Annotated in this window: 98 protein-coding genes, 5 tRNA genes, 3 rRNA genes and 1 riboswitch (1 of these 107 only partly in view); of the genes, 73 read left to right on the plus strand and 33 right to left on the minus strand. The window is 55.3% G+C overall.

Annotation, left to right across the window (positions count from 1 at the left end; genetic code table 11):
- Positions 1-13 precede the first annotated feature (13 nt).
- From pldA to rhtC, 3 genes are all read left to right on the plus strand, one after another.
- Positions 14-883 (plus strand): phospholipase A, encoded by an 870-nt coding sequence (gene pldA / locus ACOQH0_RS00850; protein ID WP_042716814.1) that lies wholly within the window; start codon positions 14-16, stop codon positions 881-883.
- A 90-nt stretch (positions 884-973) separates the two neighbouring features.
- Positions 974-2,803 carry an ATP-dependent DNA helicase RecQ gene (gene recQ, locus ACOQH0_RS00855; RefSeq protein WP_010426289.1) on the plus strand — a complete coding sequence of 610 codons (1,830 nt, stop codon included), beginning with the start codon at positions 974-976 and terminating at the stop codon, positions 2,801-2,803.
- Positions 2,804-2,864: 61 nt separating this feature from the next.
- Entirely contained in the window at positions 2,865-3,485 is a 621-nt protein-coding gene (gene rhtC / locus ACOQH0_RS00860) for a threonine export protein RhtC (RefSeq protein WP_010426287.1), read from the plus strand.
- Here the strand turns inward: rhtC and rhtB are convergent.
- Complete coding sequence (rhtB, locus tag ACOQH0_RS00865) at positions 3,482-4,102, minus strand: homoserine/homoserine lactone efflux protein (protein WP_008501533.1); 621 nt, start codon at positions 4,100-4,102, stop codon at positions 3,482-3,484. The genes rhtC and rhtB overlap by 4 nt on opposite strands.
- Positions 4,103-4,212: 110 nt before the next feature.
- Here rhtB and pldB point away from each other — a divergent pair, with 110 nt between their 5' ends.
- From pldB to ACOQH0_RS00880, 3 genes are all read left to right on the plus strand, one after another.
- The gene (gene pldB, locus ACOQH0_RS00870; RefSeq protein WP_010426283.1) at positions 4,213-5,205 is read left to right on the plus strand and encodes a lysophospholipase L2; all 993 of its coding nucleotides are present in this window, start codon (positions 4,213-4,215) and stop codon (positions 5,203-5,205) included.
- Positions 5,206-5,230: 25 nt separating this feature from the next.
- A complete protein-coding gene (gene yigL / locus ACOQH0_RS00875; protein WP_330754165.1) occupies positions 5,231-6,031 on the plus strand; it encodes a sugar/pyridoxal phosphate phosphatase YigL in 801 nt (266 codons plus the stop codon).
- An 82-nt stretch (positions 6,032-6,113) separates the two neighbouring features.
- A complete protein-coding gene (locus ACOQH0_RS00880; RefSeq protein ID WP_100167444.1) occupies positions 6,114-7,013 on the plus strand; it encodes a carboxylate/amino acid/amine transporter in 900 nt (299 codons plus the stop codon).
- Here the strand turns inward: ACOQH0_RS00880 and metR are convergent.
- Positions 6,901-7,854, minus strand: coding sequence for an HTH-type transcriptional regulator MetR (metR, locus tag ACOQH0_RS00885; protein ID WP_010426278.1), 954 nt, complete (start codon positions 7,852-7,854; stop codon positions 6,901-6,903). The genes ACOQH0_RS00880 and metR overlap by 113 nt on opposite strands.
- 115 nt (positions 7,855-7,969) lie before the next feature.
- Between metR and metE the strand changes: the two genes are divergently transcribed.
- Positions 7,970-10,231 carry a 5-methyltetrahydropteroyltriglutamate--homocysteine S-methyltransferase gene (metE, locus tag ACOQH0_RS00890; protein ID WP_256460289.1) on the plus strand — a complete coding sequence of 754 codons (2,262 nt, stop codon included), beginning with the start codon at positions 7,970-7,972 and terminating at the stop codon, positions 10,229-10,231.
- Between the two features lie 48 nt (positions 10,232-10,279).
- Here the strand turns inward: metE and ACOQH0_RS00895 are convergent, their stop codons facing one another.
- The gene (locus tag ACOQH0_RS00895; protein ID WP_410975444.1) at positions 10,280-11,086 is read right to left on the minus strand and encodes a dienelactone hydrolase family protein; all 807 of its coding nucleotides are present in this window, start codon (positions 11,084-11,086) and stop codon (positions 10,280-10,282) included.
- Positions 11,087-11,342: 256 nt separating this feature from the next.
- Between ACOQH0_RS00895 and udp the strand changes: the two genes are divergently transcribed.
- The 9 genes from udp to tatD all read left to right on the plus strand — a co-directional run bounded on the left by udp (position 11,343) and on the right by tatD (position 19,253).
- Positions 11,343-12,104 carry a uridine phosphorylase gene (udp, locus tag ACOQH0_RS00900; protein WP_003860792.1) on the plus strand — a complete coding sequence of 254 codons (762 nt, stop codon included), beginning with the start codon at positions 11,343-11,345 and terminating at the stop codon, positions 12,102-12,104.
- Positions 12,105-12,243: 139 nt separating this feature from the next.
- Complete coding sequence (gene rmuC, locus ACOQH0_RS00905; protein ID WP_120158924.1) at positions 12,244-13,701, plus strand: DNA recombination protein RmuC; 1,458 nt, start codon at positions 12,244-12,246, stop codon at positions 13,699-13,701.
- Positions 13,702-13,767: 66 nt separating this feature from the next.
- The gene (gene ubiE / locus ACOQH0_RS00910) at positions 13,768-14,523 is read left to right on the plus strand and encodes a bifunctional demethylmenaquinone methyltransferase/2-methoxy-6-polyprenyl-1,4-benzoquinol methylase UbiE (protein WP_010426273.1); all 756 of its coding nucleotides are present in this window, start codon (positions 13,768-13,770) and stop codon (positions 14,521-14,523) included.
- A 13-nt stretch (positions 14,524-14,536) separates the two neighbouring features.
- Positions 14,537-15,142, plus strand: coding sequence for a ubiquinone biosynthesis protein UbiJ (gene ubiJ, locus ACOQH0_RS00915; RefSeq protein WP_042715673.1), 606 nt, complete (start codon positions 14,537-14,539; stop codon positions 15,140-15,142).
- A complete protein-coding gene (ubiB, locus tag ACOQH0_RS00920) occupies positions 15,139-16,779 on the plus strand; it encodes a ubiquinone biosynthesis regulatory protein kinase UbiB (RefSeq protein WP_089598243.1) in 1,641 nt (546 codons plus the stop codon). The genes ubiJ and ubiB overlap by 4 nt, the downstream gene beginning before the upstream one ends.
- 76 nt (positions 16,780-16,855) lie before the next feature.
- Positions 16,856-17,110, plus strand: coding sequence for a Sec-independent protein translocase subunit TatA (gene tatA / locus ACOQH0_RS00925; protein WP_010426269.1), 255 nt, complete (start codon positions 16,856-16,858; stop codon positions 17,108-17,110).
- 3 nt (positions 17,111-17,113) lie between these two features.
- The gene (gene tatB / locus ACOQH0_RS00930) at positions 17,114-17,656 is read left to right on the plus strand and encodes a Sec-independent protein translocase protein TatB (protein WP_010426268.1); all 543 of its coding nucleotides are present in this window, start codon (positions 17,114-17,116) and stop codon (positions 17,654-17,656) included.
- Positions 17,657-17,658: 2 nt separating this feature from the next.
- Positions 17,659-18,429 (plus strand): Sec-independent protein translocase subunit TatC, encoded by a 771-nt coding sequence (gene tatC / locus ACOQH0_RS00935; RefSeq protein WP_010426267.1) that lies wholly within the window; start codon positions 17,659-17,661, stop codon positions 18,427-18,429.
- A gap of 41 nt (positions 18,430-18,470) precedes the next feature.
- The gene (gene tatD / locus ACOQH0_RS00940; RefSeq protein WP_421511354.1) at positions 18,471-19,253 is read left to right on the plus strand and encodes a 3'-5' ssDNA/RNA exonuclease TatD; all 783 of its coding nucleotides are present in this window, start codon (positions 18,471-18,473) and stop codon (positions 19,251-19,253) included.
- On the opposite strand, the gene rfaH is transcribed toward tatD, so the two are convergent.
- Entirely contained in the window at positions 19,250-19,741 is a 492-nt protein-coding gene (gene rfaH / locus ACOQH0_RS00945) for a transcription/translation regulatory transformer protein RfaH (protein ID WP_010426265.1), read from the minus strand. The two genes, tatD and rfaH, sit on opposite strands and share 4 nt — an antisense overlap.
- Before the next feature lie 170 nt (positions 19,742-19,911).
- Between rfaH and ubiD the strand changes: the two genes are divergently transcribed.
- The 3 genes from ubiD to ACOQH0_RS00960 all read left to right on the plus strand — a co-directional run bounded on the left by ubiD (position 19,912) and on the right by ACOQH0_RS00960 (position 23,983).
- A complete protein-coding gene (gene ubiD, locus ACOQH0_RS00950) occupies positions 19,912-21,417 on the plus strand; it encodes a 4-hydroxy-3-polyprenylbenzoate decarboxylase (RefSeq protein ID WP_421511355.1) in 1,506 nt (501 codons plus the stop codon).
- A gap of 30 nt (positions 21,418-21,447) precedes the next feature.
- Positions 21,448-22,149, plus strand: a complete 702-nt coding sequence (gene fre, locus ACOQH0_RS00955; RefSeq protein ID WP_010426263.1) for an NAD(P)H-flavin reductase — start codon at positions 21,448-21,450, stop codon at positions 22,147-22,149.
- A gap of 214 nt (positions 22,150-22,363) precedes the next feature.
- Complete coding sequence (locus tag ACOQH0_RS00960) at positions 22,364-23,983, plus strand: ABC-F family ATP-binding cassette domain-containing protein (protein WP_421511356.1); 1,620 nt, start codon at positions 22,364-22,366, stop codon at positions 23,981-23,983.
- 39 nt (positions 23,984-24,022) lie between these two features.
- Here the strand turns inward: ACOQH0_RS00960 and ACOQH0_RS00965 are convergent, their stop codons facing one another.
- Entirely contained in the window at positions 24,023-24,310 is a 288-nt protein-coding gene (locus ACOQH0_RS00965; protein WP_089598237.1) for an HTH-type transcriptional regulator, read from the minus strand.
- Between the two features lie 331 nt (positions 24,311-24,641).
- Between ACOQH0_RS00965 and ACOQH0_RS00970 the strand changes: the two genes are divergently transcribed.
- On the plus strand, positions 24,642-25,352 hold the full coding sequence (locus ACOQH0_RS00970) for a DUF3053 domain-containing protein (protein ID WP_042715665.1): 711 nt from the start codon (positions 24,642-24,644) through the stop codon (positions 25,350-25,352).
- Between the two features lie 248 nt (positions 25,353-25,600).
- Complete coding sequence (gene cspE, locus ACOQH0_RS00975) at positions 25,601-25,813, plus strand: transcription antiterminator/RNA stability regulator CspE (protein ID WP_003860775.1); 213 nt, start codon at positions 25,601-25,603, stop codon at positions 25,811-25,813.
- A gap of 58 nt (positions 25,814-25,871) precedes the next feature.
- Here the strand turns inward: cspE and ghrB are convergent, their stop codons facing one another.
- The 6 genes from ghrB to ACOQH0_RS01005 all read right to left on the minus strand — a co-directional run bounded on the left by ghrB (position 25,872) and on the right by ACOQH0_RS01005 (position 31,922).
- On the minus strand, positions 25,872-26,846 hold the full coding sequence (ghrB, locus tag ACOQH0_RS00980) for a glyoxylate/hydroxypyruvate reductase GhrB (protein WP_421511357.1): 975 nt from the start codon (positions 26,844-26,846) through the stop codon (positions 25,872-25,874).
- Between the two features lie 27 nt (positions 26,847-26,873).
- Positions 26,874-28,154, minus strand: coding sequence for an MFS transporter (locus ACOQH0_RS00985; RefSeq protein ID WP_089598235.1), 1,281 nt, complete (start codon positions 28,152-28,154; stop codon positions 26,874-26,876).
- A 117-nt stretch (positions 28,155-28,271) separates the two neighbouring features.
- Entirely contained in the window at positions 28,272-29,210 is a 939-nt protein-coding gene (locus tag ACOQH0_RS00990; protein WP_100167438.1) for a sugar kinase, read from the minus strand.
- 3 nt (positions 29,211-29,213) lie between these two features.
- Positions 29,214-29,963, minus strand: a complete 750-nt coding sequence (locus ACOQH0_RS00995) for a sugar phosphate isomerase/epimerase family protein (protein ID WP_120158915.1) — start codon at positions 29,961-29,963, stop codon at positions 29,214-29,216.
- Between the two features lie 100 nt (positions 29,964-30,063).
- Complete coding sequence (locus ACOQH0_RS01000; RefSeq protein WP_010426243.1) at positions 30,064-31,080, minus strand: LacI family DNA-binding transcriptional regulator; 1,017 nt, start codon at positions 31,078-31,080, stop codon at positions 30,064-30,066.
- A gap of 179 nt (positions 31,081-31,259) precedes the next feature.
- Positions 31,260-31,922, minus strand: coding sequence for an OmpA family lipoprotein (locus tag ACOQH0_RS01005; protein ID WP_008502762.1), 663 nt, complete (start codon positions 31,920-31,922; stop codon positions 31,260-31,262).
- Positions 31,923-32,135: 213 nt separating this feature from the next.
- Between ACOQH0_RS01005 and ACOQH0_RS01010 the strand changes: the two genes are divergently transcribed.
- Complete coding sequence (locus ACOQH0_RS01010) at positions 32,136-34,415, plus strand: molybdopterin guanine dinucleotide-containing S/N-oxide reductase (protein ID WP_421512396.1); 2,280 nt, start codon at positions 32,136-32,138, stop codon at positions 34,413-34,415.
- Here the strand turns inward: ACOQH0_RS01010 and ACOQH0_RS01015 are convergent.
- Positions 34,378-34,824: an N-acetyltransferase gene (locus ACOQH0_RS01015; protein ID WP_010426237.1), complete on the minus strand. Its 447-nt coding sequence runs from the start codon at positions 34,822-34,824 to the stop codon at positions 34,378-34,380. The two genes, ACOQH0_RS01010 and ACOQH0_RS01015, sit on opposite strands and share 38 nt — an antisense overlap.
- Entirely contained in the window at positions 34,802-35,383 is a 582-nt protein-coding gene (gene tag, locus ACOQH0_RS01020; protein WP_421511358.1) for a DNA-3-methyladenine glycosylase I, read from the minus strand. The genes ACOQH0_RS01015 and tag overlap by 23 nt, the downstream gene beginning before the upstream one ends.
- A 163-nt stretch (positions 35,384-35,546) precedes the next feature.
- On the opposite strand from tag, the gene ACOQH0_RS01025 reads away from it, so the two are divergent.
- The 9 genes from ACOQH0_RS01025 (at position 35,547) to dppF (ending at position 46,099) form a co-directional block, all read left to right on the plus strand.
- Complete coding sequence (locus ACOQH0_RS01025; RefSeq protein ID WP_421511359.1) at positions 35,547-36,245, plus strand: autotransporter domain-containing protein; 699 nt, start codon at positions 35,547-35,549, stop codon at positions 36,243-36,245.
- Between the two features lie 238 nt (positions 36,246-36,483).
- Positions 36,484-37,686, plus strand: coding sequence for an L-lactate MFS transporter (locus tag ACOQH0_RS01030; protein ID WP_421511360.1), 1,203 nt, complete (start codon positions 36,484-36,486; stop codon positions 37,684-37,686).
- A 240-nt stretch (positions 37,687-37,926) separates the two neighbouring features.
- Positions 37,927-39,621, plus strand: a complete 1,695-nt coding sequence (gene eptB, locus ACOQH0_RS01035; protein WP_148400228.1) for a kdo(2)-lipid A phosphoethanolamine 7''-transferase — start codon at positions 37,927-37,929, stop codon at positions 39,619-39,621.
- 91 nt (positions 39,622-39,712) lie between these two features.
- Positions 39,713-39,789: transfer RNA gene (locus tag ACOQH0_RS01040), tRNA-Pro, on the plus strand.
- Positions 39,790-40,409: 620 nt separating this feature from the next.
- Positions 40,410-42,017 (plus strand): dipeptide ABC transporter periplasmic-binding protein DppA, encoded by a 1,608-nt coding sequence (dppA, locus tag ACOQH0_RS01045; RefSeq protein ID WP_100167433.1) that lies wholly within the window; start codon positions 40,410-40,412, stop codon positions 42,015-42,017.
- A 161-nt stretch (positions 42,018-42,178) separates the two neighbouring features.
- Complete coding sequence (dppB, locus tag ACOQH0_RS01050; protein WP_006177810.1) at positions 42,179-43,198, plus strand: dipeptide ABC transporter permease DppB; 1,020 nt, start codon at positions 42,179-42,181, stop codon at positions 43,196-43,198.
- Positions 43,199-43,207: 9 nt separating this feature from the next.
- Positions 43,208-44,110 carry a dipeptide ABC transporter permease DppC gene (gene dppC, locus ACOQH0_RS01055; RefSeq protein WP_010426221.1) on the plus strand — a complete coding sequence of 301 codons (903 nt, stop codon included), beginning with the start codon at positions 43,208-43,210 and terminating at the stop codon, positions 44,108-44,110.
- Positions 44,111-44,120: 10 nt separating this feature from the next.
- Positions 44,121-45,104, plus strand: coding sequence for a dipeptide ABC transporter ATP-binding protein (gene dppD, locus ACOQH0_RS01060; protein ID WP_010426220.1), 984 nt, complete (start codon positions 44,121-44,123; stop codon positions 45,102-45,104).
- Positions 45,101-46,099 (plus strand): dipeptide ABC transporter ATP-binding subunit DppF, encoded by a 999-nt coding sequence (dppF, locus tag ACOQH0_RS01065; RefSeq protein ID WP_010426213.1) that lies wholly within the window; start codon positions 45,101-45,103, stop codon positions 46,097-46,099. The genes dppD and dppF overlap by 4 nt, the downstream gene beginning before the upstream one ends.
- A gap of 40 nt (positions 46,100-46,139) precedes the next feature.
- On the opposite strand, the gene coaA is transcribed toward dppF, so the two are convergent.
- A complete protein-coding gene (gene coaA / locus ACOQH0_RS01070) occupies positions 46,140-47,093 on the minus strand; it encodes a type I pantothenate kinase (protein WP_010426211.1) in 954 nt (317 codons plus the stop codon).
- Positions 47,094-47,411: 318 nt separating this feature from the next.
- Between coaA and ACOQH0_RS01075 the strand changes: the two genes are divergently transcribed.
- The 13 genes from ACOQH0_RS01075 (at position 47,412) to rpoC (ending at position 61,478) form a co-directional block, all read left to right on the plus strand.
- Positions 47,412-47,487, plus strand: a tRNA-Thr gene (locus tag ACOQH0_RS01075).
- Positions 47,488-47,495: 8 nt separating this feature from the next.
- Positions 47,496-47,580 (plus strand) — tRNA-Tyr (locus ACOQH0_RS01080).
- 117 nt (positions 47,581-47,697) lie between these two features.
- Positions 47,698-47,772: transfer RNA gene (locus tag ACOQH0_RS01085), tRNA-Gly, on the plus strand.
- Between the two features lie 6 nt (positions 47,773-47,778).
- A tRNA-Thr gene (locus ACOQH0_RS01090) sits at positions 47,779-47,854 on the plus strand.
- 117 nt (positions 47,855-47,971) lie between these two features.
- Positions 47,972-49,156, plus strand: coding sequence for an elongation factor Tu (gene tuf, locus ACOQH0_RS01095; RefSeq protein WP_023309456.1), 1,185 nt, complete (start codon positions 47,972-47,974; stop codon positions 49,154-49,156).
- Positions 49,157-49,385: 229 nt separating this feature from the next.
- Positions 49,386-49,769 carry a preprotein translocase subunit SecE gene (gene secE / locus ACOQH0_RS01100; protein ID WP_003862342.1) on the plus strand — a complete coding sequence of 128 codons (384 nt, stop codon included), beginning with the start codon at positions 49,386-49,388 and terminating at the stop codon, positions 49,767-49,769.
- A gap of 1 nt (position 49,770) precedes the next feature.
- Complete coding sequence (nusG, locus tag ACOQH0_RS01105) at positions 49,771-50,316, plus strand: transcription termination/antitermination protein NusG (RefSeq protein WP_003862341.1); 546 nt, start codon at positions 49,771-49,773, stop codon at positions 50,314-50,316.
- Positions 50,317-50,472: 156 nt separating this feature from the next.
- Complete coding sequence (gene rplK, locus ACOQH0_RS01110) at positions 50,473-50,901, plus strand: 50S ribosomal protein L11 (RefSeq protein ID WP_008503452.1); 429 nt, start codon at positions 50,473-50,475, stop codon at positions 50,899-50,901.
- 3 nt (positions 50,902-50,904) lie between these two features.
- The gene (gene rplA / locus ACOQH0_RS01115) at positions 50,905-51,609 is read left to right on the plus strand and encodes a 50S ribosomal protein L1 (RefSeq protein WP_006176745.1); all 705 of its coding nucleotides are present in this window, start codon (positions 50,905-50,907) and stop codon (positions 51,607-51,609) included.
- Positions 51,610-51,900: 291 nt separating this feature from the next.
- The gene (gene rplJ / locus ACOQH0_RS01120) at positions 51,901-52,398 is read left to right on the plus strand and encodes a 50S ribosomal protein L10 (protein ID WP_001207203.1); all 498 of its coding nucleotides are present in this window, start codon (positions 51,901-51,903) and stop codon (positions 52,396-52,398) included.
- Between the two features lie 66 nt (positions 52,399-52,464).
- The gene (rplL, locus tag ACOQH0_RS01125) at positions 52,465-52,830 is read left to right on the plus strand and encodes a 50S ribosomal protein L7/L12 (protein WP_006176746.1); all 366 of its coding nucleotides are present in this window, start codon (positions 52,465-52,467) and stop codon (positions 52,828-52,830) included.
- Positions 52,831-53,149: 319 nt separating this feature from the next.
- Positions 53,150-57,178, plus strand: a complete 4,029-nt coding sequence (gene rpoB, locus ACOQH0_RS01130; protein ID WP_421511361.1) for a DNA-directed RNA polymerase subunit beta — start codon at positions 53,150-53,152, stop codon at positions 57,176-57,178.
- Between the two features lie 76 nt (positions 57,179-57,254).
- Entirely contained in the window at positions 57,255-61,478 is a 4,224-nt protein-coding gene (gene rpoC / locus ACOQH0_RS01135; protein ID WP_042715985.1) for a DNA-directed RNA polymerase subunit beta', read from the plus strand.
- 112 nt (positions 61,479-61,590) lie between these two features.
- Here the strand turns inward: rpoC and ACOQH0_RS01140 are convergent, their stop codons facing one another.
- The 10 genes from ACOQH0_RS01140 to ACOQH0_RS01185 form a co-directional block, all read right to left on the minus strand.
- The gene (locus ACOQH0_RS01140; protein WP_010425950.1) at positions 61,591-61,908 is read right to left on the minus strand and encodes a PTS lactose/cellobiose transporter subunit IIA; all 318 of its coding nucleotides are present in this window, start codon (positions 61,906-61,908) and stop codon (positions 61,591-61,593) included.
- The gene (locus tag ACOQH0_RS01145) at positions 61,908-62,216 is read right to left on the minus strand and encodes a PTS sugar transporter subunit IIB (protein WP_010425948.1); all 309 of its coding nucleotides are present in this window, start codon (positions 62,214-62,216) and stop codon (positions 61,908-61,910) included. The genes ACOQH0_RS01140 and ACOQH0_RS01145 overlap by 1 nt, the downstream gene beginning before the upstream one ends.
- Before the next feature lie 133 nt (positions 62,217-62,349).
- Positions 62,350-63,894 (minus strand): sensor domain-containing diguanylate cyclase, encoded by a 1,545-nt coding sequence (locus ACOQH0_RS01150; RefSeq protein ID WP_089601416.1) that lies wholly within the window; start codon positions 63,892-63,894, stop codon positions 62,350-62,352.
- A gap of 334 nt (positions 63,895-64,228) precedes the next feature.
- Complete coding sequence (gene thiH / locus ACOQH0_RS01155; protein ID WP_420986391.1) at positions 64,229-65,362, minus strand: 2-iminoacetate synthase ThiH; 1,134 nt, start codon at positions 65,360-65,362, stop codon at positions 64,229-64,231.
- Positions 65,362-66,129: a thiazole synthase gene (gene thiG / locus ACOQH0_RS01160; RefSeq protein WP_421511362.1), complete on the minus strand. Its 768-nt coding sequence runs from the start codon at positions 66,127-66,129 to the stop codon at positions 65,362-65,364. The genes thiH and thiG overlap by 1 nt, the downstream gene beginning before the upstream one ends.
- A 1-nt stretch (position 66,130) precedes the next feature.
- Positions 66,131-66,331, minus strand: coding sequence for a sulfur carrier protein ThiS (gene thiS, locus ACOQH0_RS01165; protein WP_010425940.1), 201 nt, complete (start codon positions 66,329-66,331; stop codon positions 66,131-66,133).
- The gene (gene thiF, locus ACOQH0_RS01170; RefSeq protein WP_420986393.1) at positions 66,315-67,070 is read right to left on the minus strand and encodes a thiazole biosynthesis adenylyltransferase ThiF; all 756 of its coding nucleotides are present in this window, start codon (positions 67,068-67,070) and stop codon (positions 66,315-66,317) included. The genes thiS and thiF overlap by 17 nt, the downstream gene beginning before the upstream one ends.
- Positions 67,063-67,698 (minus strand): thiamine phosphate synthase, encoded by a 636-nt coding sequence (thiE, locus tag ACOQH0_RS01175; RefSeq protein ID WP_420986394.1) that lies wholly within the window; start codon positions 67,696-67,698, stop codon positions 67,063-67,065. The genes thiF and thiE overlap by 8 nt, the downstream gene beginning before the upstream one ends.
- Positions 67,698-69,593: a phosphomethylpyrimidine synthase ThiC gene (thiC, locus tag ACOQH0_RS01180; protein ID WP_010425935.1), complete on the minus strand. Its 1,896-nt coding sequence runs from the start codon at positions 69,591-69,593 to the stop codon at positions 67,698-67,700. The genes thiE and thiC overlap by 1 nt, the downstream gene beginning before the upstream one ends.
- A 78-nt stretch (positions 69,594-69,671) precedes the next feature.
- Positions 69,672-69,781: riboswitch (TPP riboswitch) on the minus strand.
- 54 nt (positions 69,782-69,835) lie between these two features.
- Entirely contained in the window at positions 69,836-70,333 is a 498-nt protein-coding gene (locus ACOQH0_RS01185; RefSeq protein WP_010425933.1) for an Rsd/AlgQ family anti-sigma factor, read from the minus strand.
- Between the two features lie 95 nt (positions 70,334-70,428).
- On the opposite strand from ACOQH0_RS01185, the gene nudC reads away from it, so the two are divergent.
- From nudC to ACOQH0_RS01215, 6 genes are all read left to right on the plus strand, one after another.
- Positions 70,429-71,202 carry an NAD(+) diphosphatase gene (nudC, locus tag ACOQH0_RS01190; protein ID WP_042715996.1) on the plus strand — a complete coding sequence of 258 codons (774 nt, stop codon included), beginning with the start codon at positions 70,429-70,431 and terminating at the stop codon, positions 71,200-71,202.
- 38 nt (positions 71,203-71,240) lie between these two features.
- The gene (gene hemE, locus ACOQH0_RS01195) at positions 71,241-72,305 is read left to right on the plus strand and encodes a uroporphyrinogen decarboxylase (RefSeq protein WP_010425930.1); all 1,065 of its coding nucleotides are present in this window, start codon (positions 71,241-71,243) and stop codon (positions 72,303-72,305) included.
- Positions 72,306-72,314: 9 nt separating this feature from the next.
- A complete protein-coding gene (gene nfi, locus ACOQH0_RS01200) occupies positions 72,315-72,986 on the plus strand; it encodes a deoxyribonuclease V (protein ID WP_421511363.1) in 672 nt (223 codons plus the stop codon).
- A gap of 41 nt (positions 72,987-73,027) precedes the next feature.
- Positions 73,028-73,618 (plus strand): YjaG family protein, encoded by a 591-nt coding sequence (locus ACOQH0_RS01205; RefSeq protein WP_003862310.1) that lies wholly within the window; start codon positions 73,028-73,030, stop codon positions 73,616-73,618.
- A gap of 186 nt (positions 73,619-73,804) precedes the next feature.
- The gene (gene hupA / locus ACOQH0_RS01210; RefSeq protein WP_002445246.1) at positions 73,805-74,077 is read left to right on the plus strand and encodes a nucleoid-associated protein HU-alpha; all 273 of its coding nucleotides are present in this window, start codon (positions 73,805-73,807) and stop codon (positions 74,075-74,077) included.
- An 11-nt stretch (positions 74,078-74,088) separates the two neighbouring features.
- Positions 74,089-74,781: a DUF1481 domain-containing protein gene (locus tag ACOQH0_RS01215; protein ID WP_421512317.1), complete on the plus strand. Its 693-nt coding sequence runs from the start codon at positions 74,089-74,091 to the stop codon at positions 74,779-74,781.
- Positions 74,782-74,829: 48 nt separating this feature from the next.
- Here ACOQH0_RS01215 and purD read toward each other — a convergent pair whose 3' ends face one another.
- A complete protein-coding gene (gene purD / locus ACOQH0_RS01220) occupies positions 74,830-76,122 on the minus strand; it encodes a phosphoribosylamine--glycine ligase (RefSeq protein WP_421511364.1) in 1,293 nt (430 codons plus the stop codon).
- 15 nt (positions 76,123-76,137) lie between these two features.
- Positions 76,138-77,727 (minus strand): bifunctional phosphoribosylaminoimidazolecarboxamide formyltransferase/IMP cyclohydrolase, encoded by a 1,590-nt coding sequence (gene purH, locus ACOQH0_RS01225; RefSeq protein WP_421511365.1) that lies wholly within the window; start codon positions 77,725-77,727, stop codon positions 76,138-76,140.
- 560 nt (positions 77,728-78,287) lie between these two features.
- Here purH and ACOQH0_RS01230 point away from each other — a divergent pair.
- From ACOQH0_RS01230 to aceK, 7 genes are all read left to right on the plus strand, one after another.
- Positions 78,288-79,829 (plus strand): 16S ribosomal RNA (locus ACOQH0_RS01230).
- Positions 79,830-80,037: 208 nt separating this feature from the next.
- Positions 80,038-82,944 (plus strand): 23S ribosomal RNA (locus ACOQH0_RS01235).
- A gap of 69 nt (positions 82,945-83,013) precedes the next feature.
- A 5S ribosomal RNA gene (rrf, locus tag ACOQH0_RS01240) occupies positions 83,014-83,129 on the plus strand.
- The 16S, 23S and 5S rRNA genes sit together here, the layout of an rRNA operon.
- Before the next feature lie 173 nt (positions 83,130-83,302).
- Positions 83,303-84,232, plus strand: coding sequence for a homoserine O-succinyltransferase MetA (gene metA / locus ACOQH0_RS01245; protein ID WP_421511366.1), 930 nt, complete (start codon positions 83,303-83,305; stop codon positions 84,230-84,232).
- Positions 84,233-84,502: 270 nt separating this feature from the next.
- The gene (aceB, locus tag ACOQH0_RS01250) at positions 84,503-86,104 is read left to right on the plus strand and encodes a malate synthase A (protein WP_421511367.1); all 1,602 of its coding nucleotides are present in this window, start codon (positions 84,503-84,505) and stop codon (positions 86,102-86,104) included.
- Positions 86,105-86,135: 31 nt separating this feature from the next.
- The gene (gene aceA / locus ACOQH0_RS01255; protein WP_089598593.1) at positions 86,136-87,440 is read left to right on the plus strand and encodes an isocitrate lyase; all 1,305 of its coding nucleotides are present in this window, start codon (positions 86,136-86,138) and stop codon (positions 87,438-87,440) included.
- 48 nt (positions 87,441-87,488) lie between these two features.
- Positions 87,489-89,228 carry a bifunctional isocitrate dehydrogenase kinase/phosphatase gene (gene aceK / locus ACOQH0_RS01260; RefSeq protein ID WP_421511368.1) on the plus strand — a complete coding sequence of 580 codons (1,740 nt, stop codon included), beginning with the start codon at positions 87,489-87,491 and terminating at the stop codon, positions 89,226-89,228.
- A gap of 68 nt (positions 89,229-89,296) precedes the next feature.
- On the opposite strand, the gene iclR is transcribed toward aceK, so the two are convergent.
- The gene (gene iclR, locus ACOQH0_RS01265) at positions 89,297-90,124 is read right to left on the minus strand and encodes a glyoxylate bypass operon transcriptional repressor IclR (RefSeq protein WP_074136400.1); all 828 of its coding nucleotides are present in this window, start codon (positions 90,122-90,124) and stop codon (positions 89,297-89,299) included.
- Positions 90,125-90,317: 193 nt separating this feature from the next.
- Here iclR and metH point away from each other — a divergent pair, with 193 nt between their 5' ends.
- The 5 genes from metH to rluF all read left to right on the plus strand — a co-directional run bounded on the left by metH (position 90,318) and on the right by rluF (position 97,323).
- Entirely contained in the window at positions 90,318-94,001 is a 3,684-nt protein-coding gene (gene metH / locus ACOQH0_RS01270; protein ID WP_421511369.1) for a methionine synthase, read from the plus strand.
- A 201-nt stretch (positions 94,002-94,202) separates the two neighbouring features.
- Complete coding sequence (locus ACOQH0_RS01275) at positions 94,203-95,834, plus strand: Na/Pi cotransporter family protein (protein WP_421511370.1); 1,632 nt, start codon at positions 94,203-94,205, stop codon at positions 95,832-95,834.
- A gap of 95 nt (positions 95,835-95,929) precedes the next feature.
- Positions 95,930-96,223: a type II toxin-antitoxin system CcdA family antitoxin gene (locus ACOQH0_RS01280; protein ID WP_161177843.1), complete on the plus strand. Its 294-nt coding sequence runs from the start codon at positions 95,930-95,932 to the stop codon at positions 96,221-96,223.
- Positions 96,223-96,396 carry a CcdB family protein gene (locus ACOQH0_RS01285; protein WP_421511371.1) on the plus strand — a complete coding sequence of 58 codons (174 nt, stop codon included), beginning with the start codon at positions 96,223-96,225 and terminating at the stop codon, positions 96,394-96,396. The genes ACOQH0_RS01280 and ACOQH0_RS01285 overlap by 1 nt, the downstream gene beginning before the upstream one ends.
- 54 nt (positions 96,397-96,450) lie before the next feature.
- Positions 96,451-97,323, plus strand: a complete 873-nt coding sequence (gene rluF / locus ACOQH0_RS01290; protein ID WP_421511372.1) for a 23S rRNA pseudouridine(2604) synthase RluF — start codon at positions 96,451-96,453, stop codon at positions 97,321-97,323.
- Here the strand turns inward: rluF and ACOQH0_RS01295 are convergent, their stop codons facing one another.
- From ACOQH0_RS01295 to lysC, 3 genes are all read right to left on the minus strand, one after another.
- Complete coding sequence (locus tag ACOQH0_RS01295; protein WP_014830263.1) at positions 97,324-97,596, minus strand: DUF3811 domain-containing protein; 273 nt, start codon at positions 97,594-97,596, stop codon at positions 97,324-97,326.
- 50 nt (positions 97,597-97,646) lie between these two features.
- Positions 97,647-98,591: a ketopantoate/pantoate/pantothenate transporter PanS gene (panS, locus tag ACOQH0_RS01300; protein WP_421511373.1), complete on the minus strand. Its 945-nt coding sequence runs from the start codon at positions 98,589-98,591 to the stop codon at positions 97,647-97,649.
- Between the two features lie 93 nt (positions 98,592-98,684).
- Entirely contained in the window at positions 98,685-100,034 is a 1,350-nt protein-coding gene (gene lysC, locus ACOQH0_RS01305; RefSeq protein ID WP_089598598.1) for a lysine-sensitive aspartokinase 3, read from the minus strand.
- A 375-nt stretch (positions 100,035-100,409) separates the two neighbouring features.
- Between lysC and pgi the strand changes: the two genes are divergently transcribed.
- From pgi to psiE, 6 genes are all read left to right on the plus strand, one after another.
- Entirely contained in the window at positions 100,410-102,059 is a 1,650-nt protein-coding gene (pgi, locus tag ACOQH0_RS01310) for a glucose-6-phosphate isomerase (RefSeq protein WP_421511374.1), read from the plus strand.
- A 366-nt stretch (positions 102,060-102,425) separates the two neighbouring features.
- A complete protein-coding gene (yjbE, locus tag ACOQH0_RS01315; protein WP_008503423.1) occupies positions 102,426-102,668 on the plus strand; it encodes an exopolysaccharide production protein YjbE in 243 nt (80 codons plus the stop codon).
- Between the two features lie 63 nt (positions 102,669-102,731).
- Complete coding sequence (locus ACOQH0_RS01320) at positions 102,732-103,370, plus strand: YjbF family lipoprotein (RefSeq protein WP_120159796.1); 639 nt, start codon at positions 102,732-102,734, stop codon at positions 103,368-103,370.
- Positions 103,367-104,104 carry a capsule biosynthesis GfcC D2 domain-containing protein gene (locus ACOQH0_RS01325; RefSeq protein ID WP_120159797.1) on the plus strand — a complete coding sequence of 246 codons (738 nt, stop codon included), beginning with the start codon at positions 103,367-103,369 and terminating at the stop codon, positions 104,102-104,104. Before ACOQH0_RS01320 ends, ACOQH0_RS01325 begins: the two co-directional genes overlap by 4 nt.
- Positions 104,104-106,200, plus strand: coding sequence for a YjbH domain-containing protein (locus tag ACOQH0_RS01330; protein WP_421511375.1), 2,097 nt, complete (start codon positions 104,104-104,106; stop codon positions 106,198-106,200). Before ACOQH0_RS01325 ends, ACOQH0_RS01330 begins: the two co-directional genes overlap by 1 nt.
- A gap of 178 nt (positions 106,201-106,378) precedes the next feature.
- Positions 106,379-106,789, plus strand: a complete 411-nt coding sequence (gene psiE / locus ACOQH0_RS01335) for a phosphate-starvation-inducible protein PsiE (protein WP_000202963.1) — start codon at positions 106,379-106,381, stop codon at positions 106,787-106,789.
- A gap of 96 nt (positions 106,790-106,885) precedes the next feature.
- Here psiE and malG read toward each other — a convergent pair whose 3' ends face one another.
- The 3 genes from malG to malE form a co-directional block, all read right to left on the minus strand.
- Positions 106,886-107,776: a maltose ABC transporter permease MalG gene (malG, locus tag ACOQH0_RS01340; RefSeq protein ID WP_042716434.1), complete on the minus strand. Its 891-nt coding sequence runs from the start codon at positions 107,774-107,776 to the stop codon at positions 106,886-106,888.
- A 14-nt stretch (positions 107,777-107,790) separates the two neighbouring features.
- Positions 107,791-109,335, minus strand: a complete 1,545-nt coding sequence (gene malF / locus ACOQH0_RS01345; RefSeq protein ID WP_421511376.1) for a maltose ABC transporter permease MalF — start codon at positions 109,333-109,335, stop codon at positions 107,791-107,793.
- 121 nt (positions 109,336-109,456) lie between these two features.
- A complete protein-coding gene (gene malE / locus ACOQH0_RS01350) occupies positions 109,457-110,647 on the minus strand; it encodes a maltose/maltodextrin ABC transporter substrate-binding protein MalE (protein WP_407586424.1) in 1,191 nt (396 codons plus the stop codon).
- A gap of 372 nt (positions 110,648-111,019) precedes the next feature.
- Here malE and malK point away from each other — a divergent pair, with 372 nt between their 5' ends.
- From malK to ubiA, 5 genes are all read left to right on the plus strand, one after another.
- Positions 111,020-112,129: a maltose/maltodextrin ABC transporter ATP-binding protein MalK gene (gene malK / locus ACOQH0_RS01355; RefSeq protein ID WP_126546105.1), complete on the plus strand. Its 1,110-nt coding sequence runs from the start codon at positions 111,020-111,022 to the stop codon at positions 112,127-112,129.
- Between the two features lie 71 nt (positions 112,130-112,200).
- Complete coding sequence (locus ACOQH0_RS01360; RefSeq protein WP_089598605.1) at positions 112,201-113,511, plus strand: maltoporin; 1,311 nt, start codon at positions 112,201-112,203, stop codon at positions 113,509-113,511.
- Between the two features lie 114 nt (positions 113,512-113,625).
- A complete protein-coding gene (gene malM / locus ACOQH0_RS01365) occupies positions 113,626-114,570 on the plus strand; it encodes a maltose operon protein MalM (protein ID WP_348557270.1) in 945 nt (314 codons plus the stop codon).
- A gap of 180 nt (positions 114,571-114,750) precedes the next feature.
- A complete protein-coding gene (ubiC, locus tag ACOQH0_RS01370; RefSeq protein WP_089598607.1) occupies positions 114,751-115,248 on the plus strand; it encodes a chorismate lyase in 498 nt (165 codons plus the stop codon).
- 12 nt (positions 115,249-115,260) lie between these two features.
- On the plus strand, positions 115,261-115,343 hold the 5' end (the start) of the coding sequence (ubiA, locus tag ACOQH0_RS01375) for a 4-hydroxybenzoate octaprenyltransferase (RefSeq protein ID WP_089598608.1). It continues 787 nt past the right edge of the window; the window shows 83 of its 870 coding nt (coding positions 1-83); it begins with the start codon at positions 115,261-115,263; its stop codon lies beyond the right edge, outside the window.

Genomic DNA, 115,343 nt, shown 5'->3' on the forward strand with positions numbered 1-115,343 from the left:
GAGAACACCACCGATGCGGACGTATCTGGGTTGGTTACTGGCGGCGGTTTCGCTGCCCCTCACAGCATATGCGCAAGAAGCAACCGTCAAAGAAGTGCACGATGCCCCCGCAGTGCGCGGCAGCATCATCGCCAATATGCTTCAGGAGCATGACAATCCGTTCACGCTGTACCCGTATGACACCAACTACGTGATCTACACCCAGACCAGCGATCTCAACAAAGAGGCGATAAGTTCCTATAACTGGTCCGATAATGCGCGTAAAGATGAGGTGAAGTTCCAGCTCAGCCTCGCGTTCCCGTTCTGGCGAGGCATTCTTGGGCCGAACTCGGTGCTCGGTGCGTCATATACCCAAAAGTCCTGGTGGCAGCTCTCCAACAGCGGTGAGTCCTCGCCGTTCCGTGAAACCAACTATGAGCCGCAGCTGTTCCTCGGCTTCGCAACGGATTACGAATTTGCTGGCTGGACGCTGCGTGACGTCGAGGTGGGCTTTAACCACGATTCCAACGGACGTTCCGACCCAACCTCGCGCAGCTGGAACCGTGCCTATACGCGCCTGATGGCGCAGAACGGTAACTGGATGGTGGAAGTGAAGCCGTGGTACGTGGTGGGCAGCACCGATGACAACCCGGATATCACCAAATACATGGGCTACTACCAGCTCAAGATTGGCTATCAGCTGGGTGATGCCGTGCTGAGCGCGAAAGGCCAGTACAACTGGAACACCGGCTACGGTGGTGCTGAGGTTGGCCTGAGCTACCCGGTGACGAAACATGTGCGTCTTTATACGCAGGTGTACAGCGGTTACGGCGAGTCGCTTATCGATTATAACTTCAACCAGACCCGTGTGGGTGTGGGCGTTATGCTGAACGATATTTTCTAGGTCGCTCGAATGTTTTTGCGTTAAACGTTGAAGTTTCTTTCTCAGGCGCTGAAAATAGCGCCTGTTTCATTTCTGGCATATGGGGTTAACGTGGCGCAGGCGGAAGTATTGAATCAGGAATCGCTGGCTAAACAGGTTTTGCATGAAACCTTTGGCTACCAGCAGTTCCGCCCCGGCCAGGAAACCATCATTGAAACCGTGCTGGAAGGCCGCGATTGCCTGGTGGTGATGCCGACCGGCGGCGGGAAATCCCTCTGCTATCAGGTGCCTGCGCTGGTGCTGAACGGCCTGACGGTCGTGGTATCCCCCCTCATTTCTCTGATGAAAGACCAGGTCGACCAGCTGCTCGCCAACGGCGTGGCGGCCGCCTGTCTTAACTCCACGCAGACCCGCGAGCAGCAGCAAGAGGTGATGGCGGGTTGCCGCACCGGACAGATTCGCCTGCTGTATATCGCGCCGGAACGCCTGATGCTGGATAACTTCCTCGACCATCTCGCGCACTGGAACCCGGTGCTGCTGGCGGTGGATGAAGCGCACTGTATCTCCCAGTGGGGACACGATTTCCGCCCGGAATATGCCGCCCTCGGCCAGCTGCGTCAGCGCTTCCCCGAGCTGCCGTTTATGGCGCTTACCGCCACGGCGGATGACACTACACGCCTGGATATCGTTCGTCTGCTCGGGCTGAACGACCCCTACATTCAGGTCAGCAGCTTCGACCGCCCGAACATCCGCTATATGCTGATGGAAAAATTCAAGCCGCTGGATCAGCTCTTACGCTATGTGCAGGAGCAGCGCGGCAAGTCCGGCATCATCTACTGCAACAGCCGTGCGAAGGTGGAAGACACCGCCGCGCGTCTGCAAAACCGCGGCTTTAGCGCCGCCGCGTATCACGCCGGACTGGAGAACCACATCCGCGCCGACGTGCAGGAAAAATTCCAGCGCGACGACCTTCAAATCGTGGTCGCGACGGTGGCGTTCGGGATGGGCATCAACAAGCCCAACGTGCGCTTTGTGGTGCACTTCGACATCCCGCGCAATATCGAATCCTACTATCAGGAAACTGGTCGCGCCGGGCGTGACGGGCTGCCTGCGGAAGCGATGCTGTTTTACGATCCGGCGGACATGGCGTGGCTGCGCCGCTGCCTGGAAGAGAAACCGCAGGGACAGCTGCAGGATATCGAGCGTCACAAGCTCAATGCGATGGGCGCGTTTGCCGAAGCGCAAACCTGCCGCCGTCTGGTGCTGCTCAACTACTTTGGTGAAGGGCGACAGGAGCCGTGCGGCAACTGCGATATCTGCCTTGATCCGCCGAAGCAGTACGATGGTCTGATGGACGCGCGTAAAGCGCTCTCAACCATTGGGCGCGTCAATCAACGCTTTGGTATGGGCTACGTGGTGGAAGTGCTGCGCGGGGCGAATAACCAGCGTATCCGCGATATGGGCCACGACAAGCTGCCGGTTTACGGCATCGGTAAAGAGCAGAGCCACGAGCACTGGGTGAGTATCATTCGCCAGCTGATCCACCTTGGCTTTGCCACGCAAAACATTGCCCAGCACTCTGCGTTGCAGCTTACCGAAGCCGCGCGTCCGGTGCTGCGCGGTGAAGTTGAACTGAAACTCGCCGTGCCGCGCGTCATCGCCCTGAAGCCGCGCGTGATGCAAAAATCCTACGGCGGCAACTACGACCGCAAGCTGTTTGCCAAACTGCGCAAGCTGCGTAAAGCGATTGCCGACGAAGAAAACATCCCGCCGTACGTGGTGTTCAACGACGCGACGCTGATTGAGATGGCCGAGCAGATGCCGCTCAGCGCGAGCGAGATGCTGAGCGTCAACGGCGTCGGCACGCGCAAGCTGGAGCGCTTCGGGAAAGAGTTTATGGCGCTCATCCGCTCTCACGCCGACGGTGATGACGAGGAGTAGTCAGCCGGGCGAAAAAGTGCCAGGATGGTGACTCACTACATTATTTCCCCGCGAGCTAATTATGTTAATGCTATTTCTCACCGTGGCATTGGTGCACATCGTTGCGCTGATGAGCCCAGGCCCTGACTTTTTCTTCGTGTCGCAAACCGCCGTCAGCCGCTCCCGCAAAGAAGCGATGATGGGCGTGCTCGGTATTACCATGGGCGTCATGGTCTGGGCGGCAGTCGCGCTGCTCGGTCTGAACCTGATCCTGGCGAAAATGGCCTGGCTGCATAACATCATTATGGTCGGCGGTGGGCTGTACCTCTGCTGGATGGGCTACCAGATGCTGCGCGGGGCGCTGAAGAAAGAAGAGAAAAAGCCGGAAGAGCCAAAGGTGGAGCTGGCAACGGGCGGACGCAGCTTTGTGAAAGGGCTGCTGACCAACCTGGCGAACCCGAAAGCGATTATCTATTTCGGCTCCGTGTTCTCGCTGTTTGTCGGCGATAGCGTCGGCGCGGGCGCGCGCTGGGGTATCTTCCTGCTGATCGTCGTTGAAACCTTTGCCTGGTTCACCATCGTGGCCAGCCTGTTCGCTTTACCGGCAATGCGCCGTGGCTACCAGCGCATTGCGAAGTGGATTGACGGCTTCGCCGGCGCGCTGTTCGCCGGCTTCGGCATTCATCTCATCATCTCTCGCTAAGCATGACGCGCTGACGCAAGCAGCGCGCCAACCAGCATAAACAGCGAACCAAAGACTTTATTCAGGGCCTTCATCTGCTTAGGCCCTTTGATCCACGCCGCAATTCGCTGCGCCAGCGTCGCATAGCCAATCATCACGATGATATCGACAATAATGGTGGTCGCTCCCAGCACCACGTACTGCATCACCTGCGGCTGGTGCGGCACGATAAACTGTGGGAACAGCGCGGCGAGGAAAACGATGCTCTTCGGGTTGGTCAGGTTGACGAAGACCGCGCGCTTAAACAGATGGCCTCGGTTTTGCGTCTGAGCGAGCGTATTGAGGTTGATGGAGCCTGCCGCGCGCCACTGCTGGATGCCGAGCCAGATCAGATATGCCGCACCGGCCCATTTCAGCACTTCAAACGCCAGCACCGAGCGCGAGAACAGGGTCCCCAGACCAATTCCGACCAGCACGATATGAATGCCCAGCCCGGTCTGCAAACCGGCGATGGATGCCGCCGCACCGCGATAGCCGTGATTGATGGAGGTAGTCATGGTGTTAATGGCACCCGAGCCCGGTGAAAGGCTGAGAATAATGGATGTCAGCAGGTAGGCGAACCACCATTCGAAGGTCATTTGAAACTCCCGAACCGTCTATTTTTATGCCACAATACGCTATTATTGCGTCATTTTGTGACCAGTGACGAAAAAAACGATATTCCCTGGATTACGTGAGTGGAAACCCAATGTTTCAGCAGAAAAAGGACTGGGAAACACGAGAAAACGCTTTTGCTGCTTTCTCTATGGGGCCGCTGACCGATTTCTGGCGGCAGCGTGAGGAAGATGAGTTTACGGGCGTCGGGGGCATCCCGGTGCGCTTCGTTCGTTTCCGCAATGAAAAAAATGACCGTGTGATTGTCGTCTGCCCCGGACGCATCGAAAGCTACGTTAAATATGCCGAACTGGCTTACGACCTGGTCCATATGGGGTTCGACGTGCTGATCATCGACCACCGCGGACAGGGGTTGTCCGGTCGTATGCTGCCGGATACGCACCGTGGGCACGTGGATAACTTCAGCGATTACGTCGACGATTTTGCAGCGTTCTGGCAGCAGGAAGTGCAGCCTGGCCCCTGGCGCAAGCGGTATATCCTTGCGCACTCCATGGGCGGTGCCATTTCGACGCTGTTTTTGCAGCGGTATGAGCACCAGTGCGACGCCATTGCGCTCACCGCACCGATGTACGGTATTGTCATTCGTTTTCCCGATTGGATGGTGCGCCATCTTCTCGACTGGGCTGAGGGCCATCAGCGCATTCGTGAAGGCTATGCCATCGGTACCGGACGCTGGCGCGCATTGCCGTTCGCCATCAACGTTCTGACCCACAGTCGGCAGCGCTATCGCCGCAACCTGCGCTTTTATGCCGATGAACCGCGCTTGCGCGTTGGCGGCCCGACCTGGCACTGGGTGCGGGAAGGTATTCATGCCGGTGAGCAGGTGCTGGCGGGCGTAGGCGATGATGACACGCCGACGCTTCTGATTCAGGCGGAGGAAGAGCGTGTGGTGGATAACCGCATGCATGACCGCTATTGTGAACTGCGCGCTGCCGCCGGTCACCCTTGTGAAGGGGGAAAACCGCTGGTCATCAACGGCGCGTACCATGAGATCCTTTTTGAAAAGGACGCTATGCGCTCAGTCGCGCTTAACGCCATTGTTGAATTTTTCAACAGGCATAATTGATATTCACCAGAGGTTAAATTTCCCTATGTACCAGGTTGTTGCATCTGACTTAGATGGCACGCTGCTTTCCCCCGACCACACCCTCTCGCCTTACGCGAAAGAGACCTTAAAACTCCTGACTGCCCGTGGCGTGAACTTCGTGTTTGCCACCGGTCGCCACCACGTGGACGTGGGGCAGATCCGCGATAATCTGGAAATCAAATCGTACATGATCACCTCCAACGGTGCGCGCGTGCACGACACGGATGGTAACCTGATTTTTACCCACAATCTGGACCGCGATATTGCCGCCGATCTGTTCGGCGTGGTGCACAATAACCCGGAGATCGTCACCAACGTTTATCGCGATGACGAGTGGTTTATGAACCGCCACCGCCCGGATGAGATGCGCTTTTTCAAGGAAGCCGTATTCCAGTACTCACTGTACGAGCCTGGCCTGCTGGAGCCGGAAGGGATCAGTAAGGTGTTCTTCACCTGCGAAAGCCATGAAGCGCTGCTGCCGCTGGAGCAGGCGATCAACGCTCGCTGGGGCGACCGCGTTAACGTGAGCTTCTCCACGCTGACCTGTCTGGAAGTGATGGCCGGTGGCGTCTCCAAAGGTCACGCGCTGGAAGCGGTGGCTAAACGTCTGGGCTTTGAGCTGAAAGACTGCATCGCGTTTGGAGACGGCATGAACGACGCTGAGATGCTCTCCATGGCGGGCAAAGGCTGCATCATGGAGAACGCGCACCAGCGTCTGAAAGACCTGCACCCGGAGCTGGAAGTGATCGGCACTAACGGCGATAACGCTGTGCCTAAGTACCTGCGCAAACTGTTCCTTGAATAATCTTCATTTGATTATTTATTGTTCAGTTGTCAACTAAAGAGTTCGCTACAATGCCTGTCCTTCTTTCTGAGAGACAAGCATTGTGGCGCTACTCATTATCACCACTATCCTGTGGGCCTTCTCCTTTAGCCTGATTGGCGAATACCTTGCCGGTTCGGTCGACAGCTACTTCTCGGTGCTGATGCGCGTGGGGCTGGCGGCGCTGGTGTTCCTGCCGTTTCTGCGCGCGCGCGGACAATCGCTGAAAACGATACTGCTGTATATGCTGGTGGGCGCGATGCAGCTCGGCATCATGTACCTGTTCAGCTTCCGGGCTTACGTTTATCTGTCTGTCTCGGAATTCCTGTTGTTCACCGTGCTCACGCCGCTCTACATCACCCTGATCTACGACCTGCTCAGCAAGCGTCGTCTGCGCTGGGGATATCTTTTAAGTGCGGCGCTGGCGGTGCTTGGGGCGGCGATTATTCGCTATGACAAGGTAAGCGATCACTTCTGGACAGGGCTGATGTTCGTCCAGCTCGCCAATATCAGCTTCGCCATCGGCATGGTGGGATACAAACGGCTGATGGAGACCCGCCCGATGCCGCAGCACAACGCGTTCGCCTGGTTCTATATGGGGGCCGCGATTGTCGCGGTAGCGGCGTGGTTTATGCTCGGCAACCCGCAAAAACTGCCGACTACCACCGTGCAGTGGAGCGTTCTGGTCTGGCTGGGCGTGGTGGCTTCCGGGCTGGGATACTTCATGTGGAACTACGGCGCTACGCAGGTAGACGCCGGTACGCTGGGGATCATGAATAACGTGCATGTCCCGGCAGGGCTGCTGGTCAATCTCGCCATCTGGCAGCAACAGCCGCACTGGCCGAGTTTCCTTATTGGGGGAGCGGTGATCCTGGCTTCGCTGTGGGTACATCGCCGTTGGGTCGCTCCGCGCTCCGCACAAACGGAAGATGGTCGCACGCGTGGTTCCGCGCTGAGCGAATAAACGCTTCCGTAATCGGCTGACGCTGCTCGCCATCGCGCACGGCGGCGTACAGCCTGCTCCACAGTCCTTCACCCAGGGTTTTGGTCACCACCAGACCCTGGCGTTCAAAACTCTCCACCACCCAGTGCGGCAATGCCGCGATGCCCATTCTGGCCGCCACCATCTGTATCAACAGCAACGTGTTATCCACGCTTTTCAGCTGTGGGCTAATCCCAGCGGGCTGCAGGAAGTGACGCCAGATATCCAGGCGACTGCGCTGCACGGGATAAATCAGCAGCGTTTCTGTCGCAAGATCTTCCGGCGTGATGCGCGTTTTACTGGCCAGCGGATGGTCCGGGGCCAGCACCAGGCGCACTTCATAATCAAACATCGGCGAATAGTGCAGGCCGCTGCGCGGCAGAATATCTGACGTCATCACCAGATCCAGCTCGCCCTGCTGAAGCGACGGCTGCGGGTCAAAGGTCACGCCGGATGTAAAGTCCATCTCCACCTGCGGCCACTTCTGGCGGAAGTTCTCAAGCGCGGGGGTCAGCCACTGAATACAGCTATGGCACTCAATGGCAATACGCAGTTTGGTTTGCTGCGGCTCGTTGCAGGACTGCAGCGCGCTGGCGATCTGCGGCAGTACCTGATTTGCCAGTTGCAGCAGAATTTCACCCTGCGGCGTAAAGCGCAAAGGCTGGCTCTTACGCACAAAAAGACGAAAGCCGAGGCGTTGTTCCAGATCGCTGAACTGGTGAGAAAGGGCAGACTGGGTCTGGTGCAGCGTGGCCGCCGCTGCCGCAAGAGAACCGCAGTTCCGCAACGCTTGTAGCGTTTTCAGGTGTTTAATCTCGATCATGAAAGTCCTTCACTTCGGCATGAACATTTTGCGCTTGAGGAATATACAGTACCTGCCAATTATAGATGTGTAAACATCTGGACGTCTAAATAACAAATTTCACAAGGGGCATAACATGACAATCCGCAATCACACTCTCGGTTTTCCTCGCGTTGGCCTGCGCCGCGAACTGAAAAAAGCGCAAGAAAGCTACTGGGCGGGTAACACCACCCGTGAAGAACTGCTGACGGTGGGACGCGAGCTGCGCGCCCGTCACTGGGAGCAGCAAAAACAGGCGGGCATTGACCTGCTGCCGGTGGGCGATTTCGCCTGGTACGACCATGTTCTGACGACCAGCCTGCTGCTTGGCAACGTGCCGGCTCGTCATCAGAACAAAGATGGATCGGTAGATATTGATACCCTGTTCCGCATCGGCCGTGGCCGTGCACCAACGGGGGAGCCAGCGGCAGCGGCGGAAATGACCAAGTGGTTCAACACCAACTATCACTATATGGTGCCGGAGTTCGTGAAAGGTCAGCAGTTCAGGCTGACCTGGACGCAGCTGCTGGATGAAGTGGACGAAGCGCTGGCGCTGGGTCATCAGGTGAAGCCCGTATTGCTGGGACCAGTCACCTACCTGTGGCTGGGTAAAGTAAAAGGCGAACAGTTTGACCGCCTCAGCCTGCTTAACGATATTCTGCCGGTCTACAAACAGGTTCTGATTGAGCTGGGCAAGCGCGGCATTCAGTGGGTGCAAATCGACGAACCCGCGCTGGTGCTCGAGCTGCCGCAGGAGTGGCTTGATGCCTTCAAACCGGCGTATGACGCGCTCACAGGGCAGGTGAAGCTGCTGCTCACTACCTATTTCGAAGGCGTGACGCCAAACCTGAAGACCATTACCGCGCTGCCGGTCCAGGGCCTGCATGTTGACCTCGTTCACGGTAAAGACGATGTCGCGGAGCTGCACAAGCGCCTGCCAGCGGACTGGCTGCTTTCTGCCGGGCTGGTTAACGGTCGCAACGTCTGGCGTGCTGATCTGACCGAGAAATATGTACAAATCAAAGATATTGTCGGCAAACGTGAGCTGTGGGTGGCATCCTCTTGCTCGCTGCTGCACAGCCCAATCGATCTCAGCGTGGAGACCCGTCTCGACCCTGAAGTGAAAAGCTGGTTTGCCTTCGCCCTGCAAAAATGCGAAGAGCTGACGCTGCTGCGCGACGCGCTGAACAGCGGCGAGACGGCGGCGATTACCGAATGGAGCGCACCGATCCAGGCGCGTCGTCACTCGGCCCGTGTGCACAACCCGGCGGTGGAAAAACGCCTGGCGGCCATCACTGCGCAGGACAGCCAGCGCCAGAGCCCGTATGAAGTTCGCGCCGAAGCGCAGCGTGCCCGTTTCAACCTGCCTGCGTGGCCGACCACCACAATTGGTTCTTTCCCGCAAACCACTGAAATCCGCGGCCTGCGTCTGGACTTCAGGAAGGGCAACCTGGATGCGAACAACTACCGCACCGGTATCGCTGAGCACATTAAGCAGGCAATTATCGAGCAGGAGCGTTTAGGTCTGGACGTGCTGGTGCACGGTGAGGCCGAGCGTAACGACATGGTCGAATACTTCGGTGAGCACCTGGACGGCTTCGTCTTTACCCAGAACGGCTGGGTGCAGAGCTATGGCTCCCGCTGCGTGAAGCCGCCAGTGGTCATCGGCGACGTCAGCCGCCCGGAAGCGATCACCGTGGAGTGGGCGAAGTATGCCCAGTCCCTGACCGATAAGCCGGTGAAAGGGATGCTCACCGGTCCGGTAACCATTCTCTGCTGGTCCTTCCCGCGCGAAGACGTGACCCGTGAGACCATCGCGAAGCAAATCGCGTTGGCGCTGCGTGATGAAGTGGCAGATCTGGAAGCTGCAGGCATTGGCATCATCCAGATTGACGAACCGGCGCTGCGCGAAGGTCTGCCGCTGCGTCGCAGCGACTGGGATGCTTACCTGCAGTGGGGCGTGGAAGCGTTCCGCATCAACGCCGCGGTGGCGAAGGACGACACCCAGATCCACACCCACATGTGCTATTGCGAATTTAACGACATCATGGATTCGATTGCCGCGCTGGACGCCGACGTGATCACCATCGAGACCTCGCGTTCAGACATGGAGCTGCTGGAGTCGTTTGAAGAGTTCGACTACCCGAACGAAATCGGACCTGGCGTGTACGACATTCACTCCCCGAACGTGCCGAGCGTGGAGTGGATTGAAGCCCTGCTGAAAAAAGCCGCCCAGCGGATCCCGGCGGAACGTCTGTGGGTGAACCCGGACTGCGGACTGAAAACCCGCGGCTGGCCGGAGACGCGCGCGGCGCTGGCGAACATGGTGAAGGCGGCGCAGAACTTGCGTCAGGCTTGATGAAGCGTAGGCCCGGTAAGGCGTTGCCGCCACCGGGCTTTTTTGCTTTTATACTTTTTTCCCGCCGTACTGGCTAAACCATGCCAGCATCCTCTGCCAGCCATCTTTGGCTGATTCTGCGTGATAGCTCGGGCGATAATCGGCATTAAACGCGTGTCCGGCATCCGGGTACACTACAATCTCCGCCTTCGCGTTCGCCGCGCGTAGCGCATGACGCATGGTCTCGACGGTATCAAGCGGAATGCCTGTATCCTGACCACCATAAAGCCCTAGCACCGGTGCATTCAAATCCGTTGCGATATCAACAGGCTGCTTCGGTGAGTTCAGCGTTTTTTCGCCCACCAGTTTGCCGTACCAGGCGACGGCCGCTTTCAACTGCGGGTTATGCGCGGCATACAGCCAGCTAATGCGTCCGCCCCAGCAGAAGCCGGTCACCAGCAGACGATGTGCATCGCCCCCGTTGCGCGCGGCCCAGCTGGCAACGTGATCAAGGTCAGCCAGCACCTGGGCATCCGGAACTTTGCTCACCAGATTGTTGAACAATGTAGGGATATCGCTGTAATCGTTCGGATCGCCCTGACGGAAATAGAGCTCTGGCGCAATGGCCAGGTACCCTTCCTGCGCCAGGCGGCGGCAGAGGTCACGAATATGCTCGTGAACGCCAAAAATTTCCTGAACCACAATCACGATCGGCAGCGGGCCGTCTGCCGATTTTGGCCGCGCGTGATAAGCAGGCATATTCTCCCCCTGCGAGGGAATGGAGGTCTCGCCCGCAGTAATGGCTTCTTCTGAGGTTGAGACGATGGTTGAAGCATGCGGAGCCGCAGCAGGTGCAAAACCGGTTTTTTCAGTCATGGCATTCTCCGTACCAATGAGTTAGCGCAAAGGTAAATATAGTCACCAGGTTAACAACCCACAGTGCCTTATACGGTCTATCTTTTGTGCAGCACCTGTCGATATAACTTGTTAATGTGATGTAAGTCACTATTTAATGGAAATTAACTGCAACCATTTTCATTCATGGTGAGGTATGTCACGAAATTCTGCGTAGTGCTTCTGTAAAGTACCGTTTTACTTCTTCTGACTAACCGACCCACAGAGGAGTCACCCTATGTCTAAGTCTGATGTTTTTCATCTCGGCCTCACTAAAAACGATTTACAAGGGGCTACGCTCGCTATCGTCCCTGGCGATCCTGAGCGTGTGGAAAAGATCGCCGCGCTGATGGATAAGCCGGTTAAGCTGGCAGCCCATCGTGAATTCACCACCTGGCGCGCAGAGCTGGATGGCAAAGCGGTGATCGTGTGCTCTACCGGTATCGGTGGCCCGTCTACGTCTATTGCGGTGGAAGAGCTGGCGCAGCTGGGCATTCGTACTTTCCTGCGTATCGGCACCACCGGCGCTATTCAGCCGCACATCAACGTGGGCGACGTGCTGGTTACGACCGCATCTGTACGTCTGGACGGCGCAAGCCTGCACTTTGCACCAATGGAATTCCCGGCAGTAGCCGATTTCGAATGTACCACCGCGCTGGTTGAGGCCGCGAAATCCGTGGGCGCGACCACTCACGTGGGCGTCACCGCCTCTTCCGATACCTTCTACCCGGGCCAGGAGCGTTACGACACCTTCTCAGGCCGCGTGGTGAGCCGTTTCAAAGGCTCTATGGAAGAGTGGCAGTCCATGGGCGTGATGAACTACGAAATGGAATCTGCAACGCTGTTGACCATGTGCGCAAGCCAGGGTCTGCGTGCCGGTATGGTGGCGGGCGTGATCGTCAACCGTACCCAGCAGGAGATCCCGAACGCCGAAACCATGAAGCAGACCGAAAGTCATGCGGTGAAAATCGTGGTGGAAGCGGCCCGTCGCCTCATCTAATCCTCTCTTCAGAGACACAAGGCCGACATGTTCGGCCTTTATTTTTTGCGTTGCGCCTCGCAGGAAAACCCTTTCAAACTGGACGTTCATACAGCACAATTCTATTTTGTGCGGGTAATACGTTGATGCAGGGGGCATTGTGGATATCTCAATCCTGATTTATGCGGTGGTTGCGCTGGTGAGCGTGGCGGTAGGCTGGCTGATTTCCAGCTACCAGCATGCGCAGATGAAAGCCGAGCAGCTGGCAGAACGTGAAGAGATCGTCTCGGAGCTAAGCGCCACAAAACAACAGCTTGCTCAAGGCTCGCACTGGCGTGACGAGTGCGAGCTGCTCAATAATGAACTGCGTAACCTGCGCGACATCAACACTTCGCTGGAGGCCGATCTCCGCGAAGTGACCACCCGTCTTGAATCCACCCAACTGCATGCGGAAGACAAAATCCGCCAGATGATCAACAGCGAGCAGCGCCTCAGCGAACAGTTTGAGAACCTCGCCAACCGAATTTTTGAGCACAGCAACCGCCGCGTTGACGAACAGAACCGACAGAGCCTGAATAGCCTGCTGACGCCGCTGCGTGAACAACTGGACGGGTTTCGCCGTCAGGTGCAGGACAGCTTTGGCCAGGAGGCGCGCGAGCGGCACACCCTGGCGCATGAAATCCGTAATCTCCAGCAGCTGAATGCCCAGATGGCGCAGGAGGCGGTGAACCTGACGCGCGCGCTCAAAGGCGATAACAAAACGCAGGGAAACTGGGGGGAAGTGGTGCTGACGCGCGTGCTTGAAGCGTCTGGCCTGCGCGAAGGGTATGAATACGAAACCCAGGTCAGCATCGAGAACGATGCCCGCTCGCGTATGCAGCCGGATGTCATCGTACGTCTGCCGCAGGGTAAAGATGTGGTGATTGACGCCAAAATGACGCTGGTGGCCTACGAGCGCTATTTCAACGCGGAAGATGACTACACCCGCGAGTCGGCGCTGCAGGAACACATCGCCTCCGTGCGTAACCATATTCGTCTTCTGGGCAGAAAGGATTATCAGCAGCTGCCGGGCCTGCGTTCGCTGGACTATGTGCTGATGTTTATCCCGGTAGAGCCCGCCTTCCTGCTGGCGCTCGACAGGCAGCCTGAACTGATCACCGAAGCGTTGAAAAATAACATTATGCTGGTCAGCCCTACCACGCTGCTGGTGGCCTTGCGGACCATTGCTAATCTGTGGCGGTACGAGCATCAAAGCCGTAACGCGCAACATATTGCCGATCGCGCCAGCAAGCTTTACGACAAAATGCGCCTGTTTGTGGACGATATGTCCTCGGTCGGGCAAAGCCTGGATCGTGCGCAGGATAACTACCGGCAGGCGATGAAAAAGCTCTCCTCCGGGCGTGGCAACCTGCTGGCGCAAGCCGAAGCGTTTCGCAGCCTGGGGGTGGAAGTGAAACGCGAGATTAATCCGGAATTGGTTGAACAGGCGACGTCGCAGGACGAAGAGTTCCGCCTGCGTGAAGGCGCAGATGAACAAAATACACACAGTGAAGACAACGATTTAGCGGCGAATTTATCGCCAGAAGAGCAGCCGACGCGTTTCTTTCGCGGTGGTTGAATCGTAGGGCAAACGCGCCCAATCTGTTACACTTCACGAACATTTTACTGATAAGCAGGCTCTGAGATGGTTGACGATTCACAAGACACGACGCACTTTGGCTTTCAGACTGTTGCCAAAGCGCAGAAAGCTGACATGGTGGCCCACGTATTTCATTCCGTGGCGGCGAAGTACGATGTGATGAATGACTTGATGTCCTTCGGCATTCATCGCTTGTGGAAGCGCTTTACTATTGACTGCAGCGGTGTGCGTCGTGGACAAACAGTTCTCGATCTGGCTGGCGGAACGGGCGATCTGACGGCGAAATTCTCCCGTCTGGTGGGTGAAACCGGCCGCGTCGTGCTGGCAGATATCAACGACTCAATGCTGAAAATGGGACGCGAGAAGCTGCGTAACATCGGCGTTGTGGGTAACGTGGAATATGTGCAGGCAAACGCGGAAGCGCTGCCGTTCCCGGATAACACCTTTGACTGCATCACCATCTCTTTTGGTCTGCGTAACGTCACCGACAAAGACAAAGCGCTGCGCTCCATGTACCGCGTGCTGAAGCCGGGTGGACGTCTGCTGGTGCTTGAATTCTCCAAACCGATTATCGAGCCGCTGAGCAAAGCCTACGACGCCTACTCCTTCCACGTTCTGCCGCGTATTGGTGAGCTGGTAGCGAACGATGCAGAGAGCTATCGCTACCTGGCCGAATCCATCCGTATGCACCCGGATCAGGATACCCTGAAAGCGATGATGCAGGACGCGGGTTTTGAAAACGTTGAGTATTTCAACATGACGGCGGGTGTCGTCGCGCTACACCGCGGTTACAAGTTCTGAGTGGAGGTGTCCCGTGCCCTTTAAACCCTTAGTCACCGCAGGCATTGAGAATGTACTGAATGCCTTTCTGTATCGCGCTCCGGCGCTGAAGGCTGCACGTCAGCGGCTGAACGGAAAGGTACTGCGTATCGTTTTAAAAGAGTTCTCGACGCCGCTTGTGCTGGTCTTCAGCGAGCGCCAGCTTGACGTTCTGGGTGAATGGGAGGGCGAGGCAGATTGCTCGGTCATCACTCATATGAGCGTGCTGCCAAAACTGCGTGACCGTCAGCAACTGACGGCGCTTATCCGCAGCGGTGAACTCGAAGTTGAAGGCGACATTCAGGTCGTGCAGAACTTCGTGGCGCTTAGCGATCTGGCTGAGTTTGACCCAGCAGAACTGCTTGCGCCTTTTATTGGCGACATCGCCGCCGAAGGGATCGGAAAAGCGATTCATGGCGGTACGGCGTTCCTGCGCAAAAACCTGCAACGGCAGCAGCGCTATGCCGCAGAGGTCATCACCGAAGAGTGGCGCATGGCCCCCGGGCCGCTGGAAGTGGCATGGTTTGCAGAAGAGACCGCTGCTGTTGAACGCGCGGTTGATGCGTTAACCAAACGCCTGGAAAAACTGGAGGGCAAATGACGCCTGGTGAAATTCGGCGCCTCTATTTTATCGTTCGCACCTTTTTGAGCTACGGGCTCGACGAGCTTATCCCCAGAATGCGTATCACGCTGCCGCTTCGTATCTGGCGGCGCACGCTGTTCTGGATGCCAAATCGCCACAAAGATCAGGTTTTAGGCGAACGCTTGCGTCTTGCGCTGCAGGAGCTGGGCCCGGTATGGATCAAGTTTGGGCAGATGCTTTCTACCCGCCGCGATCTCTTCCCGCCGCAAATTGCCGATGAACTGGCGATGCTGCAGGATCGCGTTGCCCCGTTCGACGGGGTGAGAGCGAAGAAGCAGATCGAAGAAGCGATGGGCAACATTCCTGTTGAAACCTGGTTTGATGATTTCGACATTCAGCCGCTCGCATCGGCTTCCATTGCCCAGGTACATACGGCTCGCCTGAAAGAAAACGGCAAAGAAGTGGTTATCAAGGTTATTCGTCCGGATATCCTGCCGATCATCAAAGCCGATATGAAGCTGATCTACAGGTTGGCCCGTTGGGTACCGCGTTTGTTACCGGATGGCCGCCGACTGCGCCCGATGGAAGTGGTGCGGGAGTATGAAAAAACGCTGATTGACGAGCTTAACCTGCTGCGTGAATCGGCGAACGCCATTCAGCTGCGTCGTAACTTTGAAGACAGCCCAATGCTGTATGTTCCTGAAGTCTATTCTGACTATTGCAGCCAGAACATGATGGTCATGGAGCGTATTTACGGTATTCCGGTCTCGGATGTTGTTGCGCTGGAAAAGCAGGGCACCAACATGAAGCTGCTGGCCGAGCGTGGTGTGCAGGTCTTCTTTACCCAGGTCTTCCGCGACAGCTTTTTCCATGCGGACATGCACCCGGGCAACATCTTCGTGAGCTACGAACACCCGGAGGATCCGAAGTACATCGGGATCGACTGCGGCATTGTTGGCTCGCTGAACAAAGAAGATAAGCGCTATCTCGCAGAGAACTTCATCGCGTTCTTCAACCGCGACTACCGCAAGGTGGCCGAGCTGCACGTGGATTCTGGCTGGGTTCCACCAGACACCAATGTCGAAGAGTTTGAGTTTGCGATCCGCACGGTATGCGAACCGATTTTCGAAAAACCGCTATCGGAGATCTCCTTCGGTCACGTTTTGCTGAACCTGTTCAATACCGCGCGTCGCTTCAATATGGAAGTGCAGCCACAATTAGTTTTACTTCAGAAAACATTACTTTACGTTGAAGGCGTAGGTCGCCAGCTCTATCCTCAGTTAGACTTATGGAAAACGGCGAAACCTTTCCTTGAATCCTGGATCAAAGATCAGGTTGGCATTCCAGCGCTGGTACGCTCCCTTAAGGAGAAAGGCCCGTTCTGGATTGAAAAAATGCCTGAAATTCCTGAACTGGTTTACGACAGTTTGCGTCAGAGCAAGAACCTTCAGCACAGCATGGATAAAATCGCGCACGAGCTTCAGTCCAGCCGCGTGCGCCAGGGGCAGTCACGCTACCTCTTTGGCATTGGCGCGACGTTGCTGCTGAGCGGTACGCTGCTGCTCATCAATCGCCCTGACTGGGAGATGATGCCCGCCTGGCTCATGGCTGGCGGCGTTGTTGTCTGGCTCGCTGGCTGGAGAAAAACGCGCTGATTTTGCGTCGCTATCACCAGGTTGCATACGTATAATGCAACCTGACTCATTAAGCATCTATCACTGAGGAATACGTATGGGTGGTATCAGTATCTGGCAATTGTTAATCATTGCCGTCATCGTCGTACTGCTGTTTGGTACGAAGAAACTCGGTTCTATCGGTTCCGACCTTGGTGCATCTATCAAAGGCTTTAAGAAGGCCATGGGTGATGATGAAAGTAAGCAGGATAAAACCAGCCAGGACGCTGACTTTACTGCTAAATCCATCGCTGATAAGCAAGATGAAGCCAAAAAGGAAGACGCTAAACGCCACGATAAAGAGCAGGTGTAATTCGTGTTCGACATTGGTTTTAGTGAGCTGCTGCTGGTCTTTGTGATTGGTTTGATTGTGCTGGGGCCGCAGCGTCTTCCTGTTGCGGTCAAAACCGTGGTGGGTTGGGTGCGTGCGCTTCGCTCGCTGGCAACCACCGTGCAAAACGAGCTGGCGCAGGAGCTTAAGCTCCAGGAATTTCAGGACAGCCTGAAAAAAGTTGAGAAGGCGAGCATGGAAAACCTGACGCCCGAGCTGAAAGCATCAATGGATGAGTTGCGCGAAGCGGCTGAATCTATGAAGCGTTCATACAGCATCAACGATCCTGAAAAGGCGAGTGATGAAGCTAACACCATCCATAACCCGGTGGTGAAGGGCAGCGAAGAGCAGCGTGAGGGCGTAACGCCGTCCAGCGCGGAGCATCAGGCTGCCGCACCAGAACAGACGCCGCAGGAACCTGAAGTGATAAAACAGGCGCAGTCGGTCGAGCCAGTGTTAAAAGCGGCTGAAGCAAAGCCTGCTGCGTCCGTTTCCGAATCATCCCCTTCCTCGAGTGATAAAGCGTAAACATGGCAGTAGATGATACTCAACCGCTCATTACGCACCTCATTGAGCTGCGCAAGCGCCTGTTAAACTGCATTATTGCGGTTCTCCTTATATTCCTGTGCCTGGTCTATTTTGCCAACGATATCTATCAGGTGGTCTCTGCACCACTGATTAAACAGATGCCGCTGGGCGCGACGATGATCGCAACGGACGTGGCTTCACCGTTTTTCACCCCGATCAAGCTGACCTTCTGGGTATCCTTGATTGCGTCTGCGCCGGTCATTTTGTACCAGGTCTGGGCCTTCGTCGCGCCGGCGCTGTACAAGCACGAGCGTAAACTGGTGATCCCTCTGCTGGTCTCCAGCTCGCTGCTGTTCTATATCGGCATGGCGTTCGCTTACTTCGTTGTCTTCCCTCTGGCCTTTGGCTTCCTGACGCATACCGCGCCGGAAGGGGTTCAGGTGTCGACAGACATCGCCAGCTATCTCAGCTTCGTCATGGCGCTGTTCATGGCGTTTGGTGTGGCGTTCGAAGTACCGGTGGCGATTGTCCTGCTGTGCTGGATGGGCGTGACAACGCCTGACGATCTCCGCAAGAAGCGTCCGTATATCCTCGTAGGCGCATTTGTGGTGGGCATGCTGCTGACGCCACCGGATGTCTTCTCGCAAACCTTACTGGCGATACCGATGTATTGTTTGTTTGAGGTCGGCGTGTTCTTCTCGCGCTTCTATGTGGGCAAACGACGTCCGCCGGAAGATGAAGAAGACGGGTCTGAAAAGACCACTGAAGAATAACACCAGCCGCCCGTCAGGGCGGTTGTCATATGGAGAGGGGCATGTTTGATATTGGGCTTAACCTGACCAGCTCGCAGTTCGCGAAAGACCGGGATGAGGTCGTCGCCCGTGCTTTTGCCGCCGGGGTGAAAGGGCTGTTGCTGACGGGAACCAACCTTCATGAAAGTGAGCAGGCGCAGTTGCTGGCACAACGCTACGAACGCTGCTGGTCAACCGCAGGCGTCCACCCTCATGACAGTAGCCAATGGACGCAACACAGCGCTGAAACGCTCCACGTGCTGGCGAAAATGCCACAGGTGGTCGCCATCGGCGAGTGCGGTCTTGATTTTAATCGCAATTTTTCCACGCCGGAAGACCAGGAAAAAGCATTCACCGCACAATTGGCGCTGGCCGCAGAGCTAGAAATGCCGGTGTTCATGCATTGCCGCGAGGCGCATGAGCGTTTCCTCACTCTTCTGGAACCGTGGCTGGATAAACTGCCTGGTGCAGTGTTGCACTGCTTTACCGGATCGCATCAGGACGCGCTGGATTGCCTGAATCGAGGACTTTATCTGGGCATTACCGGTTGGGTTTGCGATGAGCGTCGCGGGCTGGAACTGCGTGAATTGTTGCCGGCGATCCCGGCCGAACGCCTGCTGCTGGAAACCGATGCCCCTTATTTGCTGCCACGCGACATGAAACCTAAACCGGCATCGCGGCGTAACGAACCGGCGTATCTAGGGCACATCGTTGAGAGTGTGGCGCACTGGCGCGGAGAAGATCCACACTGGCTGGCCGCGCAGACGGATGACAACGTGCGCCGCCTGTTTCGAATTGCGTTTTAAAGCTTACGGAAGTCGGTGTTTTTCACGCTCTGCAGCACCTGTTTATTCAACAGGTTAAGCAGCAACATAGAGCGCGCTTCGCCATCAGGTTCAGAGAATATGGCCTGCAGGCCTTCAAAGGCACCTTCTGTAATCACCACGCTATCGCCCGCATAAGGGGTTTCCGGGTCGGTAATCCCTTCGGGTTGTTGATAAATCGAAAGCTGATGAATGACGGTTGAGGGAACCGTCGCGGGGCTGGTGCCAAAACGGACAAAGTGACTGACACCGCGCGTGGCGCTGATTGTCGTGGTGTGGATCACTTCCGGGTCGAATTCGACGAACAGATAGTTCGGGAAGAGAGGCTCGCTGACCATCGTGCGTTTCCCGCGCTGCATTTTTTCAAGCGTGATCACGGGCGTCAGGCAATTCACCGACTGACGTTCAAGATGTTCCTGCGCGCGCTGAAGTTGCCCGCGTTTGCAATACAGTAAATACCAGGCCTGCATAATCACTCTTTCCCTTAGTTCGGGGCGCAAGCATATCAAAACCCTGGCCGGATCGCTAAGTTGATTATAATGGGCGAAAGTGGAGTAAGTCGCGGAAGTTCACGCTAATTTAACAAAATTACAGCATCACGTAGGCTTACGCCGTATAATGAAGCGCTTACAGAGAGGCCATGACTAACTGCATGAAATACCACGATCTACGCGACTTCCTGACGCTGCTGGAAAAGCAGGGCGAACTTAAACGGATTACGCTTCCTGTTGATCCTTATCTGGAAATGACAGAAATTGCTGACCGCACCCTGCGTGCCGGTGGGCCTGCGCTGCTGTTTGAAAATCCGAAAGGCTACGACATGCCGGTGCTGTGCAATCTGTTCGGCACGCCGCGCCGCGTGGCGCTGGGCATGGGGCAAGAGGATGTCACGGCGTTGCGAGAAGTGGGTAAACTGCTGGCGTTTTTGAAAGAGCCGGAGCCGCCGAAAGGTTTCCGCGATCTGTTCGACAAGCTGCCACAGTTCAAGCAGGTGCTGAACATGCCAACCAAACGCCTGCGCGGTGCGCCGTGCCAGCAAAAAGTGCTGGAAGGCGATGCGGTTGATCTGACAAAAATCCCGATTATGCAGTGCTGGCCTGAAGATGCTGCGCCGCTGATTACCTGGGGTCTGACCGTCACCCGTGGGCCGTACAAAGAGCGCCAAAACCTCGGTATCTACCGCCAGCAGCTGATTGGTAAAAATAAACTTATCATGCGCTGGCTGTCACATCGTGGCGGCGCGCTCGATTTTCAGGAGTGGTGCGCGGAACATCCCGGTGAACGATTCCCGGTTTCTGTTGCCCTGGGGGCCGATCCGGCAACGATTCTGGGCGCGGTTACGCCTGTTCCGGATACGCTGTCGGAGTATGCCTTTGCAGGGCTGCTGCGCGGCACTAAAACCGAAGTCGTAAAGTGTGTCTCCAATGACCTGGAAGTGCCAGCCAGTGCTGAAATCGTTCTGGAAGGCTACATCGAACAGGGTGAGTTTGCACCGGAAGGGCCTTACGGCGACCATACGGGTTATTACAATGAAATTGATAACTTCCCGGTGTTTACCGTCACGCACATTACCCAACGTGAAGATGCAATTTACCACTCAACCTATACCGGCCGTCCACCGGATGAGCCAGCGGTGCTGGGTGTGGCGCTGAACGAAGTCTTTGTGCCGATTCTGCAAAAACAGTTCCCGGAAATTGTTGATTTCTATCTGCCGCCGGAAGGGTGCTCGTATCGCCTGGCGGTAGTGACGATGAAGAAGCAGTATGCCGGTCACGCTAAACGCGTGATGATGGGCGTATGGTCTTTCCTGCGCCAGTTTATGTATACCAAGTTTGTTATCGTCTGCGATGATGACGTCAACGCCCGCGACTGGAATGACGTTATTTGGGCGATTACTACACGCATGGACCCCGCGCGTGATACGGTGTTAGTCGAAAACACGCCGATAGATTATCTGGACTTTGCCTCGCCGGTTTCCGGTCTTGGCTCAAAAATGGGACTGGATGCCACGAATAAATGGCCTGGCGAAACCGACCGTGAATGGGGTCGCCCGATCAAAAAAGATCCTGCCGTGACCGCGCGTATAGACGCGATCTGGGACGAACTGGCCATAATGAATAACGGTAAATCTGAAGCTGACCGTTAAGCCCTATAGACTTCCCGACAGAGAGAGCGAATGACAACCTTAAGCTGTAAAGTGACCTCGGTAGATGCCATTACCGACACCGTATATCGCGTCCGTTTAGTGCCAGAATCGGCATTCTCTTTCCGCGCTGGTCAGTACCTGATGGTCGTGATGGATGAGCGCGATAAACGTCCTTTCTCTATGGCGTCTACGCCAGCGGAGCAGGAATTTATTGAGCTTCATATTGGTGCGTCTGAGCTTAACCTTTACGCCATGGCTGTCATGGACCGCATCCTGAAAGAGCGTGAAATCGTGGTAGACATTCCACACGGTGAAGCCTGGCTGCGCGAAGATGAAGACCGTCCGCTTATCCTGATTGCTGGCGGTACGGGGTTCTCGTATGTTCGCTCTATTCTGTTGACCGCGCTGGCACGTAACCCGAACCGCGACATCACCATCTATTGGGGCGGCCGCGAAGAGAAACATCTGTACGACCTGTCCGAACTGGAAGCGCTGAGCGTGAATCACCCGAACCTGCGCGTTGAGCCGGTTGTTGAGCAGCCGGAAGAGGGCTGGCGCGGTCGTAGTGGTACGGTGCTAACGGCGGTCCTGCAGGATCATGGCACGCTCGCCGGGCACGATATCTACATTGCTGGCCGTTTTGAAATGGCGAAAATTGCCCGCGACCTGTTCTGTAATGAGCGCGACGCGCGGGAAGATCGCCTGTTTGGCGATGCGTTCGCGTTTATCTAAGTGTCTAACCCGCTTCGGCGGGTTCTTTGTCTCGGTGAGAATTGGCGATAATTTAACCTTGAAAAGGTTAATGCATTGCCGCTATCCTTAGCGCTGTTATTGTCCTCCCTCAGGAGCGCCCCCAAAAATGAACAAACACGACTGATGAATTTCTGTCCTTGCTAAACGCCACCGCGTCGGCAGGGGAGGTTTTTGATTTCATTCAGGAGTGCTTATGGCTCATTTTGTGCAGTCCCCTTCTTTTATTTTGCATCAGGTCACCTGTCAGTTTGCGACGGGCGATACCCTTTTCGGTCCGCTAAATCTTACACTCGATGCGTCGCCGTGCGCGCTGGTTGGCCGCAACGGCAGCGGTAAAACACGCCTGTTGCGTCTACTGGCAGGCATTGATGAACCTGAAAACGGCCATATTGAGCGTTTCGGTACCCATGCCTATGTGGCGCAGCAGCATGATATTTCCTCGCAGACCACGCTTGCGGAACTGCTCGGATATGACGCGATTTTCGCCGCCCGTAAGCGCATCGACAGCGGTGACTATCAGCCTGAGGATCTGGAAAAGCTCGACGGTAACTGGGATTTGGCGGAACGTCTGAGCGAAGCGTTTATGAACGCGCACCTCCCGCCGTTTGATCCCGATAAACCGGCCAGGGAACTCAGCGGCGGTGAGCGTATTCGCGCCCTGCTCTGCGGGGCATTGATTGCGGATGCGGATTACCTTCTGCTGGATGAACCCACGAACCATCTGGACAGACAGGGGCGTGAATGGTTTTACGACCAGCTTTTCCACCATCAGGGCGGCGTGCTGGTGGCTTCTCACGATCGTGAATTGCTGGCACAGGTGCCGCGTATTCTCGAGCTGAGCCCTTTTGGCCTGCGCAGCTTCGGTGGAAACTATGCTGATTATAAAACTCAGCGTGATACGGAACAGCAGGCTGCCCGCGCCGCGCTGGAGCACGCGGCCACTGAGCGCAAACGAATCCGCGCGCGGATGCATAAAGAGCACGACGACAGCCAGCGACGTTCGGCAAAAACGTTGCGTACGGTTGATAGCCTCAATATCGCCTCCTTTGAGCGGGTGAAATACAAAATGGCGGCAAAAGAGCGCATTGGCTCGTGGAAAAAACAGCACAGCGAACAGAATGACGCGTTAAACACCGCAGTAAACAACGCGCGCGAGCGGGTAGAAGACGATAACCCGGTCATCTTCACCCTGCCGGGCAGTCGCGTCGCGGAGGGGAAACAGGTACTGGTGCTGGAGGCGCTGGCGCTGCCACATGTGGATATTCCGCCGATAAGCTGGCGTATGGACGGGCCAATGCGTGTCGCACTCCGTGGGCCGAATGGCTGTGGTAAATCGACGCTCTTGAAAGTGATGTCCGGAGAGGAAGCACCTCTTTCAGGAACCTGCGCGGTATCGGTCACCTGCGCCTATCTCGATCAACACCTGTCGCAGTTCGATCTTTCGCAGTCGGTGATGACGCATCTTAATCTCAGCAACACGCCGCTTGAAGAAGGCACGTTGCGTACTCGCCTAGCGCAGCTTCAGCTTGGCGCAGATAAGGTCTCGCTCCCCCTGGCGGAACTGAGCGGCGGTGAACGCCTCAAAGCCGCGCTGGCCATTGTCTTATGGCGTGAAGCGGCCACGCAGCTTTTGCTCCTGGATGAGCCCACTAACCATTTGGATCTGGCCTCCGTTCAGGCCATTGAGGCTGCACTGGCGGAGTTCCCTGGCGCGCTGCTGGTGGTGTCGCATGATGAAACGTTTTTGAAGGGATTAACGCTGACGCATAACCTGGTGTGGAATGAGGCGGGATGGCATTGTGTAAGCCTATAAAACACAAGCCCCCGCAAGGGCGGGGGCGGTCAAACTGTATTACGCTATCTGTTTACTGAGTGCAGGGTTCGCCTGTATCAGGCGCATCAGCTTTAACTCGGTTGGCGTGGGCTTTTCACGTTTTGATTCCCACTCCAGCACCATCGCCACGCTGACACCCATCGCTCTGGCGAATTCATCTGTTTTCAGCCCTGTCCCTTTGCGCAATTGCTCAAATTCTGTAAAGGGATTGGACTTTTGTTGCAGGGTAACCGTCTGCGGTACATCTTTAAAAATAATCTGTTCCAGGCTGCTCAGCAGCTCAAACTCAGGATCTTTATATTCCATTGAGGACTCCTCTTAAATCACACATCGGGATCAAGAACATCAGAGAGCCAATTAAGAATAGTCCCTAATACAAACGAAGGATCGTTGCGGATGTGATTAATCGTGCGGTAACGATAGCTTTATCCGTTTCAGCTATCTGGATAATTATGCTAATTACCTGATTAGCCATATATCGGCTTCGACAGGTATTTTTTTGTAAATGGTAAGAAATAAAATGGCAATAGCCGTTTTGCATGAAAAGAGTATCTTGCGGGGCTGACCTGGACTATCCTTGTCAGCGTTGGGCACGCGTGTGCCGGTGTGCGCTTTTTTGGGTGAAAGGAGTAATAAAATGGCGACAGGAAAGTCCTGCTCTCGCTGGTTTGCGCCTCTTGCGGCGTTGTTGATGGTAGTTAGCCTGAGTGGGTGTTTCGATAAAGAAGGCGATCAGCGCAAAGCGTTTATCGATTTTCTACAGAATACAGTGATGCGTAGCGGCGAGCGTTTACCAACGTTGACTGCGGATCAGAAAAAACAGTTTGGTCCTTTCGTGTCCGATTACGCCATCCTTTATGGTTATTCGCAGCAGGTAAGCCAGGCGATGGACTCCGGCCTTCGTCCGGTGCTGGATAGCGTTAATGCGATCCGTGTACCGCAGGATTATATGACCCAACGTGAACCGCTGCGCCAGTCCAACGGTGCGCTTGGCGTGCTGAGCCAGCAGTTACAGAATGCGAAAATGCAGGCTGATGCGTCACGTTCTGCGCTGAAACAGGGCGAGGATCTCAAACCTGTCTTTGACAAAGTGTATGAGAAAGTGGTGACGAAGCCGTCCGACGCTTTGCAGCCGTTGATCCCGGCCGCGCAGGTCTTCACGCAGCAGCTGGTTCAGGTGGGGGATTTTATCTCCCAACAGGGGACGCAGGTGAGCTTTGTCTCTAACGGTATCCAGTTCCCAACCTCACAGCAGGCAAGTCAATATAATACGCTGATTGGGCCGCTGGCTTCCCAGCACCAGGCCTTTAGCCAGGCGTGGAGTGCGGCAGTCGCTGCCACCGAGTAAGATAAAAATCCCCGCTTCGTGCGGGGTTTTTTTTAGGGGGTATTGAAAATAACGCTTGTCATTCCTCTACCACATCGGTATAACTATCCCCGTCGGTTTGTTACACAGACCTAAAGCAGTTTAGTAAAGCAGTCCAGATTGTTATCCATAGATACCCTTCGTTGTGACCCTTCCTTCATCGCTTAAAAATCTGTAACGCAATCCATCAAGCCGGAAGGCACAATATATTTGTTAATAAGGTAATTTCTATGTCTGCTAAAATGACTGGTCTGGTAAAATGGTTCAACGCTGATAAAGGTTTCGGCTTCATCACTCCTGACGATGGCTCAAAAGACGTGTTCGTACACTTCTCTGCTATCCAGAACGATGGCTACAAATCTCTGGATGAAGGTCAGAAAGTTTCCTTCACCATCGAAAGCGGCGCTAAAGGCCCAGCAGCTGGTAACGTTGTAAGCCTGTAAGCTTCCAACCCAGTAGCACAAAATTCAAAAACCCGCCTTCTGGCGGGTTTTTTCGTTTCTACTGTTGGATCTGCGGGTTAACACAGTTCTTATCCACTTTTCCGCCAAGCGCGGCAATCAGGTTGTCTACCGCAGTCGCCGCCATGTTGTAGCGCGTCTCGTGAGTGGCAGAGCCGATGTGGGGCAGGGCGACGACGTTTGGCAGTTTGAGCAGCGGGGAATCTACTGACAGCGGCTCTTGCTCAAACACGTCCAGACCTGCTGCATGGATCTCGCCGTTTTGCAGTGCCTCAATCAGCGCCTTCTCATCCACCACCGGGCCGCGACCCGCATTGATGAAAATGGCCGACGTCTTCATCTTTTCAAACGCGGCTTTGCCAATCAGGTGACGCGTTTCGTCCGTCAGCGGCAGGATAAGGCAGACGAAATCAGCTTCCTGCAGCAGGGTATCAAGCTCGCAGTAACGCGCGTTGAAACGTTCTTCAGCTTCGCTGTGGCGACGGCGTGCGTTGTACAGAATCGGCATGTTAAAACCGAAATGTGCGCGCTGTGCCAGCGCCAGCCCGATACGCCCCATACCCACGATTCCCAGCGTTTTGCCGTGGACGTCCACGCCGAACCAGTCCGGACCAATGCTTTTGGTCCATTCGCCCGCTTTGACGCGCTCAGCCACTTCCACCACGCGACGGGCCGTGCTGAGCACCAGCGCCATCAGCGTGTCGGCCACGGTTTCCGTCAGGGCATGTGGCGTGTGCATTAGCAGAACGTTGCATTTGTTAAGGGCATCCACGTCGAAGTTGTCGTAACCCACAGAAACGGTAGACGTCGCACGAAGTTTCGGCATTTTCTCCAGCAGGGCGACATCCACTTTCTCGCTTGAACCCAGCAGACCTTCAGCGCTGGCGAACGCCCCGGCGTGCTGTGCCACGGTTTCCGGGCTCAGGTTCTTCACCTGCGTGACGGTGAAGTGTTCTTCAAGGCGTTTTTGCAGATCATCAGGCAGTGCTTTATACAAAATGACGGACGGCTTCATGCTAATCTCCGTTGATTTTAAAAGGTTTCAGGCGTGTCGCGCGCCGACAGGGTGCTGTTGATTATTAGCAGGCTTAACGGTCAGAGTAAGCCATACCGAGGCGAAAAGCGCTACCCCCATAAATATGTACGACGCTGATGGACTCCCGGTAACACCGTTCAGATAGCCCACAAACCAGGAACCACAGAACGACCCCAGCGCGCCCATGCTGTTAATCAGCGCCATCGCGCCGCCTGCCACATTACGCGGCAGCATTTCCGGAATGATGGCAAAGAACGGACCATACGGGGCGTACATCGCTGCACCCGCAATCACCAGCAGCGTATAAGAGACCCAGAAATGGTTCGCACCGACGGCCCAGGAGCCAATGAAGGCAAAGGCAGCGATGAGCAGCAGGGGCCAGACGAACAGCTTACGATTTTGTAGTTTGTCCGATGCCCAGGAAGCGATAATCATCGCGATGGTGGCAGCCAGATAAGGCACGGATGACAGCCAGCCCACTTCGACCATGCCAAGATTATCGCCACCGCTGCGGATAATCGACGGCAGCCACAGCACGAAGCCATATACGCCAATACTCCAGGTAAAATATTGCGCGCACAGCAGGATCACGTTGCGGGAGCGGAAGGCTTCACCGTAGTTGCGAACCGCCTTCAGACCCTGCTGCTCTTTATCCAGCTGGGCCTGCAGCGCGGCTTTTTCATCTTCGGAAAGCCATTTCGCCTGGGCAGGTTTATCCTTCACCAGCACCCACCAGCAGAATGCCCAGATCACTGCTGGCACCCCTTCGATGATAAACATTTCGCGCCAGCCGAAGGACTGGATCAGGTAGCCAGACACCACTGACATCCACAGTACCGTGACCGGGTTACCGAGGATCAGGAAGGTATTCGCGCGCGAGCGTTCAGATTTGGTAAACCAGTTGCTGATGTAAATCAGCATCGCCGGCATGACCGCCGCTTCAACGACGCCGAGGATAAAGCGAATGGCGGCCAGAGCAGGAATATTGTTTACCACGCCGGTCAGTGACGCGCAGGCGCCCCACAGGATCAGGCAGACGAAGATCAGCTTGCGCACGCTGCGGCGTTCCGCGTAAATCGCGCCGGGGATCTGGAAGAAGAAGTAGCCGAGGAAGAAAAGGGCGCCGAGCAGAGAGGATACACCTTTGGTGATACCGAGGTCTTCGGTGATCCCCGCAGCGGATGCGAAACTGAAGTTAGCACGATCGAGGTACGCCAGGCTGTACGTGATAAACACGATTGGCATGATGTACCACCAGCGTTTTACTGCATTGGTCGAACTGTTCATAGGCTTGCCTCTGTTGTTGAGGTTGTTACCGCCGTTGTCTGTAGGGTACACGGTGGCTTAATTATTTGGTGCGGCCTGTTGCCCTCACCCTGGCCCTCTCCCACGGGGAGAGGGAATTTAAACGCCGAGCTCTGCTCGCGTTGGTAATCCTTCGCTGTCACCCTGCACCTGAATCGCCAGCGAGCCAATCTTGTTGCCACGCGCAACGGCCTGCTGCAGCGGTTTGCCTTCCAGCAGGGCGCTAATGACGCCCACGGCAAAGCCATCGCCCGCGCCGACGGTATCGACCACGTTCTCAACCTTCACCGCCGCGACCGCGCCCTGTTCGCCGTTGGCCGTTTTAAACCATGCGCCATCGGCACCGGTCTTCAGCACCACCGCTTTTACCCCGTTATTCAGGTAGAAATCGGCAATGCCTTCCGGCGTCTTTTCACCCGTCAGGATCATCCCTTCTTTCAGGCCCGGCAGAACCCAGTCAGCCTGGAACGCCAGACGGTTCAGCTTCTCGACCATTTCCGCTTCGCTTTTCCACAGCACCGGGCGCAAATTAGGATCGAAAGAGATCGTTTTACCCTGAGACTTCATGGCTGTTGCCGCATGGTCCAGCAACGCATATGAGCTGGCAGACAGCGCTGCCGCCACGCCGCTGAGATGCAGATGGCGCGCGGAGGCAAAATAGTGGGCGTGGTAATCCTCGACGGAGAGATGGCTTGCGGCCGATCCTTTACGGAAATATTCCACGATGGGATCGGTTCCATTTTCGACTTTAGATTTCAGCTGAAAACCCGTAGCGAAACGTCCGTCGAGCGTGACGCCTGCGGCATCAATACCCTCTTTTTTCAGTGAGTCGAGAACGAAATGGCCAAAGCTGTCGTCCCCTACGCGACTCACCCAGCCGACGTTCAGACCCAGACGCGCCAGGCCCGTGGCGACGTTCAGCTCTGCACCCGCCACGCGTTTCATAAAGTGTTCTACCGCGCTCAGGTCGCCCGTTTCGGTGGCCACAAACATCGCCATGGCTTCGCCGATAGTGATCACATCCAGCGTCTTTTGCATGGTTTACTCCTCACGCAGCAGGTTAACGTAGTGGCGGGTAACGGCAGTTAAATCTGCCCCCTCCAGGGGGAATTCGATACCGCGCGGGGCATCGGCAGGAAGCTGATTAAGCAGGTCCAGCCAGCGTGATTCCGCGCGGTCCGGCGCAATGGCGCGGAACTGCTCCTTATGCGGAACGGCGGCCTTAACGTGGATATAGCTCACGGCCGGAGCCAGATGACGCGCGGCTTCTTCGGGGGAGTCGCCCACCCACAGCCAGTTGCCCATATCGAACGTCAGGGTGACGGGCAATGCCATCACCCGGCAGGCGGCTTTGAAGCGCTGCATGGGCGCGAGCTGGCCGCAGTCGGTCTGGTCATTTTCCACCACCAGCGTCATACCGCTTTCATTCAGCATCGCGCGTAAAGCTTCAAGTGGCTGTTTATCGTTGAAATGACCCAGCGAGACTTTCAACCACAGCGCGTTCAGCGCGGTGGCTTCGGCCAGATAGCGGGGGAGGTCAGGGTTGAGCGTTCCGTTGGGCATAAACAGGGCGGCGGGTGCGGAATAGCATGCCAGCAGACCCAGTAGTTCGATGGACTCACCCAGCGCAGGCAGCGCCAGCAACTCTTCGCTGTTGAACAGCTCGCGGCGGATTTCTACACCGTCCGCGCCTGCGCCCGCAATGACGGGAAGCATTGCGCGTTGACCACCGGCCTGCCGCACCTGGTCCGCGCCATAAGCGGCGGTGACCACCATTATTTTCCTGCTCATACCAGACTCCATCGCGTAATCGATAGTATTACGCTAGATGGAACCGGTTCCAAAGAAAAGATCGGGATGTTGAATTTATGATCGCTGTCACGAAGGGAATTTAGCGGGCGGTAGAGCCGCGAACGATCAGTTCGCCAGAGAAGACCTGTTCACGCACGGCGTCGCTGGCACCTTCAATACGGCGAACCACCTGTTCAACAGCGGCATAGCCGATTTGCCACGTGGGTTGCTTGAGCGTGGTGATGCCGACGCCAGCCAGCTCTGCCCACTCAAGCTCATCGAAACCCAGCAGGCCGATATCACTTCCCCAGTGCAGGCCAATGCGCTTGAGGGAGCGGGCAACCTGGAGCGTTAGCGCCCCGTTTGCGGAGATGACGGCTTTACGCATTCCGCGGTGGCGCGTATGGAACTGGCGAAGGGTATTGTCAATCTGGTCAGCTTCATGCAGCGGCGTCTCGGCATTTTCGGCGATCACGCCGGGATAGCGGTCCAGCGTGGCGCGAAAGGCGCTTAAACGCTCGCGACGCGTGTTGACCATTCCCAACGGTTCACTCAGGAAAAGGACCGCTTCAAAACCCTGTTCGATGAGGTGCTCGGTGGCTGTAGTGGCCGCCTGCGTGTTATCCAGCCCGACGACATCGCAGGCAAATTCCGGGATTTTGCGGTCGATAAGCACCATTGGCAGCGAAGACTGCTGCAGCCGGTTGAGCCCTTCTTCACGCATGCCCACGGCATTCACCACAATACCTTCCACCTGGTAACTGCGTAGCAAATCCAGATAGTGCAGCTCCTGATCGACCTCATTGTTGGTGTTACAGACCAGCGGCGTAAAGCCTTTTTCGCGACAGGCGGCTTCGATGCCGCTGAGCACGTTGACGGAGTAGGGGTTGGTGATATCGGCGATGATCAGACCAATCAGGCGAGTTCTGCCGCGTTTCAGGCCGCGCGCCATAAGGCTTGGGCGATAGTCGAGTTCGGCAATGGCCTGTTCAATGCGGGCGAGCAGCGCGTCGGACAGCAGGTGTTTCTCACCGTTGAGATAGCGCGAAATGCTGGTTTTACCGGTTTTGGCGGCTTTCGCCACGTCGCTGATGGTGGCCCGGGTTGGTTTGCTCATCGCTGATTTCCCTGAATTTAGTGAGAATACCTTAGCGGGAAAATCAACGATGGCAAGTAATTTGCCCGGTGGCGCTGCGCTTACCGGAGGTTGCGGTCTGATGCCCTCACCCCAACCCTCTCCCACGGGAGAGGGTGCAAACACTAAAAACGGCAACGGGGTTGCCGTTTTGCTTTTACCTACTGAATTGGGCTTAACGTAATCTCTACGCGACGGTTCTGCGCTTTGCCTTCCGCCGTGCTGTTGCTGGCGATTGGATTTGCCGGACCCATGCCGCTGGTGCGGATACGGTTCGCTTCAACACCCTGGGTAATCAGCGAGCTGGCCACGGAATCGGCGCGCTGCTGAGACAGACGCATGTTCAGATCCTGGCTGCCGGTACTGTCGGTATAGCCAATCACGTTAACGGCGGTTTTGTTGTACTCTTTCAGCACCATCGCCACGCCGGTCAGGGTGTTCGCGCCTGCGGGTTTCAGCGTTGCGCTGCTGCTGTCAAAGGTCACGTTGTTTGGCATGTTCAGGATGATGTTGTCGCCGCTGCGCGTGACGCTCACGCCTGTGCCTTTCATTTTGTCGCGCAGTTTCGCTTCCTGCACATCCATGTAATAACCGACGCCGCCGCCCAGTGCTGCACCTGCTGCTGCGCCAATCAGTGCGCCTTTACCGCGGTCTTTCTTGGAGGAAGAGAGCGCCCCAACGCCTGCCCCAACCAGCGAGCCGATGCCCGCGCCGATGCCGGATTTACCCGCTTCGCGTTCACCGGTGTAAGGGTTAGTTGTGCAGCCAGAAACAGCCAGTGCACCGCTCACCAGAGCGGCAATAACGAGTACGCGTTTTTTCATCTTATTTCCTTAATCCTTTTTATTCTTTGCCACGGCGAGCGTGGCAGTTGATTATGACGTCCAGATACGGAGAAAATTCAGTGTATAACTCTGAAATTTGTGACAAACCATAAATCGCCTCAATTAAGAAGGCCGTAAACCTGCACGCAACCAGGAGCGCACGCTTTGAGCACCTCAACCAAAACCATTCTGACCGCCGCCCACTGGGGACCCATGCTGGTCGAAACCGACGGGGAAACTGTCCTGTCGTCCCGCGGGGCACTACCAACACAGCATCCCAACTCGTTACAGACTGTCGTTCGCGATCAGGTGCATAGCAAAACGCGCGTGCGCTGGCCGATGGTGCGTAAAGGTTATCTGGCTTCGCCAGACAAACCGCAAGGTATTCGGGAACAGGATGAGTTTGTCCGCGTGAGCTGGGATGAGGCGCTGGCATTGATTCACTCCCAGCATAAACGTATCCGTGATAGCTATGGTCCGTCGTCCATTTTTGCTGGCTCTTACGGCTGGCGTTCGAACGGCGTGCTGCACAAGGCCTCGACGCTGCTGCAGCGCTATATGAGTCTGGCCGGGGGCTATACCGGGCATCTGGGAGATTACTCCACCGGTGCGGCGCAGGCGATTATGCCGTATGTCGTGGGCGGAAATGAGGTCTACCAACAGCAGACCAGTTGGCCGCTGGTGCTGGAACATACTGATGTGGTTGTGCTGTGGAGCGCTAACCCCCTCAACACCCTGAAAATTGCCTGGAATGCCAGCGATGAGCAGGGCGTGTCATACTTCGACGCGCTGCGCAAAAGCGGCAAGCGCATCCTCTGTATTGACCCAATGCGTTCGGAAACCATGGATTTCTTCGGCGACAGCGCCGAGTGGATCGCCCCGCATATGGGCACCGACGTGGCGATGATGCTGGGTATCGCCCATACGCTGGTTGAAAACGGCTGGCACGATGCGGAATTCCTGGCGCGTTGTACCACCGGTTTCGATAAATTCGCCGACTACCTGACGGGGGAATCCGATGGGGTGGCTAAAACAGCGGAATGGGCAGCAGAGATTTGTGGCGTTCCTGCGGGCAAACTCCGCGAACTGGCGGCGTTGTTTCATAAAAATACCACCATGTTAATGTCCGGCTGGGGAATGCAGCGCCAGCAGTTTGGCGAGCAGAAGCACTGGATGCTGGTGACCCTTGCCGCAATGCTTGGGCAGATTGGCACGCCGGGCGGGGGTTTTGGTCTCTCCTATCACTTTGCGAACGGCGGTAACCCAACGCGTAAAGCGGCGGTGCTGGCGTCTCTGCAGGGCTCGGTGCAGGGCGGCGTGGATGCCGTGGATAAAATCCCGGTGGCGCGCATTGTTGAAGCTCTGGAAAACCCGGGCGGTTTTTATCAGCACAACGGTCTGGACCGCCACTTCCCGGATATTAAATTTGTCTGGTGGGCGGGCGGATCGAACTTCACGCACCATCAGGATACCAACCGCCTGATCCGCGCCTGGCAGAAGCCGGAGCTGGTGGTCATTTCCGAGTGCTTCTGGACCGGCTCGGCTAAGCATGCCGATATCGTGCTGCCTGCGACCACCTCGTTTGAGCGTAACGATCTCACCATGACCGGCGACTACAGCAACCAGCACATGGTGCCAATGAAGCGTGTTGTCGCGCCGCGAGATGAAGCGCGTGATGATTTTGACGTCTTTGCGGAACTGAGCGAGCGCTGGGAAGCGGGCGGGCGTGAGCGTTTTACCGAAGGCAAAACGGATCTGGAATGGCTGGAAACCTTCTACCAGATTGCGGCCCAGCGTGGCGCAGCACAAGGCGTGACGCTGCCGCCGTTTGCTGAGTTCTGGGAAGCGAATGGCATCTTCGAAATGCCAGAGAGCGAGCAAAATGCGCAGTTTGTCCGTTTTGCTGATTTCCGCCGCGACCCGGAGAACCATCCCTTAAAAACCGAAAGCGGGAAAATCGTTCTCTTCAGCGAGCGCATTGCTGGCTTTGGCTATGCTGATTGCCCACCGCACCCCATGTGGCTGGAGCCAGATGAATGGCACGGCAACGCGCAGCCGGGGCAGCTTCAGATCTTATCTGCCCATCCGGCGCACCGCCTGCACAGCCAGCTGAACTATACGTCACTTCGCGAGCAGTATGCGGTTGCCGGGCGCGAGCCCATTACCCTGCATTCCGAGGACGCGAAAGCGCGTGGAATCGCAGATGGCGATGTGGTGCGCGTCTGGAACGGGCGCGGACAGGTGCTGGCGGGAGCGGTGGTGAGCGACGGGATTAAGCCGGGCGTTATCTGCATTCACCAGGGGGCATGGCCGGATCTGGACCTGAGCGAAGGCGGCATATGTAAAAACGGGGCGGTTAACGTGCTGACCAAAGATCTCCCCAGCTCGAAGCTGGGGAATGGCTGCGCGGGGAATACGGCGCTGGCATGGGTCGAGAAATATCAGGGGCCAGCGCTTACGTTAACGGCGTTTGATCCGCCTGCCAGCTCATGATCCACGTCGGGTGTTGGGTGTCATCCTGCCAGGCGCTGTCTTCAATACGAAAGCCCTGCGCATGGTAGAAATTCACCGCCCGGACATTTTTCTGGTACACCTCCAGGCTTAAATGCGGAAAGCGCTGTTGAACATGGTTCAGCAGCGCCCGCCCGATGCCTTTCCCGATGTACGACGGTGCGACAAACAGCGCGCCGACAAACTGCGACTGCATCACGCTGATAAATCCGCACGGCTTTCCGTCCTGTTCCCAGACCCAGGTTTCCGCCGACGGCAGGTAAACCTCCCGCACCATGGCTTCGTTCTCTTTCCAGTAGTTTGCATCGATAAACGGATGCGCCTCCGTGGTGCTTGCAAGCCACAGACTCAGGAGCGGATCGGTATTTTCACTTTGCCATTTGCGGATCATGGTGGCCTCCCGGATGACAGAAGCAGCCCGTAATATGATCGTTGACCAGCCCACAGGCTTGCATAAAGGCGTAACAGATGGTGCTGCCCACAAATTTAAAACCGCGTTTTTTCAGCGCCTTAGAGAGTGCATCTGAAGCGGGTGTGGAGGCGGGGATCTCCCCGAGCGTAGCGGCCTGCGTGACGTGTGGCGTGTCATTCACAAAAGACCAGACAAATTCTGAAAATGACTCGCCGTTTTGCTCCATCGCCAGGTAAGCGCGTGCATTGCTGATAATGGCCTGGATTTTACCGCGATGACGAATGATACCGGCGTCCAGTACCAGTCGTTCGACGTCCTCTTCGGTCATGGCGGCGACGGTGACAGGATCAAACTGGTGGAAAGCGTTGCGGTAATTTTCCCGTTTTTTCAGTACGGTAATCCATGACAAACCCGCCTGCTGGCCCTCAAGGCAGATCATTTCAAACAGTTTTTTGCCATCCGTTTCCGGTATGCCCCATTCACGATCGTGATAGTCGATATAGAGCTGATCCTGGCTTACCCAGCCGCAACGTTGCATAGGTTATCTCCCTTATTCACACGGTTATCGCAAAAAATTTCATTTCGTCAGGCTTGACGTGTCTACTTTAAAGACAATAGTTAATACAGGGCTATATGCCCGTTAACCTCTTCCTGAACAACGATAAATATCGCCGAAATTGGCTCTTTCTGGAGTCGCTTTGATGATGATAAAAAAAATCAGTGGTCGCCATGCTGTTTCTGGCCTGGTGGGGATTTCAGCGTGGTTGTTTTTTTGTCACACAGCATCTGCCTGGCAACAGGAATATATCGTTTCAGACGCACAAAGTAATACGACGGAACGCTATACATGGGATGCGGATCACCAACCGCGTTATGAAGACATTCTGGCTGAACGTATTAAGACTTCGCAAACTGGACCCGGGCTTGCCCTGAATTCGCCTTCCGGCCCGACAGCGGAAGGCAGCATGAGCGTGGGCTGGAATTTTCCGCTGGCGGGAAATATAACAACCGGCCCGGTGATGGCGTGGCGTTACGATGGCACGGCACCCATGATGATTAATGAATTCGGTGATAGCGTGACGACGCAGGGGCTGACCGATCCGCTCTGGCATGCCAGCGTGAGCAGCCTCGGCTGGCGCGTGGATACGCAATATGGCGATCTTCGGCCCTGGGCGCAGATTAGTTTCAATCAGCAGTTTGGCGAGAACCAGTGGAAATCTCAGTTCGGCATGTCGCAGACGCCTGCTATTGCACAAAACAGCAGCTGGATGGACGTGACCGTCGGAACGGATATGCCGTTTACAACCCATATGGCGGCCTATGCGTCATTGGCTCAGGGGGAAAACACCACGACGGGCGAGGAGTTCATGTACACCCTGGGTGTGAGTGCAAACTTTTAAAGCTGTCACTTTTTTCAACGTTGCGATAACATCTTAAATACAATAACGGCGCGCCTTGTCGCGATAGCGAGCACTAACAATTGTGCATGTCGTTCCCCGGCAAGGTCATTCATTCCCGATTCCAGGCATTTCATTCCGTTCCTCCTGCATTTCATGCCGTTTTACCCCAGCGGTAATAAGGTTTTGTTTATTGTTGTCCTCAGCGAACTTCCTTAATTTCTCTTGCAGGACAACTGCCATGAACACTTCAACTTATAACCGTACGCGCTGGCTCACGCTTTTCGGCACTATCGTCACCCAGTTCGCGCTGGGTTCGGTCTACACCTGGAGCCTGTTCAACAGTGCGCTTTCCGATAAGCTCGGTGCGCCGGTGAGCCAGGTGGCGTTCTCTTTCGGCTTGCTAAGCCTGGGGCTGGCGCTTTCCTCTTCCGTCGCGGGCAAACTGCAGGAGCGCTTTGGCGTTAAGCGCGTCACCATGGCGTCCGGGATCCTGCTGGGCGTGGGCTTTTTCCTGACGGCGCATTCCAACAACCTGATGATGCTCTGGCTGAGCGCCGGGGTTCTGGTGGGGCTGGCAGATGGTGCTGGTTATCTGCTGACGCTGTCGAACTGCGTGAAGTGGTTCCCGGAGCGTAAAGGTTTGATCTCCGCGTTTGCCATCGGTTCATATGGTTTGGGGAGCCTCGGGTTCAAATTTATCGATTCCCATTTGCTGGCCTCCGTTGGCCTTGAAAAAACCTTTATGATCTGGGGCGTTATCGTTCTGGTGATGATTCTGTTCGGTGCAACGCTGATGACTGATGCGCCACAGCAGGAGGTGAAATCCGTTAACGGCGTGGTGGAGAACGACTTCACCCTGGCTCAGTCCATGCGCAAACCACAGTACTGGATGCTGGCGGTGATGTTCCTGACGGCCTGCATGAGCGGCCTGTATGTCATTGGCGTGGCGAAAGATATCGCGCAGGGCATGGTGAAACTGGACGCGGCCACGGCGGCGAATGCGGTCACCGTGATTTCTATTGCCAACCTCTCGGGCCGTCTGGTGCTCGGTATTCTGTCTGACAAAATTGCCCGTATCCGCGTCATTACGATAGGGCAGGTGGTTTCGCTGGTGGGCATGGCGGCACTGCTGTTTGCACCGCTGAATGAGGCCACGTTCTTTGCCGCGATTGCCTGTGTGGCCTTTAACTTTGGCGGCACCATTACCGTCTTCCCGTCTCTGGTGAGCGAGTTCTTTGGCCTGAACAATCTGGCAAAAAACTACGGCGTCATCTACTTGGGCTTCGGGATCGGCAGTATCTGCGGTTCGCTGATTGCTTCATTGTTCGGCGGGTTCTATGTGACCTTCTGCGTGATATTTGCCTTGCTGATTATTTCCCTGGCGCTGTCGACGACGATTCGCCAGCCGCAGCGAGAAGTTTTTAAAGAAGTGCATGCTTAACGAATAAGGAGAGGCCGTAATGGCCTCTTTTTTTGCGCTGAGGGATACGCTTCCTGACTTGCTTTTTTGTAAAAATTTGCACGAATCACATTCTCTGCTGCCACTTTTCTCTCCCGCTGTGGTCTACTTACCGCGCTTGTAGACGTTTCTGATAACGCTTTCCTACGCACATACTTACTCTGTCTGTTTTCTCGATGAGAGTCGGCGGGTCTCTATACCCCTTCCCCCAGGGTTGTTTGCATGAAATACATTAGGTCTCTTACCCAGCAAAGATTGTGTCTGATGCTGGCTGTCTATATCGGTTTGTTTCTGAATGGCGCGGTGCTGTTCAGACGAGTGGAAGGTTATTTCGAGCACCTCACCGTAAGAAATGGAATTTTTGCTGCAATTGAAGTGTTCGGTTCCATCCTCGCTACCTTCTTCCTGTTACGTCTGCTTTCCCTTTTTGGCCGACGCCCGTGGCAAATTCTGGCTTCACTGGTTGTCATTATTTCTGCCGCCGCCAGTTATTACATGACCTTTATGAATGTGGTCATTGGCTATGGGATTGTTGCGTCAGTCATGACCACCGATATCGATCTCTCGAAAGAGGTCGTAGGTAAGGGCTTTATCGTCTGGACGGTTTTAACCTGTCTGATACCGCTCTTCTTTATCTGGAGTAATACCTGCCGCTATACGTTGTTACGCCAGCTGCGCACGCGCGGGCAGCGGATCCGGAATATCGCCGTTGTCCTGTTGGCCGGATTACTGGTCTGGGCACCGATTCGCTTGATGGAAAAACAGCAAAAACGCATCGAAAAAGCGACGGGCGTAGACATGCCAAGCTACGGCGGTGTGGTCGCTAACTCCTATTTGCCCTCCAACTGGCTCTCGGCCTTAGGCCTGTATGCCTGGGCACAGGCGGATGAATCCAGTGATGTAAAATCCTTGATGAATCCGACGAAAAAATTCAATTACGTGGCACCGGCTGACGGGCTGGATGATACCTACGTCGTCTTTGTTATCGGTGAAACCACGCGCTGGGATCATATGGGTATTCTCGGCTATGACCGCGATACCACGCCAAAACTGGCCCAGGAAAAGAACCTTGTGGCTTACCGCGGTTACTCCTGCGATACCGCGACGAAGCTCTCTCTGCGCTGTATGTTTGTGCGTGAAGGCGGTGCCAGCGATAACCCGCAGCGTACGCTCAAAGAGCAGAACGTATTTGCTGTACTGAAGCAGCTTGGATTTAGCTCCGACCTGTTCGCTATGCAAAGTGAGATGTGGTTCTACACCAACACCATGGCGGATAACATCGCCTATCGTGAGCAGATTGGTGCCGAGCCGCGCAACCGTGGGAAGAATGTCGATGACATGCTGCTGCTCTCCGAGATGGAACAGTCGCTGAAAAACCATCCGCAGGGTAAGCACCTTATCGTGTTGCATACCAAAGGCTCGCACTACAGCTATTACCAGCGTTATACGCGCGATTTCGCGAAATGGACGCCTGAGTGTGTCGGCATTAACAAAAACTGCAGCAAGCAGGAGCTGATCAATGCCTACGACAACTCGATTCTGTATGTGGACACGTTCCTGAGCAGGGTGATCGACGAGCTTCGCGATAAGAAAGCGATTGTGATCTACGCGGCTGACCACGGCGAGTCAATCAACGAAAAAGAACACCTGCACGGTACGCCACGCAAGCTTGCGCCGCCGGAGCAGTTCCGCGTGCCGATGATCATGTGGATGTCGGATAAGTACCTTGAGAACCCTGACAAAGCCAAAATGTTTGCGCATTTGAAGCAGCAGGCAGAGATCAAGGTTCCGCGCCGTCACGTTGAGCTGTACGACACCATTATGGGCTGTCTCGGCTATACCTCACCGAACGGTGGGATTAACGAAAACAACAACTGGTGTAAACTGCCTGATAACACCGCAAAAGCCGCGCAGTAGCTGCTCTGGCGAGAATATCGCCAGTTGAATGGCTTTTTGAAAATAAGGGATTGACGGGGGCGCACCTCAGCAGTAAGATGCGCTCCGCATTCGGCGAGTAGCGCAGCTTGGTAGCGCAACTGGTTTGGGACCAGTGGGTCGGAGGTTCGAATCCTCTCTCGCCGACCACATTTAAAAAAGGGCTAACCGCAAGGTTAGCCCTTTTTGCATTATGGCGTTAGCCAGCCAGACTCACTAAAACGCCCCTTAGCCCTGTTTCACCCTGCCTGTTAACGATTTTGTGACATTATCCATTGTATTTTTTTATATATGGATTGATCTTTTTTCGCGTTGCTTATGGATAACCTCAGCATTTTTCGCTGTGCGTTTTAACGTTCGCGGTATTTAGTGCTCAGATAATCACCATTCCGCAAGAAAATTTACCCAATCTGAATAAAAGTTAATCACTACATGTTGCGAAATATGAAGATATTTGTGCTGCCACATGGCGAGTAGCATAAATTTCCCTGCTGAAAACTGGCGCCGGAGGTTTTTTTAATCTTTGTTTGCGGTTTCTCACACTCCGCGTAAATCCCCGTCACCTGTATTGACGTTTTCACATTCTGTTGACAGATTGTAGGGCATGAGGGGCATTTCAGGGACGATCTGCGCTGCAACTCAAACGCTCTTCTGAAAGGATTCTCCATCCCTTTAAAGCCTTCGGGCATCACCGACCAGACCGGGTAAAAAATAAATAAAGGTCAGGCGGCGTAACACAACAAAGCAAAACATCACATTGGAGCAGAATAATGAGTATTTCCTTGAAGAAGTCAGGGATGCTAAAGCTTGGTCTGAGCCTGGTGGCTATGACCGTAGCAGCAAGCGTACAGGCAAAAACCCTGGTTTACTGTTCTGAAGGCTCGCCGGAAGGCTTTAACCCACAGCTCTTTACCTCTGGAACGACGTACGACGCAAGCTCTGTACCGATCTATAACCGTCTGGTTGAATTTAAAACCGGCACCACGGAAGTGATTCCGGGTCTGGCTGAAAAGTGGGAAGTCAGCGAAGACGGTAAAACCTATACCTTCCACCTGCGTCAGGGCGTGAAGTGGCAGGACAGCAAAGAATTCAAACCAACGCGCGACTTTAACGCCGACGACGTTGTGTTCTCTTTCGACCGTCAGAAAAATGCCCAGAACCCGTACCATAAAGTGTCTGGCGGCAGCTATGAATACTTCGAAGGGATGGGTCTGCCGGACCTGATCGCCGAAGTGAAAAAAGTGGACGATAAAACCGTTCAGTTCGTGCTGACGCGTCCGGAAGCGCCATTCCTGGCTGACCTGGCCATGGACTTCGCTTCTATTCTCTCTAAAGAGTACGCGGACAACATGCTGAAAGCCGGTACGCCGGAGAAAGTCGACCTGAATCCAATCGGTACCGGTCCATTCCAGCTGCTGCAGTACCAGAAAGACTCCCGCATTCTGTATAAAGCCTTCGAAGGCTTCTGGGGTACCAAACCGAAGATTGACCGCCTGGTCTTCTCCATCACGCCTGACGCTTCCGTGCGTTACGCAAAACTGCAGAAAAACGAATGTCAGGTTATGCCGTACCCGAACCCGGCTGACATCGCTCGTATGAAGCAGGACAAGAACATCAACCTGCTGGAGCAGGCTGGCCTGAACGTGGGCTATCTCTCCTTCAACACCGAGAAGAAACCGTTTGATGACGTGAAAGTGCGTCAGGCGCTGACCTACGCGGTGAACAAAGAAGCGATCATCAAAGCCGTTTACCAGGGCGCCGGCGTTGCTGCCAAGAACCTGATCCCACCAACCATGTGGGGCTATAACGATGACATTAAGGACTACACCTACGATCCTGAGAAAGCGAAAGCGCTGCTGAAAGAAGCAGGCCAGGATAAAGGCTTTACCGTTGAACTGTGGGCAATGCCTGTTCAGCGTCCATATAACCCGAACGCGCGCCGTATGGCGGAAATGGTTCAGGCTGACTGGGCGAAGATCGGCGTTCAGGCCAAGATTGTGACCTACGAGTGGGGCGAGTACCTGAAGCGTGCCAAAGCGGGTGAACACCAGGCGGTGATGATGGGCTGGACCGGCGACAATGGGGATCCGGACAACTTCTTCGCCACCCTGTTCAGCTGCGCGGCAGCGAAAGACGGTTCCAACTACTCTCGCTGGTGCTACAAGCCGTTTGAAGATCTGATCCAGCCGGCGCGTGCGACCGACGATCACAACAAACGTATTGAACTGTACAAGCAAGCGCAGGTTGTTATGCACGATCAGGCCCCGGCGCTGATTGTTGCTCACTCCACCGTGTACGAGCCAGTGCGTAAAGAAGTGAAGGGCTACGTGGTTGATCCACTGGGCAAACACCACTTCGAAAACGTATCTGTTGAATAATAAGTAGGGTGTTCTCCCTCTCCCTTTGGGAGAGGGCAGGGGTGAGGGTCGTGCATGCATCCCCTCACCCTAACCCTCTCCCACAGGGAGAGGGAATTTACATTTGTGAGCAATACAGACGTCACGCCACTGGTCGTGCGTCATCAGAGAGAATCCGGGTTATGTTGCAGTTCATCCTCCGACGTCTGGGACTCGTTATCCCGACGTTTATCGGTATCACCCTTCTCACTTTTGCCTTCGTCCATATGATCCCCGGCGACCCGGTAATGATTATGGCGGGCGAGCGTGGTATCTCCCCTGAGCGTCATGCGCAACTGCTGGCTGAACTCGGCCTTGATAAGCCAATGTGGCAGCAGTACCTCCACTATATCTGGGGCGTGTTGCACGGTGATTTAGGGATTTCACTCAAAAGCCGTCTTCCGGTGTGGGACGAGTTCGTGCCGCGTTTTAAAGCGACACTGGAACTGGGCATCTGCGCCATGATTTTCGCCACTGCGGTGGGTATTCCTGTCGGGGTACTGGCTGCCGTCAAGCGTGGCTCTATTTTTGACCATACCGCCGTGGGTCTGGCGCTGACCGGTTACTCCATGCCTATCTTCTGGTGGGGCATGATGCTGATCATGCTGGTCTCCGTGCAATGGAACCTAACCCCGGTCTCCGGGCGCGTCAGCGATATGGTCTTCCTTGATGATACCAACCCGCTCACCGGCTTTATGCTGATCGACACGGCTATCTGGGGCGAAGAGGGCAACTTCATTGATGCCGTCGCGCACATGATCCTGCCTGCGATGGTGCTGGGCACCATTCCTCTGGCGGTGATCGTGCGTATGACCCGTTCCTCCATGCTGGAAGTGCTGGGCGAAGATTACATCCGTACCGCGCGTGCCAAAGGGTTAACCCGCATGCGCGTGATTATCGTTCATGCTCTGCGTAACGCCATGCTGCCGGTCGTTACCGTTATCGGTCTGCAGGTGGGGACGCTGCTGGCAGGCGCGATCCTGACGGAAACCATCTTCTCCTGGCCGGGCCTCGGTCGCTGGCTGATTGATGCGCTGCAGCGCCGTGACTATCCGGTTGTGCAGGGCGGTGTACTGCTGGTTGCGACGATGATTATCCTCGTCAACCTGCTGGTCGATTTGCTGTACGGCGTGGTGAACCCGCGTATTCGTCATAAGAAGTAAGGGGCCGTCATGTCACAAGTCACTCAAAATAACGTGGTCGCTGCACCGGTTCCTATGACGCCGCTGCAGGAATTCTGGCACTACTTCAAGCGCAATAAAGGCGCGGTGGTAGGGCTGGTGTATGTTGTTATCATGATCCTGATTGCGGTGTTTGCGAACTTCCTCGCACCGTATAACCCGGCGGACCAGTTCCGCGATGCGCTACTCGCGCCACCTGCGTGGCAGGACGGCGGTAGCCTGACGCACCTGCTCGGTACCGATGATGTGGGCCGTGACGTGCTGTCGCGTCTGATGTACGGCGCGCGTCTGTCGCTGCTGGTGGGCTGCCTCGTTGTTGTACTGTCGCTGATCATGGGCGTTGTGCTCGGCCTGGTGGCTGGCTACTTCGGTGGCATCGTCGATAACGTCATTATGCGTATCGTCGACATCATGCTGGCGTTGCCAAGCCTGCTGCTGGCGCTGGTGCTGGTGGCGGTGTTTGGACCTTCGATAGGTAATGCTGCCCTGGCGTTGACGTTCGTTGCGCTGCCGCACTATGTCCGATTAACCCGTGCGGCTGTCCTGGTTGAGGTGAATCGAGACTACGTCACCGCTTCTCGCGTGGCGGGTGCGGGTGCGATGCGCCAGATGTTCGTCAATATTCTACCTAACTGCCTTGCGCCGCTGATTGTTCAGGCGTCGCTCGGTTTCTCTAACGCCATTCTCGATATGGCCGCTCTTGGCTTCCTTGGCATGGGTGCGCAGCCGCCAACACCGGAGTGGGGCACGATGCTCTCCGACGTGTTGCAGTTCGCGCAAAGCGCCTGGTGGGTCGTCACCTTCCCGGGTCTGGCGATTCTGCTGACGGTGCTGGCATTTAACCTGATGGGTGATGGTCTGCGTGATGCACTTGATCCCAAACTGAAGCAGTAAGAGGCACGAGATGGCGTTATTAAATGTAGATAAATTATCGGTACACTTCGGCGACGAAGGCACACCGTTTCGCGCCGTGGACCGCATCAGCTACAGCGTAAATCAGGGCGAAGTGGTTGGCATCGTAGGGGAGTCTGGTTCCGGCAAGTCAGTCAGCTCGCTGGCAATTATGGGGCTGATTGATTATCCCGGCCGCGTAATGGCGGAAAGCCTGGAATTTAATGGTCAGGATCTGCAGCGCATTTCCGAGAAGCAGCGCCGCCAGCTGGTGGGCGCGGAAGTGGCGATGATCTTCCAGGACCCGATGACCAGCCTGAACCCGTGTTACACCGTGGGGTTCCAGATTATGGAAGCCATCAAGGTGCATCAGGGGGGTAACAAGCAAACCCGTCGTCAGCGCGCTATCGATCTGCTGACGCAGGTGGGTATTCCCGATCCGGCATCGCGTCTGGATGTGTATCCGCACCAGTTGTCCGGCGGGATGAGCCAGCGCGTGATGATCGCCATGGCAATTGCCTGTCGGCCAAAACTGCTGATCGCCGATGAACCAACAACCGCGCTGGATGTAACCATCCAGGCGCAAATCATCGAGCTGCTGCTGGAGCTGCAGCAGAAAGAGAATATGGCGCTGGTGCTGATTACGCACGATCTGGCGCTGGTGGCTGAAGCGGCACACAAAATCATCGTGATGTATGCAGGCCAGGTGGTGGAGACCGGAAGTTCACACGATATCTTCCGTGCCCCGCGTCATCCGTATACGCAGGCTCTGCTGCGCGCGCTGCCGGAATTTGCGCAGGATAAAGCGCGTCTGGCCTCGCTTCCGGGGGTTGTGCCGGGTAAATATGACCGTCCGCAGGGCTGTCTGCTTAACCCGCGCTGCCCGTATGCGACGGATAAATGTCGCGTCGACGAGCCAGAGCTGAATCTGCTGGCCGACGGTCGCCAGTCCAAATGCCACTACCCACTCGATGATGCCGGGAGGCCAACACTATGAGTACGCAACAACTGCTGTTGCAGGCCATCGACCTGAAAAAACACTACCCGGTGAAGAAGGGCTTATTTGCTCCCGAGCGCCTGGTCAAAGCGCTGGACGGTGTCTCCTTTACCCTTGAGCGCGGTAAAACGCTCGCGGTGGTAGGGGAGTCCGGCTGTGGCAAATCGACGCTGGGCCGTCTGCTGACGATGATTGAAGTGCCAACCGGCGGCGAGCTGTACTATCAGGGGCAGGATCTGCTCAAGCACGACCCACAGGCGCAGAAACTGCGTCGCCAGAAAATCCAGATTGTGTTCCAGAACCCGTACGGTTCACTGAACCCGCGCAAAAAAGTGGGGCAGATTCTGGAAGAACCGCTGCTGATCAACAGCAACCTGAGCAAAGAGCAGCGTCGTGAGAAAGCGCTGGCGATGATGGCGAAAGTGGGTTTGAAAACTGAGCATTACGATCGCTACCCGCATATGTTCTCGGGCGGCCAGCGTCAGCGAATCGCCATCGCCCGCGGTCTGATGCTCGACCCGGACGTGGTGATTGCCGATGAGCCTGTTTCTGCGCTCGACGTATCCGTACGTGCGCAGGTGCTGAACCTGATGATGGATCTGCAGCAGGATCTGGGGCTGTCGTATGTGTTCATTTCACATGATTTGTCTGTCGTGGAGCACATTGCCGATGAAGTGATGGTGATGTACCTAGGGCGCTGCGTGGAGAAAGGGACGAAAGAGCAAATCTTTAATAATCCTCGTCACCCGTATACCCAGGCACTGCTGTCTGCGACGCCGCGTCTGAATCCGGACGATCGTCGTGAGCGCATTAAGCTGACCGGCGAGTTGCCAAGCCCGCTGAATCCGCCTCCGGGATGTGCGTTCAATGCCCGCTGTAGCCGACGCTTCGGACCCTGCACGCAGTTGCAGCCACAGTTGAAGGATTATCGTGGACAACTGGTGGCCTGCTTCGCGGTCGATCAGGATGAAAATGGCGAAAAGCCGCATGCGTAAAGAAAAAAACCGGCGTGAAGCCGGTTTTTTTATATCTGCGTTATGACTTCCGTAGACGGATCTGGTCGACAGCGTGTTTCTCACTCTTGGTAAGGATCAGGCTGGCGCGCTCACGTGTTGGCAGAATGTTCTCTTTCAGGTTCACGTAGTTGATCTCATTCCACAGTCCCGTTGCGACGTTGATCGCCTCTTCTTTAGAGAGCTGGGCGTAATTATGGAAGTAGGAATCAGGATCGGTGAACGCCCCTTCGCGGAACTTCAGGAAGCGGTTGATATACCAGCTTTTCAGCAGATCTTCCGGCGCATCGACATAGATAGAGAAGTCAACAAAGTCGGAAACAAAGACGTGATGCGGGTCGTGAGGATAATCCATCCCGCTTTGCAGCACATTTAACCCTTCCAGAATCAGGATGTCTGGCTGCACAACCGTTTTGTCTCCATCCGGGATACGGTCGTAAATCAGATGCGAGTAAACCGGCGCAGTGACGTTAGGCGCGCCCGATTTCAGATCAGAGACGAATTTCACCAGACGGTGCATATCATAAGAGAGCGGGAAGCCCTTCTTCTTCATCAACCCGCGTTCTTTCAATACTTCATTGGGATGCAGGAAGCCGTCGGTGGTAATCAGTTCCACGCTGCGGTGTTCTGGCCAGCGGCTCAGTAACGCCTGTAACACGCGCGCGGTGGTGCTTTTACCAACTGCCACGCTGCCCGCGATACTGATGATATAAGGAATACGCTGACCGTTAGTGCCGAGGAACTGTTCCAGTACCGCCTGGCGGCGGAGGTTCGAGCTTATATAGAAGTTAAGCAAGCGAGAGAGGGGAAGATAAATCTCTGCCACCTCTTCCAGGGACAGATCTTCGTTTATCCCTTTTAACCGTGCGATTTCACCCTCCGTCAGCGTCATAGGAACGGAATCACGCAGGGCAGCCCACTGGCTGCGGTTAAAGTGAAGATAAGGTGTCATTAACGTTTGCTCTTTTTTGCTCATAAGCATGCTTCTGTGAGCCAGCACAAAACTGCCGGGTCATGGCTCTTCACATAGTTAATTTTGGACAATGGGCAGGAGGTTAACACCAGATGACAGGAATAATAAGAAAAAATATGGGAAAGCGATGCTTTACGCGGGAGGTATCACGGTACGGTATAGAAGGGGTAAATCAGGGGGTCATGTTGGATATTTGACCGCGAGCGGATGAATTTAAAGCGGTTAGCACTGGTTTCGCATAAAATGTGAGCGAAAGAACGTTTTATGCAATTTTTTAGTTGCATGACTGCGCGTGTCTCCATAGAATGCGCGCTACTTGATGCCGACTTAGCTCAGTAGGTAGAGCAACTGACTTGTAATCAGTAGGTCACCAGTTCGATTCCGGTAGTCGGCACCATCAAGTCCGGTGGGGTTCCCGAGCGGCCAAAGGGAGCAGACTGTAAATCTGCCGTCACAGACTTCGAAGGTTCGAATCCTTCCCCCACCACCACTTTCTGGCAGCGTAAATGCCGCCGGAGCTGGTTGGAAAAATTAGCCAGCTCGAACATGAAAAGAGAGAAATCTCTTTTTTTGTTACAGAAAGAACTGGGTAGCCGAGTTTCAGGATGCGGGCATCGTATAATGGCTATTACCTCAGCCTTCCAAGCTGATGATGCGGGTTCGATTCCCGCTGCCCGCTCCAATACGTGCTGATATGGCTCAGTTGGTAGAGCGCACCCTTGGTAAGGGTGAGGTCCCCAGTTCGACTCTGGGTATCAGCACCACTTCACTTCTCCTCCCGTTTCTCTCTGTTTCAATTTAAATGTATTCAACAGTTCAGGCATTTCGCCTGGTTGATGTGGTGATATCACCGATTTATCCGTGTCTTAGAGGGACAATCGATGTCTAAAGAAAAGTTTGAACGTACAAAACCGCACGTTAACGTCGGTACTATCGGCCACGTTGACCATGGTAAAACAACGCTGACCGCTGCAATCACTACCGTTCTGGCAAAAACCTACGGTGGTTCTGCTCGCGCATTCGACCAGATCGATAACGCACCAGAAGAAAAAGCTCGTGGTATCACCATCAACACCTCCCACGTTGAATACGACACCCCGACTCGCCACTACGCACACGTAGACTGCCCAGGCCACGCCGACTATGTTAAAAACATGATCACCGGTGCTGCGCAGATGGACGGCGCGATCCTGGTTGTTGCTGCGACTGACGGCCCAATGCCTCAGACTCGTGAGCACATCCTGCTGGGTCGTCAGGTAGGCGTTCCTTTCATCATCGTGTTCCTGAACAAATGCGACATGGTTGATGACGAAGAGCTGCTGGAACTGGTAGAGATGGAAGTTCGTGAACTGCTGTCTCAGTACGATTTCCCAGGCGACGACACTCCAATCGTTCGTGGTTCCGCGCTGAAAGCGCTGGAAGGCGACGCAGAGTGGGAAGCGAAAATCATCGAACTGGCTGGCTTCCTGGATTCTTACATCCCAGAACCAGAGCGTGCGATTGACAAGCCATTCCTGCTGCCAATCGAAGACGTATTCTCCATCTCCGGTCGTGGTACCGTTGTTACCGGTCGTGTAGAGCGCGGTATCATCAAAGTTGGCGAAGAAGTTGAAATCGTTGGTATCAAAGAGACTGCTAAGTCTACCTGTACTGGCGTTGAAATGTTCCGCAAACTGCTGGACGAAGGCCGTGCTGGTGAGAACGTTGGTGTTCTGCTGCGTGGTATCAAACGTGAAGAAATCGAACGTGGTCAGGTTCTGGCGAAGCCAGGCTCAATCAAGCCACACACCAAGTTCGAATCTGAAGTGTACATCCTGTCCAAAGACGAAGGCGGCCGTCATACTCCGTTCTTCAAAGGCTACCGTCCACAGTTCTACTTCCGTACAACTGACGTGACCGGTACCATCGAACTGCCAGAAGGCGTTGAGATGGTAATGCCAGGCGACAACATTAAGATGGTTGTGACTCTGATCCACCCAATCGCGATGGACGATGGTCTGCGTTTCGCAATCCGTGAAGGCGGCCGTACCGTTGGCGCGGGCGTTGTTGCTAAAGTTCTCGGCTAATCGCTGATAACATTTGACGCAATGCGCAATAAAAGGGCATCATTTGATGCCCTTTTTGCACGCTTTCACATCAGAACCTGGCTCATCAGTGATTATTTTTGTCATAATCATTGCTGAGACAGGCTCTGCAGAGAGCGTATAATCCGAAAAGCGAATAAGCATTTCGATTTGGTTTGCCTCGCAATCGCGGGGTGAAAATGTTTGTAGAATACTTCTGACAGGTTGGTTTATGAGTGCGAATACCGAAGCTCAAGGGAGCGGGCGCGGCCTGGAAGCGATGAAATGGGTAGTTGTAGCCGTGCTGCTGATCGTAGCAATTGTTGGCAACTATCTTTATCGTGACATGATGCTGCCGCTACGCGCGCTTGCAGTGGTAATTCTGATTGCTGCAGCGGGTGGTGTCGCGCTGTTGACGACAAAAGGCAAAGCGACTGTCGCTTTCGCTCGCGAAGCACGTACCGAAGTCCGCAAGGTCATTTGGCCGACTCGCCAGGAAACATTGCACACCACGCTGATCGTAGCGGCGGTTACCGCTGTAATGTCACTGATCCTGTGGGGACTGGATGGTATTCTGGTTCGCCTGGTTTCCTTTATCACTGGCCTGAGGTTCTAAGATGTCTGAAGCCCCTAAAAAGCGTTGGTACGTCGTTCAGGCGTTTTCCGGTTTTGAAGGCCGCGTAGCTACATCGCTGCGTGAGCATATCAAATTACACAACATGGAAGAGTTATTTGGCGAAGTTATGGTTCCGACCGAAGAAGTGGTCGAGATCCGTGGCGGTCAACGTCGCAAAAGCGAGCGCAAATTCTTCCCGGGTTACGTGCTGGTTCAGATGGTGATGAACGACGCGAGCTGGCACCTGGTGCGCAGCGTACCGCGCGTGATGGGCTTTATCGGCGGCACGTCTGACCGTCCGGCGCCAATCAGCGATAAAGAAGTTGATGCGATTATGAACCGCCTGCAGCAGGTGGGTGATAAGCCGCGTCCGAAAACGCTGTTTGAACCGGGTGAGATGGTTCGTGTTAATGACGGTCCGTTTGCTGACTTTAACGGCGTCGTTGAAGAAGTGGACTACGAGAAGTCCCGCCTGAAAGTGTCTGTTTCTATCTTCGGTCGTGCGACCCCGGTAGAGCTGGACTTTGCACAGGTCGAAAAAGCCTAAGCAGCGATCAAAAAAGCAACGATTTAATCGTTGCACAAGGCGCGAGATTGGAATACAATTTCGCGCCTTTTGTTTTTATGGGTTACGGCCCGTAAAACGAATTTTATTCACGGGGAGCCTCTCTGAGGCGCTATTACCCAATCAGAGGATTTTAGAATGGCTAAGAAAGTACAAGCCTACGTCAAGCTGCAGGTTGCAGCTGGTATGGCGAACCCAAGTCCACCAGTTGGTCCAGCTCTGGGTCAGCAGGGTGTGAACATCATGGAATTCTGTAAAGCGTTCAACGCAAAAACTGAATCCCTGGAAAAAGGTCTGCCAATCCCAGTCGTAATCACTGTTTACGCTGACCGTTCTTTCACTTTCGTTACCAAGACCCCTCCAGCAGCAGTTCTGCTGAAGAAAGCGGCTGGTATCAAGTCTGGTTCCGGTAAACCGAACAAAGACAAAGTGGGTAAAATTTCCCGCGCTCAGCTGCAGGAAATCGCGCAGACCAAAGCTGCCGACATGACTGGTGCCGACATTGAAGCGATGACTCGCTCAATCGAAGGTACTGCACGTTCCATGGGCCTGGTAGTGGAGGACTAAGAAATGGCTAAACTGACCAAGCGCATGTCCGTGATCCGTGACAAAGTTGATGCGACCAAACAGTACGACATCAACGAAGCTATCGCTCTGCTGAAAGAACTGGCAACTGCTAAGTTCGTTGAAAGCGTTGACGTTGCCGTTAACCTGGGCATCGACGCTCGTAAATCCGATCAGAACGTTCGTGGCGCAACTGTACTGCCACACGGTACTGGCCGTTCCGTTCGCGTAGCTGTATTTGCTCAGGGTGCAAACGCTGAAGCTGCTAAAGCTGCCGGCGCTGAACTGGTAGGTATGGAAGATCTGGCTGATCAGATCAAGAAAGGCGAAATGAACTTTGACGTTGTTATTGCTTCTCCAGATGCAATGCGCGTTGTTGGCCAGCTGGGCCAGGTTCTGGGTCCACGCGGCCTGATGCCAAACCCGAAAGTGGGTACTGTAACGCCTAACGTTGCTGAAGCGGTTAAGAACGCTAAAGCAGGTCAGGTTCGTTATCGTAACGACAAAAACGGCATCATCCACACCACCATCGGTAAAGTGGACTTTGACGCTGACAAACTGAAAGAAAACCTGGAATCTCTGCTGGTTGCGCTGAAAAAAGCAAAACCAACTCAGGCTAAAGGCGTGTACATCAAGAAAGTTAGCATCTCCACCACCATGGGTGCAGGTGTTGCAGTTGACCAGGCTGGCCTGAGCGCTGCTGCAAACTAATGCCTTTACGTGGGCGGTGATTTTGTCTACAATCTTACCCCCACGTTTGCTAACAAAAGTTAGCGGCTAACAGAATTGTTCGTTGGAGCCTGGCCTAATCCAGGCCTCCGTCGAAGACCGCAGGTGTTTCGCAAGAGACTTAATCCCCTGCGTAGACGGTGACAGAACGCTAAGATTATTTTTGAATACTCTGGCTTGTTTCTGCTCACCGTATTAAGACGCTCTCCTCGTTGGGGAGAGTGAAGTGAGTTCCGGGACATGAGTTCCGGCAAACATCCAGGAGCAAAGCTAATGGCTTTAAATCTTCAAGACAAACAAGCGATTGTTGCTGAAGTCAGCGAAGTAGCCAAAGGCGCGCTGTCTGCAGTAGTTGCGGATTCCCGTGGCGTTACTGTAGACAAAATGACTGAACTGCGTAAAGCAGGTCGTGAAGCTGGCGTATACATGCGTGTTGTTCGTAACACCCTGCTGCGTCGCGTAGTTGAAGGTACTCAGTTCGAGTGCCTGAAAGACACGTTTGTTGGTCCGACCCTTATTGCATACTCTATGGAACACCCGGGCGCTGCTGCTCGTCTGTTCAAAGAGTTCGCGAAAGCGAATGCAAAATTTGAGGTCAAAGCTGCAGCCTTTGAAGGTGAGTTGATCCCGGCATCGCAAATCGATCGCCTGGCAACCCTGCCGACCTACGAAGAAGCAATTGCACGCCTGATGGCAACCATGAAAGAAGCTTCGGCTGGCAAACTGGTTCGCACTCTGGCTGCTGTTCGCGATGCGAAAGAAGCTGCTTAATCGCAGTTATCTTTATAAAGCATTTGCTTACGTATAAACTTATTCTGATTTTCAGGAACAATTTAAATGTCTATCACTAAAGATCAAATCATTGAAGCAGTTGCAGCTATGTCCGTAATGGACGTTGTAGAACTGATTTCTGCAATGGAAGAAAAATTCGGTGTTTCTGCTGCTGCTGCTGTAGCTGTAGCTGCGGGCCCGGCTGAAGCTGCTGAAGAAAAAACTGAATTCGACGTAATTCTGAAAGCTGCTGGCGCTAACAAAGTTGCTGTTATCAAAGCAGTACGTGGCGCAACTGGCCTGGGTCTGAAAGAAGCTAAAGACCTGGTAGAATCTGCTCCAGCTGCGCTGAAAGAAGGCGTGAGCAAAGACGACGCAGAAGCACTGAAAAAATCTCTGGAAGAAGCTGGCGCTGAAGTTGAAGTTAAATAAGCCAACTTTTCTGGTTGCAGCCTAAGTCATTAGGCTGATGGCTGGTGACTTTTTAGTCACCAGCCTTTTTGCGCTGTAAGGCATCAGTAGCATTTCACACTGTTTGACTGCTGGTTGTCCTGACAATGCATGTTTCTATCGACGACTTAATATATTGCGACAGGGTGCTCGCTCTGTGTAAATCGCGACGAAATGATTTAAGCGTGATAGCAACAGGTATTGCGGAAAGTATTCAATTTTCCGGTCCACAAAATGGTGTTGCACAAACTGTCCCTTCGTCGGACAGATGGGTCGACTTGTCAGCGAGCTGAGGAACCCTATGGTTTACTCCTATACCGAGAAAAAACGTATTCGTAAGGATTTTGGTAAACGTCCACAAGTTCTGGACATTCCATATCTCCTTTCTATCCAGCTTGACTCGTTCCAGAAGTTTATCGAGCAAGATCCTGAAGGGCAGTACGGTCTGGAAGCAGCCTTCCGCTCCGTGTTCCCGATTCAGAGCTACAGCGGTAACTCCGAGCTGCAGTACGTCAGCTACCGCCTTGGCGAACCGGTGTTTGACGTTCAGGAATGTCAGATCCGTGGCGTGACCTATTCCGCACCGCTGCGCGTAAAACTGCGTCTGGTGATCTACGAGCGCGAAGCGCCGGAAGGCACCGTTAAAGACATTAAAGAACAAGAAGTCTACATGGGTGAAATTCCACTCATGACAGACAACGGTACTTTCGTAATCAACGGTACTGAGCGTGTTATCGTTTCCCAGCTGCATCGTAGCCCGGGCGTCTTCTTCGACAGCGATAAAGGTAAAACACACTCTTCCGGTAAAGTACTGTATAACGCACGCATCATTCCTTACCGTGGTTCATGGCTGGACTTCGAGTTCGATCCGAAAGACAACCTGTTTGTCCGTATCGACCGTCGTCGTAAGCTGCCTGCAACCATCATTCTGCGTGCGCTGCAATACACCACTGAACAGATCCTGGACCTGTTCTTTGAGAAAGTGATCTTTGAAATCCGCGACAACAAGCTGCAGATGGAGCTGGTGCCGGAACGTCTGCGTGGTGAGACCGCGTCGTTCGACATCGAAGCCGACGGCAAAGTGTATGTGGAAAAAGGTCGCCGTATCACCGCGCGCCATATCCGCCAGCTGGAAAAAGATGATATCAAACTCATCGAAGTTCCGGTTGAGTACATTGCAGGAAAAGTAGCCGCGAAAGATTACGTTGACGAGTCAACGGGCGAGCTGATCTGCACAGCGAACATGGAGCTGAGCCTGGATCTGCTGGCTAAGCTGAGCCAGTCTGGTCACAAACGTATCGAAACGCTGTTCACCAACGATCTGGACCATGGCGCGTATATTTCTGAGACTATCCGTGTCGACCCAACCACCGATCGTCTGAGCGCGCTGGTAGAAATCTACCGCATGATGCGTCCTGGTGAGCCACCAACACGCGAAGCGGCGGAAAGCCTGTTCGAGAACCTGTTCTTCTCCGAAGACCGCTACGATCTGTCCGCGGTTGGTCGTATGAAGTTCAACCGTTCTCTGCTGCGTGATGAGATCGAAGGTTCCGGTATCCTGAGCAAAGACGACATCATCGAAGTGATGAAGAAGCTCATCGATATCCGTAACGGTAAAGGCGAAGTGGATGATATCGACCACCTCGGCAACCGTCGTATCCGTTCCGTAGGCGAAATGGCGGAAAACCAGTTCCGCGTTGGCCTGGTGCGTGTTGAGCGTGCGGTGAAAGAGCGTCTGTCTCTGGGCGATCTGGATACCCTGATGCCTCAGGATATGATCAACGCCAAGCCGATTTCTGCAGCAGTGAAAGAGTTCTTCGGTTCAAGCCAGCTGTCTCAGTTCATGGACCAGAACAACCCGCTGTCTGAGATTACGCACAAACGTCGTATCTCTGCACTCGGCCCAGGCGGTCTGACCCGTGAACGCGCAGGCTTTGAAGTTCGAGACGTACACCCGACCCACTACGGTCGCGTATGTCCAATCGAAACGCCTGAAGGTCCAAACATCGGTCTGATCAACTCCCTGTCCGTGTACGCACAGACTAACGAATACGGTTTCCTCGAGACCCCGTATCGTAAAGTGACCGACGGTGTTGTTACCGACGAAATTCATTACCTGTCTGCTATCGAAGAAGGCAACTACGTTATCGCTCAGGCGAACTCCAACCTGGATGACGAAGGCCACTTTGTAGAAGATCTGGTTACCTGCCGTAGCAAAGGCGAATCCAGCTTGTTCAGCCGCGACCAGGTTGACTACATGGACGTATCCACCCAGCAGGTGGTATCCGTCGGTGCGTCCCTGATCCCGTTCCTGGAACACGATGACGCCAACCGTGCATTGATGGGTGCGAACATGCAACGTCAGGCCGTTCCAACTCTGCGTGCTGATAAGCCGCTGGTTGGTACCGGTATGGAACGTGCTGTTGCCGTTGACTCCGGTGTTACTGCAGTTGCTAAGCGTGGCGGTACCGTTCAGTACGTCGACGCATCCCGTATCGTTATCAAAGTTAACGAAGACGAGATGTATCCGGGCGAAGCGGGTATCGACATTTATAACCTGACCAAATATACCCGTTCTAACCAGAACACCTGTATCAACCAGATGCCTTGCGTATCTCTGGGTGAGCCAGTTGAGCGCGGCGACGTGCTGGCAGACGGTCCGTCCACCGACCTCGGTGAACTGGCGCTCGGTCAGAACATGCGCGTAGCGTTCATGCCGTGGAACGGTTACAACTTCGAAGACTCCATCCTCGTCTCCGAGCGTGTGGTTCAGGAAGATCGTTTCACCACCATCCACATTCAGGAACTGGCATGTGTGTCCCGTGACACCAAGCTGGGGCCAGAAGAGATCACCGCTGACATCCCGAACGTGGGTGAAGCTGCGCTCTCTAAACTGGATGAATCCGGTATCGTTTACATCGGTGCGGAAGTGACCGGCGGCGACATTCTGGTTGGTAAGGTTACGCCTAAAGGTGAAACCCAGCTGACGCCAGAAGAGAAACTGCTGCGCGCAATCTTCGGTGAGAAAGCGTCTGACGTTAAAGATTCTTCTCTGCGCGTACCAAACGGTGTTTCCGGTACGGTTATCGATGTTCAGGTCTTCACCCGTGACGGCGTTGAGAAAGATAAGCGTGCGCTGGAAATCGAAGAGATGCAGCTCAAACAGGCTAAGAAAGACCTGTCTGAAGAACTGCAGATCCTCGAAGCGGGTCTGTTCAGCCGTATTTATGCGGTGCTGGTTGCCGGTGGCGTTGAAGCTGAGAAGCTCGACAAACTGCCACGCGATCGCTGGCTGGAACTGGGCCTGACCGATGAAGAGAAACAAAATCAGCTGGAACAGCTGGCTGAGCAGTATGACGAACTGAAACACGAGTTCGAGAAAAAACTCGAAGCGAAACGCCGCAAAATCACTCAGGGCGACGATCTGGCACCAGGCGTGCTGAAGATTGTTAAGGTGTATCTGGCCGTTAAACGTCAGATTCAGCCTGGTGACAAGATGGCAGGTCGTCACGGTAACAAGGGTGTTATCTCTAAGATCAACCCGATCGAAGATATGCCGCACGATGCTAACGGTACGCCGGTAGATATCGTACTGAACCCACTGGGCGTACCGTCTCGTATGAACATCGGTCAGATCCTGGAAACCCACCTGGGTATGGCTGCGAAAGGTATCGGCGACAAGATTAACGCCATGCTGAAGCAGCAGGAAGAAGTCGCGAAACTGCGCGAATTCATCCAGCGTGCCTACGATCTGGGTACCGACGTGCGTCAGAAAGTCGACCTGAACACCTTCAGCGATGATGAAGTTCTGCGTCTGGCGGAAAACCTGCGTAAGGGTATGCCAATTGCAACGCCGGTATTCGACGGTGCAAAAGAAGCTGAAATTAAAGAGCTGCTGCAACTGGGTGGTCTGCCAACGTCTGGTCAGATTACGCTGTTTGACGGCCGTACCGGTGAACAGTTCGAGCGTCCAGTAACCGTAGGTTACATGTACATGCTGAAACTGAACCACCTGGTCGACGACAAGATGCACGCTCGTTCTACCGGTTCTTACAGCCTGGTTACTCAGCAGCCGCTGGGTGGTAAGGCTCAGTTCGGTGGTCAGCGCTTCGGGGAGATGGAAGTGTGGGCGCTGGAAGCATACGGCGCAGCATACACCCTGCAGGAAATGCTCACCGTTAAGTCTGATGACGTGAACGGTCGTACCAAGATGTATAAGAACATCGTGGACGGCAACCATCAGATGGAGCCGGGCATGCCAGAATCCTTCAACGTACTGTTGAAAGAGATTCGTTCGCTGGGTATCAACATCGAACTGGAAGACGAGTAATTCTCGCTCAAACAGGTCACTGGTGTCGGGTTAACCCCCGACACCAGATTGTGCTAACTCCGACGGGAGCAAATCCGTGAAAGATTTATTAAAGTTTCTGAAAGCGCAGACTAAAACCGAAGAGTTTGATGCGATCAAAATTGCTCTGGCTTCGCCAGACATGATCCGTTCATGGTCTTTTGGTGAAGTTAAAAAGCCGGAAACCATCAACTACCGTACGTTCAAACCTGAGCGTGACGGCCTTTTCTGTGCGCGTATTTTCGGGCCAGTAAAAGACTATGAGTGCCTGTGCGGTAAGTACAAGCGCCTGAAACACCGTGGTGTGATCTGTGAGAAGTGCGGCGTTGAAGTGACCCAGACCAAAGTACGCCGTGAGCGTATGGGCCACATCGAGCTGGCGTCTCCGACTGCTCACATCTGGTTCCTGAAATCTCTGCCGTCCCGTATCGGCCTGCTGCTGGATATGCCGCTGCGCGATATCGAACGTGTTCTGTACTTCGAATCTTATGTTGTGATCGAAGGCGGTATGACGAACCTGGAACGTAACCAGATTCTGACCGAAGAACAGTATCTGGACGCGCTGGAAGAGTTCGGTGACGAATTCGATGCGAAGATGGGTGCGGAAGCTATCCAGGCCCTGCTGAAGAGCATGGATCTGGAGCAAGAGTGCGAGCAGCTGCGTGAAGAGCTGAACGAAACTAACTCCGAAACCAAGCGTAAAAAGCTGACCAAGCGTATCAAACTGCTGGAAGCGTTCGTTCAGTCTGGCAACAAGCCAGAGTGGATGATCCTGACCGTTCTGCCGGTTCTGCCGCCAGATCTGCGTCCACTGGTACCGCTGGATGGTGGTCGTTTCGCAACGTCCGATCTGAACGATCTGTATCGTCGCGTTATCAACCGTAACAACCGTCTGAAGCGTCTGCTGGATCTGGCTGCGCCGGACATCATCGTACGCAACGAAAAACGTATGCTGCAGGAAGCGGTAGATGCCCTGCTGGATAACGGTCGTCGCGGTCGTGCGATCACCGGTTCTAACAAACGTCCTCTGAAATCTTTGGCCGACATGATCAAAGGTAAACAGGGTCGTTTCCGTCAGAACCTGCTCGGTAAGCGTGTTGACTACTCCGGTCGTTCTGTTATCACCGTAGGTCCATACCTGCGTCTGCATCAGTGCGGTCTGCCGAAGAAAATGGCACTGGAGCTGTTCAAACCGTTCATCTACGGCAAGCTGGAACTGCGTGGCCTCGCCACCACCATCAAAGCCGCTAAGAAAATGGTTGAGCGTGAAGAAGCTGTCGTTTGGGATATCCTGGACGAAGTGATCCGCGAACACCCGGTACTGCTGAACCGTGCACCAACACTGCACCGTCTGGGTATCCAGGCATTTGAGCCAGTCCTGATCGAAGGTAAAGCTATCCAGCTGCACCCGCTGGTTTGTGCGGCTTATAACGCCGACTTCGATGGTGACCAGATGGCTGTTCACGTACCGCTGACGCTGGAAGCCCAGCTCGAAGCGCGTGCGCTGATGATGTCTACCAACAACATCCTGTCTCCAGCGAACGGTGAACCAATTATCGTTCCTTCTCAGGACGTTGTATTGGGTCTGTACTACATGACCCGTGACTGTGTTAACGCCAAAGGCGAAGGCATGGTGCTGACTGGCCCGAAAGAAGCTGAGCGTATTTATCGCGCTGGCCTGGCCTCTCTGCATGCGCGCGTTAAAGTGCGTATCACCGAATATGAAAAAGATGAAAACGGCGAATTCGTTGCGAAAACCAGCCTGAAAGACACGACCGTTGGCCGTGCAATTCTGTGGATGATCGTACCGAAAGGTCTGCCTTTCTCCATCGTCAACCAGGCGCTGGGCAAGAAAGCGATCTCCAAAATGCTGAACACCTGTTACCGCATTCTGGGTCTGAAGCCGACCGTAATTTTCGCTGACCAGACAATGTACACCGGCTTTGCTTATGCAGCGCGTTCAGGTGCATCTGTTGGTATCGATGACATGGTCATCCCAGAGAAGAAACACGAGATCATCTCTGAAGCGGAAGCCGAAGTTGCTGAGATCCAGGAGCAGTTCCAGTCTGGTCTGGTAACCGCAGGCGAACGCTATAACAAAGTTATCGATATCTGGGCAGCGGCGAACGATCGTGTATCCAAAGCGATGATGGATAACCTGCAGACCGAAACCGTGATTAACCGTGACGGCGTAGAAGAGCAGCAGGTTTCCTTCAACAGCATCTACATGATGGCCGACTCCGGTGCGCGTGGTTCCGCAGCACAGATTCGTCAGCTGGCAGGTATGCGTGGTCTGATGGCGAAGCCAGATGGCTCCATCATCGAAACGCCAATCACCGCGAACTTCCGTGAAGGTCTGAACGTACTCCAGTACTTCATCTCCACGCACGGTGCTCGTAAAGGTCTGGCGGATACCGCACTGAAAACAGCGAACTCCGGTTATCTGACGCGTCGTCTGGTTGACGTTGCGCAGGATCTGGTTGTGACCGAAGACGATTGTGGCACCCTCGAAGGTATCACCATGACCCCGGTTATCGAGGGTGGTGATGTTAAAGAGCCACTGCGCGATCGCGTTCTGGGTCGTGTGACCGCGGAAGACATTCTGAAGCCGGGTACTGCAGACATTCTGGTTCCACGCAACACGCTGCTGCACGAGCACTGGTGTGACCTGCTGGAAGCGAACTCTGTTGACTCAGTGAAAGTGCGTTCCGTTGTATCTTGTGACACCGACTTTGGTGTGTGTGCGCACTGCTACGGTCGTGACCTGGCGCGTGGCCACATCATCAACAAAGGTGAAGCAATCGGCGTTATCGCGGCACAGTCTATCGGTGAGCCGGGTACACAGCTGACGATGCGTACGTTCCACATCGGTGGTGCGGCATCTCGTGCGGCTGCTGAATCCAGCATCCAGGTGAAAAACAAAGGTAGCATCAAGCTCAGCAACGCGAAATCTGTTGTTAACTCCGCAGGCAAGCTGGTTGTGACCTCTCGTAACACCGAGCTGAAGCTGATCGACGAATTCGGTCGTACCAAAGAGAGCTATAAAGTGCCTTACGGTGCGGTTATGGCGAAAGGTGATGGCGAGCAGGTTGCCGGCGGTGAAACCGTTGCAAACTGGGATCCACACACCATGCCGGTTATCACCGAAGTAAGTGGTTTCATCCGCTTCACTGACATGATCGACGGCCAGACCATTACTCGTCAGACCGACGAGCTGACCGGTCTGTCTTCTCTGGTGGTTCTGGATTCTGCTGAACGTACTGCCGGTGGTAAAGATCTGCGTCCTGCACTGAAAATCGTTGATGGTCAGGGTAACGACGTTCTGATCCCTGGTACCGACATGCCTGCGCAGTACTTCCTGCCGGGTAAAGCGATCGTACAGCTGGAAGATGGTATTCAGATCGGTGCGGGTGATGCTCTGGCGCGTATTCCTCAGGAATCCAGCGGTACCAAGGACATCACCGGTGGTCTGCCACGCGTTGCGGACCTGTTTGAAGCACGTCGTCCGAAAGAGCCTGCAATCCTGGCTGAAATCAGCGGTATCATTTCCTTCGGTAAAGAGACCAAAGGTAAACGCCGTCTGGTTATCACCCCAGTAGATGGCAGCGAGCCGTACGAAGAGATGATTCCTAAGTGGCGTCAGCTCAACGTGTTCGAAGGTGAACGTGTAGAACGTGGTGACGTGGTTTCCGATGGTCCAGAAGCTCCGCACGACATTCTGCGTCTTCGTGGCGTACACGCGGTAACGCGTTACATCACCAACGAAGTACAGGACGTTTACCGTCTGCAAGGCGTTAAGATTAACGATAAGCACATCGAAGTTATCGTTCGTCAGATGCTGCGTAAAGCAACCATCGAAAACGCAGGCAGCTCCGAGTTCCTGGAAGGCGAACAGGTTGAATACTCTCGCGTTAAGATTGCTAACCGCGATCTGGAAGCGAACGGCAAAATCGGTGCGACCTTCGCACGCGATCTGCTGGGTATCACCAAAGCGTCTCTGGCAACCGAGTCCTTCATCTCTGCAGCATCGTTCCAGGAGACCACGCGTGTCCTGACCGAAGCGGCTGTTGCTGGTAAGCGTGATGAACTGCGCGGTCTGAAAGAGAACGTTATCGTGGGTCGTCTGATCCCGGCAGGTACCGGTTATGCGTACCACCAGGATCGTATGCGTCGTCGTGCTGCGGGCGAACTGCCAGCTGCACCGCAGGTCACTGCAGAAGATGCATCCGCGAGCCTGGCAGAACTGCTGAACGCAGGTCTGGGCGGTTCCGACAACGAGTAATCGTTGATGCCCGGTAAACATTACCGGGCATATGCCTCGTAGGTCGGGTGGCGCTACGCTTACCCGACAATAAAAAACCCGCCTCGGCGGGTTTTTTTACATCTGTATGTTATTAGTTTACCAACGGGATCCGTCGATAAAGTTCAATCATATCGCCCGCCAGATCCTGAATGACCATCGCGTTCATCAGGTGATCCTGGGAGTGAACGGTGATCAGGTTAACCGGAAGCTTCCCGGTCCCTTCGTCAAGACCGATAAGCTGCGTCTGGATCGTGTGCGCATGCTTCACATATTCGCGCGACTCTTCCATCGCCTTCTCGGCTTCGTTAAAGTCGCCTTTACGTGCCATCTGCAGTGCGGTCAGCGCAGCACTTCGCGCCGCGCCCGCGTTCACCAGCAGTTCCATGATTGTGGTTTCTAAGTCTTCCATTATGACTCCAGCAGCTTGAGCGCTTTTTCCAGTACGGCATCACCTTTCATCATGCCGTAATCCATCATGTCGATCACCGCGACTTTTTTGCCCAGCGGGTCGGCCTGCGCCTGAAGTTTCGCCTGCTCGTATTTTACCTGTGGCCCCAGCAATACGATGTCGGCCGTCGCGATATTGTCTTTAAACTCCGCGACCGGAACGGCTTTAATGGTGACTTCAACCCCTTTTTTCTGCGCGGCATCTTTCATACGTTGAACCAGCATGCTGGTTGACATTCCCGCTGCACAGCATAAAACGATGTTCTTCATAATCAGCCTCGATCTACATGTGTTTATTGATAATTATCCCGTGCAGACCGCTTCAACAACCGCTTTACCGTGATTGTGTGTCAGGCATCACAAAGAAATCGGCATTTTTCTGAAACCGGTTACAATTTTGTGGTCACTCGCTGTCAGATGTACGAACGATACGATTTTTTCCCTGCTGTTTTGCCGTGTAAAGCGCGCCATCGACGCTACCTACAAAGTGTTCCAGCGGCTCGAAGTGCCATTCCCCCAGGCCCGCACTGAACGTCACGTGCAGGTTTTCCTCACGCCAGACGCGCCGTTCCACGGCGGTGCGCCACGCTTCCAGCAGCGCGTGAGCGGTAGCGATCAGCTCCGTATGGAAGATCACCGCGAACTCTTCGCCGCCGTAGCGGTAAACAGAGATGTGATGAGGCTGCATGATCTGGATCCCCTCGCGGGCAACGTTACGCAAAACGATATCGCCGCTCAGGTGTCCCCAGGTGTCATTAATGGATTTGAAGTTATCGATATCGATCAGGCCCAGCGCGAAAGGTTGATGGGCGTTCAGCAGTTCATCCACATCGTTGTCGAAAGCGCGGCGGTTTTTACAGCCCGTTAATGCATCATGGGTTGCCTGACGCACATAGGCTTGTTCACGCTCTTTGTTAGACTGAATGGTATGGCTGAGCATCGCCTCAAGGCGCGGGGCCTGGCTGACATCCCCAGTTTTGATGGCGTTGATAATATTCATCAGCACAGTACGGGAAGCATGGCGCAGGTACAAACCAAACAGAATGATAATAATGGCTGCGAGTGCAAATCCCCAACTGACAACAACGGTTTCGTGGCGGGTAATGGCGGTAAGCGTGGCGTCGGATACCCGATAAATAACAAACCAGTCCGGGTTGGTGAAGGAGTAGTAGTAGTACCAGGATTTGCTTTTTGGATCGAATAAATGGCCTTCGCCGCTGGTCATTTTGTCCATCAGCGCTTCGCTGACGTATGGTTTAAAGAGTGCGCCCGTGTCCGGGTGAAGTACCACGGCACCATCGCGTTCGACGACGAAAAATTCACCCTGTACGGGTGCCACCATTTGACGGAGGGTGTATCCCATAGAGGTTAAATCGAGATGAAAAGCGAGCGTTCCCTTCAGCCTGCCTTCAGGTGAAATCACCGGTTTGTAGAGGGTGACGGTTGGGTGGTCGGTGAAGTAGTCCATATAGGGGCTGGTATAGTGGCTAAAGATACTGGCCTCTGCCTGGCCTATAAACCACGGGCGGGTTCGCGCGTCGAATGTCTTGCTCTTTTCCGTTGGAAGCACTTCCGGCGCGCGCAGATAATGCCCCTGCGTGTCCGTCAAAGAGATGGACGACACGGTCGGCATCAGGTTTTGCAAATGCATTAACATCTGCAGCCCTTGTGCCGGATCGACGTTGATTGTCTGATTCAGCCGGTCATTGCGCGCAAAATACATCGCTGCACGCCCCAGAATATAGTCGTTTTCACGCAGGATGGATTCGGTATAGTTCACCGCCAGGTTATGGGTGAAATTACCATTAATCTTATGATAATCCTCCAGAAAATCCTTTCTCTGAGAAAGCGTAATCAACACGGCGATCAGCGCGAAGCTGCAGAGGATCCCCGCAAAGCTGACCATAATCGGCCGGGTGAAAGAGAGCTTTTTACTGTGAAGTGCCATGAGCTGTAGATTAATCCAGATGATGAATACGTTACGCCTGCTGATATTCTCTCAGCTTAGTCGCTGTCCTGAGGTTGGTAGCGAATTATACGGAACAGGATTTCAGGCGAGATGATTTATCTTAAGAATCATTAAGAAATTACTCATTATTTTTATTTTCTCAACTTTTGTTATGTTTGGGCGGAGGCAGGGCGAAACGAGGAAGAAGCTTTTCGCCCTGGACAGCATCCGTTGCTGACGAAAGCAGAATAGAAAAACCGGGCACCTGTTCACAACTGCCCGGTGTTTATCTCAGAAGACGCCTCGTCATTTTTTTACGTAGTTGCAGCACATTTCAACGTAATTGCGAGGCGCGTCCCAGCCAGCTGTCCCAGTCTTTCCAGACAGGCTGAAGCCCCTGGGCGATCAGCGCTTCAGCGACGGCTTCCGGACGTCGAGCATCGTGTGGCGCAAACTGCTCCAGCTCCGAACGATCGTCGGCGTAACCGCCCGGCTGCGTTTTGGAAAACGCGCTGACGTTGTTAATCGCAAGCGGGATAACGCGATCGCGAAACGCCGGGGACTCACGCGTTGAGAGCGATAATTCAACGTCCGGGGCGAGCAGGCGGAACGCGCAGATAGTTTGTACCAGCTGGCGCTCATCCATCACCGAGGCCGGTTCGACTCCGCCTGTACACGGACGCAATCTGGGGAAAGAGATGGAGTAGCGACTCTGCCAGTAATGCTGCTGGAGCCACAGCAGATGTTCCGCCACCAGATAGTTATCCACTCGCCAGTTGTCTGAAAGCCCCGTCAGTGCGCCGAGGCCGATTTTGTCGATCCCGGCGCGTCCAAGCCTGTCCGGCGTTTCCAGCCGGAAGAAAAAGTCCTGTTTTTTCCCCTTCAGGTGATGCCGGGCGTACGTCGCCTCGTGGTAGGTTTCCTGGTAGACCATGACCCCGTCCAGCCCAAGCGTTTTCAGTTCTGCGTACTCGTCCTGAGACAGGGGCTGCACTTCCATCTGCAACGATGCAAACTCACGGCGAATAGCCGGAAGATGCTGACGGAAATAGTCCATTCCCACCTTCCCCTGATGTTCGCCCGTGACCAGCAGAAGATGCTCAAAGCCCATTTCACGAATGGCCGCACACTCGCGCGCAATCTCACCTTCATCGAGCGTTTTACGCTTAATGCGGTTGCTCATGGAGAAGCCGCAGTAGGTGCAGTCGTTGGCGCACAGGTTTGAGAGGTAGAGCGGCACGTAGAAGCTCACCGTGTTGCCAAAGCGCTGGCGGGTGAGCCGCTGCGCGCGCTGCGCCATCGGCTCAAGGTAGGCGCTGGCCGCCGGTGAAAGCAGGGCCATCATGTCTTCGCGGGTCGGATGACGCGCGTTTAACGCACGCTCGACATCCGCAGCCGTTTTGCTGTTGATGCGCAGGGCAATATTGTCCCAGTGGATCTGCCGCCAGCGATCGGTAAACGTGGTCATCAGAGCGCCTCCAGGAAACCGGTCAGCGGGCTGGTGGCCTGCGCCTGAACACTGCGGGAGCCGGGGCCAGATTGCCGTGCCAGCAAACCTGACTCCACCGCCAGGCGAAACGCACGCGCCATCATGACCGGATCGTCAGCCACCGCAATAGCCGTGTTCACCAGCACCGCGTCGGCACCCATCTCCAGCGCCTGCGCGGCATGGCTTGGCACGCCAATGCCCGCATCCACCACTACCGGTACGTTGGCCTGTTCGATGATGATCTCCAGCATCGCCCGGGTTTCCAGCCCCTGGTTGGAGCCGATGGGGGCGCCCAGCGGCATGACGGCGGCGCAGCCGACCTCTTCCAGCCGTTTACACAGAACCGGGTCGGCGCCGCAGTAAGGCAGGACGATAAATCCCTGTTGCACCAGCTTTTCTGCTGCTTTCAGCGTTTCAATCGGGTCGGGCAGCAGCCAGCGCGCATCCGGGTGAATTTCCAGCTTCAGCCAGCGGGTGCCGAGCGCTTCACGCGCCAGCTGTGCGGCGAAAATCGCCTCTTCGGCTGTTTTCGCACCGGAGGTATTCGGTAAAAGCGTAACGCCTGCCTCCAGTAAAGGCGCAAGAATGGCATCGTTATGCTGGCGAAGGTCCACGCGCTTCATCGCCAGCGTCGCCAGCTGGCTGCCGCTTTCACGGATGGCATCCACCATCAGCTGCGGCGAGGTGAATTTTCCAGTTCCTGTAAACAGATGCGAATCAAAAACTTTATCGGCAATACGTAACATTTCAGCCCCCTGCGATGACCTGAAACAGCAGGATCTGGTCGCCTTCATTGACCTGCTGATGTTCCCACTGCTCGCGCGGCAGGATCTGTTGATTGAGCGCCAGCGCCGTTCCCGGCTTGAGCTGGCGTAGCCTTTCGAGCAGCACGGCAACGGTAAGTCCGTCATCGCACTTCATTGGCTCATCGTTAAACAGAATGCGCATCGCGGCCTCCGCATACCGGGCAGCCGCTGGCGCGGTGCAAGGCCAGGTGACGCCAGCCGCTTGAGCGCGCATCAAACAGCCGCAGCGTATTACGTTCCGTCTCCATGCCGCTGAGCAGCTTGATGGCCTCCAGTGCCTGCAGCGTGCCCATCACACCAACGACTGGACCGAGAATGCCTGCGGTGCGGCAGTTACGCTCTGGCTCGGCATCGTCCGGCCACAGGCAGCGATAGCAGCCCTGCGCCCACGGAGGCGTCAGGACCATCATCTGTCCCCCGAAACCGACCGCGCTGGCGGTGATAAGCGGCGTGTTATGTGCCACACAGACGGCGTTAATCGCCTGACGCGTCGCCATATTGTCCGTGCAGTCCAGCACCACGTCGGCAAGGGCAACTTCACGCTGCAGGCGTTCACCACCGAGCCGCTCCTGCAGGGCAATCAGCTCGATGTCCGGGTTAAGCTGGTTCAGCCGCTGCCGGGCGATCTGCGCTTTAGGCTGGTCGATATCTTCCATGGTGAAAAGAATTTGCCGCTGCAGGTTGCTGAGATGTACCTCGTCGTCGTCGGCAAGCACCAGCGTGCCGACGCCCGCAGCCGCCAGATAAAGCGCGGCGGGCGCGCCTAAGCCGCCCAGACCGACAATCAGTACCCGGCTGGCGAGCAGTTTTTGCTGCCCGTCGATGGCGATATCTTCCAGCAGGATCTGACGGCTGTAGCGCATAAAATCACGATCATTCATCGCCTGCTCCTGCCACCTGTAACAGCTGTGCGGTTGCGGCCTGCCAGTCAGCGGCCTGGGTGATGGCGCTGACGACGGCGATACTGCCGACGCCGGTATCCAGCACCGACGGGGCACGTTCAAGGCTGATTCCGCCGATGGCGACGGTGGGGTAATCCGCCAGACGTTTAACATGACTCGCCAGCTGCGTCAGCCCCTGCGGTGCGGAGGGCATCTGCTTTGTTTGCGTCGGGAAGACGTGACCCAGCGCGACGTAAGAGGGACGGGCCGCCAGCGCCACGTCGATCTCCATGTCATCATGCGTTGAAACGCCAAGGCGTAGCCCGGCTTCACGGATAGCGCTCAGATCCGTTGTTTCCAGGTCCTCCTGACCCAGATGCACGCCATACGCCTGGTACTTAACGGCCAGCTGCCAGTAGTCGTTGATAAACAGGCGGGCGTTATGTCGATGCCCAAGCGCGACGGCGGCAACCACATCGGCTTCCACCTCGTCATCGCGTTTATCTTTGATGCGCAGCTGGAGAGTGCGAACGCCAGCCTTCAGCAGGCGCTCTATCCACTCCACGCTGTCCACCACCGGATAAAGCCCTAAGCGGAAGGGCACCGGGGGAAAATCGGGCTGGTACATTACGCCTCCTCTTTTTTGAGGTAAATTTCGCCGCCTTTGGCGCGGAAGGTTTCTGACATGTCCGCCATACCCACTTCGATGGTTTGCGCGGCGGCGTAGTCGCGCACCTCCTGGCTGATTTTCATCGAGCAGAATTTTGGCCCGCACATAGAGCAGAAGTGCGCGACTTTGCCCGACTCCTGCGGCAGGGTCTCATCGTGATAGGCGCGCGCGGTGAACGGATCCAGCGCCAGGTTGAACTGGTCTTCCCAGCGAAATTCAAAGCGTGCCTTCGACATGGCGTTATCGCGGATTTGCGCGCCCGGGTGGCCTTTCGCCAAATCCGCCGCGTGGGCGGCAATTTTGTAGGTGATCAGCCCCTGCTTAACGTCCTCTTTGTTAGGCAGGCCGAGGTGCTCTTTCGGCGTCACATAGCAGAGCATGGCGCAGCCGAACCAGCCGATCATCGCCGCCCCAATGCCTGACGTGAAGTGGTCATAGCCCGGCGCGATGTCGGTTGTCAGTGGCCCCAGCGTGTAAAACGGCGCTTCGTGGCAGTGCTCCAGCTCTTCGGTCATGTTGCGGCGGATCATCTGCATCGGCACGTGGCCTGGGCCTTCAATCATCACCTGCACGTCATACTCCCAGGCGATTTTGGTCAGCTCGCCCAGCGTGTGCAGTTCGGCAAACTGCGCTTCGTCATTCGCGTCGCGGATGGAGCCAGGACGCAGGCCGTCGCCCAGCGACAGAGAGACATCATACGCGGCGCAGATTTCGCAAATCTCGCGGAAGTGTTCGTAGAGGAAGTTTTCCTGATGATGGGACAGGCACCACTTCGCCATGATGGAACCGCCTCGCGAGACGATGCCGGTCAGACGTTTCGCCGTCATCGGCACGTAGCGCAGCAGCACGCCCGCGTGAATGGTGAAGTAGTCCACGCCCTGTTCCGCCTGCTCCAGCAGCGTGTCGCGGAAGGCTTCCCAGGTGAGGTCTTCGGCAATGCCGTTGACCTTTTCCAGCGCCTGATAAATCGGGACGGTGCCAATCGGTACCGGGCTGTTACGCAGGATCCATTCGCGGGTTTCGTGAATATAGCGGCCGGTGGAGAGGTCCATTACCGTGTCCGCACCCCAGCGCGTGGACCAGACCAGCTTTTCCACCTCTTCTTCGATGGAAGAGGTCACGGCCGAGTTGCCGATGTTAGCGTTGACCTTCACCAGGAAGTTGCGGCCAATAATCATCGGCTCGGATTCCGGGTGGTTAATGTTGGCGGGGATAATGGCGCGACCGGCAGCCACTTCGTCACGCACAAATTCCGGCGTGATGTTCTCCGGCAGACGAGCGCCAAAGCCTTCACCCGGATGCTGATAGCGCAGTATTTCGCTACGGATGCGCTCACGACCCATGTTTTCGCGGATGGCGATGAACTCCATCTCCGGCGTGACGATGCCCTGGCGCGCGTAGTGCAGCTGGGTCACGCATTTACCCGCTTTAGCGCGTTTTGGCGTCAGCAGGCCGGTAAAGCGCAGCTCGTCCAAACCGTCGTCGGCCAGGCGTTCTTTGGTGTAAGCAGAGCTTTGCTCGTTTAGCGCTTCGCTGTCATTACGCGCGTCAATCCACGGCTGGCGCAGCTTTGCCAGACCCTGCTGGACGTTAATTGCCACATCGGGATCGCCATACGGACCGGAGGTGTCGTATACCGGCACGGCTTCGTTGTCTTCGAACTGCGGATCCTCTTTGCTGCCGCCGATAAGCGTCGGGCTGAGCTGGATCTCACGCATCGGGACGCGAATATCGGCCTGCGAGCCGGAAATGTAGATACGTTTAGAGTTCGGGAAAGCAGTGCCTTCCAGGGTGTCGATGAAGTGTTGGGCCTGCGCGCGCTGTTCGCGGCGGGTCAGTTTTGCAGTAGACATAGCTCATTCCAAAAGTGAAGGACATGGCTTGTCAGACGACGGATGAAGCAAGAGAGGATCGCCCTCAGGCGATACAACAGCTGTTTGACTCTTGTTCCCTTCGCAGGTATTAGCCTGATCAGGTTCCGCGGATCCCGAATTAACGGTCTCAGCCCGTGCTTTCACACTGGGCACTCCGACAAGAAAAATCCCCCTCGTGAGAGGGGCGAATGGTTGTAAATTACTCGTTAACGATTAAGAACTCAAGCAGGGCGCGCGACGTTCTCTTCATTGCTGGTATTCACGTCATTGTCCAGCACGAGGGCGATCAGCTTATCTTCCAGCGTGAATCGCTCCTCCAGCGCTTCACCGAGATCGGACAGCGCCTGCTGAAACTCAAGATAGTTATCGTGATCGATGGCGTTCTCGAGCGTGGAATCGTAGTAATCCATGATCTGCTGGGTGTTGGCTTCCAGCAACGGATAGAGTTTGCTGGCCGCTAAATACGGTGTTGTCCCTTCCATTTCGCGGATAATGCGTTCATAAATATTGAAATGGCCGTCGGACAGGTAGTCGACCAGGCTCTGGCAAAAATCATCCAGCGCTTTTTCATTCAGCCGCATAAACGATTCTTTGCCAGGCTTAATACCGACCAGATTGTAATAAGCCACGAGTAGATGCTTGCGCACATGCAGCCAGCGATCCACCAGTTTGTTACTTCCTCTAACGCGCTCAGTCAGGCTTTCCAGCTGGTTTAACATGGTCGACTCCGCAAGGTATAGGATTGAATCTGCTTATCCAAAATGTAACCACAATGCTAACAACATGTCAGTGAAGCGAAGGTAGTGCAATAGATATGGATCGTATTATTGAAAAATCAGATCTGGGTTGGTGGATCGTCAGTCACGAACAAAAATTATGGCTGCCCGCCGGGGAAATCCCCCATGGCACGGCGGAAACGTTCGATCTTGTCGGACAAACCGCGCTGTGGATCGGCGAGTGGCAGGGCGAGCCGGTGTGGTTGATCCAACAGGCGCGTCGCCAGGATATGGGGTCTGTGCGGCAGGTGCTGGATCAGGATGTCGGGCTGTTCCAGCTGGCGGGGCGCGGCGTGCAGCTGGCGGAGTTTTACCGCTCGCATAAATACTGCGGCTACTGCGGTCATACCATGCACCCGAGCAAAACCGAGTGGGCGATGCTCTGCAGCCACTGCCGCGAGCGCTACTATCCTCAGATTGCACCCTGCATTATCGTCGCTATCCGTCGGGAGGATTCCATCCTGCTGGCGCAGCATACTCGTCATCGCAACGGCATTCACACCGTACTGGCCGGGTTCGTCGAAGTAGGCGAAACGCTGGAGCAGGCGGTGGCGCGCGAGGTGATGGAAGAGAGCAGTATTAAGGTGAAGAACCTGCGCTACGTCACCTCCCAGCCCTGGCCGTTCCCGATGTCGCTGATGACCGCGTTTATGGCGGAATACGATAGCGGCGAGATCGTTATCGATCAGAAAGAGCTGCTGGAAGCGAACTGGTATCGCTATGACGATTTACCGCTGTTGCCTCCGCCGGGCACCGTGGCGCGTCGGCTGATAGAAGATACCGTGGCGATGTGTCGGGCCGAGTATGAGTAGTGTTACACTGAGGCCATGACGCTTAAGGAACTGCAAAAATGACCGAACTGAAGAACGATCGTTATCTGCGTGCGCTGCTGCGCCAGCCCGTTGATGTCACCCCGGTGTGGATGATGCGCCAGGCGGGACGCTATCTGCCAGAGTACAAAGCCACGCGCGCGCAGGCGGGCGATTTTATGTCGCTGTGCAAAAATGCTGAGCTGGCCTGCGAAGTCACGCTCCAGCCGCTGCGCCGCTTCCCGCTGGATGCTGCGATCCTCTTCTCGGATATTCTGACCATTCCGGATGCAATGGGCCTTGGCCTGTATTTCGAAACCGGTGAAGGTCCGCGTTTCACCTCCCCAATCAAAAGCAAAGCCGACGTGGATAAGCTGCCGATCCCCGATCCGGAAGGCGAGCTGGGCTACGTGATGAACGCCGTACGCACCATCCGCCGCGAGCTGAAAGGTGAAGTTCCGCTGATTGGCTTCTCCGGCAGCCCGTGGACGCTGGCGACCTATATGGTGGAAGGGGGCAGCAGCAAAGCCTTCACCATGATTAAAAAGATGATGTACGCCGAGCCGCTGGCGCTGCATGCGCTGCTCGACAAGCTGGCGAAGAGCGTCACGCTCTATCTGAACGCGCAGATTAAAGCCGGTGCGCAGTCGGTGATGATTTTCGATACCTGGGGCGGCGTGCTGACCGGACGCGATTATCAGCAGTTCTCCCTGTATTACATGCACAAAATCGTTGACGGCCTGTTGCGGGAAAACGAAGGTCGCCGCGTGCCGGTGACGCTGTTCACCAAAGGTGGCGGTCAGTGGCTGGAAGCGATGGCGGCGACCGGCTGTGACGCGCTGGGCCTCGACTGGACCACCGATATCGCCGATGCGCGCCGTCGCGTGGGCGACAAAGTGGCGCTGCAGGGTAATATGGATCCGTCCATGCTCTATGCTCAGCCAGCCCGCATTGAAGAAGAAGTGTCGACTATACTGTCTGGTTTCGGCCAGGGTGAAGGCCACGTCTTTAACCTCGGCCACGGCATTCATCAGGATGTGCCGCCAGAACACGCTGGCGTATTTGTGGAGGCGGTGCATCGGCTTTCTGCCCAGTATCACAAGTAAGGAGTAGTTATGGATCTCGCGTCGCTACGCGCTCAACAAATCGAACTGGCTTCATCGGTGATCCGCGAGGATCGTCTGGATAAGGATCCCCCGCAGTACATTGGCGGAGCGGACGTCGGATTAGAGCAGGGTGGGGAAGTGACGCGAGCGGCGATGGTGGTACTAAAATACCCTTCGCTTGAGCTGGTGGAGTACAAGGTGGCGCGTATCGCGACCACCATGCCTTACATTCCGGGCTTTCTCTCCTTTCGCGAATATCCCGCGCTGCTGGCTGCGTGGGAGCAGCTCTCGCAAAAACCTGACCTGCTGTTTGTTGATGGACACGGTATTTCACACCCGCGCCGTTTAGGCGTTGCCAGCCACTTTGGGCTGCTAGTGGATGTGCCGACCATCGGCGTCGCCAAGAAACGCCTTTGCGGCGCGTTTGAACCTCTCTCCGCCGAGCCGGGCGCGCTGGCGCCGCTTATCCATAAAGGCGAGCAGTTAGCGTGGGTCTGGCGCAGCAAGGCGCGCTGTAACCCGCTCTTTATCGCCACCGGTCACCGGGTGAGCATGGACAGCGCCCTGGCGTGGGTACAGCGCTGCATGAAGGGCTACCGCTTACCGGAGCCGACGCGCTGGGCAGATGCTGTCGCCTCCTCGCGCCCGGCATTCATTCGTTGGCAGGAAATTCAGCCGTGATTCAGGTAAACTGCGGCTAATTTTCGATTCGAGACATCATCATGTTACAAAACCCGATTCATCTGCGCCTTGAGAAGCTGGAAAGCTGGCAGCACGTGACCTTTATGGCTTGCCTGTGCGAGCGCATGTATCCCAACTATGCCGCGTTCTGCAAGCAGACAGCGTTTGGCGAAGGCCAGATTTATCGTCGTATCCTGGATTTAATCTGGGAAACGCTGACGGTAAAAGACGCGAAGGTGAATTTTGACTCCCAGCTGGAAAAGCTGGAAGAGGCGATCCCCGCTGCGGATGATTTTGACCTGTACGGTGTCTACCCGGCGATTGATGCCTGCGTGGCGTTAAGTGAGCTGATCCACTCCCGCCTGAGCGGTGAAACGCTGGAGCACGCCATCGAAGTCAGTAAAGCGTCCATTACGACCGTCGCGATGCTCGAAATGACCCAGGAAGGTCGCGAAATGACCGACGAAGAGCTGCGTGCCAACCCGGCGGTTGAACAGGAATGGGACATCCAGTGGGAAATTTTCCGCCTGCTGGCAGAGTGCGAAGAACGCGATATCGAGCTGATAAAAGGGCTGCGCGCGGACTTACGTGAGGCCGGTGAGAGCAATATTGGTATAATTTTTAACCAATGAGACAACAAAACGTGATTTAACGCCTGTTTTGTCGCTCCTCGACTCTTCCCTTCTGCCCCCCGTCTGGTCTACATTTGGGGGGCGAAAAAAAGTGGCTATCGGTGCGTGTATGCAGGAGAGTGCTTTTTTGGCATTTTCGTCGCACTCGATGCTTAGCAAGCGATAAACACATTGAAAGGATAACTTATGAACAAGACTCAACTGATTGATGTAATTGCGGACAAGGCTGATCTGTCTAAAGTGCAGGCTAAAGCTGCTCTGGAATCTACCCTGGCTGCTATTACTGAGTCTCTGAAAGAAGGCGATGCTGTACAACTGGTTGGTTTCGGTACCTTCAAAGTGAACCACCGCGCTGAGCGTACTGGCCGCAACCCGCAGACCGGTAAAGAAATCAAAATCGCCGCAGCTAACGTGCCGGCATTTGTTTCTGGTAAAGCACTGAAAGACGCAGTTAAGTAAGACGCGTGGCAGTGAACAGTTTTAACGAAGGGGCGGCAACGCCCCTTTTGTCATTCTGGCGTGGAACGCTCGCGCTGACAGGCGTGCTGTTGCTGTCAGCCTGTAGCCACGATTCCTCCCTCCCTCCGTTTACCGCCAGCGGTTACGCGGACAACCAGGGCGCGGTCAGGATCTGGCGCAAAGATTCCGGCGGCGAAGTGCATCTGCTTTCTGCCTTCAGCCCGTGGCATAATGGCAATACATCGACGGCGGAATATCGCTGGCAGGGAGATGACCTGTCGCTGATTGAACTGAATATCTACAGCAAGACCCCCGAACACGTGAAAGTGCGTTTTGATGACCATGGCGAGCTGAGCTTTATGCAGCGTGAAGTCAGCGGTCAAAAACAGCAACTTTCCAGCGATCAAATCGCCCTCTACCGCTATCGCGCTGAACAAATCCGCCAGACCAGCGATGCGCTTCGTCTGGGACGCGTTGTGCTGCGCCAGGGGCGCTGGCATGCCGATGGGACGGTGACAACCTGTGAAGGGCAGACGGTCAAGCCTGAGCTCGAATCCTGGGCAACCGAGCACATTCAACGCCGTCAGCGTCATTCATCAATAGCAGTGAGTGTGGCGTGGCTGGAAGCGCCGGAAGGCTCTCAGCTGCTGCTGGTGGCGAACGAAGACTTCTGTACCTGGCAGCCGACAGAGAAGAGTTTCTGATGTAAATCCCCTCTCCCTTTGGGAGAGGGTTAGGGTGAGGGTGTGAAATTACTCGCCCTGCTCACGCGCAATCGCGCGATAGCCGATATCCTGACGGCTAAAGCTACCGTTCCAGTGGATATCCGCCATCAGCGCATAGGCGCGTTTCTGCGCTTCTGCCACGGTATGACCCAGCGCGGTTGCACACAGCACGCGTCCGCCATTGGTCAGTACGCGGTCGTCATCAGACAGCTTCGTTCCGGCGTGGAATACCTTCGCGCCTTCAATCTCTTCCAGCGGTAAGCCGTGGATCTCATCACCGGTGTTGTAGTTGCCAGGGTAACCACCCGCAGCAATCACCACGCCCAGGGACGCGCGCTCGTCCCACTCTGAGGTTTTCTCGTCGAGCTTGCCCTCGCAGGCTGCCAGACACAGATCCACCAGATCGGATTTCATGCGCAGCATGATGGGCTGCGTTTCTGGATCGCCAAAGCGGCAGTTAAATTCGATAACCTTCGGGTTGCCCTGCTTGTCGATCATCAGACCCGCGTAAAGGAAACCGGTGTAGGTGTTACCTTCCGCCGCCATCCCTTTCACGGTAGGCCAGATGATGCGATCCATGGTGCGCTGGTGTACTTCGTCAGTCACTACCGGTGCAGGGGAGTAGGCACCCATTCCGCCGGTATTCGGGCCGGTATCCGCATTTCCTACGCGCTTGTGGTCCTGGCTGGTGGCCATCGGCAGGACGTGCTCGCCGTCGACCATCACGATAAAGCTGGCTTCTTCGCCGTCGAGGAACTCTTCGATCACGATGCGGTGGCCCGCATCGCCGAAGGCGTTGCCCGCCAGCATATCCTGAACCGCGGCTTCGGCTTCTTCGAGCGTCATCGCGACGATAACGCCTTTACCGGCAGCCAGGCCGTCGGCCTTGATAACAATCGGCGCACCTTTTTCACGTAAGTAGGCCAGGGCTGGCTCCACTTCGGTGAAGTTCTGATATTCCGCCGTTGGGATGTTATGACGCGCGAGGAAATCTTTGGTGAAGGCTTTGGAGCCTTCCAGCTGTGCAGCACCTTCCGTTGGGCCGAAGATTTTCAGGCCCGCCGCGCGGAACGCATCAACGACGCCAATCACCAGAGGGGCTTCCGGGCCCACAATCGTCAGATCGATTTTCTCGTTCTGGGCAAAGCTCAGCAGCGACGGAATGTCGGTCACGCCGATAGCCACATTCTGCAGCGCGGGTTCCAGTGCGGTACCGGCATTGCCCGGCGCCACGAAGACCGTTTTCACCAGCGGAGACTGCGCCGCTTTCCACGCCAGAGCGTGCTCGCGCCCGCCGTTACCAATGACTAATACTTTCATTTTCTGCTCCGGGAATTAATGACGGAAGTGGCGCATATCGGTGAAGATCATCGCGATGCCGTGTTCGTCGGCGGCGGCAATCACTTCGTCGTCGCGGATTGAGCCGCCAGGCTGGATCACGCAGGTGATCCCTACAGCGGCTGCCGCGTCGATACCGTCACGGAACGGGAAGAAGGCGTCAGAAGCCATGGCGGAGCCTTTTACTTCCAGTCCTTCGTCGCCTGCTTTAATACCCGCAATTTTCGCGGAGTAGACGCGGCTCATCTGGCCAGCACCTATCCCGATGGTCATGTTCTCTTTCGCGTAGACGATGGCATTGGATTTGACGAACTTCGCGACCTTCCAGCAGAACAGCGCGTCACGCAGTTCCTGTTCGCTCGGCTGACGTTTGGTCACCACGCGCAGGTCGGCTTCTGTCACCATACCCAGATCGCGATCCTGAACCAGCAGACCGCCGTTCACGCGCTTGAAGTCCAGGCCCGGCACGCGTTCTGCCCACTGGCCGCAAACCAGTACGCGTACGTTCTGTTTTACCGCTGTGATTTTCAGTGCTTCTTCGGATGCGGATGGCGCGATGATCACTTCAACGAACTGACGGGAGATGATGGCCTGTGCGGTTTCAGCATCCAGCTCGCGGTTGAAGGCGATAATGCCGCCGAATGCGGAGGTCGGGTCAGTTTTGTAGGCGCGATCGTAGGCATCCAGAATAGAGGTGCTTACCGCGACGCCGCATGGGTTGGCGTGCTTAACGATAACGCAGGCTGGCTCGCTGAACTCTTTCACGCATTCCAGCGCGGCGTCGGTGTCGGCAATGTTGTTATAGGAGAGCGCTTTGCCCTGAACCTGCTGGGCAGTCGCAACCGAGGCTTCTTTTACCTCTTCTTCTATATAGAAGGCAGCCTGCTGGTGGCTGTTCTCGCCGTAGCGCATATCCTGCTTCTTAATGAAGTTCAGATTCAGGGTGCGCGGGAAGCGGCCAGAAGGATCTTTGCTTTCACCGTGGTAAGCCGGTACCAGGCTACCGAAGTAGTTGGCGATCATGCTGTCGTACGCGGCGGTGTGTTCGAAGGCTTTGATGGCGAGGTCGAAACGCGTTGCAAGCGCCAGTGACCCTTCGTTGGCATCCATCTCATTAATAATGGTTTCGTAATCGCTGCTCTTTACGACGATGGCCACATCTTTATGGTTCTTGGCAGCGGAGCGCACCATAGTTGGGCCGCCGATATCAATATTCTCTACGGCATCTTCCAGAGAACAGCCTTCGCGGGCAACGGTCTGGGCAAACGGGTAGAGGTTAACAACCACCATGTCGATTGGCGCGATGTCATGCTGTTTCATAATATCGTCATCCTGACCGCGACGACCAAGAATGCCGCCGTGCACTTTCGGGTGCAGGGTTTTGACGCGTCCATCCATCATTTCCGGGAAACCGGTGTAATCGGACACTTCGGTTACCGGCAGACCTTTATCTGCTAACAGGCGAGCGGTACCGCCTGTAGAAAGCAGCTCTACGCCACGTGCAGAAAGTGCCTGAGCGAATTCGACGATACCGGCTTTATCAGAAACACTGAGCAGAGCGCGGCGGACTGGACGACGTTGTTGCATGGTAAATCCCCTGGATTTCACGATTACAGAGAGCGTTAGATGAATTTTCCTGCGAAAAACTCATCTAACACACCTGACGGGGCATCCTTGTTAAGCGCGAGCATTTTAACGAAAACGTTTGCGCAACGCTCGCACATTTTCACTTTTTCGTATCATTGTGGATAAGTCTGTGTGTAAAAAGGTATAAGGCGGGGTTTTGCTGTGTAATGCAGCAGTCAGTCATTTTTCTGTCATTTAGCGGTTGCGGCCTGCGGAGAACTCCCTATAATGCGCCTCCATCGACACGGAACATGTGAATCACTTCACAAACAACCGGGTCGGTTGAAGAGAAAAAATCCTGAAATAACGGGTTGACTCTGAAAGAGGAAAGCGTAATATACGCCACCTCGCAACGGTGAGCGAAAGCCGCGTTGCACTGCTCTTTAACAATTTATCAGACAATCTGTGTGGGCACTCAAAGTGACATGGATTCTTAATGTCTTCGGACAATAAATGAATACCAAGTCTCTGAGTGAACATACGTAATTCATTACGAAGTTTAATTCACGAGCATCAAACTTAAATTGAAGAGTTTGATCATGGCTCAGATTGAACGCTGGCGGCAGGCCTAACACATGCAAGTCGAGCGGCAGCGGGAAGTAGCTTGCTACTTTGCCGGCGAGCGGCGGACGGGTGAGTAATGTCTGGGAAACTGCCTGATGGAGGGGGATAACTACTGGAAACGGTAGCTAATACCGCATAACGTCGCAAGACCAAAGAGGGGGACCTTCGGGCCTCTTGCCATCAGATGTGCCCAGATGGGATTAGCTAGTAGGTGGGGTAACGGCTCACCTAGGCGACGATCCCTAGCTGGTCTGAGAGGATGACCAGCCACACTGGAACTGAGACACGGTCCAGACTCCTACGGGAGGCAGCAGTGGGGAATATTGCACAATGGGCGCAAGCCTGATGCAGCCATGCCGCGTGTATGAAGAAGGCCTTCGGGTTGTAAAGTACTTTCAGCGGGGAGGAAGGTGTTGAGGTTAATAACCTCAGCAATTGACGTTACCCGCAGAAGAAGCACCGGCTAACTCCGTGCCAGCAGCCGCGGTAATACGGAGGGTGCAAGCGTTAATCGGAATTACTGGGCGTAAAGCGCACGCAGGCGGTCTGTCAAGTCGGATGTGAAATCCCCGGGCTCAACCTGGGAACTGCATTCGAAACTGGCAGGCTAGAGTCTTGTAGAGGGGGGTAGAATTCCAGGTGTAGCGGTGAAATGCGTAGAGATCTGGAGGAATACCGGTGGCGAAGGCGGCCCCCTGGACAAAGACTGACGCTCAGGTGCGAAAGCGTGGGGAGCAAACAGGATTAGATACCCTGGTAGTCCACGCCGTAAACGATGTCGACTTGGAGGTTGTGCCCTTGAGGCGTGGCTTCCGGAGCTAACGCGTTAAGTCGACCGCCTGGGGAGTACGGCCGCAAGGTTAAAACTCAAATGAATTGACGGGGGCCCGCACAAGCGGTGGAGCATGTGGTTTAATTCGATGCAACGCGAAGAACCTTACCTACTCTTGACATCCAGAGAACTTTCCAGAGATGGATTGGTGCCTTCGGGAACTCTGAGACAGGTGCTGCATGGCTGTCGTCAGCTCGTGTTGTGAAATGTTGGGTTAAGTCCCGCAACGAGCGCAACCCTTATCCTTTGTTGCCAGCGGTCCGGCCGGGAACTCAAAGGAGACTGCCAGTGATAAACTGGAGGAAGGTGGGGATGACGTCAAGTCATCATGGCCCTTACGAGTAGGGCTACACACGTGCTACAATGGCGCATACAAAGAGAAGCGACCTCGCGAGAGCAAGCGGACCTCATAAAGTGCGTCGTAGTCCGGATTGGAGTCTGCAACTCGACTCCATGAAGTCGGAATCGCTAGTAATCGTAGATCAGAATGCTACGGTGAATACGTTCCCGGGCCTTGTACACACCGCCCGTCACACCATGGGAGTGGGTTGCAAAAGAAGTAGGTAGCTTAACCTTCGGGAGGGCGCTTACCACTTTGTGATTCATGACTGGGGTGAAGTCGTAACAAGGTAACCGTAGGGGAACCTGCGGTTGGATCACCTCCTTACCTTAAAGAACCTGCCTTTGTAGTGTCCACACAGATTGTCTGATGAATGATGAACTTCTGAATGTACTTTTGAGTGCATTAAGAAGTTTTGCTCTTTAAAAATCTGGATCAAGCTGAAAATTGAAACGACACACAGTTAATGTGTGTTCGAGTCTCTCAAATTTTCGCAATTTGATGATGAATCGAAAGAAACATCTTCGGGTTGTGAGGTTAAGCGACTAAGCGTACACGGTGGATGCCCTGGCAGTCAGAGGCGATGAAGGACGTGCTAATCTGCGAAAAGCGCCGGCGAGGTGATATGAACCTTTGACCCGGCGATGTCCGAATGGGGAAACCCAGTGTGTTCCGACACACTATCGTTAACTGAATACATAGGTTAACGAGGCGAACCGGGGGAACTGAAACATCTAAGTACCCCGAGGAAAAGAAATCAACCGAGATTCCCCCAGTAGCGGCGAGCGAACGGGGAGCAGCCCAGAGTCTGAATCAGCTTGTGTGTTAGTGGAAGCGTCTGGAAAGTCGCACGGTACAGGGTGATAGTCCCGTACACGAAAGCACACTTGCTGTGAACTCGAAGAGTAGGGCGGGACACGTGGTATCCTGTCTGAATATGGGGGGACCATCCTCCAAGGCTAAATACTCCTGACTGACCGATAGTGAACCAGTACCGTGAGGGAAAGGCGAAAAGAACCCCGGCGAGGGGAGTGAAAAAGAACCTGAAACCGTGTACGTACAAGCAGTGGGAGCCTCTTTTATGGGGTGACTGCGTACCTTTTGTATAATGGGTCAGCGACTTATATTCTGTAGCAAGGTTAACCGTATAGGGGAGCCGAAGGGAAACCGAGTCTTAACTGGGCGTTAAGTTGCAGGGTATAGACCCGAAACCCGGTGATCTAGCCATGGGCAGGTTGAAGGTTGGGTAACACTAACTGGAGGACCGAACCGACTAATGTTGAAAAATTAGCGGATGACTTGTGGCTGGGGGTGAAAGGCCAATCAAACCGGGAGATAGCTGGTTCTCCCCGAAAGCTATTTAGGTAGCGCCTCGTGAATTCATCTTCGGGGGTAGAGCACTGTTTCGGCTAGGGGGCCATCCCGGCTTACCAACCCGATGCAAACTACGAATACCGAAGAATGTTATCACGGGAGACACACGGCGGGTGCTAACGTCCGTCGTGAAGAGGGAAACAACCCAGACCGCCAGCTAAGGTCCCAAAGTCATGGTTAAGTGGGAAACGATGTGGGAAGGCACAGACAGCCAGGATGTTGGCTTAGAAGCAGCCATCATTTAAAGAAAGCGTAATAGCTCACTGGTCGAGTCGGCCTGCGCGGAAGATGTAACGGGGCTAAACCATGCACCGAAGCTGCGGCAGCGACGCGTATGCGTTGTTGGGTAGGGGAGCGTTCTGTAAGCCGTTGAAGGTGGCCTGTGAGGGTTGCTGGAGGTATCAGAAGTGCGAATGCTGACATAAGTAACGATAATGCGGGTGAAAAGCCCGCACGCCGGAAGACCAAGGGTTCCTGTCCAACGTTAATCGGGGCAGGGTGAGTCGACCCCTAAGGCGAGGCCGAAAGGCGTAGTCGATGGGAAACAGGTTAATATTCCTGTACTTGGTGTTACTGCGAAGGGGGGACGGAGAAGGCTATGTTAGCCGGGCGACGGTTGTCCCGGTTTAAGCATGTAGGCGGGAGTTTTAGGTAAATCCGGAACTCTATTAACGCTGAGGTGTGATGACGAGGCACTACGGTGCTGAAGTAACAAATGCCCTGCTTCCAGGAAAAGCCTCTAAGCATCAGGTAACATCAAATCGTACCCCAAACCGACACAGGTGGTCAGGTAGAGAATACCAAGGCGCTTGAGAGAACTCGGGTGAAGGAACTAGGCAAAATGGTGCCGTAACTTCGGGAGAAGGCACGCTGATATGTAGGTGAAGCCCCTGCGGGTGGAGCTGAAATCAGTCGAAGATACCAGCTGGCTGCAACTGTTTATTAAAAACACAGCACTGTGCAAACACGAAAGTGGACGTATACGGTGTGACGCCTGCCCGGTGCCGGAAGGTTAATTGATGGGGTTAGCGGCAACGCGAAGCTCTTGATCGAAGCCCCGGTAAACGGCGGCCGTAACTATAACGGTCCTAAGGTAGCGAAATTCCTTGTCGGGTAAGTTCCGACCTGCACGAATGGCGTAATGATGGCCAGGCTGTCTCCACCCGAGACTCAGTGAAATTGAACTCGCTGTGAAGATGCAGTGTACCCGCGGCAAGACGGAAAGACCCCGTGAACCTTTACTATAGCTTGACACTGAACACTGGTCCTTGATGTGTAGGATAGGTGGGAGGCTTTGAAGCGTGGACGCCAGTCTGCGTGGAGCCGACCTTGAAATACCACCCTTTAATGGCTGGTGTTCTAACGTAGACCCGTTACCCGGGTTGCGGACAGTGTCTGGTGGGTAGTTTGACTGGGGCGGTCTCCTCCCAAAGAGTAACGGAGGAGCACGAAGGTTAGCTAATCCTGGTCGGACATCAGGAGGTTAGTGCAATGGCATAAGCTAGCTTGACTGCGAGAGTGACGGCTCGAGCAGGTGCGAAAGCAGGTCATAGTGATCCGGTGGTTCTGAATGGAAGGGCCATCGCTCAACGGATAAAAGGTACTCCGGGGATAACAGGCTGATACCGCCCAAGAGTTCATATCGACGGCGGTGTTTGGCACCTCGATGTCGGCTCATCACATCCTGGGGCTGAAGTAGGTCCCAAGGGTATGGCTGTTCGCCATTTAAAGTGGTACGCGAGCTGGGTTTAGAACGTCGTGAGACAGTTCGGTCCCTATCTGCCGTGGGCGCTGGAGAATTGAGGGGGGCTGCTCCTAGTACGAGAGGACCGGAGTGGACGCATCACTGGTGTTCGGGTTGTCATGCCAATGGCATTGCCCGGTAGCTAAATGCGGAAGAGATAAGTGCTGAAAGCATCTAAGCACGAAACTTGCCCCGAGATGAGTTCTCCCTGACCCTTTAAGGGTCCTGAAGGAACGTTGAAGACTACGACGTTGATAGGTCGGGTGTGTAAGCGCAGCGATGCGTTGAGCTAACCGATACTAATGAACCGTGAGGCTTAACCTTACAACGCCGAAGGTGTTTTGGCGAAGAGACACGATATTTTCAGCTTTGATACAGATTTAACAGAATTTGCCTGGCGGCTTTAGCGCGGTGGTCCCACCTGACCCCATGCCGAACTCAGAAGTGAAACGCCGTAGCGCCGATGGTAGTGTGGGGTCTCCCCATGTGAGAGTAGGGAACTGCCAGGCATCAATTAGAAGAACCCCGTACCGAAAGGTGCGGGGTTTTTTGCTTTTGTTTTTCCCCCTCCTTGAAACTTTCTCACCTTACGCTTGCAGGCTCGACATTATGCCCGTTTCTGGGTATCGTTAGCTATCTGGATGTCTAAACGTTTATACGTATGTTGTGAGGATATTAAGTTATGCCGATTCGGGTGCAGGACGAGTTACCAGCCGTCAATTTCTTGCGTGAAGAAAATGTCTTCGTCATGACGGCTTCGCGTGCGACAGGTCAGGAAATTCGCCCGCTGAAGGTGCTTATTCTCAATCTGATGCCAAAAAAGATCGAAACGGAGAACCAGTTCCTGCGCCTGCTGTCGAATTCTCCGCTGCAGGTCGATATACAGCTGCTGCGGATCGATGCCCGTGAGTCGCGTAACACGCCTTCTGAGCATCTGAACAACTTCTACTGTAACTTCGATGACATTCAGGATGAAAACTTCGACGGACTGATTGTGACCGGTGCGCCGCTCGGTCTGGTTGAATTTAACGATGTCGCCTACTGGCCACAGATCAAACAGGTCCTGGAGTGGGCAAAAGATCATGTCACGTCCACATTGTTTGTCTGTTGGGCGGTACAAGCCGCACTGAATATTCTTTATGGCATCCCCAAGCAAACCCGCACTGAAAAACTCTCCGGCGTATATGAACACCACATTCTTCATCCACATGCGTTGCTGACACGTGGTTTCGATGACTCTTTCCTGGCCCCACATTCTCGCTACGCCGATTTCCCGGCTCAGCTGATTCGTGATTACACCGATCTGGAGATCCTGGCCGAAACGGAAGATGGAGATGCTTATCTGTTTGCCAGCAAGGATAAACGTATTGCTTTTGTGACCGGGCATCCTGAATACGATCCGCATACTCTCGCGTCAGAGTATTTCCGTGATGTCGAAGCGGGTCTCAATCCGGAAGTACCGTACAACTATTTCCCGAAAAACGATCCACAAAACAAACCGAGAGCAACCTGGCGCAGCCACGGGAATTTACTTTTCACTAACTGGCTCAACTATTACGTCTATCAGATAACGCCATACGATCTGCGTCACATGAATCCGACGCTGGAGTAATCTTCTGCACTAAACGATCCTAAAGCGTTTCAGCTATTCAAATCAGGCACCTTCGGGTGCCTTTTTTATTTCCGAAATGTCACTCACCATTCGATCAAACTTTAATTTCAATAAAATCAATAAATTAATTACAATTAACAATTAAAATGGAAATTGTTTTTGATTTTGGAAAAAATATAGATAGTCTTAATTCTGCTGAGCGAAAACTACCCAACGATCTTTCGTTCGCATCGGGGGCGTGATTTTGGATCTTTGATGAGGAGCAGAGTAATGACTCAACAGGTAACGACGGTCGATGAACTGGCCTTTACCCAGCCGTATGGCGAGCAAGAGCAGCAAGTTTTGACGGCGGAAGCGGTAGAGTTTCTGACTGAACTGGTGACCCGCTTTACGCCACAGCGCAATAAGCTGCTGGCGGCACGTATTCATCAGCAGCAGGAAATTGACGATGGCAAGTTGCCTGGCTTCATTTCGGAAACCGCTTCCATTCGCCGTGGCGAGTGGAAAATCCGCGGCATCCCTGAAGATTTACAGGATCGTCGCGTTGAGATCACCGGTCCGGTAGAGCGCAAAATGGTGATCAACGCCATGAACGCCAACGTTAAAGTCTTTATGGCGGATTTTGAGGACTCACTGGCACCAGACTGGAGCAAAGTTATCGACGGGCAGATCAACCTGCGCGACGCCGTGAACGGCACCATCAGCTATACCAACGAAGCCGGTAAAATTTATCAACTCAAACCGAATCCGGCGGTGCTGATCTGCCGCGTTCGCGGTCTGCACCTGCCTGAAAAACATGTCACCTGGCGTGGGGAAGCCATTCCGGGCAGCCTGTTTGATTTCGCACTCTATTTCTTCCACAACCATAAAAGCCTGCTGGCAAAAGGCAGCGGCCCCTATTTCTATCTGCCAAAAACACAGTCCTGGCAGGAGGCGGCCTGGTGGAGTGAAGTGTTTAGCTACGCGGAAGACCGTTTTGACCTGCCGCGCGGCACCATCAAGGCCACGCTGCTGATTGAAACGCTGCCTGCGGTATTCCAGATGCATGAAATCCTGCATGCGCTGCGCGATCATATTGTCGGCCTGAACTGCGGACGCTGGGACTACATCTTCAGCTACATCAAAACCCTGAAAAATCACGGCGATCGCGTGCTGCCCGATCGTCAGGTGGTCACCATGGATAAACCATTCCTCAGTGCCTACTCACGTCTGCTGATCAAAACTTGCCACAAGCGCGGTGCCTTTGCGATGGGCGGCATGGCGGCATTCATTCCGAGCAAAGATGCAGAACGCAATAACCAGGTGCTCAATAAGGTGAAAACCGATAAAGAACTTGAAGCACGTAACGGCCACGACGGCACGTGGATTGCCCATCCAGGTCTGGCCGATACGGCGATGGAGGTCTTTAACCGCGTGCTTGGTGACAATAAAAACCAGCTGTTTGTCACGCGTGAAGACGATGCACCCATCGCAGAAGAACAGCTGCTGGCACCGTGTACGGGTGAGCGTACGGAGGAGGGCATGCGTGCGAATATCCGCGTCGCAGTCCAGTACATCGAAGCGTGGATCTCCGGCAACGGCTGCGTGCCGATTTACGGCCTGATGGAAGATGCCGCGACGGCGGAGATCTCTCGCACCTCCATCTGGCAGTGGATCCATCATCAAAAAACGCTCAGCAACGGCAAGCCGGTGACTAAATCCCTGTTCCGCCAGATGCTGGCCGAAGAGATGCGGGTGATCCAGGACGAGCTGGGCGAGCACCGCTTCAGCAGCGGACGTTTTGACGACGCTGCGCGCCTGATGGAGCAAATCACCACCTCAGATGACTTAATCGACTTCCTGACCCTGCCGGGCTACCGCTTCCTGGCGTAACTCACCACATAACAATATGGAGCATCTGCACATGAAAACCCGTACCCAACAAATCGAAGAGTTAAAGAAAGAGTGGACTCAACCGCGCTGGGAAGGCATCCGCCGTCCGTATAGCGCAGAGGAAGTGGTGAAATTACGCGGCTCGGTCAACCCGGAGTGCACGCTGGCACAGAACGGTGCGGCGAAAATGTGGAAGCTGCTGCACGGTGGCTCCAAAAAGGGTTACATCAACAGCCTCGGCGCGTTGACCGGCGGTCAGGCGCTGCAGCAGGCGAAGGCCGGGATCGAGGCGATTTACCTCTCCGGATGGCAGGTCGCGGCGGACGCCAACCTGGCCTCCAGCATGTACCCGGATCAGTCGCTCTACCCGGCTAACTCCGTGCCGTCGGTGGTGGATCGGATCAACAACACCTTCCGCCGTGCGGATCAGATCCAGTGGGCCGCCGGTATCGAACCAAACGATCCGCGCTTTACGGATTACTTCCTGCCGATCGTCGCAGATGCAGAAGCGGGCTTCGGCGGCGTGCTGAACGCCTTCGAGCTGATGAAATCGATGATTGAGGCCGGTGCAGCGGCCGTTCACTTCGAAGACCAGCTGGCGTCAGTGAAGAAATGCGGACACATGGGCGGTAAGGTGCTCGTTCCTACACAGGAAGCCGTACAGAAGCTGGTTGCGGCGCGTCTGGCTGCTGACGTGCTCGGCGTGCCGACGCTGGTGATTGCCCGTACCGATGCGGACGCGGCGGACCTGATCACCTCTGACTGCGACCCGTACGACAGCGAGTTCATCACAGGCGAGCGTACCAGTGAAGGCTTCTACCGTACCCATGCCGGCATTGAACAGGCGATCAGCCGTGGCCTGGCGTACGCGCCTTATGCGGATCTGGTCTGGTGTGAAACCTCCACGCCGGATCTGGCGCTGGCAAAACGCTTTGCCGACGCCATCCACGCGAAATACCCGGGCAAGCTGCTGGCCTACAACTGCTCGCCGTCCTTCAACTGGCAGAAAAAGCTGGATGACAAAACCATCGCCAGTTTCCAGCAGCAGCTGTCCGACATGGGCTACAAATACCAGTTCATTACCCTGGCAGGCATCCACAGCATGTGGTTCAACATGTTCGACCTGGCGCACGCCTACGCGCAGGGTGAGGGCATGAAGCACTACGTTGAGAAGGTGCAGCAGCCGGAGTTTGCCGCGGGTAAAGACGGCTACACCTTCGTGTCTCACCAGCAGGAGGTGGGAACCGGTTACTTTGATAATGTGACTACGATTATTCAGGGCGGCACCTCCTCCGTCACCGCCTTAACGGGCTCCACGGAAGAAGCACAGTTCTAATCTTTTCCCCCTCTCCCCTCTGGGGAGAGGGGGGGTTAAGGGGAATATATGTCGCGTGGCCTGGAATTGCTGATTGCCCAAACTATTTTGCAGGGCTTTGATGCCCAGTATGGTCGTTTTCTTGAAGTGACATCAGGCGCGCAGCAGCGCTTCGAACATGCAGACTGGCATGCGGTTCAGCAGGCCATGAAGCAGCGTATTCATCTCTACGACCACCACGTGGGTCTGGTGGTGGAGCAGCTGCGCTGTATTACCGACGGTAAAAACCCGGACGCGGATTTTTTACTGCGCGTCAAAGAGCATTACACCCATTTGTTACCCGATTACCCGCGCTTCGAGATTGCGGAGAGCTTTTTCAACTCCGTCTATTGCCGGTTATTTGACCACCGCTCATTATCTCCTGAGCGGTTATTTATCTTCAGCTCCCAGCCGGAGCGACGCTTTCGTTCCATTCCGCGTCCGCTGGCGAAAGACTTCTTTCCCGATCGTGGATGGGAAAAGCTCCTGCAACGCGTGCTAACGGATCTGCCGCTGCGCTTGCCCTGGGAAAATAAAACCCGGGATATCGGTTATATCCACGCGCATCTCAACGAAACCTTCGGCGCGGAGGTGCTCAGCCGCAGCCATTTGCAGGTTGCCAACGAGCTTTTCTACCGCAATAAAGCCGCCTGGCTGGTGGGCAAACTGGTTACGCCAACCGCTATTGTGCCGTTTCTGCTGCCGATTCACCGTACCGACGACGGGGAACTGTTTGTCGATACCTGCCTGACCACCGGCGCCGAAGCCAGCATCGTATTTGGCTTCGCCCGCTCCTATTTCATGGTGTACGCCCCGCTGCCAGCCGCTCTGGTGGAGTGGCTGCGCGAGATCCTGCCGGGCAAAACCACCGCCGAGCTGTATATGGCGATTGGCTGCCAGAAGCACGCCAAAACGGAAAGCTACCGGGAGTACCTGCGTTATGTCACTGCGGCCGACGAGCAGTTTATCGAAGCGCCAGGCATTCGCGGTATGGTGATGCTGGTCTTTACGCTGCCGGGTTTCGACCGGGTCTTTAAGGTGATTAAAGACAGATTCGCGCCGCAGAAGGAGATGAGCGCTGCGCACGTCCGCGCCTGCTATCAGCTGGTTAAAGAGCACGACCGCGTCGGGCGGATGGCAGATACCCAGGAATTCGAAAACTTTGTGCTGGATAAACAGCAGATCGACCCGGCGCTCATGGCGCTGTTAATGCAGGAAGCGCCCGCGAAAATCACCGATCTTGGTGACAAAATCGTGATCAGCCATCTCTACATCGAACGCCGTATGGTACCGCTGAATATCTGGCTTGAGCAGTCTGACGGTCAGGCCTTACGTGACGCCATTGAAGAATACGGCAACGCGATTCGCCAGCTTGCCGCCGCCAATATTTTCCCCGGCGACATGCTGTTTAAAAACTTTGGCGTCACCCGTCACGGGCGGGTGGTGTTCTACGATTACGACGAAATTTGCTACATGACCGAGGTGAATTTCCGCGATATTCCACAGCCCCGCTACCCGGAAGATGAGCTGTCCGGTGAGCCGTGGTATAGCGTCTCGCCGGGGGACGTGTTTCCGGAGGAGTTTCGCCACTGGCTGTGCGCCGACCCGCGCATCGGGCCGCTATTCGAAGAGATGCATGAGGATCTTTTCCGCGCCAGCTACTGGCGCGGACTGCAAACGCGGATCAAAAATGGGCACGTGGAAGATGTGTATGCTTACCGCCGCAAGCAGCGGTTTTGCATCCGGTTTTCTCCCTCTTCCGCAGGGTGAGGTCATCATGTTTTCTCCCTCTCCCTGTGGGAGAGGGCCGGGGTGAGGGCATCAGGCCGCTCTCAACCTTAACGGATCCCACCATACGCCAGCGTCACCTCTTTCGCCGCCTTAATCACCAGCGCACCCAACTCGGTCACGCGGTCGTCGGTCATGCGTGAAATGGGGCCGGAGATGGAGATGGCGGCAAACGGCTCGCGGTGCTCGTCAAAAATACAGGATGCCAGGCAGCGCAGGCCCAGCGCATGCTCCTCATCATCAAACGAGTAGCCGCGCTTGCGGGTCAGGGCCAGATCTTCTTTCAGATGCACGGGCGAGACTAGCGTGGCGTGGGTATAGGCGTGCAGACCTTTACGGTGCAACAGCCCCGTCACCTGCTCCTCGCTCAGTTGCGAGAGAAACGCTTTCCCCGCCCCGGACGCGTGCATGGGCAGCTTGCCGCCAATCGGTGCGGACATGCGCATCAGCTGCGTGCACTGCACCTGGTCGATGATAATCGCCTGGTGGTCGCTCTGGTCCAGCACCGCCAGGTTGACCGTCTCGCCGGAGTCTTCCATCAGCTTGCGCAGAATCGGATGCACAATCGCCAGCAGGTTGCGGCTCTGCAGGAAGCTGCTGCCGACGATAAACGCATGCGCGCCCACCGCCCAGTGCCCCAGCTCGCCCACCTGACGGACAAAGCCCAGCTGCTGCATGGTGGTTAGCAGGCGGTGCGTCGTGGAGTTCGGCAGACCAGCCTGCTGGGCCAACTCGGTCAGGGCCACGCTGCCGTGCGACTCGGCTATCCACTCCAGCAGCTTCAAACCGCGCGTGAGCGATTGAACCTGTCCGCCGGGTTGCGCAGCGGTGGTGGCAGCAGGCTTTCTGCCGCGTTTGGCGGGAACGGTCGTGACCATGACGATCTCCTTTTTCTGTATCGTGGAAATCATTTTCGTTTTATTTGGTGATTTTGCAACCGCTTTCATGACTGATCGGAGGAGTGATGGTGAACATGTCTCATGTTACCGCTGTGTGACTTTTCCACCCTGCGAGATTGTGCCAGTATGGAACCCAGCCTTTTGGCCTTGTTGAGCGTTGTCGGGAGCAAGTGTGAGCAGCAAAGTAGAGCAACTGCGTGCGCAGTTAAATGAACGAATTCTGGTGCTGGACGGCGGCATGGGCACCATGATCCAGGGCTATCGTCTCAGTGAAGACGATTTCCGCGGCGAGCGCTTTGCCGACTGGCCCTGCGACCTGAAGGGGAACAATGACCTTCTGGTGCTTAGCAAGCCGTCCGTTATTAAGGATATCCACAACGCCTACTTCGAAGCGGGTGCGGATATCGTTGAGACCAACACCTTCAACTCGACAACCATCGCCATGGCGGATTACCAGATGGAATCCCTGTCGGCGGAGATCAACTTTGAAGCCGCAAAGCTTGCGCGCGCCTGCGCCGACGAGTGGACGGCCCGCACGCCGGACAAACCGCGCTACGTTGCCGGGGTGCTTGGCCCGACGAACCGCACCGCGTCGATTTCACCGGACGTCAACGACCCGGCGTTTCGTAATATCACCTTTGACCAGCTGGTTGCCGCCTACCGTGAATCGACCAGAGCGCTGGTGGAAGGCGGTTCTGACCTGATCCTGATTGAAACCGTATTCGACACCCTCAACGCCAAAGCTGCGATTTACGCGGTGAAAGAGGAGTTCGAGGCGCTGGGCGTTGACCTGCCGATCATGATTTCCGGCACCATCACCGACGCTTCTGGCCGTACACTGTCCGGCCAGACAACCGAAGCGTTTTATAATTCCCTGCGCCACGCCGAAGCGCTCTCCTTTGGCCTCAACTGTGCGCTGGGGCCGGATGAACTGCGCCAGTACGTGCAGGAGCTTTCCCGTATCGCGGAATGCTACGTCACCGCCCACCCGAACGCCGGTCTGCCGAACGCGTTCGGTGAATACGATCTCGATGCCGACACCATGGCGGCGCAAATCCGCGAGTGGGCCGAGTCTGGCTTCCTGAACATCGTCGGCGGCTGCTGCGGCACCACGCCGGAGCACATCGCGGCCATGAGCAGCGCCGTGGCCGGGCTGCCGCCGCGCAAGCTGCCCGAGCTTCCGGTTGCCTGTCGCCTTTCCGGCCTTGAGCCGTTGACCATCGGCGACGACAGCTTGTTTGTGAACGTGGGTGAGCGTACTAACGTTACCGGTTCTGCAAAGTTCAAGCGCCTGATCAAAGAAGAGAAGTACAGCGAAGCGCTGGACGTTGCCCGCCAGCAGGTGGAAAGCGGCGCGCAGATTATCGATATCAACATGGACGAGGGGATGCTCGACGCCGAAGCGGCGATGGTGCGTTTCCTCAATCTGATTGCCGGTGAGCCGGACATCGCCCGCGTGCCGATCATGATTGACTCTTCCAAATGGGAAGTCATTGAAAAAGGGCTGAAGTGCATCCAGGGCAAAGGCATCGTTAACTCCATCTCGATGAAAGAGGGTGTTGATATCTTTATCCACCACGCGAAGATGGTTCGCCGCTACGGTGCCGCCGTGGTGGTGATGGCCTTCGACGAAGTGGGCCAGGCGGATACTCGCGAGCGCAAAATCGAGATATGCCGCCGCGCGTACAAGATTTTGACCGAAGAGGTGGGCTTCCCGCCGGAAGATATCATCTTTGACCCGAATATCTTCGCCGTCGCGACCGGGATTGAAGAGCACAACAACTACGCCCAGGACTTTATCGGGGCGTGTGAAGACATCAAGCGCGAACTGCCGCATGCGCTGATCTCCGGCGGCGTGTCGAATGTGTCGTTCTCGTTCCGCGGCAACGACCCGGTGCGTGAAGCGATCCACGCCGTGTTCCTCTACTACGCCATCCGCAACGGAATGGACATGGGGATCGTTAACGCCGGGCAGCTGGCAATTTACGACGACCTCCCTGCCGAGCTGCGCGATGCCGTCGAGGACGTGATCCTTAACCGCCGTGACGACGCCACCGAGCGCATGCTGGACCTGGCGGAGAAATACCGCGGCAGCAAATCGGATGAGGCGGCAAACGTTCAGCAGGCCGAGTGGCGTTCCTGGGACGTGAAAAAGCGTCTGGAATATTCGCTGGTCAAAGGCATTACCGAATTTATTGAACTCGACACTGAAGAAGCACGTCAGCAGGCCGCCCGTCCAATCGAAGTGATCGAAGGCCCGCTGATGGACGGCATGAACGTGGTCGGCGATCTGTTCGGTGAGGGCAAAATGTTCCTGCCGCAGGTGGTGAAATCCGCCCGCGTGATGAAGCAGGCGGTGGCGTATCTTGAGCCCTACATCGAAGCCAGCAAAGAGAAAGGCTCCAGCAACGGCAAGATGGTGATTGCCACCGTGAAGGGCGACGTGCACGACATCGGCAAGAATATCGTCGGCGTAGTGCTGCAGTGTAATAACTACGAAATTATCGACCTCGGCGTGATGGTCCCGGCGGACAAAATCCTCAAGACCGCGCGCGAGGTGAATGCTGACCTGATTGGCCTTTCCGGGCTGATTACCCCGTCCCTGGACGAGATGGTCAACGTGGCGAAAGAGATGGAGCGTCAGGGCTTTACCATCCCGCTGCTGATTGGCGGAGCGACCACCTCGAAAGCGCACACGGCGGTGAAAATCGAGCAGAACTACAGCGGCCCGACGGTTTACGTGCAAAACGCCTCGCGCACCGTGGGTGTGGTCTCTGCGCTGCTCTCCGACACCCAGCGCGACGATTTTGTGGCGCGCACCCGCAAAGAGTACGAAACCGTTCGCATCCAGCACGGCCGTAAGAAGCCGCGCACCCCGCCTGTTTCACTTCAGGCGGCGCGCGACAACGATCTGGCGTTTGACTGGTCCAGCTATACGCCGCCGGTCGCACACCGTCTGGGCGTGCAGGACGTAACGGCAAGCATCGAGACGCTGCGCAACTACATTGACTGGACGCCGTTCTTTATGACCTGGTCGCTGGCGGGCAAATATCCTCGAATCCTGGAGGATGAGGTAGTAGGAGAGGAGGCGAAGCGTCTGTTTAACGATGCCAACGACATGCTCGACACGCTGAGCGCAGAGAAAACCCTCAACCCGCGCGGTGTGGTGGGCCTGTTCCCGGCGAACCGCGTGGGCGACGACGTGGAGATTTACCGCGATGAAACCCGCACCCACGTGCTGGCGGTCAGCCGCCATCTGCGCCAGCAAACGGAGAAAGTGGGCTTTGCCAACTACTGCCTGGCCGATTTCGTCGCACCTAAGTTAAGTGGTAAAGCCGACTACATCGGCGCCTTTGCGGTAACCGGCGGTCTGGAAGAAGACGCGCTGGCGGATGCGTTCGAAGCGAAGCACGATGATTACAACAAAATCATGGTGAAAGCGATCGCTGACCGTCTGGCGGAAGCCTTCGCCGAGTACCTCCACGAGCGCGTGCGTAAGGTGCACTGGGGCTATGCGGCGAATGAGAACCTCAGCAACGAGGAACTGATCCGCGAAAATTACCAAGGTATTCGCCCGGCGCCGGGCTATCCGGCCTGCCCGGAGCACACCGAAAAAGGCACTATCTGGAAACTGCTGGACGTGGAAACCCATACCGGCATGAAGCTCACCGAGTCGTTCGCCATGTGGCCGGGCGCGTCTGTTTCCGGCTGGTATTTCAGCCATCCGGACAGCAAGTACTTTGCCGTGGCGCAGCTGCAGCGGGATCAGATCGAAGATTATGCCCTGCGCAAAGGGATGAGCGTATCTGAAGTGGAACGCTGGCTGGCACCGAATCTGGGCTACGACGCCGACTAAAATCACTTTTCCTTACAACAAACAGGGCGCTCATGGGGCGCCCTGTCTCTTTCTTACGTTTAAACCCTTATACTCAAATAAGGTTCTAACCCTATTGCCCGGTGGCGCTGCGCTTGCCGGGCCTACGCGTAGCCCTCATTCGGCAAGGCAACGCGCAGCGAACCTCAGGAAAATAGATAACGATAAGGAGGAAAACCTTCCGTGTTGACGTTGTTACACCTGCTCTCTGCAGTCGCACTGCTCGTTTGGGGCACCCATATCGTCCGTACCGGCGTGATGCGCGTGTTCGGCGCGCGATTACGTACCGTCCTCAGCAGCAGCGTTGAGAAGAAGCCGCTCGCGTTCTGCGCGGGTATTGGCGTCACGGCGCTGGTGCAAAGCAGCAACGCCACAACGATGCTCGTCACCTCGTTTGTGGCGCAGGATCTGGTCGCGCTCGCCCCGGCGCTGGTGATCGTTCTGGGGGCCGACGTCGGTACCGCATTGATGGCGCGTGTTCTGACCTTCGATCTCTCCTGGCTGTCGCCGCTGCTGATTTTCCTCGGCGTGATCTTCTTCCTTGGCCGTAAGCAGACGCGTGCCGGACAGCTTGGCCGCGTGGGGATTGGCCTTGGGTTGATCCTGCTGGCGCTGGAGCTGATTGTTCAGGCGGTTACCCCTATCACCGAAGCTAACGGCGTGCAGGTCATCTTCGCCTCGCTGACCGGGGATATCATGCTGGATGCACTGATCGGTGCGGTGTTTGCTATCGTCAGCTACTCCAGCCTGGCGGCAGTCCTGCTGACGGCCACGCTCACCGCTGCAGGCGCGATCTCCTTCCCGGTGGCGCTGTGTCTGGTGATCGGGGCCAACCTCGGCTCCGGCCTGCTGGCGATGCTCAATAACAGCGCCGCCAATGCCGCCGCCCGCCGCGTGGCGCTGGGCAGCCTGTTGTTTAAGCTGGTGGGCAGCTTGATTATTCTGCCGTTCGTTCACCCGCTGGCGAACCTGATGGACAACCTCCCGCTGCCGAAGGCGGAGCTGGTGATCTACTTCCACGTCTTCTACAACCTGGTGCGCTGTCTGGCGATGGTGCCGTTCGCTGCGCCGATGGCCCGCTTCTGCGAGCGCCTCATCCGCGATGAACCGGAGCTGGATGCGCGCCTTAAGCCGAAGCATCTGGACACCTCGGTGCTGGATACCCCGGCGCTGGCTATCGCCAATGCCGCTCGTGAAACGCTGCGCATGGGCGATGCGATGGAAACCATGCTCGAAGGGCTGCAGAAGGTGATGCACGGCGAGCCACGCGAAGAGAAAGAGCTGCGCAGGCTGGCAGACGACATAAACGTGCTGTACACCGCCATCAAGCTCTATCTGGCGCGCCTCCCGCAGGACGAGCTGGCGGAAGAGGAGTCCCGACGCTGGGCGGAAATTATCGAGATGTCGCTCAACCTTGAGCAGGCGTCGGATATCGTTGAACGTATGGGCAGCGAGATCGCCGACAAGTCCCTGGCCGCGCGTCGAGCGTTCTCGGGCGAAGGGCTGAAGGAGCTGGAAGCGCTGTACGAACAGCTGGTCAGCAACCTGAAGCTGGCGATGTCGGTCTTCTTCTCAAGCGACGTACCGAGCGCGCGCCGCCTGCGCCGCAACAAGCACCGTTTCCGCATTCTGAACCGCCGCTACTCGCACGCTCACGTCGAGCGTCTGCACCAGCAGAACGTGCAGAGTATCGAAACCAGCTCCCTGCACCTGGGGCTGCTGGGGGATATGAAGCGTCTTAACTCATTGTTCTGCGCGGTGGCGTACAGCGTGATGGAGCAGCCGGATGAAGATGACGAGCGGGATGAGTACTAATCTCTGAAAGCGCCTCGCAAAACGGTTTTAGGAGGCGTGACTCCCCATAAAGAGCAATTTATTCTTCAACCCTTACATTTTTAAGGGAATAGGAAATGCTCAATTATTACGCTACACTTCGCCAATTCATGCGCATTCCAAAGGGGGTTCTCATGCGCGGTGCTAATAGCATTAAAAAATCAGTGAATGTTTCCCTGTCGCCCGACATCCTTGAAGAGGCGCGAAGGCTTAAACTTAACCTTTCTGCCGTGCTAACGGCGGCTTTGCAGGAGCAATTTCGTGAACATCGGCGCGCAGAGTGGCTTGAAGAAAATAAAGCTTCGATTGACGCCATTAACCAGTGGGTTGATGAAAACGGCTCCTTTAGTGACTTTCAGAGGTCGTTCTGATGAAGCATGTACTGGTCGCTCCCGCCGTTGAGGTCGCGGGAAAACCCTGCGTGGTCATGATGCACATGATGGTAGGCATATCGCCAAATGAGTTAGGCGAACGTGTTGCCGATCTTACGCAAAACCGGGCTTCGCTGCGGGATGCACTCGATTTTTTGATCAACGGCTACTAACACTTTTTTGTCAGCCTCAAGGTAAGGTATATTTCGCCCTTCACAGGAGAAACTATGCTGCCAACTCAATCAACCCGATTAAACAAATACATTAGCGAGAGCGGGATCTGCTCACGTCGCGAGGCGGACCGTTACATTGAACAAGGTAACGTGTTTCTTAACGGCAAGCGCGCCACCATCGGAGACCAGGTGGTGCCTGGCGATGTGGTTAAAGTGAATGGTCAGGTCATCGAACCGCGTGATGCTGAAGACCTGGTGTTTATCGCGTTGAATAAACCGGTTGGGATTGTCAGCACCACGGAAGACGGTGAACGGGACAACATCGTTGATTTCGTGAACCACAGCAGCCGCATCTTCCCGATTGGCCGTCTGGATAAAGACTCTCAAGGGCTGATTTTCCTTACCAACCACGGTGACCTGGTCAACAAAATTCTGCGTGCCGGTAACGACCACGAGAAAGAGTACATTGTCACGGTGAACAAGCCGGTGACGGACGAATTTATTCGTGGCATGGGCGCGGGCGTGCCGATCCTCGGTACCGTCACGAAAAAGTGTAAGGTCAAGAAAGAAGCACCGTTCGCGTTCCGCATTACGCTGGTGCAGGGCTTAAACCGTCAGATCCGCCGCATGTGCGAGCACTTCGGTTATGAAGTGACGAAGCTGGAACGCACGCGCATTATGAACGTCAGCCTGTCGGGCATTCCGCTCGGCGAGTGGCGTGATTTAACCGGAGACGAGCTGATCGAGCTGTTCAGGCTTATCGAGAACTCATCCTCCGAAGCGAAGCCGAAAGCTAAAGCGAAACCGAAAACGCAGGCCATTAAGCGCCCGGTGGTGAAGGCGCCGCAGGCGGAAGAGAAAGGACGAGGCAAACCGGCCAACGGGAAGCGCTTTGTCCAGCCTGGCCGTAAAAAGAAAGGGCGCTAATTAGCGCCGTCCACGGGTAGAGGTATTGGCCGACCAGGAAAAGGTCGTCTCGGTATCCGGCTTATAAGCCTGCTGCTTTTTCAGTTTGCGGGCTTTTTTCGCCTCGGCGTCACGTTGCGCCATCAGTTTATCGATGTACTCTTTCTTAACCTGATTGGTTTCGGCGTTCGTCAGCGTGCGGCCATGGGCGATACGGGCGCGGTCGAGAAGCGTTTTCAGTTCACGCTGCTCGGCTTCCGTCATGTCTTTCTGGGTCAATCGTGGTGTAGCCATTGCTGAAGCCTCCTGAGAGAGAGGCTTCAGTGTAAAGCAAGCGTGGCAAATTAACCCTGTTTCACCGCATCTTTTTTCGCTTGTTCATCAATCGGTTTGCCGGACCAGTAGCCCGCCAGCAGCGAGCCGGAGAGGTTGTGCCAGACGGAGAACAGCGCACCCGGCAGGGCCGCCAGCGGCGAGAAGTAGATTTTACCGAGCGCCGCCGCCAGGCCGGAGTTCTGCATCCCTACTTCGATTGCCAGCGTGCGGCAGGTCGATTCGTCAAAGCCAAATAGCTTCCCGCCCCAGTAGCCGCCCAGCAGGCCGATAGTGTTATGCAGCACCACCGCGATAATCACCACAAATCCTACGGAAGCAATGTGCGACGCGGAGCCCGCCACCACGGCGCTGATGATGGCCAGAATACAGACCATCGAAAACGCAGGCAGATACGGCTCAACCGCTTTAACCACGCGTGGGAAAAGATGGTGAATCACCAGGCCCAGCGCAATCGGGATCACCACGATTTGCAGAATGCTCAGCAGCATACCCATCACGTCCACCTGGATATGCGCGTCTACATACAGGCGGGTTAACAGCGGTGTGGCAATTACGCCAACCAGCGTTGAGACGGAAGAGATAGTGACGGAGAGTGCCACGTCGCCTTTCGCAAGAAAGATCATCACGTTTGACGCCGTGCCGCTGGCCACGCTGCCCACCAGCACCATCCCGGCGGAGAGGTCGGGCGGCATCTTAAAAGCCATAGCCAGCAGCCACGCCGCAAGCGGCATCACCAGGTAGTGGAGGAAGATCCCTGCAGCAACCGGAGCCGGGCGGGACAGCACGCGCTTAAAGTCGTCGATTTTCAGATGTACGCCCATACCGAGCATAATCAGCATTAGCAGCGTGGTGACCCACGGGCCAATACCGGTGAACGTGGTGGGGGTGTAATACGCGAGTACGGAGAGCAGCAGCGCCCATAACGGGAACAGCCGCGTGATGGCGGATAACATAGTGGTTTCCTTGCAGTATTGTCGTGTTGTTTAGTTATGAAAAAGCCGGGTCTGTGCCCGGCTTGTAGATAATGTTTATCGTGCTAACGAATTTTATTCAAACAAATTCTGATGAAGTTTCTGCACCACCTGCTCCGCCTGGTCGGCTGGGACCAGGAAGCAAAGGTTGTAGCTGGACGCGCCGTAGCAGATCATGCGGATGCTGAACGGGTCGAGCACGCCGAAGACCTCTTTGCCCACGCCGCAGGCGCGCGACAGCTTATTGCCAATGATGGCCACCAGCGCCAGATCTTCTTCTACCTCAACCCGGCACAGTTCAGACAGTTCAATCAGCAGTGACTGCGTCAACAGGGTGTCGCCGGTAGACGTTGAGCCGGTGGTGTCCAGCGTCAGCGCAATGCTCACTTCAGAGGTGGTGATCAGGTCCACGGAGATGTTGTGGCGCGCCAGAATGCCAAACACTTCCGCCAGGAAGCCGCGAGAGTGCAGCATATTATGGCTGTGTAACGTCACCAGCGTCTGCTTACGGCGCAGGGCCAGCGCGCGGAACAATGGCGGGTTCTCGGTTTTCTTGCAGACCAGCGTGCCGCCCGCTTTTGGATCTTTACTGGAACCCACGAAGACAGGAATATCGCTGCGCACCGCAGGCAGGAGCGTCGCCGGGTGCAGCACTTTAGCGCCGAAAGTCGCCATTTCAGCCGCTTCTTCAAACGCGATCACATCGATACGTTTTGCCGCAGAGACCACACGAGGATCGGTGGTGTAGATACCTGGAACATCTGTCCAGATATCCACGCGGGTGGCGTGCAGCGCTTCGCCCAGCAGAGCGGCGGTATAATCGCTGCCGCCGCGGCCCAGCGTCGTCGTGCGTCCTTTCGCTTCGCTACCAATAAAGCCTTGGGTGATCACCATGCCTTCCGCAAGGCGCGGGGCCAACTGCTGGTTGGTCAGTTCAGCCAGCGCTTCAACGTCCGGCTCGGCGCGGCCAAAGCGGTCGCTGGTACGCATGATTTTACGCACGTCAAACCACTGCGCCTGAACATTACGTTCGCGCATGATTTCAACAAACAGCAGGGTGGACATCAGTTCACCGTGGCTGACCAGTTCGTCGGTCAGGGCGGTGGAGGTTGCCAGAGAAGCCGCTTCTGCCAGGGTGGTAATATTTTCCAGCAGACGTTCCACTTCCTCGCGGATCACGTTCGGATTTTGCAGACGTTCCAGGATGTCGAACTGAATTTTGCGCAGTGCATCCAGCTTCACGAAACGTTCTGTCGCTTCAAGTCCTTCAGACAGAGAAACCAGCAGGTTCGTCACGCCAGCGGATGCAGAAAGCACCACCAGGCGGGTATTCGGATCGGCCAGCACCACATCGGCGCTGCGGTTCATGGCATCGTAATCGGCCACACTGGTGCCGCCAAACTTGGCGACCACAAAACTCGTCATAACAACCTCGTGTCAGGGAATGAATAGAGCGACCATGGCACAAGAAAGAAACGAAAACAGGTGCAGGCGCAAAATACGGCCCTATAAATAAAATGTGGGGGAGGTCCTGTCAATGCTGGGATTATGCGGATTTTTTATGGGGGGGTACCCCTCAGTAACAGGACTTATAACAGGGCCATATTTTATGCTCCCTTTTAGCCTGTTTTGGGCGACATTTCGCCGCCCCAGGAGGCTCCGCCAGCAGCTATACTTTTCGGGTCTTTTCACCTGCGTTTGATGCAGGCCAGGGCAATGGCATAAAAACCATCACAATTTTTATTTGCAGGCGCTACAATCGACCGCAGTCACAATTCTCAAATCAGAAGAGTATTGCTAATGAAAAACATCAACCCAACGCAGACCGCTGCCTGGCAGGCACTACAGAAACATTTTGATGAAATGAAAGACGTCACCATCGCGGATCTGTTCGCGAAAGATGCCGATCGTTTCAATAAGTTCTCCGCGACCTTCGACGACCTGATGCTGGTGGATTTCTCCAAAAACCGCATTACCGAAGAGACGCTGGCAAAACTGCAGGATCTGGCGAAAGAAACTGAGCTGGCCGACGCCATCAAATCCATGTTCTCCGGTGAGAAGATCAACCGTACCGAAGACCGCGCCGTGCTGCACGTAGCCCTGCGTAACCGTAGCAATACGCCAATCATCGTTGACGGTAAAGACGTCATGCCGGAAGTGAACGCGGTGCTGGAAAAGATGAAAGCCTTCTCTGAAGCGATCATCTCCGGTAGCTGGAAAGGCTACACCGGCAAGGCTATCACCGACGTGGTGAACATCGGTATCGGCGGTTCTGACCTCGGCCCATTCATGGTGACCGAAGCGCTGCGTCCGTACAAAAACCACCTCAACATGCATTTCGTGTCTAACGTGGATGGTACCCATATCGCCGAAGTGCTGAAGAAAGTGAACCCGGAAACCACCCTGTTCCTGGTCGCGTCCAAAACCTTCACCACCCAGGAAACCATGACCAACGCCCACAGCGCGCGCGACTGGTTCCTGAAAACGGCTGGCGACAACAAACACGTGGCGAAACACTTCGCGGCGCTGTCTACCAACGGTAAAGCGGTTGGCGAATTCGGTATTGATACCGCGAACATGTTCGAGTTCTGGGACTGGGTTGGTGGCCGCTACTCACTCTGGTCCGCGATTGGTCTGTCCATCATCCTGTCTGTGGGCTTCGACAACTTCGTTGAGCTGCTCTCCGGCGCGCACGCGATGGATAAGCACTTCTCCACCACCGCACCGGAGAAAAACCTGCCGGTGCTGCTGGCGCTGATCGGGATCTGGTACAACAACTTCTTCGGCGCTGAAACCGAAGCGATCCTGCCGTACGACCAGTACATGCACCGCTTTGCGGCCTACTTCCAGCAGGGCAACATGGAATCCAACGGTAAATACGTTGACCGTAACGGCAACGCGGTGGATTACCAGACTGGCCCAATAATCTGGGGTGAGCCAGGCACCAACGGCCAGCATGCGTTCTACCAGCTGATTCACCAGGGTACCAAAATGGTACCGTGTGATTTCATCGCGCCGGCTATCACGCACAACGCATTGTCTGACCACCATCCGAAGCTGCTGTCCAACTTCTTCGCGCAGACTGAAGCGCTGGCGTTCGGTAAATCTCGCGAGGTAGTTGAGCAGGAATACCGTGACCAGGGTAAAGACCCGGCTACGCTGGACCACGTTGTGCCGTTCAAGGTGTTCGAAGGCAACCGTCCAACCAACTCCATCCTGCTGCGCGAAATCACCCCGTTCAGCCTGGGCGCGCTGATTGCCCTGTACGAGCACAAGATCTTCACGCAGGGCGCTATCCTGAACATCTTCACCTTTGACCAGTGGGGCGTTGAGCTGGGCAAACAGCTGGCAAACCGCATTCTGCCAGAGCTGGGTGACGATAAAGCAATCGAGAGCCACGACAGCTCTACAAACGGCCTGATTAACCGTTATAAAGCATGGCGTGCGTAATATATATGTCATGAAAAGTGCCGGCGATATGCCGGCATTTTTTTATCGGATAATTCCTGATGTCTGTTAGTTAACTCAAATTCTGGTTCTGAGTTTTATCTGAAAAAGCCCGTTAACCTGTTAATTACTGCGGTTTATTTTAGGAAAATCCGGATAATTAAATTATTAGTGATTAATTATATGCTATTGATTTTTAATCATAATATATTTTAGCCATTCGTCTTATATTTCGTTTTTATCCATTAGTCTGAAAACTCTCTCCCTATTTATCCGTACGGCAATCCCGCTGCTTTAGTTGTGTATACTCGAATCCGCCTGAATTTCTTTTCGGGCAAATCTCCATTCATTCATTGAAGGGAAATTGTTATGAAAAAAGTACTGTATGGCATTTTTGCCATATCTGCGCTTGCGGCGACATCTGTTTATGCAGCTCCGGTTCAGGTCGGGGAAGCGGCAGGGTCGGCTGCGACGTCTGCGTCTGCGGGAAGTTCAACCGCAGCCAGCGCCAGCACCGTAAGTTCAGCCGTGGGTGTCGCGCTGGCGGCAACCGGTGGCGGTGATGGCTCCAATACCGGAACCACGACCACCACGACGACCAGCACCCAGTAATAGCGGGTGTTTTAATCATAACCACACTTCGGTGTGGTTATTTCGCCCCTTCGGAGAAGAGTCGTGAAGCGACCTGCAATCATTATGATTTGCCTGCTGTTGCAGGCGTGCTCAGCCACTACCAAAGGGCTGGGGAATTCCCTGTGGGACAGCCTGTTCGGTACGCCGGGCGTGCATCTGACCGATGACGAACTGCAGAACATGCCGTATGCCAGCCAGTACATGCAGCTAAACGATGGCCCGCAACTGTTTGTGGTGCTCGCTTTCGATGAAAACGGGCAGCAGAAATGGGTGACGCAGGATCAGGCCACCATCGTGACGCAGCATGGTCGTATCGTGAAAACGCTGCTTGGTGGTGACAATCTGCTTGAGGTAAACAACCTCGCCGACGATCCGCTGATCAAACCTAACCAGATTACCGACGGCGCAAGCTGGACGCGCACAATGGGTTGGACCGAACACCAGCAGGTGCGCTACGCCACGGCGCGTTCTACCTTCCGCTGGGACGGCACAGACAGTGTCAACGTCGGTAGCGACGAAACGCAGACTCGCGTGCTGGATGAAGAGGTCACGACCGACCAGGCGACCTGGCATAACCGTTACTGGATAGATGAAGAAGGGCAAATTCGCCAGTCCTTGCAGTATCTCGGTGCCGGTTTCTTCCCGGTGAAAACAACCCTGATCAAGGCGGCGAAATCATGAAAACGCTCATCCACGTTGCGCTTCTCGCCAGTCTTGCCACACCGCTGGCATGGTCTGCGGGAACAGTGAAAGTCTACACGCCGGACAACGCGCAACCCAAAACTTTAACTAACGCAGAGCATCTGCTCGATCTTGTTGGACAGCCAAGGCTGGCTAACAGCTGGTGGCCAGGGGCGGTTATCAGCGAGCGCCAGGCAACGGTAGCGGCGGAACAACAACACCATGCCCTGCTGGCTCGCCTGACGGGTTTGGCGGAGCAGGAAGACGGCGACGATGCCGCCGCTATCAACAACGTTCGCCAGCAGCTCCAGGCGCTGAAGGTAACAGGCCGCCAGAAGGTGAACCTTGATCCAGATGAAGTGCGCGTCGCGGAAAAGGGTAACCCCACGCTTGAAGGGGAGTACACGCTCTGGCTGCCGGTGAAGCCGACGACGGTGACCGTGATGGGGCTCATCAGCAGCCCGGGCAAAAAGCCCTTTACCCCCGGTCGCGATGTGGCGAGCTATCTCGACGAACAAAGCCTGCTGAGCGGCGCGGATAACAGCTACGCCTGGATTGTTTATCCCGACGGGCATACCCAAAAAGCACCCGTAGCATACTGGAATAAGCGACATATCGAACCCATGCCCGGCAGCGTGATTTTTGTCGGCTTTGCCGACCATTTCTGGACGAAGGCGTATGACGGGCTTAATGCCGATATCCTTCATTCCCTGACGCAGCGGATACCGGATTAATGAAAAGAACCTATCTCTACAGCATGCTGGCGCTGTGCGTAAGCGCTGCCTGCCATGCGGAAACGTATCCGGCGCCCATTGGGCCGTCGCAATCAGACTTCGGCGGCGTCGGTTTACTGCAAACCCCTACCGCGCGTATGGCACGCGAGGGGGAGATCAGCCTCAACTACCGCGACAACGACCAGTATCGCTACTACTCCGCCTCCGTACAGTTGTTCCCGTGGCTCGAAACCACGCTGCGCTATACAGACGTGCGAACGAAACAATACAGTAGCGTCGACGCGTTCTCCGGCGATCAGACCTATAAGGACAAAGCCTTCGACGTCAAGCTGCGACTCTGGGAAGAGAGCTACTGGATGCCGCAGGTTTCCGTAGGCGCGAAAGATATCGGCGGGACCGGCCTGTTTGATGCGGAATACGTCGTGGCCAGCAAAGCCTGGGGGCCGTTTGACTTCTCACTGGGGCTTGGCTGGGGCTATCTGGGTACCAGCGGTAACGTCAAAAATCCGTTCTGTACCTACAGCGATAAATACTGCTACCGCGATAACAGCTACCAGAAAGCGGGCTCCATCAACGGGGATCAGATGTTTCATGGTCCGGCCTCGCTGTTTGGCGGCGTGGAGTATCAAACGCCCTGGCAGCCATTACGCCTGAAGCTGGAGTATGAAGGGAATGATTACTCGCAGGACTTCGCCGGGAAAATTGAGCAGAAGAGCAAGTTTAACGTCGGCGCCATTTACCGCGTCACCGATTGGGCCGACGTTAACCTCAGCTACGAGCGTGGCAATACCCTGATGTTTGGCTTCACGCTGCGCACCAACTTTAACGATATGCGTCCGCACTATAACGACAATGCGCGGCCTGCGTATCAGCCGGAGCCGCAGGATGCGATCCTCCAGCACTCCGTGGTCGCCAATCAGCTGACGTTACTGAAATACAACGCCGGCCTGGCCGATCCGAAAATTCAGACCAAGGGCGACACGCTGTACGTCACCGGCGAGCAGGTGAAATACCGCGACTCGCGCGAAGGGATCGAGCGCGCCAACCGGATCGTGATGAACGATCTGCCGGAGGGGATCCGCACGATCCGCGTGACGGAAAACCGCCTCAACATGCCACAGGTGACGACCGAAACGGACGTCGCCAGCCTCAAGCGCCATCTGGAAGGTGAACCGCTCGGGCATGAAACCGAGCTGGTGCAAAAACGCATCGAGCCCGTGGTGCCAGACACCACCGAGCAGGGCTGGTATATCGATAAATCCCGCTTTGATTTCCATATCGACCCGGTGCTGAACCAGTCTGTCGGCGGGCCTGAAAACTTCTATATGTACCAGCTGGGCGTGATGGCGACGGCGGATCTGTGGGTCACCGACCACCTGCTGACCACCGGCAGCCTGTTTGGCAACGTCGCTAACAACTACGACAAGTTCAACTACACCAACCCGCCAAATGACTCAACGCTGCCGCGCGTGCGTACCCGCGTGCGTGAGTATGTGCAGAACAACGCTTACGTGAACAACCTGCAGGCCAACTACTTCCAGTACTTCGGCAACGGCTTCTACGGCCAGGTGTACGGTGGGTATCTGGAAACCATGTTTGGCGGTGCGGGGGCGGAGGTGCTGTACCGTCCTGTTGACAGCAACTGGGCGTTTGGGATTGACGCTAACTACGTCAAACAGCGTGACTGGCGCAGCGCGCAGGACATGATGAAGTTCACCGACTACAGCGTCAAAACGGGTCACCTGACCGCCTACTGGACGCCGTCGTTCGCGCAGGACGTACTGGTGAAAGCCAGCGTCGGCCAGTATCTGGCGGGCGATAAGGGCGGTACGCTGGATATCTCCAAACACTTCGACAGCGGCGTCGTGGTGGGCGGTTATGCCACCATCACCAACGTCTCGCCGGACGAATACGGGGAAGGGGACTTCACCAAAGGGGTCTATGTGTCGATTCCGCTGGATCTCTTCTCGTCAGGACCAACCCGCAGCCGTGCGGCAGTGGGCTGGACGCCGCTGACGCGCGACGGCGGCCAGCAGCTTGGGCGTAAGTTCCAGCTGTATGACATGACCAGTGATAAGAACGTTAACTTCCGCTGATGCTTCTTTGCCCGGTGGCGCTGCGCTTACCGGGCCTACGATAGTGTTTTTGTAGGCCGGGCAAACGCAGTGCCGCCCGGCAAGAATGCTCATGCGAACAAAACATAAACAAAAAATATAGATCCCCGTCACATTTTTGCGTTATACAGGAACCTCGCCCTGGAGAATGAGGTGCTGTATGACATCCCTGACGCGTCCGCGCGTTGAGTTTATCTCAACGATCCTCCAGACCGTGCTGAACCTCGGTCTGCTGAGCCTTGGCCTGATACTGGTCGTCTTTCTCGGCAAAGAGACGGTGCATCTGGCGGATGTACTGTTCGCCCCTGAACAAACCAGCAAATATGCGCTGGTGGAAGGACTGGTGGTCTACTTTCTCTACTTCGAATTTATCGCCCTGATTGTGAAATACTTTCAGTCCGGCTTTCACTTCCCGCTGCGTTACTTTGTCTACATTGGGATCACCGCGATAGTGCGGCTGATCATCGTCGATCATAAATCCCCGCTCGACGTGCTGATCTACTCGGCGGCGATCCTGCTGCTGGTGATCACCCTCTGGCTGTGCAACTCGAAGCGGCTGAAACGCGAATAAAAAAATGGCGGCCCGGAGGCCGCCTAACAACAGTCACAAGTTGGGTCAATACAATACGTCTAAAGTTGAGGGTTGCAGTGGCATAACAAATGAAACTTAACCTTTCACACCGCCCGCCGTCAGGCCATTCACCAGCCAGCGCTGGGCCAGCAGGAACACCACGGTAATCGGGATGGCAGAAAGTACGGCCGCCGCGGCAAAGTCGCCCCACAGGTAGTTTTGCGGGTTGAGGTATTGCTGCATACCGACGGCCAGGGTGTAGCTGTTCACATCACGCAGTAACAGTGAGGCAACCGGTACTTCGGTGATCGCAGCGATAAACGACAGAATAAACACCACCGCCAGAATCGGCACCGACAGCGGCAACAGCACCAGACGGAACGCCTGCCACGGGGTTGCCCCATCCAGCGCGGCCGCTTCTTCCAGCGAGCCGTCGATGGTTTCGAAATAGCCTTTGATTGTCCACACATGCAGTGCGATACCGCCAAGGTAGGCGAAGATCACGCCGCCGTGGGTGTTCAGACCGATAAACGGCACGTACTGGCCCAGACGGTCAAACAAGGCATATAACGCCACCAGCGACAGTACGGCCGGGAACATCTGGAAAATCAGCATCCCTTTCAGCAGCGTCGCTTTGCCCGGGAAGCGCATGCGGGCGAAGGCGTAAGCGCAGGTCGTGGAGAGCGTCACGATGCCGATCGCGGTGATGGTCGCAACCTTCACCGAGTTCCACAGCCAGAGCAGCACCGGGAACGGCGGCGGCGTGACACGGCCATCCGCGTGTTCCACGCTGAAGCCCAGCGCGAGCTTCCAGTGCTCCCAGGAGATTTCGTCCGGGATCAGGCTCCCGGTCGCGAAGTTACCCGAACGCAGGGAGATGGCGATAACCATCAGCAGCGGGAACATGATCGCCGCGATGAAAATCAGCAGGCCTAAGTGCGTCGCGAGGAGGCGCAGCTTCTGTGATTTGGGTTGGACCATAGACATAATCAGTGCCCTCCTTAGTCGAATTTCATACGTGTGGCTTTCAGGTTCACAATCGCCAGTGCGCCTACCAGCAGGAAGATCAGGGTGGCAATCGCTGCCGCCAGGCCGAAGTCCTGACCGCCGCCGCCTTCGAAGGCGATGCGGTAGGTGTAGCTCACGAGCAGGTCGGTATAGCCTGCTGGCGTAGTCGTACCGAGACGGTCCGGGCCACCGTTGGTCAACAGCTGAATCAGTACGAAGTTGTTAAAGTTAAAGGCGAAGCTGGCAATCATCAGCGGCGTCAGCGGCTTGATGAGCAGCGGCAGCGTAATCTTGAAGAAGTTCTGGAACGGGCCCGCGCCGTCCATCGCCGAGGCTTCGTACAGATCGTCCGGGATAGCCTTCAGCAGCCCCATGCACAGGATCATCATGTACGGATAACCGAGCCAGGTGTTCACGATGATAATCATCGAGCGGGCGGTGGTGGGGTCGCTGAACCAGGCCGGTTTGATACCGAACAGCGCGCTCAGCATCATGTTGATTTCACCGAAGCTCTGGTTAAACAGCCCTTTGAAAATCAGAATTGAGATAAACGACGGTACGGCGTACGGCAGAATCAACAGCACGCGGTAAATCGCTTTGCCCTTCAGGGATTCCCACTGGACGAGACAGGCCAGTATCATGCCGACGGCGACGGTCAGGATCACGGTCAGGACCGAGAAAACGACCGTCCAGACGAAGATGGCGAAGAACGGTTTCTGGATGCCTTCGTCGGTAAACACGCGGGTAAAGTTGTCCCAGCCGATGGTGACGGTATAGCCCGGGCTGAGCTTGTCATCACCCCATTTGCCGTCGGCAGTAATGGACTGATAGAAACCAATGTCGTTATTCGGACGATATTTCACGCCGCTCTGGTTGTTGGTCAGGGTGCCGTCATCCGCAAGTGTATACAGCGGCTGCGTGCCGGAGAACTGGCGCAGCGAGCTCATGGTCACTTTGCTTTCGTCTGGCAGCACGGCGATGATCTGGGTCAGCGCCTGACGGTTTTGCGTAATCACGCGCAGATTGGCACGTTCACCTTCCGGCAGGGCCGCAGCCTCTTTTAAGGCCAGCTTTTGCTCGCCACCAAATTTGAACGCGTCGGAAATATAGTTTTTGCCGCTCTCTCCGTCAGTGAGTGCTAACTTCCACTCGTCACCCGCAGGATACAGGCCGAAGTTGAAGGTTTTACCCGCCTGATAAGAGCGATCCAGAAGCACCTGCGTTGCGCGTTCTTGCGCGAGCTGGTTAGTGCTGCTGTAGTTGGTGAACGCAATGGCGATGGTACAGATCAGCGGGAAGAGAACAAACAGCCCCATTCCGGCCACGCCAGGGTAGACATAGCGCCAGGCGTAGGCTTTACGGTTGGCGAAAATATACAGGCCAGCAGAGCTTAAAATCAGCATCATGATGGCAAACAGATATTCCCCTTGTACGTACATTAAAACAACAAGGTAACCCACCAGCAGGCACAGCAGACCTATCACTGACCACTTCAGCGCGTCGCTTTGCCACCAGTGTTTCTTTTTAATGACATCCATGGGGTTCTTCCTCTACAACGGTGGAAACTTATCGTCAGGTGGCGCTGCGCTTACCTGACCTACGGATCGTGCCGTAGTCGTAGGGCGGGTAAGCGCACGCGCCACCCGCCGTTTTTCAGACTTACTTAGTAATACGGCCCTGTGCATCTTTCAGCGCGGCATCAACGGTCTGGCGACCGCTTGCAGCGTTGATCACCGCAGTACGGGTGGCGTACCAGAACGCGGCCATCTGTGGGATGTTCGGCATGATTTCGCCTTTCTGGGCGTTATCCATGGTGGCCGCGATGCGTGGATCTTTCGCCAGCTGATCCTGGAAGGATTTCAGCGCAACGGCACCCAGCGGTTTGTCCTTGTTCACTTCATCCAGACCCTGATCGGTCAGCAGGTAGTTTTCCAGGAACTCTTTCGCCAGCTCTTTGTTCGGGCTGGCGGCGTTGATGCCTGCGCTCAGCACGCCCACGAACGGTTTAGACGGCTTGCCTTTGAAGGTTGGCAGCAGCGTCACGCCGTAGTTGATTTTGCTCTTGTCGATGTTGGTCCAGGCCCACGGACCGTTGATGGTCATCGCGGTTTCGCCTTTGTTGAACGCCGCTTCCGCGATAGAGTAGTCAGTATCCGCGTTCATGTGTTTGTTCTTGATGAGGTCAACCAGGAAGGTCAGACCCGCTTTCGCGCCCGCGTTGTCCACGCCCACGTCTTTCACGTCATATTTGCCGTTTTCAAACTTGAACGCGTAACCGCCGTCGGCAGCAATCAGCGGCCAGGTGAAGTACGGCTCTTGCAGGTTGAACATCAGGGCGGATTTACCTTTCGCCTTCAGCTCTTTATCCAGGGCAGGGATCTCTTCCCAGGTCTTCGGCGGGTTTGGTACCAGGTCTTTGTTGTAAATCAGAGACAGCGCTTCAACCGCGATTGGGTAAGCGATCAGCTTGCCGTTATAGCGAACGGCGTCCCAGGTGAACGGGAACAGCTTGTCCTGGAAGGCTTTATCTGGGGTCACTTCAGCCAGCAGACCAGACTGTGCGTAGCCGCCGAAACGGTCATGCGCCCAGAAGATGATGTCCGGGCCATCGCCGGTCGCCGCAACCTGCGGGAATTTCTCTTCCAGTTTGTCCGGATGTTCGATAGTGACTTTGATGCCCGTATCTTTTTCGAATTTCTTACCCACTTCGGCCAGGCCGTTATAGCCTTTATCGCCGTTAATCCAGATAACCAGCTTACCTTCTTCAATTTTGGCGAGAGCCGGTGCGGAAATCATCATTGCTGCCAGGGCGGACAATGCGAAAACGCGTGCGCCAGTCTTGATCTTCATATCTGCCATCCTTTTTTGGTGATGTGCTCGTGGATACACTGAGGTGGTTCAACGTGACTCAGTCTCCTTATTTGACATCCTCTTTCCATCCTCCCAGCCCCTACGCCCCACCCCCCGTTTGTGTGATCCCGGTTGCATAAATTTAAGTTATGAGTGCTGGCGCACATAAAAACCCACCGAATTTTGCAGGTGGCTTCACGAATTTTGCCTCAGCCCCCCAGCCGCGGTCGCAGAGCCTGCTCTCTCATCCTCCCGCCTCCTCCCCCATAAAAAAGCCGGGGGGTGGAGGATTCACGAAAGTAATGGATACCCCATAGTGAACTTATCTTGAATGTTTCTGTCGGTGACAGGTTGTAACGAAGGGAGAAGGGCATGGCGAGCGTACAGCTGCGTAATGTAACGAAAGCCTGGGGCGACGTAGTGGTGTCGAAAGACATCAATCTGGACATCACTGAAGGCGAGTTCGTGGTGTTTGTTGGCCCATCAGGCTGTGGTAAATCTACTCTGCTGCGTATGATTGCCGGTCTTGAAACCATCACCAGCGGCGATTTGCTGATCGGTGATACCCGCATGAACGACATCCCACCTGCCGAACGTGGCGTTGGGATGGTGTTCCAGTCTTATGCACTTTATCCCCACCTTTCCGTTGCGGAAAATATGTCCTTTGGCCTGAAGTTGGCCGGCGCGAAGAAAGATGTCATTAACCAGCGCGTGACGCAGGTAGCGGAAGTGCTGCAGCTGGCTCACCTGCTGGAGCGTAAGCCGAAAGCGCTTTCCGGCGGTCAGCGTCAGCGTGTGGCAATCGGCCGTACGCTGGTGGCAGAGCCGCGCGTGTTCCTGCTCGATGAACCTCTCTCAAACCTGGATGCCGCCCTGCGCGTCCAGATGCGTATCGAAATCTCCCGTCTGCACAAGCGTCTTGGCCGCACGATGATTTACGTCACCCACGATCAGGTCGAAGCGATGACCCTGGCGGACAAAATCGTGGTGCTGGATGCTGGCCGCGTGGCGCAGGTGGGTAAACCGCTGGAGCTGTACCACTACCCGGCAGACCGCTTTGTTGCGGGCTTCATTGGCTCGCCAAAGATGAACTTCCTGCCCGTTAAAGTGACCGCGACAGCCATTGAACAGGTACAGGTGGAGCTGCCAAACCGTCAGCAGGTCTGGCTGCCGGTCGACAGCGCCAACGTACAGGTCGGGGCAAACATGTCCCTGGGTATTCGTCCTGAACATTTACTGCCAAGCCACATCGCCGATGTGACCCTGGAAGGTGACGTTCAGGTCGTCGAACAGCTTGGTCACGAAACACAGATTCATATCCAGATCCCCGCCATCCGTCAGAACCTGGTCTACCGCCAGAATGACGTGGTGTTGGTAGAAGAGGGTGCCAAATTCGCTATCGGCTTGCCGCCAGAGCGTTGTCATCTGTTCCGTGAGGATGGCACTGCATGTCGTCGGTTGCATAAAGAGCCAGGCGTTTAAGCATTCCCAAAAGAAGACACGAAACCGACAGGTGAAGTGTTCAAAGAAAAGCAATGATCTCAGGAGATAGAATGATGATTACTCTGCGCAAACAAGTCCCTCTGGCAATCGCCGTTGCGGCAGGCATCCTGTCTGCCCAGGCAGGCGCCGTGGACTTTAAAGGTTATGCTCGTTCCGGCATTGGCTGGACCGGGAGTGGCGGCGAACAACAATGTTTCCAGGCAACAGGTGCACAAAGTAAATACCGTCTCGGTAACGAATGTGAAACCTACGCCGAGCTGAAACTTGGCCAGGAAGTGTGGAAAGAAGGCGATAAGAGCTTCTATTTCGACACTAACGTCGCGTATTCCGTTTCTCAGCAGAACGACTGGGAATCCACCAGCCCGGCCTTCCGTGAAGCTAACGTGCAGGGTAAAAACCTGATTGAATGGCTGCCAGGCTCCACCATCTGGGCCGGTAAGCGTTTCTATCAACGTCATGACGTCCACATGATCGACTTCTACTACTGGGATATTTCTGGTCCTGGTGCGGGTATCGAAAACATCGATCTGGGCTTCGGTAAACTGTCTCTTGCTGCAACCCGTTCTTCTGAGTCCGGCGGTTCTGCGACCTTCGCCGATCGTGATGCGAACGGTGACCGTATTTACGACAACGTCGTGCCAAACGATGTCTTCGATGTCCGTTTAGCGGGTCTGGAAACCAACCCGGGCGGTACGCTGGAACTGGGTGTTGATTACGGTCACACCAACATTCCAGACGATTATTACCTGCAGCCTGGCGCCTCTAAAGATGGCTGGCTGTTCACCGCTGAACACACCCAGAGCATGATGAAGGGCTTCAACAAGTTCGTTCTGCAGTACGGTACGGACTCCATGACTTCAAACGGTAAAGGTATTCCACAAGGCGGTAGCGTTGATAACGACGGCTCCATGTGGCGTGTGCTGGACCACGGTGCAATCACCCTGGCAGACCGTTGGGACCTGATGTACGTCGGTATGTATCAGAATATCGATCGTGACAACAACAACGGCACCGAGTGGTGGACCGTGGGCGTTCGTCCAATGTTCAAATGGACGCCGATCATGAGCACCCTGCTGGAAGTGGGCTACGACAACGTCAAATCTCAGAAAACTGACGACAAAAACAGCCAATACAAAATCACCCTGGCACAGCAATGGCAGGCAGGCGACAGCATCTGGTCTCGTCCGGCTATCCGTGTCTTCGCAACTTACGCGAAGTGGGATGAGAAATGGGGCTACGCGAACAATGGCGATACCGGCTACACCTCTGGCGTAGCGTATAGCGACACCTCCGCGAAAACCTTCAGCCGTGGCGACAACGATGAGTGGACCTTCGGTGCCCAGATGGAAATCTGGTGGTAATTCGTTAGACCTGACGTAATGACCTAAAAAGAGGGGCGTAAGCCCCTCTCTCCTTAGGGTGCTGCGCGCTATTGCCTGGCCACCGCAGTGCTCACGCTATCAGAGGTAATAACAATGAAAATGAAGAAAAGTCTCGTCGCGCTGTGCCTCTCTGCGGGGCTGCTGGCCTGTGTTCCGGCTGTCACCTTTGCAGACGTCAATTTCGTTCCTCAAAATACCAGTGCTGCGCCAGCGATTCCGGCGGCGGCACTCCAGCAGCTGGTGTGGACGCCAGTTGATCAATCAAAAGTACAAACCACTCAGCTTTCTGCCGGTGGTCAATCCCTGAACGTGCCTGGTATCAGCGGCCCGGTTGCGGCTTTTAGCGTGCCCGCCAATATTGGCGAACTGACCCTGACGCTGACCAGCGAAGTGAACAAGCAAACCAGCGTATTCGCGCCTAACGTTCTGATCCTCGATCAAAACATGACGCCATCAGCCTACTTCCCGAGCGACTATTTTAGCTATCAGGAACCGGGCGTAATGAGTGCTGACCGACTGGAAGGCGTAATGCGCCTGACGCCAGCTCTGGGACAGCAGAAGATTTACGTCCTGGTATTCACAACAGAAAAAGATTTGCAGAAGACGACAAAGCTGGTTGACCCGGCGAAAGCCTACGCGAAAGGCACCGGAAACTCTGTCCCGGATATTCCGGACCCGCTTGCTCGTCATACCACTGATGGTCTGGTCAAACTGAAAGTCTCTACCAACAGTGCGTCAAGCGTACTTGTCGGCCCACTGTTCGGCTCATCCGGCCCGGGCCCTGTGACGGTAGGAAACACCGCAGCGCCAGTCTATGCCGCACCTGCTACTGCGGCTGCATCGGCCCCTGCACCAGCACCAACGAAGCCATCTGAGCCGGTACTTAACGACACCGAAGCGTATTTCAATAATGCCATTAAGCAGGCAGTGAAGCGCGGCGATGTCGACAAAGCGCTGAAGCTGCTTGATGAAGCCGAACGTTTAGGTTCAACCACTGCCCGTTCCACCTTTATCAGCAGTGTAAAAGGCAAGGGGTAACCGTTTCCCCGCAGTGCTGATTTGTTAGTAGTTTAGTGCGCCTGAGTGGGCGCACTTTTTTTGGCTCTCTTCGCGCTGTTGCGCCATTGTTGCGATAGTGATCGCTAAATAACGTTTGACCGCCCTCAATCCGCGTTTCTGCGATACAATGCCATTACGTTATGTATCGGAGAGTCTGGCATGTCACACCCCGCGCTAACGCAACTGCGTGCGCTGCGCTATTTCGACCAAATACCTGCGCTTGACCCGGAGCAACTGGACTGGTTGCTGCTGGAAGATTCCATGACGAAACGTTTTGAGCAACAGGGCAAAACGGTCACGGTGACGATGATTCAGGAAGGGTTTGTCTCTGCCGATGACATCGCCAGCGAGTTGCCGCTGCTGCCAAAAGAAGATCGCTACTGGCTGCGTGAAATTTTATTGTGTGCTGACGGCGAGCCGTGGCTTGCCGGGCGAACAGTGGTGCCTGAGTCCACCCTTTCCGGACCCGAGCTGGCGCTGCAGCGTCTGGGGAAAACGCCGCTGGGGCGATATCTTTTCACCTCGTCTGAACTTACCCGAGATTTTATTGAGATTGGCCGTGATGCCGACCTGTGGGGGCGTCGTTCCCGCCTGCGCCTGAGTGGTAAACCGTTAATACTGACAGAGCTTTTTTTACCGGCATCGCCGTTGTACTGAGAGGAAGACAAAATGGAGTGGAGCCTGACGCAAAACAAGCTGCTGGCCTATCACCGCTTAATGCGAACGGATAAACCGATTGGCGCATTGCTGCT

Source organism: Enterobacter sp. JS8-1, from assembly GCF_049187015.1.
In the GTDB taxonomy this organism is placed as follows: Bacteria; Pseudomonadota; Gammaproteobacteria; order Enterobacterales; family Enterobacteriaceae; genus Enterobacter; species Enterobacter mori.

Excerpts from the sequence above, each read along its gene's own strand:
- ACOQH0_RS01325 (WP_120159797.1), top strand. The coding sequence starts at position 103,367 with ATGAAAACGCTCATCCACGTTGCGCTTCTCGCCAGTCTTGCCACACCG.
- hemE (WP_010425930.1), top strand. The coding sequence starts at position 71,241 with ATGACCGAACTGAAGAACGATCGTTATCTGCGTGCGCTGCTGCGCCAG.
- nfi (WP_421511363.1), top strand. The coding sequence starts at position 72,315 with ATGGATCTCGCGTCGCTACGCGCTCAACAAATCGAACTGGCTTCATCG.
- rplJ (WP_001207203.1), top strand. The coding sequence starts at position 51,901 with ATGGCTTTAAATCTTCAAGACAAACAAGCGATTGTTGCTGAAGTCAGC.
- ACOQH0_RS01140 (WP_010425950.1), bottom strand. The coding sequence starts at position 61,908 with ATGGAAGACTTAGAAACCACAATCATGGAACTGCTGGTGAACGCGGGC.
- purH (WP_421511365.1), bottom strand. The coding sequence starts at position 77,727 with ATGCAACAACGTCGTCCAGTCCGCCGCGCTCTGCTCAGTGTTTCTGAT.
- yjbE (WP_008503423.1), top strand. The coding sequence starts at position 102,426 with ATGAAAAAAGTACTGTATGGCATTTTTGCCATATCTGCGCTTGCGGCG.
- ubiE (WP_010426273.1), top strand. The coding sequence starts at position 13,768 with ATGGTTGACGATTCACAAGACACGACGCACTTTGGCTTTCAGACTGTT.
- thiH (WP_420986391.1), bottom strand. The coding sequence starts at position 65,362 with ATGACCACGTTTACCGATCGCTGGCGGCAGATCCACTGGGACAATATT.
- ACOQH0_RS01280 (WP_161177843.1), top strand. The coding sequence starts at position 95,930 with ATGCTCAATTATTACGCTACACTTCGCCAATTCATGCGCATTCCAAAG.
- udp (WP_003860792.1), top strand. The coding sequence starts at position 11,343 with ATGTCTAAGTCTGATGTTTTTCATCTCGGCCTCACTAAAAACGATTTA.
- ACOQH0_RS00970 (WP_042715665.1), top strand. The coding sequence starts at position 24,642 with ATGGCGACAGGAAAGTCCTGCTCTCGCTGGTTTGCGCCTCTTGCGGCG.
- yigL (WP_330754165.1), top strand. The coding sequence starts at position 5,231 with ATGTACCAGGTTGTTGCATCTGACTTAGATGGCACGCTGCTTTCCCCC.
- tatD (WP_421511354.1), top strand. The coding sequence starts at position 18,471 with ATGTTTGATATTGGGCTTAACCTGACCAGCTCGCAGTTCGCGAAAGAC.
- rfaH (WP_010426265.1), bottom strand. The coding sequence starts at position 19,741 with ATGCAGGCCTGGTATTTACTGTATTGCAAACGCGGGCAACTTCAGCGC.
- aceA (WP_089598593.1), top strand. The coding sequence starts at position 86,136 with ATGAAAACCCGTACCCAACAAATCGAAGAGTTAAAGAAAGAGTGGACT.
- ghrB (WP_421511357.1), bottom strand. The coding sequence starts at position 26,846 with ATGAAGCCGTCCGTCATTTTGTATAAAGCACTGCCTGATGATCTGCAA.
- ACOQH0_RS01005 (WP_008502762.1), bottom strand. The coding sequence starts at position 31,922 with ATGAAAAAACGCGTACTCGTTATTGCCGCTCTGGTGAGCGGTGCACTG.
- aceK (WP_421511368.1), top strand. The coding sequence starts at position 87,489 with ATGTCGCGTGGCCTGGAATTGCTGATTGCCCAAACTATTTTGCAGGGC.
- ACOQH0_RS01030 (WP_421511360.1), top strand. The coding sequence starts at position 36,484 with ATGAACACTTCAACTTATAACCGTACGCGCTGGCTCACGCTTTTCGGC.
- secE (WP_003862342.1), top strand. The coding sequence starts at position 49,386 with ATGAGTGCGAATACCGAAGCTCAAGGGAGCGGGCGCGGCCTGGAAGCG.
- pldB (WP_010426283.1), top strand. The coding sequence starts at position 4,213 with ATGTTTCAGCAGAAAAAGGACTGGGAAACACGAGAAAACGCTTTTGCT.
- ACOQH0_RS01010 (WP_421512396.1), top strand. The coding sequence starts at position 32,136 with ATGCTGGTCGAAACCGACGGGGAAACTGTCCTGTCGTCCCGCGGGGCA.
- tag (WP_421511358.1), bottom strand. The coding sequence starts at position 35,383 with ATGCAACGTTGCGGCTGGGTAAGCCAGGATCAGCTCTATATCGACTAT.
- psiE (WP_000202963.1), top strand. The coding sequence starts at position 106,379 with ATGACATCCCTGACGCGTCCGCGCGTTGAGTTTATCTCAACGATCCTC.
- malG (WP_042716434.1), bottom strand. The coding sequence starts at position 107,776 with ATGTCTATGGTCCAACCCAAATCACAGAAGCTGCGCCTCCTCGCGACG.
- thiC (WP_010425935.1), bottom strand. The coding sequence starts at position 69,593 with ATGTCTACTGCAAAACTGACCCGCCGCGAACAGCGCGCGCAGGCCCAA.
- ACOQH0_RS01150 (WP_089601416.1), bottom strand. The coding sequence starts at position 63,894 with ATGGCACTTCACAGTAAAAAGCTCTCTTTCACCCGGCCGATTATGGTC.
- ACOQH0_RS00995 (WP_120158915.1), bottom strand. The coding sequence starts at position 29,963 with ATGAGCAGGAAAATAATGGTGGTCACCGCCGCTTATGGCGCGGACCAG.
- aceB (WP_421511367.1), top strand. The coding sequence starts at position 84,503 with ATGACTCAACAGGTAACGACGGTCGATGAACTGGCCTTTACCCAGCCG.
- dppC (WP_010426221.1), top strand. The coding sequence starts at position 43,208 with ATGTCACAAGTCACTCAAAATAACGTGGTCGCTGCACCGGTTCCTATG.
- dppB (WP_006177810.1), top strand. The coding sequence starts at position 42,179 with ATGTTGCAGTTCATCCTCCGACGTCTGGGACTCGTTATCCCGACGTTT.
- rpoB (WP_421511361.1), top strand. The coding sequence starts at position 53,150 with ATGGTTTACTCCTATACCGAGAAAAAACGTATTCGTAAGGATTTTGGT.
- ACOQH0_RS00960 (WP_421511356.1), top strand. The coding sequence starts at position 22,364 with ATGGCTCATTTTGTGCAGTCCCCTTCTTTTATTTTGCATCAGGTCACC.
- metA (WP_421511366.1), top strand. The coding sequence starts at position 83,303 with ATGCCGATTCGGGTGCAGGACGAGTTACCAGCCGTCAATTTCTTGCGT.
- nudC (WP_042715996.1), top strand. The coding sequence starts at position 70,429 with ATGGATCGTATTATTGAAAAATCAGATCTGGGTTGGTGGATCGTCAGT.
- metR (WP_010426278.1), bottom strand. The coding sequence starts at position 7,854 with ATGATCGAGATTAAACACCTGAAAACGCTACAAGCGTTGCGGAACTGC.
- tatA (WP_010426269.1), top strand. The coding sequence starts at position 16,856 with ATGGGTGGTATCAGTATCTGGCAATTGTTAATCATTGCCGTCATCGTC.
- ACOQH0_RS01000 (WP_010426243.1), bottom strand. The coding sequence starts at position 31,080 with ATGAGCAAACCAACCCGGGCCACCATCAGCGACGTGGCGAAAGCCGCC.
- dppD (WP_010426220.1), top strand. The coding sequence starts at position 44,121 with ATGGCGTTATTAAATGTAGATAAATTATCGGTACACTTCGGCGACGAA.
- dppA (WP_100167433.1), top strand. The coding sequence starts at position 40,410 with ATGAGTATTTCCTTGAAGAAGTCAGGGATGCTAAAGCTTGGTCTGAGC.
- malE (WP_407586424.1), bottom strand. The coding sequence starts at position 110,647 with ATGAAGATCAAGACTGGCGCACGCGTTTTCGCATTGTCCGCCCTGGCA.
- rluF (WP_421511372.1), top strand. The coding sequence starts at position 96,451 with ATGCTGCCAACTCAATCAACCCGATTAAACAAATACATTAGCGAGAGC.
- tuf (WP_023309456.1), top strand. The coding sequence starts at position 47,972 with ATGTCTAAAGAAAAGTTTGAACGTACAAAACCGCACGTTAACGTCGGT.
- dppF (WP_010426213.1), top strand. The coding sequence starts at position 45,101 with ATGAGTACGCAACAACTGCTGTTGCAGGCCATCGACCTGAAAAAACAC.
- pgi (WP_421511374.1), top strand. The coding sequence starts at position 100,410 with ATGAAAAACATCAACCCAACGCAGACCGCTGCCTGGCAGGCACTACAG.
- tatC (WP_010426267.1), top strand. The coding sequence starts at position 17,659 with ATGGCAGTAGATGATACTCAACCGCTCATTACGCACCTCATTGAGCTG.
- nusG (WP_003862341.1), top strand. The coding sequence starts at position 49,771 with ATGTCTGAAGCCCCTAAAAAGCGTTGGTACGTCGTTCAGGCGTTTTCC.
- ACOQH0_RS00990 (WP_100167438.1), bottom strand. The coding sequence starts at position 29,210 with ATGCAAAAGACGCTGGATGTGATCACTATCGGCGAAGCCATGGCGATG.
- coaA (WP_010426211.1), bottom strand. The coding sequence starts at position 47,093 with ATGAGCAAAAAAGAGCAAACGTTAATGACACCTTATCTTCACTTTAAC.
- ACOQH0_RS01205 (WP_003862310.1), top strand. The coding sequence starts at position 73,028 with ATGTTACAAAACCCGATTCATCTGCGCCTTGAGAAGCTGGAAAGCTGG.
- ACOQH0_RS01360 (WP_089598605.1), top strand. The coding sequence starts at position 112,201 with ATGATGATTACTCTGCGCAAACAAGTCCCTCTGGCAATCGCCGTTGCG.
- iclR (WP_074136400.1), bottom strand. The coding sequence starts at position 90,124 with ATGGTCACGACCGTTCCCGCCAAACGCGGCAGAAAGCCTGCTGCCACC.
- panS (WP_421511373.1), bottom strand. The coding sequence starts at position 98,591 with ATGTTATCCGCCATCACGCGGCTGTTCCCGTTATGGGCGCTGCTGCTC.
- ACOQH0_RS00985 (WP_089598235.1), bottom strand. The coding sequence starts at position 28,154 with ATGAACAGTTCGACCAATGCAGTAAAACGCTGGTGGTACATCATGCCA.
- ACOQH0_RS01145 (WP_010425948.1), bottom strand. The coding sequence starts at position 62,216 with ATGAAGAACATCGTTTTATGCTGTGCAGCGGGAATGTCAACCAGCATG.
- rhtB (WP_008501533.1), bottom strand. The coding sequence starts at position 4,102 with ATGACCTTCGAATGGTGGTTCGCCTACCTGCTGACATCCATTATTCTC.
- purD (WP_421511364.1), bottom strand. The coding sequence starts at position 76,122 with ATGAAAGTATTAGTCATTGGTAACGGCGGGCGCGAGCACGCTCTGGCG.
- ACOQH0_RS01295 (WP_014830263.1), bottom strand. The coding sequence starts at position 97,596 with ATGGCTACACCACGATTGACCCAGAAAGACATGACGGAAGCCGAGCAG.
- ACOQH0_RS01330 (WP_421511375.1), top strand. The coding sequence starts at position 104,104 with ATGAAAAGAACCTATCTCTACAGCATGCTGGCGCTGTGCGTAAGCGCT.
- malM (WP_348557270.1), top strand. The coding sequence starts at position 113,626 with ATGAAAATGAAGAAAAGTCTCGTCGCGCTGTGCCTCTCTGCGGGGCTG.
- rhtC (WP_010426287.1), top strand. The coding sequence starts at position 2,865 with ATGTTAATGCTATTTCTCACCGTGGCATTGGTGCACATCGTTGCGCTG.
- hupA (WP_002445246.1), top strand. The coding sequence starts at position 73,805 with ATGAACAAGACTCAACTGATTGATGTAATTGCGGACAAGGCTGATCTG.
- ACOQH0_RS01285 (WP_421511371.1), top strand. The coding sequence starts at position 96,223 with ATGAAGCATGTACTGGTCGCTCCCGCCGTTGAGGTCGCGGGAAAACCC.
- metE (WP_256460289.1), top strand. The coding sequence starts at position 7,970 with ATGACAATCCGCAATCACACTCTCGGTTTTCCTCGCGTTGGCCTGCGC.
- ACOQH0_RS00895 (WP_410975444.1), bottom strand. The coding sequence starts at position 11,086 with ATGACTGAAAAAACCGGTTTTGCACCTGCTGCGGCTCCGCATGCTTCA.
- ACOQH0_RS00965 (WP_089598237.1), bottom strand. The coding sequence starts at position 24,310 with ATGGAATATAAAGATCCTGAGTTTGAGCTGCTGAGCAGCCTGGAACAG.
- ACOQH0_RS01025 (WP_421511359.1), top strand. The coding sequence starts at position 35,547 with ATGATGATAAAAAAAATCAGTGGTCGCCATGCTGTTTCTGGCCTGGTG.
- ubiC (WP_089598607.1), top strand. The coding sequence starts at position 114,751 with ATGTCACACCCCGCGCTAACGCAACTGCGTGCGCTGCGCTATTTCGAC.
- ubiD (WP_421511355.1), top strand. The coding sequence starts at position 19,912 with ATGACTAACTGCATGAAATACCACGATCTACGCGACTTCCTGACGCTG.
- lysC (WP_089598598.1), bottom strand. The coding sequence starts at position 100,034 with ATGACGAGTTTTGTGGTCGCCAAGTTTGGCGGCACCAGTGTGGCCGAT.
- rplL (WP_006176746.1), top strand. The coding sequence starts at position 52,465 with ATGTCTATCACTAAAGATCAAATCATTGAAGCAGTTGCAGCTATGTCC.
- thiE (WP_420986394.1), bottom strand. The coding sequence starts at position 67,698 with ATGTACCAGCCCGATTTTCCCCCGGTGCCCTTCCGCTTAGGGCTTTAT.
- cspE (WP_003860775.1), top strand. The coding sequence starts at position 25,601 with ATGTCTGCTAAAATGACTGGTCTGGTAAAATGGTTCAACGCTGATAAA.
- eptB (WP_148400228.1), top strand. The coding sequence starts at position 37,927 with ATGAAATACATTAGGTCTCTTACCCAGCAAAGATTGTGTCTGATGCTG.
- rplK (WP_008503452.1), top strand. The coding sequence starts at position 50,473 with ATGGCTAAGAAAGTACAAGCCTACGTCAAGCTGCAGGTTGCAGCTGGT.
- rplA (WP_006176745.1), top strand. The coding sequence starts at position 50,905 with ATGGCTAAACTGACCAAGCGCATGTCCGTGATCCGTGACAAAGTTGAT.
- thiG (WP_421511362.1), bottom strand. The coding sequence starts at position 66,129 with ATGTTACGTATTGCCGATAAAGTTTTTGATTCGCATCTGTTTACAGGA.
- thiF (WP_420986393.1), bottom strand. The coding sequence starts at position 67,070 with ATGAATGATCGTGATTTTATGCGCTACAGCCGTCAGATCCTGCTGGAA.
- ACOQH0_RS01185 (WP_010425933.1), bottom strand. The coding sequence starts at position 70,333 with ATGTTAAACCAGCTGGAAAGCCTGACTGAGCGCGTTAGAGGAAGTAAC.
- malK (WP_126546105.1), top strand. The coding sequence starts at position 111,020 with ATGGCGAGCGTACAGCTGCGTAATGTAACGAAAGCCTGGGGCGACGTA.
- fre (WP_010426263.1), top strand. The coding sequence starts at position 21,448 with ATGACAACCTTAAGCTGTAAAGTGACCTCGGTAGATGCCATTACCGAC.
- pldA (WP_042716814.1), top strand. The coding sequence starts at position 14 with ATGCGGACGTATCTGGGTTGGTTACTGGCGGCGGTTTCGCTGCCCCTC.
- malF (WP_421511376.1), bottom strand. The coding sequence starts at position 109,335 with ATGGATGTCATTAAAAAGAAACACTGGTGGCAAAGCGACGCGCTGAAG.
- ACOQH0_RS01015 (WP_010426237.1), bottom strand. The coding sequence starts at position 34,824 with ATGATCCGCAAATGGCAAAGTGAAAATACCGATCCGCTCCTGAGTCTG.
- ubiB (WP_089598243.1), top strand. The coding sequence starts at position 15,139 with ATGACGCCTGGTGAAATTCGGCGCCTCTATTTTATCGTTCGCACCTTT.
- thiS (WP_010425940.1), bottom strand. The coding sequence starts at position 66,331 with ATGCGCATTCTGTTTAACGATGAGCCAATGAAGTGCGATGACGGACTT.